Raw genomic sequence first — 115,343 nt, forward strand, 5'->3', positions numbered from 1 at the left:
AAGCATTTTTTGTTCACTCAATACATTAATGCTTCTTACCATTGTAAAACTGTGACTTATATTCATTATTTGGGGGAGTAACTGCTTCATTATATTATGTAAAATAGATACTTTGTAGGGAGTAGTTACAGTGGTTGAGTTTACTGAGAAATTAAACGCACTAGCATCAAAAATTAAACAACAGAGAAATGTAATTGAAACAGAAGAGGCGACAAAAAATGCTTTTGTAATGCCTTTTATTAACAATGTATTAGGCTATGATGTTTTTGACCCAACAGAAGTCATCCCTGAATTTGTTTGCGACATTGGAACAAAAAAGGGCGAAAAAATTGATTATGCCATCCTAAAAAACGGTGAAATCCAGATTCTCATTGAGTGTAAGAAAATTGGAGAAACTTTAAACGTTAATCACGCATCACAGTTATTTCGCTACTTCCACGTGACTAATGCCAGAATCTCCATTTTAACGAATGGTCAAACGTACAAATTTTATACTGACCTTGAAGCCCCTAATAAAATGGATGAAAAGCCGTTCTTAGAAATTGATCTAATGGATATGGATGAAACAGTTATCCCAGAGTTGAAAAAAATCACCAAGTCTGCGTTTGATCTGGAGTCTATTATCAATGCTGCAGGCGAGTTGAAATATGTGAGCCTTATAAAAAAACTGCTTCATGCTCAATTGATCGATCCGGAAGAAGATTTCGTTAAATTTTTCGCTTCACGTATATATGATGGGATGCTAACACAGAAAGTTCGTGAAACATTTTCCGTTTTGACCAAAAAAGCCGCAAGTCAGTATATCAATACGCAGATTAATGAAAGGTTAAAGTCAGCGATTGGAGGAAATCATCCGCCACTTTTGACAGAGCCAAATAATACTGTATCGTCATCTGAAGAAAATACTAAAGATGATTCAGGAATAGTGACAACCTTCGAGGAACTTGAAGGCTTTCATACCGTTAAGGCTATCATCAGAACAGTACTTGATGCACCGAGGATTAACTACAGAGATACTAAAAGTTACTTTGGCATTCTTGTTGATGATAATAATAGAAAACCTATTTGTCGATTGCATTTTAACAGGTCGCAAAAATATATTGGCCTATTTGATGCCGAAAAAAATGAAACCCGACACCCTATTAATTCGGTAGATGATATTTATTCTTTCTCTGACATACTGAAGGCTACAGCATCATCTTATAACTGACGTTTGAATAATTTCGCAGGCTAATCATGCCTGCTTTCATTATTCATTACTCCTGGATTTAGTAGGTAAAGCAATAGAAAAATTTAGCGAATATCCAGAAATAACGACTTGCGGTGTGTAAAATCTTGTCTCATGATATTACCTAATAACTTTATATGACCACAGAGAAAAATAATGAGCAAAGACATCACCTCCGGGCCGCACATGAAACGAGTAAAAGCCTCTGTTATCTATCGATTATTATTAATTGGCCTGAGCATTCCGATGCTTATTTTCAGCGTAATTTGCGGGATCATGGGGATTTTTGGTTACGATATGGTGAGCTGGAACAACCAGACGGTACACGGCTTGCTGGCTCTGCCGGTAGCGTTATTAAGCGGCGTGTTTATCAGCGTTATTTTTACGTTCTTTTTCGGCTCGTTTGTGTGCCTGGGCCTATGGATATATAGCCGTTTTCGCCCGCTCCAGGTGAAGGTGTTGGATTAATCCAGACATTCCTTCACTTATGCAGGCCGGGCAAGCGCTGCGCTGCCCGGCAGGTTTTGCTAAAACAATCCCATCGGTTTATCGGAATAACTGACCAGCAGGCATTTAGTTTGCTGATAATGTTCCAGCATCATTTTGTGGGTTTCACGCCCTATGCCGGACTGTTTATAACCGCCAAACGCCGCATGTGCCGGGTAGGCGTGATAGCAGTTAGTCCATACGCGCCCGGCCTGAATACCCCGTCCCATTTTATAGGCCAGACTACCGTTACGGCTCCAGACGCCCGCTCCCAGCCCGTATTGGGTATCATTGGCAAGCTCCAGCGCGTCTTCCATCGTTTTGAAGGTCGTCACGGCCAGCACCGGGCCGAAAATTTCCTCCTGAAAAACACGCATAGCGTTGTTACCAAAAAGAATGGTTGGCTCCAGATAATAGCCACCTTCAAGATCGCCGGTTAACGCTTTACGTCGCCCACCGGTCAGGATATCGGCACCCTCCTGCTTGCCAATATCGATATAGTTAAGAATGGTTTCCAGCTGCCCTTGCGAGACTTGTGCACCCATTTGGGTACCGTTATCAAGCGGGTTACCGCTGCGAATACTTTCAACACGACGGATTGCTCGCTCCATAAAGCGTTCATAAATCGATTCCTGGACCAGGGCACGGCTTGGGCAGGTACACACCTCACCCTGGTTAAAGGCGAAGAGCGCGAATCCTTCCAGCGCTTTATCAAAGAACGAATCTTCTTCATCCATCACGTCGGCGAAGAAAATGTTCGGGGATTTTCCGCCCAGCTCTAGCGTCACCGGAATAATATTTTGAGTGGCATATTGCATGATCTGCTGGCCGACTTCCGTCGAGCCGGTAAACGCAATTTTGGCAATGCGCTTAGACGTTGCCAGATATTCACCTATCTCACCACCTGCGCCGTTAACCACATTAAGCACGCCCGGCGGCAGAAGATCGCCCACCACTTCCATCAAAAGCAGGACTGAAAGCGGCGTCAGACGCGCCGGTTTCAGCACGATACAGTTGCCCGCCGCCAGCGCCGGGGCCATTTTCCAGCAGGCCATCAGCAGCGGGAAATTCCACGGTATGATTTGCCCGACCACGCCCAGCGGTTCATGAAAATGATAGGCAACCGTCTCGTTATCAACCTCACTGATGCCGCCTTCCTGCGCGCGAATACAGGAAGCAAAATAGCGGAAATGATCGATAGCCAGCGGCACATCAGCAGCGCTGGTTTCGCGGATCGGCTTACCGTTGTCCCAGGTCTCGGCCGTCGCCAGCAGCTCCAGATTCTGCTCCATACGATCGGCAATTTTAAACAGGATCGCCGCCCGATCCTGCACTGACGTTCGCGCCCACTTATCTTTAATCTTATGCGCGGCATCCAGCGCCAAATCGATATCCTGCTTGCCGGAAGAGGCTACTTCGCACAGCAGCTGGCCAGTAACCGGCGTCAGGTTCTGATAATACTCACCCTCTACCGGCGCAACCCAGTCGCCACCGATAAAGTTGTCATAACGGGATTTTAATTTAAGCGGATAGCCGTATTCGCCAGGCTGAATGCGCGAAGAAGGGGGATTATGGGTCATGGGCATCTCTCCTTGTCACAAGTCGTCTTTCAAAGGTAGACGCCATTGGTGAATTATTCGCCACTCGTTCACCGCTTTACGACACGCTTCACGAATTACTTTCCTTTACGTTTCGCCGGCTGGCTTCAGCCATACTTAGAGCGTAACGATTTAACGCCTGGAGAAGATATGCAGCATTATATTGGTTTTGATGTTGGCGGCACTCATATCAAATATGGTGTGATCGACGAAGAGGGTAAGGAATTAATCAATGATGAATATGACACGCCGGACGATGCCGCAACCTTTAAAGAAAAGTGGCAGGAAGCCGTAGACATCTGCCAAAAAGAACATGACATCGTCGCCATCGGGATCAGTTTCCCGGGGCATATTAATCCGCATACCGGACATGCAGCGAAAGCCGGGGCGCTGGATTATCTCGACGATCATAATCTGCTGGAGATGTTTGGTGAGCTGACCGACCTGCCGCTGGTTGTGGAAAACGATGCGAACTGTGCGGCGCTTGGCGAAATGTGGCTTGGCGCAGGTCAGCGCTACGATAATCTGGTATGCATTACCCTCGGCACCGGCATTGGCGGCGGGATTATTATCGATCGCGAGTTATATCGCGGATCGCATTTTCATGCCGGTGAATTTGGCGTGATACCGGTCGGCAATAACGGTGAATGTATGCATGAAGTGGCCTCGGCAAAAGGGCTGATGACCGCCTGCCGTCAGGCGCTGGCCCTGCCCGCTGAAGAGATGCCGCACGGGAAAGAAATTTTTGAGCTAATGGATAGCGACGTTCATCTGCGCGAAGCAGTTAACGACTGGGGCCGTTTTCTGGCGCGCGGCGTTTATAGTGTGATTTCAATGTTCGATCCGCAGGTCGTGCTGATTGGCGGTGGGGTCAGCGAGCAAGAAAAGCTGTACCCGCTGCTGACGCGCCATCTTGAGAAGATGGAGCTATGGGATTCCCTGCAGGTGCCGATTCATCCCTGCGAGCTGGGAAATCAGGCAGGCAGGCTGGGTGCAGTCTGGCTGGCACAGCGTAAACATGCGCCCCGGCAGAAATAGCGGGACGCGGCGCATACGTTACAGGGCAGCGCGGTAGATCGCCATAATCTGCTGATGTGTGGCCTGGATCGGATTGGTCAGGCCACAAGCGTCTTTCAGGGCGTTGGTGGCCAGAACCGGAATATCGTCTTCTTTCACCCCAAGCTCGCGCAAACCTGCCGGTATATGAACCTGTTGTCCCAGACGGCTGATAGCCTCAACGCAGGCCGCCGCGCTATCATCGTCTGTCATACCGGCCACGTTAATGCCCATCGCAGTAGCACAATCGCGCAGACGTCCCGCCGCCACCTGACTGTTAAATATCTGCACATACGGCAGCAATACAGCATTACAAACACCGTGCGGCAGGTTATAGAAGCCGCCCAACTGATGCGCCATTGCATGAACATAGCCCAGAGACGCGTTGTTAAATGCCATGCCTGCGAGAAATTGCGCATAGGCCATGGCTTCACGCGCCTGAAAATTATTGCCATCGGCCACCACGACCGGCAGATTTTCAGCAATCATGGTGATGGCTTTTAACGCGCAGGCATCGGTGATCGGCGTGGCGGCAGTCGAGACGTAGGCTTCAATAGCATGGGTTAATGCATCCATACCGGTGGCTGCCGTTAACGACGCAGGCATTCCTGTCATTAACGTTGAATCATTCACCGACATTTTTGGCGTAACGTGTTTATCCACGATAGCCATTTTAATATGGCGTTCGACGTCGGTAATGATACAAAAACGGGTCATTTCAGAGGCGGTTTCCCCCGTGGTGTTAATCGCGATCATCGGCAACTGCGGTTTTGCTGAACGGTCGAGGCCTTCATAATCGCGGATATCTCCGCCGTTAGCCGCCACCAGCGCAATGCCTTTTGCACAGTCATGCGGTGATCCACCGCCAAGTGAAATCACGCTATCGCAGTTATTTTTTTGTAAAATGGCCAGCCCCGCCGCCACGTTTTCAGTGGTTGGATTCGGCTGTGTACCGTCATAAATAACGCTGAAAATATCATGTTCCTGCAATACCTGCTGAATTTTTCCAGCCATCCCTAATTTTGTCAGCATACTGTCGGTGACAATTAACGTGCGGCGGTAACCGAATTCCGCCATGGCATTTATTGCTTCTTTTAATAAATTAGCACCAATCATATTTACTGGAGGAATAAAAAAGGTTGAAGCAGCCATTATATTGTCCTTAATGAGCCAGAAAAGGGCTACAGCATACGGATTAATAGTCGACAGAAAAACGATCGTTGTTGCTCTTTCTTATTCATTCAAATAAAAAAGCACAATAGGTTCATATTCTATTGTGCTTTATATTAGTCGCTATAACGTTCGGATTAATTCATTTATTATTTGAATGAATCATCTATTCCATGGGCGGAAATAATAATGCGTCGCGTAGCAGATGATCGTTACCGCGGCGACGGGTAAAACCAATTCGGTCAAAATGTTCAAGGATCTGAATAGCGAGTTTTCTGCCAACGCCTAACTGGTCGCGAAAATCCGCCGCACAGGTCGAGCCGCGCAGCTGATCCAGTTCGCGCACCATGCTGGCGAAAGTGACAATGCGATCGTTACGGTAATAACGATCTTTAACGATCGCCGTAATCATCCCCTGCTGCGCGGCCTGGCGCAGTACGCCACGCATAAGCTGTTCGTCGGTGTTCGTTTCCCGGGCCAGATCGCGCACCCACCACGGTTCATCACCGAACAGGTCCGCGACACACTGCCAGATGGCCTGCTGCGCGTCACTAAAGCCCGCTTTATGCTCCGGCAAATGCAGCCAGCCATGATGGCTCCGGATCGCCCCACTGCTCCGCATCTGTTCGATGAGCGTGAGGACCAGTGATTCGTCTTCCATTGGCAGCGCAATACGTCGCAGACGCTCGCGACCGGGACCCGGCTCGTCAGGATGCTGCTGATGATAAATCGTCAGGGTATCCAGCAGCTTACGCTGCCAGCGTGCAGCCAGCGGCGCGTCCAGCAGGCAATCGCCCGCCTGAATATACTCCGGACGGTTAATCAATGTCTCCAGCCCTTCACGCGTTAATTGCCGCGCCCAGCCGACATCGGTAAGTCGAACGGCGGCGCGCTGCAAATGGACGGACAGAGCTTCAGCGTCGTTTTCACATGCTGCCAGCGCCGCCAGCCATTGCAGATACTCCGGCTTGCGCTTGCCGCGCCGGGGCGGGTTCAACGTCACAACTCTTGCGCCTGCCAGCGTTTCGCGGGCCGAAATATCCCGTAGCACCAGCCGGTCGTTGTCCGCCAGCCAGAGCGGCGTGTCGAGGACCAGTTCAGCCAGATTATTGTCCAGCAGCGAAACGCGGCCGGTAATATGGCTGGCCGCATGGTGAATATGCAGCGGCTGCCACTGACTTAACACCGCCTGGCGTTGTAGCTCGACGATCACCCGGTTTGCCGGCGCGGGCGGTTCGGCTGAGAGCAGCCAGTCGCCACGCGTAATGTCTTCTTTTTGTACATCACCCGCAATGTTGAGCGCAATTCGCTGACCGCCGTGCGCCTGCTCTACCGGCTGGTTCTGGGCATGAAGACCGCGTACGCGCATCGGTTTTTGACTGCCGGTCAAGCAGAGGGTGTCGCCAGTCCGTATATCACCACACAGTGCCGTTCCGGTTACCACCAGTCCGGCACCCTTAACGGTAAACGCCCGATCGATCGCCAGCCGGAATCGCTGATGTTCTGGATGTGGCCGCTCGTGTAATTGCAAAAGATGCTCGCGAAGTGCCGCGATGCCGCGTCCCTGCGTTGCCGCAGTAATAAAGAGCGTTGCGGCAGAAAAACCGTATTCAGTAACGGTGTCGATGGCTTCCTGACGAACGGCCTCAATGCGCGCATCATCAACGCGATCGGCTTTGGTCAGCGCCACCGTCAGCGTCGGGTTGCCGGTGAGTTGCAGGATCGCCAGATGTTCACGCGTCTGCGCCATCACGCCATCATCACAGGCTATTACCAGCAGCGCATGATCGATGCCGCCGACGCCCGCCAGCATATTGGCGAGAAATTTTTCGTGTCCGGGCACATCAATAAAACCGGGTACGCGCCCGTCCGGCTGCGGCCAGTAGGCATACCCCAGGTCGATGGTCATGCCGCGCTTTTTCTCTTCCGGCAGGCGGTCAGCATTAATACCGGTGAGCGCCTCAAGCAGCGTCGTTTTGCCGTGGTCAACATGCCCGGCGGTGGCAATAATCATTGCAGTATCATCTCCAGAAAACGGGATTCATCTTCAAGGCAGCGCAGGTCGAGCCACAGACGGCCATCATAAATACGACCAATAATCGGTACCGGCAGCGAGCGCCAGCGGGTGGCCAGCGCATCCAGTCGTCCTCCGCGCCCGTCACAAGGCGTAAAGGTTAGCGCAGCGCTGGGCAAACGCTCTACGGGTAGAGAGCCGCTGCCGATTTGCGACGCGCAGGGCATAACCTGAACGTCGAACTCATCGCCGTAGCGCGCGATCAGGCGCGCCAGCAGACCGGTTCCCTGCTGATGAATGGCATCGGCTTTACGGTTAAGCAGACGCAACGTGGGCAGCTTTTCAGCCAGCGCTTCGGGATGTAAATACAGACGCAGTGTCGCTTCCAGCGCGGCGAGCGTCATTTTGTCGGCACGTAGCGCCCGTTTAAGCGGATGGCTCTGCAACCGGGCGATGAGGTCCTGTTTACCGACAATAATCCCGGCCTGCGGGCCACCGAGCAGTTTGTCGCCGGAGAAACTCACCAGGCTGACGCCAGCGGCAATTAGCGCCTGCGGCATCGGTTCTTTTGGCAGACCGTACTGGCTAAGGTCGACCAGCGATCCGCTGCCCAAATCGGCGACTACCGGGATGTCCCGCGCCTGCCCAATTATCGCCAGTTCGGCTTCATCCACCGCTTTAGTGAAACCTTCGATGCTGTAATTACTGGTATGGACTTTCATCAGCAGGCCGGTATTGTCGCCTATGGCCTGAGCATAATCTTTTGCATGGGTACGGTTCGTCGTGCCCACTTCATGCAGAATACAGCCGGCCTGACGCATCACATCAGGAATGCGAAATGCCCCGCCGATTTCCACCAGCTCGCCACGCGATACCACCACCTCTTTGCCGCTGGCGGTCGCGGCCAGCATCAGCAGCACCGCCGCCGCATTATTGTTCACGATACAGGCATCTTCCGCGCCGGTGATTTGGCACAGCAGATCGGCAATTGCCCGATCCCGGTGACCGCGCCCGGCGCCGTCCAGATCGTACTCCAGCGTCACCGGTGAGCGCATGGCCTGCGCGACGGCGGTCACCGCCTCTTCAGCCTGCAGCGCGCGCCCCAGATTAGTATGCAGCACCGTACCGGTCAGATTAATAACCGGGCGTAATGCGCGTTGATCGCTGTGCTCAAGCTGGCGGGTTGCCGCCTGTAACCAGTCGTCGCACCATGCCGGCAGTGTTTGCTGTTCGCGAATACAGGTGCGCGCCATCTGCTGAAGCTGATGCAGCGTCTCGACCACGCGACGGTGGCCCCACGTCGTCAGTAAGGATGAAAAAGCGGGATCGCGCAGCAGGCGATCGGTAGCAGGAAGCTGGCTATAGAGCGAGTGTGTCATGGGCGTGCCTGGTTGTGGGTGGCCCCTCCCCAGTGCGGAGAGGGCTAACGCTATACAAAGGATTGTACCGTGACTTTGCTCAGGCGGACATAATATGCATCAAGCCTTTGGTGGTTCAGTGCGGGCAAAGCTCTCACGCTGGAACAGCGTTTCCACCAGTTTCACCAGCTGCGGTCGATCCACGCACCAACCGGGCGCAACCCGGCGGAAATTAAGGTAGTCAATCGCACAGGCAGTGGCGATAGTCGCGAGATTCACCTCATTGATTTTTAACGTCCCGTCAGCGAGATACGCTTCCAGCGCATCCAGCCCGCGGCTGATTTTCTCCCGCTGGCGGACAAGCTCCTCGGGCGACTGCTGTGCCACCGGACGCGTTTGCTCGCGTACCGACACCAGCGCGGCATCCATAATCCCGTCCGCCAGCGCTTCTATCTGACGCACATGCAGTGCGGCTTTTGGATCGGCGGGAAGAAGCGCAGGTGTGAGATCCAGTGACTCAAGATAGCTGGCGATAATAGGTGAGTCATACCAGCATTCGCCCTCGTCCGTCACCAGCGCGGGTACTTTACCTAACGGATTATACTGCGCTACACCATTGGTCTGGTTATAGGGCAACTCATTGATAAATTCGAATGTAATGCCTTTTTCCAACATTATCACTGAAATCTTGCGTACAAACGGGCTGGTATAGCTGCCGATGAGTTTCATTGCCTGCTCCTTTTCGCCAACAAAAAAATAAGTATGGCGCACAATACGCCGTTCCTCCCAGCGGATCGGATAAAGCGTCATAGAAGTGACATAGTTATCCGCGAAAATGGCGCGAAACGGGGAAGCAGTAAGAAAGTTACAGAACAAAATTTAATCACAACAGTAATTTGCGGTTGATCACACTCAGAAAAATCCTGACAAAAATATCTTGTGATCTAACTCACAAATAAATAACAAACAGCTCGATAGAAAACGTGATTAACATCACATTAACGTGGCCATGGCGGTCAGTTTTAGCCCAGTGTTCTTTTCTTACAACCCTGTTTTGTGATCTTAATCACTATAAACCGCGCCTTACCCCCTGCATTAAGGTGATCTGAGTCACAAAAAAGGGCGCTATCTGGACAGCTGCGCGTTTAAGTGCCAGATTTCGCATCATCAACAATGCACGGCTACCTCTGCCGCCATACTCAACAAAAAATACGGGCTTTCAGCCTCGCGATAGCACACACAGAAGGGGTGTTTTATGTCATCCGATATCAAGATCAAAGTGCAAAGCTTTGGTCGTTTCCTCAGCAACATGGTGATGCCAAATATCGGCGCGTTTATCGCGTGGGGTATCATCACGGCGTTATTTATTCCAACAGGGTGGTTGCCTAACGAAACGCTGGCGAAACTGGTGGGTCCGATGATCACCTATCTGCTGCCGCTGCTCATCGGTTATACCGGTGGTCGTCTGGTGGGCGGTGACCGTGGCGGTGTCGTAGGTGCGATCACTACCATGGGTGTTATCGTTGGCGCGGATATGCCTATGTTCCTCGGCGCGATGATTGCAGGTCCGCTGGGCGGCTGGGCGATCAAGCGTTTCGACGTGTGGGTAGACGGTAAGATCAAGTCCGGTTTTGAAATGCTGGTGAATAACTTCTCCGCTGGCATTATCGGTATGATTCTGGCGGTTCTGGCCTTCCTCGGCATCGGCCCTGCGGTTGAAGTTCTGTCCAAAGTTCTGGCGGCAGGCGTTAACTTCATGGTCGTACACGACATGCTGCCGCTGGCGTCTATCTTTGTTGAACCGGCGAAAATCCTGTTCCTCAATAACGCCATCAACCACGGTATTTTCTCGCCGCTGGGTATTCAGCAGTCGCATGACCTCGGCAAGTCTATCTTCTTCCTGATTGAAGCCAACCCGGGTCCGGGTATGGGCGTCCTGATGGCGTACATGTTCTTCGGTCGCGGCAGCGCTAAACAGTCTGCGGGCGGCGCGGCGATCATCCACTTCCTTGGTGGTATCCACGAAATCTACTTCCCGTATGTGCTGATGAACCCGCGTCTGCTGCTTGCCGTTATTCTTGGCGGTATGACCGGCGTGTTCACGCTGACCATGCTGGGCGGTGGCCTGGTTTCTCCGGCATCTCCGGGTTCGATTATTGCTGTACTGGCGATGACCCCGAAAGGCGCTTACTTTGCTAACATTGCTGCGATTTTGGCCGCGCTGATCGTTTCCTTTGTGGTCTCCGCTATCCTGCTGAAAACCAGCAAGGTGAAAGAAGAAGACGATATCGAAGCTGCAACCCGTCGTGTACAGGATATGAAAGCACAGTCCAAAGGCGCAACGCCGCTGGCCACTGGCGATGTGACTAACGATCTGAGCCACGTACGTAAAATCATCGTTGCCTGCGACGCCGGTATGGGTTCCAGCGCCATGGGTGCAGGCGTTCTGCGTAAAAAAGTACAGGATGCAGGTCTAAGCAATATTTCGGTGACCAATACCGCGATTAATAACCTGCCGCCGGATGTTGACCTGGTCATCACCCACCGCGATCTGACCGAGCGTGCGATGCGTCAGGTTCCGCAGGCGCAGCATATTTCGCTGACCAACTTCCTCGACAGCGGTCTGTATACCAACCTGACCGAGCGTCTGGTTGCCGCACAGCGTCACTCCGATAACGAAGTGAAAGTGCGCTCCAGTCTGCAGGACAGCTTCGATCAGCCGGATAACAACTTGTTCAAGCTGGGTTCAGAAAACATTTTCCTGGGACGCACTGCTGCCACAAAAGAAGAAGCGATTCTGTTTGCCGGTGAGCAACTGGTAAAAGGTGGCTACGTTGAACCTGAATACGTTCAGGCGATGCTGGACCGTGAAAAATTGACCCCGACCTATCTGGGCGAGTCCATTGCCGTTCCACACGGTACGGTCGAAGCGAAAGACCGCGTTCTGAAAACCGGTGTCGTATTCTGCCAGTATCCGCAAGGTGTACGCTTTGGTGAAGAAGAAGACGACATTGCTCGCCTGGTAATTGGGATCGCCGCTCGCAATAATGAGCACATTCAGGTGATTACCAGTCTGACCAACGCGCTGGATGATGAAACCGTCATCGAACGCCTGGCACAGACACAAAGCGTTGATGAAGTACTGGCGTTGCTGGCCGGAAATAAGTAATGTTCGCCCGCACCTCTGACGGGGTGCGGTCCTGACGCTCTCCCCCCCGGGAGAGGGTTAGGGTGAGGGAAGTGCCTCACCCCAGCCCTCTTGGGTAAAAACATTGATAAAAGGTACGACTATGAAAGCATTACATTTTGGCGCAGGTAACATTGGCCGCGGATTTATCGGTAAACTGCTTGCTGATGCGGGGATTACGCTGACCTTCGCAGATGTCAATCAAGTGGTTCTTGATGCCCTGAATGCCCGTCACAGCTATCAGGTTCACGTGGTGGGCGAAAATGAGCAGGTTGATACCGTTTCCAACGTTAATGCCGTTAGCAGTATTGGTGACGACGTTATTGATTTGATTGCAGGCGTTGATCTGGTCACCACCGCCGTGGGTCCGGTGGTACTTGAGCGCATCGCTCCGGCAATCGCACAAGGTCTGGTGAAGCGTAAGGCGCAGGGCATCACCACGCCGCTGAACATTATTGCCTGTGAAAATATGGTGCGTGGTACCACCCAGCTAAAAGGTCACGTTTTTGCCGCGCTGGCGGAAGAGGACAAAGCCTGGGTTGAACAGCACGTCGGTTTTGTTGATTCTGCCGTTGACCGCATCGTGCCGCCGTCTGCCTCTGCCACTCACGATCCGCTGGAAGTCACCGTTGAAACCTTTAGCGAGTGGATCGTCGATAAAACCCAGTTCAAAGGCGAACTGCCGACTATTCCCGGTATGGAACTGACCGACAATCTGATGGCATTCGTAGAGCGTAAGCTGTTTACCCTTAATACTGGCCACGCGATCACCGCGTATCTCGGTCAGCTTGCTGGCCATCAGACCATTCGTGACGCCATTCTGGATGAAAAAATTCGCACCGTCGTTCAGGGCGCAATGGAAGAGAGCGGTGCCGTACTGATTCAGCGCTACGGCTTTGATGCTGACAAACACGCTGCCTACATCCACAAAATCCTCGGACGTTTTGAGAACCCGTACCTGAAAGATGATGTAGAGCGCGTAGGCCGTCAGCCGCTGCGTAAACTGAGCGCCGGCGATCGCTTAATCAAACCGCTGCTGGGCACGCTGGAGTATGATTTGCCGCACGCAAACCTGGTGAAGGGAATTGCTGCCGCGATGCATTATCGCAGTGAGCAGGATCCGCAGGCGCAGGAACTGGTTGCGCTCATTGATGAAAAAGGCCCACAGGCCGCGTTAGCGCAGCTTTCTGGTCTGGACGCCAACAGCGATGTTGTTAGTCAGGCTGTTGCTGAATACAACGCCACCAAATGATGACCACTCTGGCGCAGGATATCCTGCGCCAACATACTAGATTGTCAGATATGCAGGCAATAATGGAAGAAACCCAGGCCTTTGAAAACCGTGTGCTTGAGCGTCTGAATGCTGGCAAAACCGTAAGAAGCTTTTTGATTGCCGCCGTGGAACTCCTTACCGAGGCAGTCAATATTCTGGTGATGCGGGTATTTCGTAAAGACGACTACGCGGTGAAATACGCGGTTGAACCGCTGCTGGACGGTAATGGTCCGCTGGGCGATCTTTCCGTGCGCCTGAAGCTTATTTATGGTCTTGGCGTGATTAGCCGGCATGAATACGAAGACGCCGAGCTGTTAATGGCCCTGCGTGAGGAGCTTAATCACGACGGTAATGAGTATATCTTTACCGACGATGAGATCCTCGGACCCTTTGGTGAGCTACACTGCGTCACTGCCCTACCCGCCGCACCGCAGTTTGACCACAGCGACACAGAGTTACTGGCAATGCAAAATCAGCGTTATCAGCAGGTTGTTCGCTCCACAATGGTACTTTCACTGACCGAGCTGATCTCCCGTATCAGCTTAAAAAAAGCCTTTCAGAAGTAACCTCGCGAACATTGGTGTATCCTTAGCACAATCATCCCGATGTAGAGTTATTTGTTATGAAAGAAGTCGAAAAAAACGAAATTAAACGCCTGAGCGACCGTCTCGATCTGATCCGCCACCAGCAAGCCGATCTGTCGCTGATTGAAGGCGCGGAAAAGTACGCCGAGCTGGAAAAAGAGAAAGAAACCCTGGAAGCGGAAATCATCCGTTTGCGCGGCGTCCATAGCCAGAAGCTGAGCGCTGAAGCCCAAAAACTGAGCAAGCTGCCGTTCCGCCGCGCCATCACCAAAAAAGAGCAGGCCGACATGGGCAAGCTGAAAAAAAGCGTCCGTGGGCTGGTGGTGGTTCACCCGATGACCGCACTGGGCCGCGAAATGGGGCTGAAAGAGGTCACCGGCTTCGCAAAGGGCGAATTTTAAGCCTCCCTCCATTTTTGCTTCACAATGCAGATGCATTGCGATCACAATGCATCTGCATTATCCTGAGAGCATAAATTAACTCTCTCAGGAGCGAATATGGTTAGCTATTCATCTCAGGATGTAGTTCTTGAAACCGATTCGGGTTTAACCATCCGCAGCCAAACCACCATTCCCGCCCCAATCCGCGATGCGCTGAAACTCAGCCCTGGCAAAGATCGCATTCATTATCAGGTTATTGCAGAAGGAAAAGTGCTGATCTCACGGCTTGAAAACGAAGATATATCCGATCCTGTCATGGATAAATTTCTTAGCTTTCTCGAGCAGGATATGACAGAAAATCCAGCCCATATCGTTCCGTTAACTCCTGTATTAATGCAAAGTGCCCGTGAATTAATTTCAGATATTGATATTGATTTAGATGCACCGCTGGAAGGAGACGATTAAGGAATGAACAAGGAATGTATAACCATTAACGGATGGCGTGTATTTATCAATCCGTGTTTTCAGGATCAAATGCTATCCCTGATTGCCGAAGTTAAAACCGCAGCAATAAAATTTCCTGATGACTGGAAAAAGAAAAAATGCGCACGTCGTCTGGCTGCTACTGTCAAAGTAATTGATACACTTATTACCGTGGATCCGGGAGATGAGCGCTTTCGTCAGGGCCATACTCTCGGAAAAAGCTACAGCCACTGGCGAAGAGCAAAATTTTTGCAGCAATACCGATTATTTTTTCGCTACAGCGACCAGCACAAAATTATTATTCTTGCCTGGATGAATGACGATAAAACACTACGCGCCCGAAATTCACACGCAGACGCTTATACCGTTTTTAATAACATGCTTAATAAGAAGCGTCCGCCGGATAACTGGGAACAGCTTCTTAAAGAAGCATTGAAATCATCTTCCAGTATATCAGCCCTTCATATTTTGTAGCCCGCACATCCCTCTCTTCTGGAGAGGGCTACGTATTGGTCCTACCAATCTCCTCTTCAACCCCTTCGCACTTCACAAATCCTTAATTACCTCTCACACATTCATTGCTTATGCATAACATTTGATTAACCTTTCAGTGTCGTGACCCTCAACCCGCATATTGGCAGGACCACTTTTACACAGAATGTGACGCAGTAATGAGCGCAGACTCACTGCGCTGCGTAAGAGTGGGCCTCAGGAGACCTGCATGAATCTTTGGCAACAGAATTACGATCCGGCTGGTAATATCTGGCTATCCAGCCTGATCGCCTCACTCCCGATTCTTTTTTTCTTTGTTGCGCTGATTAAGCTCAAGCTAAAGGGCTACATCGCCGCAACCTACACCGTCATTATTGCCCTGCTGGTGGCGCTGTTTTTCTACAAAATGCCCGTAGATCGCGCGCTGGCGTCGGTGGTATACGGCTTTTTCTATGGTTTGTGGCCTATCGCCTGGATCATTATTGCCGCCGTATTCGTGTATAAAATCTCGGTCAAAACCGGGCAGTTCGACATTATTCGCTCATCGATTCTGTCGATTACTCCCGATCAACGCCTGCAAATGCTGATTGTTGGCTTTTCGTTTGGCGCATTCCTCGAAGGTGCGGCGGGCTTTGGCGCGCCGGTGGCGATTACCGCCGCGCTGCTGGTCGGCCTCGGCTTTAATCCGCTGTATGCCGCCGGGCTGTGTCTGATTGTGAATACTGCGCCGGTCGCTTTTGGTGCGATGGGCATTCCGATTCTGGTCGCCGGTCAGGTCACCGGACTGGATAGCTTTGAGATTGGGCAGATGGTGGGTCGTCAGCTACCATTTCTGACTATTATCGTACTGTTCTGGATCATGGGGATTATGGACGGCTGGCGCGGGATCAAAGAAACCTGGCCTGCGGTAATGGTCGCAGGTGGCTCGTTTGCTATTGCCCAGTATTTAAGCTCCAACTTTATTGGTCCCGAACTGCCGGACATTATCTCGTCGCTGGTTTCATTGATTTGTCTGACGCTGTTCCTCAAACGCTGGCAGCCGGTACGTATTTTCCGCTTTGACGATACGGGCGCGGAGCAGATTGATCCCTCACGCGATCGCATACGTTACACGCCGGGGCAGATCCTGCGCGCGTGGTCACCGTTCCTGTTCCTGACCGCCACCGTCACGCTCTGGAGCATTCCTCCTTTTAAGGCGCTGTTTGCCCCTGGCGGCGCAATGTACCACTGGGTAGTGAATATCCCGGTACCGTTCCTTGATAAACTGGTTGCCCGAATGCCACCGGTGGTTCACGACGCTACCGCCTATGCGGCGGTATATAAATTTGACTGGTTCTCGGCAACCGGTACGGCAATTCTGTTTGCCGCGCTGCTGTCTGTCCTCTGGTTGAAGATGAAACCGGCAGCCGCACTGCATACCTTTGGCAGCACCTTAAAAGAACTGGCCTTACCGATCTACTCGATTGGCATGGTACTGGCATTCGCGTTTATCTCGAACTACTCTGGCCTGTCTTCAACGCTGGCCCTGGCTCTGGCCCATACCGGCAGCGCATTTACCTTCTTTTCACCGTTCCTCGGCTGGCTCGGCGTTTTCCTGACCGGTTCTGATACCTCATCAAATGCGCTGTTCGCCGCGCTACAGGCCACTGCTGCACAGCAAATCGGCGTATCTGATGTTCTGCTGGTCGCGGCCAACACTACCGGCGGTGTGACCGGTAAGATGATTTCGCCGCAGTCCATCGCCATTGCCTGTGCCGCGGTAGGGCTGGTGGGCAGAGAGTCAGATCTCTTCCGTTTTACCGTCAAACATAGCCTGATTTTCACCTGTATGGTGGGCGTTATCACGACGCTTCAGGCGTACGTTTTAACCTGGATGATACCGTGATTATTATGCCGAAAAGACTGGCTGATAACGTAGCTGAACGCCTGCGGGCCATGATTGATGAACAGCAGCTGGAGGCGGGTACGCGTTTACCCTCCGAACGTCAACTCGCCGTGCAGCTTGGGGTGTCGCGTAATTCTCTGCGCGAGGCAATTGCCTGCCTTAACAGTGAAGGCTTGCTGTTAAGCCGTCGCGGTGGCGGGACCTTTGTTCGCTGGCAGCATGAACGCTGGACCGATCAGAATATCGTCCAGCCACTGAAAATGCTGCTGGCCGACGACCCGGACTATAGCTTTGATATTCTTGAAGCGCGTCATGCCATCGAGGCTAGCACCGCGTGGCACGCGGCGTTACGCGCTACGACTGCGGATAAAGAGAAAATTAAATTCTGCTTTGATGCGACGCTCAGTGACGATCCGGATTTGGCGTCGCAGGCCGATGTGCGTTTTCATCTCGCCATTGCCGAAGCGTCGCATAACATCGTACTGCTACAAACTATGCGCGGTTTTTTTGACCTGTTGCAGTCATCCGTTAAGCAAAGTCGCCAGCGGATGTACCAGGTCCCGCCGGTTTTTGTCCGCCTGACTGAGCAGCATCTGGGCGTAATGGAGGCGATCCTCGCGGGTGATGCCGACGGCGCACGTAAAGCCATGATGGCGCATCTCGGTTTCGTTCACACCACGATTAAACAATTCGATGAAGATCAGGCCCGGCAGGCGCGAATTACCCGCCTGCCCGGCGATCAGAATGATATTTCAGGGGAGAGTAAAGCATGATTATTTCTGCCGCCAGCGACTACCGGGCCGCCGCCCGGCGTATCCTGCCGCCGTTTTTATTTCATTACATCGACGGAGGGGCCTACGCCGAATATACCCTGCGCCGCAATGTAGAAGATTTGTCGCAGATAGCCCTGCGCCAGCGCGTGCTGAAGAACATGTCTGATTTAAGCCTTGAGACAACGCTATTTAACGAAAAACTCGCTATGCCGGTTGCACTGGCCCCGGTGGGTTTGTGCGGCATGTACGCCCGACGTGGAGAGGTGCAGGCCGCCGCCGCCGCCGATGCGAAAGGTATTCCGTTCACGCTTTCCACCGTTTCGGTCTGCCCTATTGAAGAAGTTGCGCCAACGATGACGCGCCCGATGTGGTTTCAGCTTTACGTCCTGCGCGATCGGGGATTTATGCGCAATGCACTTGAGCGGGCGAAGGCAGCAGGCTGTTCGACGCTGGTATTCACCGTAGATATGCCCACCCCGGGCGCACGTTACCGTGATGCGCACTCAGGGATGAGCGGTGCCAACGCTGCTATGCGTCGCTACTGGCAGGCCGTTACTCATCCGCAGTGGGCATGGGACGTAGGTGTTAACGGCCGTCCGCACGATCTGGGCAATATTTCTGCTTATCTGGGCAAACCGACCGGGCTTGAAGATTATATTGGCTGGCTGGCGAACAATTTCGATCCGTCTATTTCGTGGAAAGATCTGGAGTGGATACGCGAATTCTGGGACGGTCCGATGGTGATCAAAGGAATTCTCGATGCCGAAGATGCCCGTGACGCGGTACGCTTTGGCGCGGACGGGATCGTGGTGTCTAACCACGGCGGTCGCCAGCTTGATGGCGTTCTCTCTTCAGCCCGGGCGCTACCCGCCATCGCCGATGCGGTAAAGGGTGACATCGCTATTCTGGCTGATAGCGGTATTCGTAACGGTCTGGACGTAGTACGAATGATCGCCCTGGGCGCAGATACGGTGCTGCTTGGTCGGGCGTATCTTTACGCGCTGGCAACCCATGGACAGGCAGGCGTTACTAATCTGCTGAACCTGATTGAAAAAGAGATGCGCGTTGCGATGACGCTGACCGGGGCGAAGTCGATTGCGGAGATCACCGGGGCGTCACTGGTACGCGAACTGGATAAAGCGCTGCCGAACGCTCTCGCGCCGCTGACGCACAGCAATTCCCCCTCACACCAGCCCTCTTCCTGAGGGAAAGGGCGTTGAGCGTAGTACGGGATTAGCCCGCCGCTACGGACTCCGGAAAATATCTGCTATTCTGCCCCGGCTATTTAAGGGGGCAGTATGCTGAACATCGTTTTATTCGAACCAGAAATCCCGCCGAATACGGGAAACATTATCCGTCTGTGTGCCAACACCGGCTTTCGTCTGCACATTATTGAGCCTATGGGTTTTACCTGGGATGACAAGCGTTTACGTCGTGCTGGTCTGGATTACCATGAGTTCACCGCCGTTGTACGTCATCAGGATCATGCTGCATTTATCGAGGCAGAGAAGCCGCAGCGGCTGTTTGCACTCACGACGAAAGGCACGCCAGCGCACAGTGCAGTGCGTTATCAGGAGGGCGATTATCTGATGTTCGGTCCCGAGACCCGTGGTTTGCCTGCCAGCATTCTTGAGGCACTGCCTGCGGAGCAAAAAATTCGTATTCCAATGATGCCCGACAGCCGTAGCATGAATTTGTCTAATTCAGTGTCGGTCGTGGTATATGAAGCCTGGCGGCAACTTGGGTATCCGGGCGCAGTGTTAAGAACCTGAGGCACCGTATCGCAGGCCCGGTAAGCATAGCGCCACCGGGCATCATGACGCGAAAGCTAAATTCCGTCCCCGAACTCAAAACCATTGTGCGCGCTAAAATGCTGGTCCATATCCATCGCCGGTTTATCTGACTCTGGTTTACCGACGATCCGTGCCGGAACACCGGCAACCGTGGTATGTGGGGGAACAGGTTGTAAGACCACAGAACCCGCGCCAATCTTGGCGCCGCGCCCAACTTCAATATTGCCGAGGATTTTCGCCCCTGCGCCAATCATCACGCCTTCGCGAATTTTAGGATGACGGTCGCCGCTGGTTTTACCGGTCCCGCCCAGGGTCACCGATTGCAAAATTGATACATCGTTTTCAATGACCGCCGTCTCACCAACAACAATTCCGGTCGCATGATCGAGCATGATCCCGTGACCAATGGTTGCCGCCGGATGAATATCGACCTGGAAAGAAACGGAGATCTGATTTTGCAGAAAAATAGCCAGCGCCTGGCGGCCCTGATGCCATAGCCAGTGGCCGATACGGTAAGCCTGAAGCGCGTGAAATCCTTTCAGGTACAGCAGCGGCGTCGAATATTTGTCGACGGCCGGATCGCGGGTGCGCACGGCCTGAATATCGCAGGCGGCGGAGGCAATCATTTCCGGGTCCGCCGCGTAGGCTTCTTCCACGACTTCGCGGATAGCAATAGCAGGCATGATAGGGGATGCCAGCTTATTCGCCAGCATATAGCTTAATGCGCTGCCAAGATTTTCATGCTTCAGTAACGTCGCGTGATAAAAGCTGGCCAGCATTGGCTCACAGTCCGCCAGCGCTCTTGCTTCGGCTTTAATATTGTTCCAGACGATATCCAGTTCTTCACACGGCATTGCTGACTCCAGGCGGATGTAGACTATCGGCCAGTTCTGCGCTGGCCGTATCTGAAATAACAGTGTTCTCTGCGGCTAGTTGCTGCTGCGCTCGTCCTTACGCGAACGACCTAATAAGGTCAATGCTGCCTCGCGTGCGTTTTTACCGCAATACAATACCTGATAAATTTCCTCAGTGATGGGCATTTCGACCCCGAAGCGGTGCGCCAGCGCGCGGACTTCTTTGGTATTGCGGTAGCCTTCAACAACCTGGCCAATCTGGTCCTGCGCACCCTGCACGTCCATGCCCTGACCGAGCATCATGCCGAAACGACGGTTGCGTGACTGATTGTCAGTACAGGTCAGGACAAGGTCGCCCAGGCCTGCCATACCCATGAAGGTTGCGGGATCGGCTCCCAAAGCAGCCCCTAAACGCGACATTTCCGTCAGGCCGCGGGTAATTAACGCGGTACGCGCATTGGCACCAAAGCCAATACCGTCTGACATGCCGGCTCCAATAGCGATGACGTTTTTTACCGCCCCGCCCAGCTGCACGCCAATAAAGTCCGGATTGCTATAAACGCGGAAGCTTTTACCGCAGTGTAGAAGCTGCTGGAGATCGTCGGAGAATTCGCTATCGGTCGCTGCCAGTGAAATAGCCGTCGGCAATCCTGCTGCCAGCTCTTTGGCGAAGGTAGGGCCTGAAATCACCGCCAGCGGGATATTGTCACCCAGTGCTTCACGCGCCACATCCTGCAACAGCCGTCCTGTTTCTGCTTCCAGCCCTTTTGTCGCCCACACCAGACGCGCATCTGCACGCATTAGCGGTTTAATTTGACGGAGAACTTCGCCGAAGACATGGCTTGGCACAACCACCAGAATATTGCGGCTGGCCGACAGCGCGGTGGCTAAATCACTTTCAAGGCGTAACGTGTCCGGAAAAGGAACATCAGGAAGAAACGCGACGTTGCAGCGATCGTGCTCGAGCATCGCGATATGTTTTGGATCGTGGCCCCACAAAATGACCTGGTGCCCGTTTCTTGCCAGGGTAATAGCAAGAGCGGTGCCGTACGAGCCGGCACCGATCACAGTCATTGAAGCGTTACTTTCGCTCATCAGGCATCCTGATGTTCTTCAGCACCTTCACCTTCGCCAGCCTGCTGCTGCAAATAGTTCATGAACAGCGCATCGAAGTTGACCGGTGCGAGGTTAAGCTGCGGGAAGGTACCACGAGATACCAGGCTGGTGATGCATTCGCGGGCATACGGGAACAGGATGTTCGGGCAATATGCACCCAGGCAATGTGCCATCTGCGTACCATCAATACCTTCGATGGAGAAAATACCGCCCTGCTGTACTTCACACAGGAATGCAGTTTCTTCACCAAGAGAGGCCGTCACGGTCACACGCAGTACGACTTCGTAGATACCTTCAGCCAGCTGGCTGGACGCCGTATCCAGATCCAGTTTAACTTCCGGCTGCCAGTCTTTCTGAAACACGTGCGGCGCGTTAGGTGCTTCAAATGAGATATCTTTGGTGTAGATACGCTGAATCTGAAAAGCCATCTCAGTATTATTTTGTTCTGACATGTACAAAACCCTTTAGTGTTGTCCTTAAAATATATTTCATCCTTCCGGGTGCATCCCTGATGCCATCCTGAATGATGTGTGCAGACGTTAACGCAGCAGCGGTTCCAGTCCACCACGTGCGTCAAGCGCATACAAGTCGTCACAGCCACCAATGTGCTGCGCATCAATAAAAATCTGCGGAACGGTCGTGCGGCCACTGCGTTGGATCATTTCGTCGCGTTTATGCGCATCGCCATCAATAGGCAATTCTTCAAACGTCACGCCTTTGCTGTCCAGCAGCGCTTTCGCACGGTGGCAGAACGGGCAAGTTGCTTTGGTATAGATCTCAATATTGGCCATTATCGTCTCTCCGGGTTATTTACCGCGTACCAGGGGCAGGTTCTCACCGCTCCAGCCAGCCACACCTTCTTTCAGTACGAAAACCTTCGCGTAACCGGCTTTCGTCAGCGCGCTGGCTGATTCCGCCGCCTGCATACCTGTGCCATCAACAACAATAATGGGTTTATCTTTGTGTTTATCAAGCTCACCCACGTTATTTGCTTTGATTTCGGCAGCCAGCACGTTGAGAGAACCCGCAATATGCCCTTTACGGAAGTCGTCACGCTGGCGCAGATCGACGACGACAGCGTCTTCTTTATTAATAAGACGGGTTGCTTCACCGCGCGTAATGACTTTCACAGAAGAGGTGAGGCTTTTAAAGGTGGTGAACAGTACAGCCACCAGCAATGCCACCCACGCGATACACAGTATGGGGTGACGACTAACAAATTGCATAATTTCTTGCATGGGGGTAACAACTCCCGACGTAGTGATAGAAAAACCAGGGAGGGAGTATACCTGTGCAGTGTGGCAAATACAGCCAGCCATCGTGATGTTATGCATTTTCTGCGGCGCATCACGGAAAAATTTGTCGTCCGTAAGGCAATCAAACAGCAATGCAGCCGCTTTCTTTGATCTTCTGCGGCTATTTAATCGATTCAGTTGAAGTAATATTACGCAACTTTTTTTGGCTCATGAGCATGAGGTTGCCACAATGTCGATGTCTAAAAAACCAATGGTACTGGTCATTCTGGATGGCTATGGTTATCGCGAAGATAAGCAAGATAACGCTATTTTCGCTGCAAAAACGCCAGTAATGGATGCCCTGTGGGCAAAACAGCCGCATACGCTGATCGATGCTTCCGGGCTGGAAGTCGGTCTGCCGGACGGGCAGATGGGCAACTCCGAAGTGGGCCACGTGAACCTTGGCGCAGGCCGCATTGTTTATCAGGACCTGACTCGTCTGGACGTCGAAATTAAAGAACGTGCGTTCTTTGCAAACCCGGTACTGACTGGCGCAGTAGAAAAAGCGGCAGCCGCAGGTAACGCGGTACACATTATGGGGCTGCTTTCCGCAGGCGGTGTTCACAGTCATGAAGATCACATTCTGGCAATGGTTGAACTGGCCGCGGAGCGTGGTGCAGAGAAAATTTATCTGCACGCTTTCCTCGATGGTCGCGATACCCCGCCGCGCAGCGCAGAAAGTTCGCTGAAGAAATTCGAAGATAAATTTGCGGCGCTGGGTAAAGGCCGCGTGGCATCCATTATTGGTCGCTACTACGCCATGGACCGCGATAACCGCTGGGATCGCGTTGAACAGGCCTACGATCTGATGACTCAGGCCAAAGGCGATTTTCAGGCGGATACGGCCGTTGCCGGTTTACAGGCAGCCTACGCACGCGATGAGAATGACGAGTTTGTTAAAGCGACCATTATTCGCGCTGAAGGCCAGCCCGATGCCGCGATGCAAGACGGCGATGCGCTGATTTTCATGAACTTCCGCGCCGACCGCGCGCGTGAAATCACTCGCGCCTTTGTTAACGCTGATTTCGACGGTTTCACCCGTAAGAAAACCGTTTCCCTCGGTGATTTCGTGATGCTGACGGAATATGCAGCTGATATCAGCACCGCCGTTGCTTATCCGCCGTCTTCGCTGGAAAATACCTACGGCGAATGGATGGCGAAACATGATAAAACTCAGCTGCGCATTTCTGAAACTGAAAAATATGCTCATGTAACGTTTTTCTTTAACGGCGGAGTTGAAGAACCGTTCAACGGCGAAGACCGTATTCTGATCAACTCGCCGAAAGTGGCAACCTACGATCTGCAACCTGAAATGAGCTCTGGTGAACTGACCGAAAAACTGGTGGGCGCTATCGAAAGCGGCAAGTATGACACCATCATCTGTAACTACCCGAACGGCGATATGGTCGGTCATACCGGCGTGATGGAAGCCGCTGTTAAAGCGGTTGAAGCGCTGGATGACTGCGTTGCACAGGTGACCCGTGCCGTCCAGTCTGTTGGCGGTCAACTGCTGATCACCGCCGACCATGGTAACGCAGAACAGATGCGCGATCCGGCCACCGGTCAGGCGCATACCGCGCATACCAGCCTGCCGGTTCCACTGATTTATGTCGGCGACAAAAACGTAAAAGCGGTAGAGGGCGGCAAGCTTTCTGACCTCGCGCCAACCATGCTGTCGCTTATGGGGATGGAAATCCCGCAACAGATGACTGGTAAGCCGCTGTTCATCGTGGAATAATCCCTCCCCATGAGGGGAACGGTGATTTTTTCATATAATCGGATGGTGACGGCAGTCAGATCCGCTTTTTACGCCAGCGCGCTTAGCGCTGGCGTATTGCTGTGCGCCTTTCCCGCCCACGCTGACGATCGCGATCAGCTAAAAAATATTCAGGCCGATATCGCTGCCAAACAGCGGGCGGTACAAAAACAGCAGCAGCAGCGTGCAGCCTTGCTCAACTTGCTTAAACAGCAGGAAGAAGCAATTGCCGCCGCCGCCCGTCAGCTGCGTGAAACCGAAACCAGTCTTACCCAGTTAAATAAGCAAATCGCTGACATGAACGCCTCTATTGCCCGCCTTGAACAGCAGCGTGCGGCTCAGGAGCGTAATCTTGCCGCGCAGCTGGATGCCGCGTTCCGTCAGGGAGAGCACTCCGGGCTGCAATTCGTGTTGAGCGGTGAGGAAGGGCAACGTGGACAGCGTTTGCAGGCTTATTTTGGTTATCTTAACCAGGCGCGCCAGGAAACTATCGCCCAGCTTAAGCAGACGCGGGCTGAAGTCGATGCGCAGAAAGCCGAACTGGAAGATAAGCAAAGTCAGCAGCAGACCCTGCTTTATGAGCAGCGTGCTCAGCAGGCGAAGCTTGAGCAGGCGCGAAACGAGCGTAAAAAGACGCTTTCTGGCCTCGAGTCTTCTATCCAGCAGGGGCAGCAGCAGTTAAGCGAAATGCGCGCTAACGAATCACGCCTGCGTAACAGTATTGCCCGTGCAGCCGCAGCAGCCAAAGCACGTGCCGAACAGGAAGCGCGTGAAGCGGAAGCCGTCCGCAGCCGTCAGAAAGAAGCCACCAACAAAGGCACCACGTATAAACCGACGGAAAACGAACGCTCCCTGATGTCACGTACTGGCGGTCTGGGTTCACCCCGCGGCCAGGCTTACTGGCCGGTACGTGGTCCCACCCTGCACCGCTATGGCGAACAGCTTCAGGGCGAACTACGCTGGAAAGGGATGGTTATCGGCGCGTCTGAAGGTTCAGAGGTTAAAGCCATCGCGGATGGTCGCGTGATCCTCGCTGACTGGCTACAGGGCTATGGCCTGGTGGTGGTCGTGGAGCACGGAAAAGGCGATATGAGTCTTTACGGCTATAATCAAAGCGCGCTGGTTAGCACCGGCACCCAGGTGCGTGCCGGTCAGGCAATCGCGCTGGTGGGCAATAGTGGGGGTCAGGGCAGACCTTCACTCTATTTCGAAATTCGCCGCCAGGGTCAGGCGGTCAATCCACTGCCGTGGTTGGGAAGATAAGTTTTGCTTCAATTTCGTCGACTTGTTGTTGGTACTGCCGGTGTGTTAGCCATAATTGCACCGGTTTATGCGGGTAAACTGGCTATTGTCATTGATGATTTCGGTTACCGTCCGCACAATGAAAACCAGGTCCTGGACCTTCCTTCTGCCATTAGCGTCGCCGTGTTACCTAATGCGCCGCACGCCCGGGAAATGGCGACCAAAGCGCATAATAGCGGTCATGAAGTGTTAATCCATCTACCCATGGCCCCGCTGAGTAAGCAGCCGCTGGAAAAAGATACTCTGCGCCCGGATATGAGCAGCGCTGAAATTGAGCGGATCGTGCGTGAAGCGGTAGATGACGTTCCTTACGCCGTTGGGCTGAATAATCATATGGGCAGCGCGATGACCTCCAGTCTGTTCGGAATGCAGAAGGTCATGCAGGCGCTGAGCCGCTACAACCTCTACTTTCTTGACAGCATGACGATTGGTAACAGTCAGGCAATGCGTGCCGCCAGCGGCACCGGCGTAAAAGTGATTAAGCGCCGGGTTTTTCTTGATGATACGCAGAAAGAGGCAGATATTCGTGTTCAGTTCACGCGCGCGGTTGAACTGGCACGGCGCAATGGCTCAGCCATTGCTATCGGGCATCCCCATCCGACTACCGTTCGCGTACTGCAACAAATGGTGTATAACCTGCCGCCGGATATCACTCTGGTCCGGCCAAGCGATCTGCTGAATGAGCCGCAAATTGACACTTCAACACCCAACAACACCGCGCCAAAAAACAGCGTACCCGGGACGCCGCGTAATCCGTTTCGCGGCGTGAAGCTCTGTAAACCAAAGCAGAAAACGGAGCCGGTTTACGCCACACGTTTCTTTAGCGTGATCGGGGAGAGCATCAGCCAGAGCACCCTGGTACAGTATTTTCAGCACCAGTGGCAGGGCTGGAGTCGCCCCCAATAACCTCGCGGTTAGCGCAGGTTAACCGCCTGCCGGGCAAGACGCCGGATGCATAGCGTCCGGTCACGCCACTTCCACAGCCGTAGTGACCACAGCAGTGCCTGATAGGCCAGTTTCGGGCTACGCACGTTTGTTACCAGCCGTTTGTACATGCCGGAAGTAAAAATCTCAGCAATCATACGCTGGCGGATCATCGGATCGCGCTCTTTACGTACGGAGTGGCATACGCGTAATGCTTCATAAACGATTTGCTGATGAAATTCAGGGTAGATAGTGATTTTGTTGGCATAATCGCGATTAAGCTTTTCCAGTAGGCGCGTGATCTTCATATAGTGCCGCTGGTAAGCCAGATTTTTCTGCCCCTGTCGTTTAAGGCGGCTGACCGACGCATCGTGCAGGAAATATTTATACAGCGATTCTTCGGTATAACGTACGCGGCGCGCGTTAAACAAACACTCGGTAGTCCATAAAATATCCTGATGATGCAGGCCCGGGATAAATGACAATCCACATTGTTCCAGCATCTGGCGGCGATAAACGCCCATCCAGACCACGTGCGTCCAGCGCCGGGAGGCCAGCGCCATCCGCAGCCAGTCCGGACCGCTGAGAATGTCTGTTGAACGTAATCTGTCTGTCGGGATCGACTGCCAGCAGTCGCCGGTCGCGCTGTCACACCAGTCGGCATTGCACTGTGCTACATCAAGATTATCGCGCAGCGCCATAGTCATTAACGTTTCGTACATCGTGGGATAGGTCAAATCGTCAGCATCGACAAAGGCAACATACTCACCCGTCGCGACGTCGATCCCGCGATTACGAGCGACTGATGCGCCCGCATTTGCCTGCGTGATCAGCTGAACATGCCCGTATTTGTCTGCATAATGCTGCGCGATATCGACAGAACAGTCTGTTGAGCCATCATTAACAATAATAATTTCCAGAGCGCTCCAGCTCTGAGCCACCAGCGACTCCATACAGGCGGCAAAAGCCTCACCTGCGTTATAAAGAGGGATAATGACGCTAAGTTTGCCTGAGCTAATCATCATAGTAATTACCTGCTTAATAATGGATATGCAGCTATGTTTTACGCGCTATTCCTTAAGAAAGACTTAAGAACCAACGCGGTTCGCTTATCTGATTGATTTACAAATCTAAAATAAAAGCAGATTAAGAATAATCACTGAATGTTAAGCTTTGACGACAGCAGGCGGTTTCGGGTTAAGGTATAATGCGGCAGATAATCATTACGCACGTAATCATCCGACCGGAATTGATATGCCTATCGTTACCAGTAAAGAAAACGGCTTCACGATTTATGAGAAGGACACTGGCGTTCGCTTTGGTGAGGTATTAAAAAAATATCTGGCCGGTGAGTTAACGTCGCTCTCGTTGGGCAGTGGCAATGAAGACAGAACAGTCGCCGTGGTGGAATACGAGGGTAAAAAATACATTCTTAAAAACGATCGTGAGAAAGACAAACGCCTTGAGAAACGGCTGCAGAATTATCTCTTTGGCCCTTTTTTCTCAACGCTTATTTATGCGACCGATCGTGCTATTTCCCGGGGGTATACCGGGACGGCTGACCTCTACTACGTGGCGGAAAAAATGGTGGGTCGCGAATGTGAAAACGTATACACCATTCACGAATATATCGACGGAACGCCGCTGAGGGTGATTGACGACTCGAATCGCGAAGAGATTAAGAATTGTATTCTGGGGCTTCATCGGGCGGGCCTGGCGTCTAACGACATTCATGCCGGAAATTTTATTCGTACCCCGGCAGGTGAACTAAAGATTATCGATCTCTCCTGCCGCGGCAGTATGCGGGTATGCCAGGCAAACGATATTTTAACGCTGCGCAAAAAGTATCATCTTGACGTCAAAGGCCACGGGTCGGTATATCGGATTATCCAGCTGAAGGAAGATTTTCGTAAACTGTCACGCAAGTTACGGGGTAAGACTCAATCCCACGCATAACAGGCGGCCTTATATCATAATAAGCCGGGTAGCCTGCGCTGACCCGGCTGACATACCTGAAGCGTGGCCCCGGAAGCGCAGCGCTACCGGGGATGACAGGTGATTTAGTCCCAGCTGAGGATCACTTTACCGGAGCGCCCGGAGCGCATCTCATCAAAGCCCTGCTGGAATTCATCGATCGGGAAACGGTGAGTAATAATAGGCGACAGATCCAGCCCGGATTGAATTAGCGCGGCCATCTTGTACCACGTTTCAAACATCTCACGCCCGTAAATCCCCTTAATGAACAAGCCCTTGAAAATGACTTTGTTCCAGTCGATAGACATATCCGACGGTGGGATACCCAGCATCGCGATACGCCCGCCGTGGTTCATGCAATCAAGCATGGTCCGGAACGCGGGCGGCGCACCGGACATTTCCAGACCGACGTCAAAACCTTCGGTCATGCCCAGCTCGCTCATCACATCCGTCAGGTTCTCTTTCGCAACGTTCACTGCGCGGGTTACGCCCATTTTACGCGCCAGATCCAGACGGTATTCATTCACATCAGTTATAACAACATGCCGGGCACCAACATGCTTTGCCACCGCAGCAGCCATAATGCCAATGGGGCCCGCGCCGGATACCAGAACGTCTTCACCGACCAGATCAAACGACAGCGCCGTATGAACCGCGTTACCAAACGGGTCGAAGATGGCGGCCAGATCGTCAGAAATATTGTCGGGGATTTTGAACGCGTTGAAAGCCGGCAGTACCAGATATTCAGCGAAACAACCCGGACGATTCACGCCGACCCCGATGGTATTGCGGCATAAATGTGTACGACCGCCACGACAGTTACGGCAGTAGCCGCAGGTTATATGACCTTCACCGGAAACGCGGTCGCCAATCTTAAAGCCCTTCACTTCCTGACCAATGCCGACTACTTCACCGACATATTCATGTCCCACCACCATCGGGACAGGGATGGTTTTTTGCGACCACTCATCCCAGTTGTAAATATGGACATCTGTACCGCAGATTGCGGTCTTGCGGATTTTAATTAACAGATCGTTATGCCCGACCTCCGGTTTCGGCACGTCGGTCATCCAGATACCTTCTTCCGCTTTCAGTTTCGATAACGCTTTCATCTTCGATCCTCAGGCAATGACGCCCAGTTGTTTACCGATGCGGGTAAAGGCTGCTACCGCACGTTCTATTTGTTCCGGCGTATGCGCCGCTGACATTTGAGTACGAATACGAGCCTGCCCTTTAGGGACCACCGGATAGAAGAAGCCGGTCACGTAGATCCCCTCTTTTTGCAGTTCGCGGGCAAAGTTCTGCGCGACCGTCGCATCCCCTAACATCACTGGAATAATCGCGTGATCGGCTCCGGCGAGCGTAAATCCGGCTGCCGACATCTGCTCCCGGAACAGGCGAGCGTTGGCCCACAGGCGATCGCGCAGTTCCGCGCCGGATGCCAGCATCTCCAGCACTTTTATGGATGCTGAAACGATTGCCGGTGCCAGCGAGTTAGAAAATAAGTAAGGGCGCGACCGCTGGCGCAGCCACTCGACCACTTCTTTACGCGCGGCGGTATAGCCGCCGGATGCGCCGCCAAGCGCCTTGCCCAGGGTACCGGTAATGATGTCTACCCGGCCCATCACGTCACAATATTCATGTGTCCCGCGACCGTTAGCCCCGACAAACCCAACCGCGTGGGAATCATCGACCATCACCAGCGCATCGTATTTGTCTGCTAAATCACACACGCTTTTCAGGTCGGCAATTACGCCATCCATAGAAAACACCCCGTCGGTGGCGATCAGGATATGCCTTGTACCGGCTTCACGCGCCTCTTTCAGGCGGGCTTCCAGTTCCTGCATGTCGTTATTGGCATAGCGGAAACGCTTCGCTTTACACAACCGCACACCGTCAATAATAGAAGCGTGGTTTAATGCGTCGGAAATAATGGCATCTTCGGCGCCCAGCAGCGTTTCAAACAGACCGCCGTTTGCGTCATAGCAAGAGGAGTAAAGAATGGAATCTTCCATGCCGAGGAACTCAGCCAGTTTCTTCTCCAGCGTTTTATGGCTATCCTGCGTGCCGCAAATAAAGCGTACGGAGGCCATGCCGAAACCATGTGTATCCATTCCCGCTTTAGCGGCCGCGATCAGTTCAGGATGATTCGCCAGGCCAAGGTAGTTATTGGCGCAGAAGTTAATAACGTGGCTACCGTCATCGACGGTGATATCTGCCTGCTGTGCGGAGGTGATGATCCTTTCTTCTTTAAATAACCCTTCCGCCCGCGCCGTTTCCAGATCGCCACTTAACTGCTTATAGAAATCCCCACGCATAACCACTCTCCAGATTTGATAAAGTTCAGTACATATTACTCAAAGCTATACGTTGATACGAGATGACACATCATCAGATACCATTTTTGCAGCATAAATCACGTCCGGCCAGACGACCATCGGTGAAAGCTGAACCCGGGACGTTGTGATGGTATGATAAAAGCATTCGTATCTGAGACGGTCTCAGTACCTCCTATTTCAAAGGGTAACGTATGATCATTGTGACTGGCGGCGCGGGTTTTATCGGAAGTAACATCGTTAAGACCCTGAATGATAAAGGTATTACCGACATCCTGGTGGTTGACAACCTGAAAGATGGCACCAAATTTGCCAACCTGGTCGACCTCAACATTGCGGATTATATGGATAAAGAAGATTTCCTTATCCAGATCATGGCGGGGGAAGAGTTCGGCGATATCGACGCTATTTTTCACGAAGGCGCATGTTCATCCACCACGGAGTGGGATGGCAAGTATATGATGGATAACAACTATCAATACTCCAAAGAAGTTCTGCATTACTGCCTGGAACATGAAATCCCTTTCCTGTACGCCTCTTCAGCAGCAACCTATGGCGGACGTACCACTGACTTTATTGAATCTCGTGAATATGAAAAGCCGCTCAACGTGTATGGCTACTCTAAATTCCTGTTCGACGAATACGTACGTCAGATCCTGCCGGAAGCGAACTCACAAATCGTTGGCTTCCGCTATTTCAACGTTTACGGGCCGCGTGAAGGACATAAAGGCAGCATGGCGAGCGTTGCTTTCCATCTGAATACCCAGCTGAACAACGGCGAAAGCCCGAAACTGTTCGAAGGTAGCGATGGCTTTAAGCGCGACTTCGTCTACGTTGGCGACGTTGCTGCCGTCAACCTGTGGTTCCTGGAAAATGGCGTATCCGGCATTTTTAACCTCGGCACCGGACGGGCAGAATCTTTCCAGGCGGTGGCAGATGCGACGCTGGCCTTCCATAAAGAAGGCAGCCTTGAGTACATTCCGTTCCCGGAAAAACTGAAAGGTCGCTATCAGGCGTTTACCCAGGCAGACCTCACCAACCTGCGCGCGGCAGGTTACGATAAACCGTTCAAAACCGTGGCCGAAGGCGTAACAGAATACATGGCCTGGCTGAACCGCAGCGACAGCTAAGTCAAACGCCGGGATCTGGCAGAAATACGTAACCGGAGCTGGCGCAGGCAGCCAACGCAAAGACAGCTTGAAGGATGAAGGGAATGAAAATTCTGGTGATCGGCCCGTCATGGGTGGGCGACATGATGATGTCGCAAAGTCTCTATCGCACGCTCAAGGCACGCTATCCCCAGGCGACGATTGACGTGATGGCACCGGCGTGGTGCCGTCCGCTGTTATCGCGTATGCCGGAAGTCAGCGAGGCAATCCCGATGCCGCTCGGTCATGGTGCGCTGGAGATTGGCGCGCGGCGCAAGCTGGGCCGCAGTTTACGCGGGCGCCATTACGATCGCGCCGTGGTGCTGCCGAACTCGTTTAAATCTGCGCTGATCCCGTTCTTTGCCGGTATTCCGTCGCGCACGGGCTGGCGCGGTGAAATGCGTTACGGCCTGCTTAACGATGCGCGAGTACTGGATAAAAACGCCTGGCCGCTGATGGTCGAGCGTTACGTCGCGCTGGCTTACGATAAAGGCACGATGACCTGCGCACAAGACCTTCCACAGCCGCTGCTGTGGCCTGCGCTGGCAGTAAGCGATGAAGAGAAAGTAACCACCTGCGAAACATTTAGTCTCTCGACAGAACGCCCACTCATCGGCTTTTGCCCCGGCGCAGAATTTGGCCCGGCCAAACGCTGGCCGCACTATCATTATGCAGAGCTGGCGAAACAGCTTATCGATGAAGGATACCAGGTCGTATTATTTGGTTCAGCAAAAGATCATGACGCGGGCAATGAAATTCTTGCTGCGCTGAGTATTGAGCAACAGGCGTGGTGTCGTAACCTGGCGGGAGAAACCCAGCTTGAGCAAGCCGTGATCCTGATTGCGGCGTGCAGCGCTGTTGTTAGCAACGACTCCGGGTTAATGCACGTAGCCGCCGCGCTGGGGCGTCCTTTGGTCGCACTTTATGGTCCCAGCAGCCCTGATTTCACTCCTCCGCTATCACATAAAGCACGCGTTATTCGGCTTATTGAAGGCTACCACAAAGTCCGCAAAGGCGATGCTGCCGAGGGCTATCATCAAAGTCTGATCGATATTACGCCACAACGCGTACTGGAAGAACTCAATGCCCTTTTGCTGGATGAGGAAGCCTGACGGATGCGGGTATTAATTGTTAAGACATCATCAATGGGCGATGTGCTGCATACACTTCCTGCGCTGACCGATGCTCAGCGTGCTTTGCCAGGCATTCAATTTGACTGGGTAGTTGAAGAAGGTTTTGCACAAATTCCCTCCTGGCATGAAACCGTCGAGCGTGTGCTGCCCGTGGCAATCCGTCGCTGGCGCAAAGCATGGTTTTCCGCCGAGGTAAAAGCTGAACGCAACGCGTTTTATAACCGTTTACGTGAAGTAGAGTATGATGCCATCATTGACGCTCAGGGGCTGGTGAAAAGTGCAGCGCTGGTAACGCGACTGGCACGCGGCATAAAGCATGGCATGAACTGGAAAAGCGCTCGCGAGCCGCTGGCAAGCCTGTTTTATCAGCGTCGGCATAACATCGCAAAACAGCAACATGCCGTCGAACGCACGCGCGAATTGTTTGCCAAAAGTCTGGGCTATGGTCAACCTGAAACTCAGGGTGATTACGCTATTGCGCAGCACTTTTCGACTAATCTGAAAGCCCGGGGCGAGCGTTATGCGGTATTTTTGCATGCCACCACGCGCGACGATAAGCACTGGCCGGAAGAACACTGGCGTCAGCTAACAGGCTTATTGCGCGATGCCGGCATACGTATCAAACTACCGTGGGGTGCGCCTCATGAAGAGGCTCGGGCGAAAAGACTGGCAGAAGGATTTGATTACGTAGACGTGCTACCGCGTATGAGTCTGGAAGCCATCGCCATGGTACTTGCAGGGGCAGAATTTGTGGTTTCTGTCGATACGGGGCTAAGTCATCTGACGGCAGCGCTGGATCGTCCTAATATTACGCTTTATGGTCCAACCGACCCGGGATTGATTGGCGGCTACGGTAAAAATCAGCTGGCACTCACGTCTCCAGGCGTTACAACTCGCGAGATATCACCTGATATGGTTTTTGAGCATTTAACTAACCTGAGTGAATAAGATGATATTACAGGGAAAGACCTTCTCTCCGGCCGCTAAAAAAGCGTGCGAATGGACACTGTGTACGGGTTTACTGGCAACACTGTTCTCACTCCTGTTGGTCAATGTCGATCTCGCCGCAAAATTGTTCAGCATAACCGCGTTGGTTTCTCTGGTGTATGTTATCGCCGAGCGCAAACAACTTTCTTCGAAAAAAACGCTGCTGACGCTCGCCGGCATCATCTTGTTAATGGGAATTTACAACCTGCTATGGCTGGAAATTTTTAAACCAGAAAAAACGGTTTTCTCAGGTGCCTATCGCGCTTACCTGTATACCGCACGGATGTTGATTGCTGGCACCTTTATTATCCTGGCCTTTAGCGTCATCACGCAAAATGTACGGCAGTTTATCGTCGCTGGATTATCAGTGCTGCTGGTCGCAACGGCCATTTACGCAGGCGTGGAACAGTCACACCTCGAAGTACCGCGTATTGTTCTGGCCTTTAAAGTGGCAACGACCGCAGCCTATTGCGTGTCTCTGATCGGCATCGTTTGCAGCGCCTGGCTTATCCAGCTTAAACCCAAATTTTATCCCTTCTTATTGGCATTAATCTCAGTATGCGTGTTAGTCACCCTGGCGCTGAACGAAACCCGGGCCGCGATGCTAACGTATCCGCTCATCATTCTGATGCTGCTGCTGGCAAATTACTCACATTCGAGAAAAGCACTGCTTAAGCGCGCCGCTGTGTTTTTTGTTTTGCTGATCGTTTGTAGCGTAGCCATGAAAGATATTATTCATCAGCGCACGCAAAATTTAATGAGTGACATTACTAACTATCAAAATAAAAACAGTAATACCTCAGTGGGTGCGCGCCTTGCAATGTACCAGGTGGGCTTGCAAACGATGAAAGTTAATCTCTTTGGGCAATCAATGGAAGCGCGTCAGGATGCTATTTCTGCAATGATAAAAGCGCACCCGGAGTTTTCAGGCGCGGCACCCTACACAAACATCCATTTGCATAATGAAGTCATCGAAACGCTGTCATTAAAAGGCGTAACAGGCACGTTACTGCTGATTACGCTCTATATTACACTTATTTATTATTCAATCAGGCATAAAAACATATCGCTTTTTAGCGTAACACTTGCAATGATGTTGTTCGGCCTTTCTGATGTTTTATTCTACTCACGAGAAACGCCGATGGTTGCAGCATCGTGTATCGCACTTTGCATATTATTACAACATAATAAAGTTAATGATGAACGAAAAGCCTGTTCTTAGCATAATCATGGCGACACATAATAATGGCGACCTGGCGTCAGATGCCATCATGTCCGTTATAAGTAAGATGCCAGATAATTGTGAGTTACTTGTCATCAATGACGGTTCTACGGATAAATCTGACCAGATTATCCGTGAACTAACACAGAAATATCATCACATACGTTATTACTATCAACCTAAAAGCGGCGTCTCTATCGCCCGTAATCGGGGTATTGAACTCAGCCGCGGTGATTATCTTGCCTTTATTGATGGCGACGATCTGTACAGTGAAAATTTCTTTGACGTCATTATGCCTCTTCTGCATAAGCAGCAATATGACATTATTGCCTATGACAACACTCGTGATTACGATGTTTTTGCTGCGGCGCAAAAAGATCGTTCACACGACAAAATAGATGCTCGCTACGCAGAAATTATTCGAAAAACCTTTAAAGTGTCGCACTGGCAGGTATGGAGCCGCGTATTTAAAAGAGATATTATTGGCGCTGACCGCTTTCCGGAAGCGCTTTCTTATTATGAAGATGTTTCTTTTACGCCTTTTCAATATTTGAAAAGTAAACAGCTTTGTAAAATAAACAGCATACTCTACTATTATCGCAAGAACAGATTAAGTGTCACCGAAACCCATCAGGAAAACGACATTATCGATATGTCATATGCCCTGAATAAATTCATCGAAAATGTAAAAAATCATCCTGAAACGGCATCTCTAACCACTATGGCAATGATGAATTGCTATATTGAATTAAGAAAGAAAACCAGGAAGATGCGTGGCTACTATAGTTACAATGAAAAAGAAATGCAGTTAATCGGTAATTTGAGAGACGCTTGTCTGTATAAGAACATAGATAGAAAACATAAAAAATTCTATTTGCGAGTCAAACTTTATCAGTTTGATCTTATCTTTTCACGTTTAAAATACAGACTACTGCCCCGCTGGATGAGAAAGCAATAAATCCAGCTAATAGTTAAATTAATATTTTTCTGCTTAACTGAAGATTCCATGGAAGGAACGCTTTACACCACGACTTAACATGTATAGTCAACCCATCAGGAACATGTTATCATTGGCTATAATATTTCGTTGCAGGTGTAGTTATGTTTGGTCAGCAGCCTATAATCAGCCAACAAACTTTTTCCGGTACCGTCTGCGAACCGTCATCCACAAAGCAGCTTAATATCGCTTATGGAGTCGACAAAAATTTCCTGTTTGGTGCCTGTATTTCGATAACGTCAATCCTCGAAAATAATAAAAACGTTCCTTTAGCTTTTCATATTTTCTCCGACTATTCTGACGAAGACCTTTGTAACAAGCTTACTGCGCTTGCGGCCCATTATCAAAGCACTATATCACTCTATATTATTAATAACGATTGCTTTGCTACCTTCCCTTATACCGTTCGTTATGCTTATGCCGCCTATTATCGCTTTCTCACCTGCGAATATTTGCAAACCGTAACTGATAGCCTCATCTATCTGGATGCCGATATTATCTGCAAAGGTAGCGTAGAGCCTCTGTTAAATCTGGACATGGAAGGTAATATTGTTGCGGCGGTCATTGACGTAGAGATGATGCAAAATAGAGCCGTACAGGTTTTTGGCTTTGAGCCAAATAGCTATTTCAATAGCGGTATGATGTATATCGATTTAAAAGCATGGCAGCGAAATAATATTCTGGAAAAAATCATTACGATATTTTCAGATGAAACGCTCGCTGACAAACTAACGTTTCCCGATCAGGATGCGCTAAATCTTTTGCTCAAAGGTCAGGTAAAGTTTATTGAGCGTGGATATAACACTTTTTACAATTTTGATGATGAGCCGAAAGTAAAAAGAGCCGGTCGCTATAAAGAAATTATCCAGGACAGTACCGTGTTCATCCACTATGTGGGGGTCACTAAACCGTGGTTTAGCTGGGCAAAAGAGTATCCGGCAGTGAAGTACTTTACTGATATTTATAACCTTTCTCCATGGCGCAATCAGCCGCTTTTTGAGGCCAGAACACTTAAGCAGTTCAAAAAAAAATCTGTCCATCAAAAGTATCTGGGTCACCGCGTTGAAGGTTTTAAAACCTGGCTAACTTATACCTGGCTGAAAATGAAAAAGTAAGCCATGAAAAGAGGCACTGGTATTAATACCAGTGCTTTTTTTATTTTGCTAATTTCTTTCTGATATAGCCGGTATAATAACGTAATCCATCCAGCAACTGCCCTTTCTTAAAGGCGTTACTGGCGTAAACCCGATAATCTGTTGCGCGCATACGAGTGCTGTAGCTGCGTAGCGGAGACTCACGCCAGGCGGTAAAGTTGCGATAGAAAAGATAAAGATGCTGCCCGGTGCCCCGATGCTCCTGATACCACGGTTTACGTCCGCCAGTAAAGTGCATAATAGTTGGCACTCGTTCAGGGTGATAAATAAAGTTCTGCTGCTGTTCTTCGTTTAACAGCGTATAGAGCAGATTCCATTTCTTATCGATGAAAATGACATTGTCTTGCAGAACAAGATTTAATGCATCCTGATCGAGATACTTTAACTGCCCTTTTCGCTCCCGCAATATATCCTGCGTCTTACGCTCAACGTCATGGGCCAGCCAGGCCGGGCGATTAATATACATGAACCCGGCATTAAAATAGCGCTTGTCGGTCATACCGATGCGCTGGCTATTTTTACGGTTAATCTCTTGCGAGTTATCCGTAACGACCGCGCAAACGACATCATCAATATTGATTGTCAGTAATTCAGCTAATGAAGAAAAACAGAGCGTATCGACGTCCAGGTAAACAAATCGCCTGACCTCTTCGGGAAGCAGACGCGGAACCAGAAGCCGTATATAGGTTGATTTGTTGATGTGCGCTAACGATGATTGACCATCATATTTTTCAAGATCGGCATCATCAATTTTGTAGACTGAAATATTGCCTGCCTGCGCTCTCACTTTATTAAGCTGCACGTCGCTTACGTCATAAGAAAAAACGTGAAAATGGACGTCGTTATCTAAGTTATTATGATAAACCGACGCCAGAGACGTTGCGAGATATTCGATATAATTACCGTCAGAGCAAAAAACGACGTGGATTGTGGATTCCATATGCATTACAGACCCTTACGCAGCGTTCTTTCTTTGATCTTTTGCGCCCTGACCTGTGCGCTGGCGATCAGACTATGCTCATCACGCAGAATGTCACGCAGCGGACGGCCAAAATATACTTTCATAAAATAGAAAACGTCAGCCGTGGTCAGCCCAATATCCAGCGACGAGAAATAGAGTCCAATCAGATCTTTGTTTCTCCAGCGCAGGGGAACGGCCGGGCGAATTTGAGCACGATGGAGATCAATAACGGATAATTTGGGTGCATCGCTGGACGGATCGTAAGGGAGATGCAATAAGAAATGGCAGAGATAACAGTCGCGATGATTGACGCCTGCGGCATGCATCTTCTTCACCATCGTGGCCAGATGTGAGATAAGTTTGCGTTTGGCCTTATGACCAGGCGGCTGGCTTTTCCATTGTGCGCAATAATCTTCCAGGCTAATCGTATCTGTCAGTTCTTCGGTAATAATAAATGAGGTGATCGTGACCGGGTTGGTCCCTTTCATGCCAAAAGCCACGCCGTGCATGGTATCTACTCCGACCTCGGACAGGCGATGAATCGCCTTCCACTCGCGGTCTGCGCCCAGTACGGGCAGGCGAAACGACAGCAGATTTTTGACAACTTCTTTCGTCGTCGTACCGTAATGGATCTTTATAAAATAGCCGCTGTTATCAATTTCAAAGCGCAGCGTTTTACGCGTTTCAAGCGCCCGATAAACGTGGCCCGTGAGCTGCTCTATTTCGTGAAAAGGATCTTTACCCTGCCACAGCGTTTTGAATGGTTCTTTTAATTCAACCATTTTTCCCCACCATTATTATTCTGCATTGTTGTTGAAAACGGTCTTTGCCGCAGGATACTGCGCTAACATCCGGTCTGCTGCTGCAATAACATCTTCAGCCGGAATACAGGTCATATAGCGATAACTGCGATCGAGATCTTTACGCTGCGGCATGGGTTGATAATCACCAGCCCAAAGTAGCTCCAGTTTCTCCGTCCACGGGTGCCAGAAGCGATGTTTAGTGGCGCCGAAGAGACACACAACCGGGGTATCAACCGCTGCCGCAATATGTCCGGGAGCAGAGTCAACACCGATAAACAATGCCGCATGGTCGATCAGGGCGGCCAGCTGTGGAAAAGAGGTCTTACCGGCGAACTGCGTCACCGGTTTGCGGGTACATTGCCGCACGATATCATCAATGATATCGGCATCTTCTTTGCCCGGACCTGCCGTCAGAATCACGTCATAGCCTTTGTCCATAAGATGATTAATGACGGCGGCAAACTTGTCGTTATCCCAGCATTTGAATATCTGCCGGGCGGTGGGCTGAATAGCAATGTACTCTTTTGTGATGCCCAGTTCATTCATTCTGGCTTTCAGGCGATCCCAGTGCTGGATGCTATACCGCATAGCGGTTTTGGTCTCTTCAGGCGCAATATCAAGCAGCGTCAAAATAGATAAATTTTGCGGCACAATGTGCTCACCCGCATCGTCCAGCGTTTTATCGAACGCGTTCATCCAGTAAGACGATTTTCTTCGGCCGAACGTAAAACCAATTTTCAGGCGGGCAGGAATACAGCGAATAACCAGGCCCAGCAGCTTCTGGCTTGAGAGATTCACAATCAGATCGTAATTATTTTTCCGCAGCGCACGGATGATATGGAAAATATTGGTGACTTTAGTCAGCGCAGAGGACTTTTTGTCTGCAATACCATAAATTTGGTGCAGATGCGGATTTTCAGAAATGATCTGAACCGTAGAATTATAAACCATCATATCAATCTGAGCGTCAGGGTACTGCGCTTTCAAGGTACTGATAACGGGCGTCGTAAGCAGTACATCTCCCTGAAACTTTAATTTGATAATCAGAATTTTTTTAAATTTACTCATTATTTTCCAGATAGTTACGCAGATTCGTGGATCTTATTACATTGCTATCGGCAGTGCACTCAGGCTGCAAATGGCTATGCCATAATCATATCGGCAACTTTCTCAGGTAAGCTATAAATGTCCTGAGTATCGGCATAATTCCGGGCATTTTTTGCCCACTGCTGGCGCAACGCCGGATTTAACGCTGCGCCAGTTAAGGCCGCGTTCAGACGATCCTGGCGGAAAGGTTCAGTTATGATCTCGCCGCATTGGGCTTTATCAATGTAGTGCGCATAGCCACAGACTTCCGTTGTGAGGATCGGCAGGCCTGCGGCAATGGCTTCCAGCAGAACAATACCTGCGGCTTCCTGATATGCCGGATGAATAAGCATGTCTGCCGCCATCATCAGATTAGATACGTCATTTCTGCCCGCATAGAACCAGACCCGATCTTTTACATTTAGCTGGCTGGCCAGTGCTTCATATTTGCCCGGTTTATCCTGACCCACCACCATCAGCCTTGCATTTTTTCTGCTATTTTCCGGTAGCGATGCAAACGCCCTGATGCTGCGATCGACCCCTTTACGGGAAAAGTCAGATCCAACCTGCAGGACCAGCAATTCGCTGGGATCAATATTATTTTCCCGGCGAAACACGTCGCGGCAATCAGCGGCGTGGGCGCTGTATTTACGGTCAGGATAAATTCCCGGCGGCATGATGTGGAACCGTGCATCTTCGGTAGCGTAATGCTTTTTAAAATCATTAATCTGCCGGTCGGTCAGCATGAGTAGCTCGGTTTTGGCACCTTTGCGAAAAACCGCTTCTTCAAAAGCAGCAAAATGGCGATAGCGAGGCGTTAACTTGTAAAAGAAGCCTTTTTCTTTAGCCACTTTTTCTGCGTAGCAGACGTCAGCCGCATAGTAGATATCCAGCCCCGGCATCTTGTTGAATCCCACAACTTTATCAACCGGGTTTTGCTGAAGATGGTTATGTACCCACTGATAATAGTCTTTATTCTTACCATGATTTGTTGATGACGTTGCCGGAACCATCACGATATCAAGATTGTCGGGACGATCGCCCTGCCAGGAGATAACATAGACCCGCACTTTCACACCGCGTTGTGCAACGGTTGTTGCGATGCGCAGAAAATCACGCTGCAAACCACCAAAAGGAAAATAGTTATACAAGCAAAATGCGACGATCATATTGAGGTCCTTCCCGGAACAATTAGCGCTACAGTGTATCATTTCTTGCCCGGCAAGCCGATATGAATGTTTTTCGAGCTAAAAAGTCAATAAGACATTACAAAACAATCATATAAATAAATAAAAAGCTGAGATAATCCGCCTCTGTAGAGGATCGAAAGTTCGCTTCTACTCTTAAAATATGATGATAAATTTTAAAAAATACTGCGTTTAGAGCACCTTTTCAGCGCTGTTTGCTCCCTCTTAAGCCAAATTCCGCAAAAGTAATGGCAAAGGCTCCGTTAAAAACTTAGAATCCCCAGCACATTCATTTGTCAATTACATCCTATGCTGCAATTGCTTTACACCACATTGTTTTACCTTATTCAGCCGCTCATTTGGGTCCGGCTTTGGGTGCGTGGTCGTAAGGCTCCGGCATATCGTAAACGTTGGGGCGAGCGCTACGGTTTTTACCGTACGCCGTTAAAGCCTGGCGGCATCATGCTGCACTCGGTTTCTGTCGGTGAAACGCTGGCGGCAGTCCCGCTGGTACGGGCGCTGCGTCATCGCTATCCGGAGCTGCCTATTACTGTCACCACCATGACGCCAACAGGCTCTGAACGCGCGCAGTCTGCATTTGGTAAAGACGTTCAGCATGTCTATCTGCCTTATGATTTACCCGATGCCATTAACCGTTTTCTTAACAAGGTTGACCCGAAGCTGGTATTGATCATGGAAACGGAGCTGTGGCCCAATCTGATTAATGCGCTGTATAAACGTAAAACCCCGCTGGTTATCGCTAACGCTCGCCTTTCTGCACGATCGGCAGCCGGTTATGGCAAACTGGGGAAGTTTATTAAAACGCTGCTACGTCGCATTACCCTGATTGCCGCGCAGAACGAAGAAGACGGTGAACGTTTTATTCAGCTGGGCGCGAAACGTAATCAGCTGACAGTTACCGGTAGCCTGAAGTTTGATATCTCGGTCACGCCTCAACTGGCGGCGAAAGCCATTACGCTGCGCCGTCAATGGGCTCCACATCGCCCGGTATGGATTGCTACCAGTACTCATGATGGCGAAGAAAGTGCGGTACTTGACGCGCACCAGGCGCTCCTCAGGCAATTTCCTGACCTGTTACTGATTCTGGTTCCTCGCCACCCTGAACGCTTTCCGGACGCGGTAAACCTTGTACGCCAGGCGGGTCTGAGCTATACCACGCGTTCATCGGGCGAAGTTCCCTCTACGTCTACGCAAGTCGTGGTCGGCGATACGATGGGCGAGCTGATGCTGCTTTACGGGATTGCCGATCTGGCATTTGTCGGTGGCTCGCTGGTCGAGCGCGGCGGTCATAATCCTCTGGAGCCGGCCGCCCACGCGATTCCGGTTCTGATGGGCCCGCATACGTTTAATTTCAAAGATATCTGCGCACGTCTGGAGCAGGCTGATGGCCTGATCACCGTTCATGACGCCGCGTCCCTGACCAAAGAAGTCGCTTCGCTGCTGACCGATGAAGACTATCGTCATTACTATGGACATCATGCCGTAGAAGTTCTTCATCAAAACCAGGGGGCGTTACAGCGGCTCTTACACCTGCTACAACCGTATCTGCCACCCAAAACGCATTGAGGGCTGTTATGCAACGACGGGCGATTTATCCAGGAACATTCGATCCCATTACTAATGGCCATATTGATATCGTCACGCGCGCGACCAACATGTTTGATCAGGTAATATTAGCGATTGCCGCCAGTCCGGGTAAGAAACCGATGTTTACGCTGGAAGAACGCGTGGCGCTGGCGCAAGAGGCAACATCTCACCTGTCCGGCGTTGAAGTCGTTGGATTCAGCGATTTAATGGCAAACTTTGCCCACGCTCAGCAGGCAACCATCCTGATCCGCGGTCTGCGGGCGATAGCGGATTTCGAATATGAGATGCAGCTGGCGAATATGAATCGCCATCTGATGCCAGATCTGGAAAGTGTTTTCCTGATGCCGTCAAAAGAGTGGTCATTTATCTCATCATCGCTGGTAAAAGAGGTCGCGCGCCACGCGGGCGACGTGACGCATTTTCTCCCGGCTAACGTTCACCAGGCGCTCATGGATAAGCTCCGCTAGTTTTCTACTTCTGGCACTGTCGGCAGTAAAATGTTGCCCGCTGAGCATGTTTTGCTGCCACAATCGGTGCGCCACACACATGGCACGGCTCGCCCTTACGCCCATAAACCTGTAGCTGTTGGGCAAAATAACCCGGCTTGCCATCGCTCTGTAAAAAATCTTTCAGCGTGGTTCCACCCTGCTCTATTGAGCGTAGCAATACCGCTTTGATAACCCGCACCAGCAATTCACATTCGTCATGCGAGAGTGAAGAAGCCAGTCTATCGGGATGAAGCCCGGCGGCAAACAGCGATTCGCTGGCGTAAATATTGCCCACGCCCACCACCAGTTTATTGTCCATCAGCCAGGGTTTAATGGCCGTTTTCTTTTTCGCACACCTCTGCTGCAAATAATCTGCATTAAACGCGTCGCTGAGCGGCTCAGGCCCCAGATGTGCCAGAACGTTATGCCCCTCCAGCTCTTTGGTCCACAACCACGCGCCGAAACGACGGGGATCGGTGTAGCGCAGCACTTTACCGTTGCTCATCACCATATCAACATGGTCATGCTTTTCTGCCGCACGCTCCTCTGTCAGGATACGCAGGCTGCCGGACATGCCCAGATGAATAATGATCCAGCCGTCCGGTAGCTCTACAAGCAGATATTTAGCGCGTCGCTGTACGCTGAGTACCGGTTTATCGCTCAGGGTATGGATTTCCTCTGAGACCGGCCAGCGCAGGCGTCCGTTACGTACAATAACGTGAAGGATAGTTTCACCGACCAGATGCGGCTCAATACCGCGGCGGCTGGTTTCAACTTCAGGTAATTCAGGCATTGTCTTGTTCTCCAGGGCCAGAAAACAGAAAACCCCGCCGAAGCGGGGTTTTCATACAATTCACTAAAATTATTTGATTTTAGCTTCTTTGTATAAAACGTGCTGACGGACAACTGGATCGAATTTTTTCAGTTCCAGTTTTTCCGGTTTAGTACGCTTGTTCTTCGTAGTGGTATAGAAGTGACCAGTACCAGCAGAAGAAACCAGCTTGATTTTCTCACGAATACCTTTAGCCATGATTTATTTCCTCTAAGTACTTAGTACTTTTCGCCACGGGCACGCAGTTCAGAAAGAACTGTATCAATGCCTTTTTTATCGATTACACGCATACCTTTAGCAGATACACGCAGGGTGACAAAACGCTTCTCGCTCTCAACCCAAAAACGGTGAGAGTGCAGGTTCGGCAGGAAACGGCGTTTAGTCGCGTTCAGTGCGTGGGAACGGTTGTTACCGGTCACCGGACGCTTGCCAGTAACTTGGCAGACTCGGGACATGTCTATTCTCCAAAAATCAAATTAGCTCGAGCTTCGTATGGGGTATTGACGCCTCGTCAGGCTGTAAAGCCTGGTCACGGCGGTTCTAAGTGAACTCGCGATTACCAGGCCCAAATGCCAAACCCGAGATTCTCAAAGGTGGCGTAGTATACGCTGACTCGACGGTGTGCTCAAGTCCCGAACAGACAAAGATCCCGATGGATCGCGCGATCCGGGCTAAATTAAGCCTCTTTCCGCAAAAGAAACGTACTCGCCACGTCCAATCACCAGGTGATCAAGTACGCGAATATCCATTAGCTGGCAGCAGCTTACCACACGTTCGGTGATTATTTTATCAGCTTTACTCGGCTCAGCATTACCCGAAGGATGATTATGTGCAAGGATCACGGCAGCGGCATTAACGTTGATGGCTTCTCGTACAATTTCGCGCGGATGCACTTCCACATGGCTCAGGGTACCGGAAAAAAGCCGACAATGTTTGAGAATTCGATTCTGGCTATCGAGATAAATCGCCATGAAGACTTCCCGGCCTTCACCGCTAAGTTGGCTCTGCAAAAATTCTCGCGTCAGTTCAGGACTATACAGCCCCTGCTTTTCACGCAGACGCTCGTTATAGCAACGTCGCGCCAGCTCAGCGATCGCCCTGAGCTGGGCATACTTAGCAAGTCCAATTCCGTCTATTTTGTCGAATTTATCCCAGTCTGCCGACATCAGCTGCGAAAGTGTGTCAAAGTGCTGTAATAATTCAGCGGCCAGAGTCATCACATTTTTACCGCGTGCGCCAGTGCGCAAAAACAGCGCCAGCAGTTCGACTTCGCTCAGCGCTTCGATACCCAAACGGCGCATTTTTTCACGCGGTAACTTTTCCCTGCACTCCTTAGACATCTTAATATGGCTTCTCCCTGGGCATATTTCGCTATGCTGCCATAGCCTTATTCTGCCTTCGACCTGCCTTTTCAGCTCTTGCGTAGCGCCTCGCAAAGTGAACGCGCCCGGACCACACGATGCCAGCAGGTTTGTGATAAAATGCCCAGCTTCTGGTGCACTCCAACAGGAAAGAATCATGATGAGCCTGGCCGGTAAAAAAATTGTTCTTGGCGTGAGTGGCGGCATCGCTGCCTATAAAACGCCTGAGCTGGTACGTCGCCTGCGCGATCGCGGGGCGGATGTGCGCGTGGCAATGACCGACGCCGCTAAAGCATTTATTACCCCGTTGAGCCTGCAGGCGGTCTCCGGTTATCCCGTTTCCGATAGCCTGCTCGATCCGGCAGCCGAAGCAGCGATGGGCCACATTGAACTGGGCAAATGGGCCGATCTGGTTATTCTTGCCCCTGCCACCGCCGACCTGCTGGCACGCGTCGCCGCAGGCATGGCCAACGATTTAGTCTCGACGATTTGCCTGGCAACGCCGTCACCCGTTGCGGTAGTACCCGCCATGAATCAGCAGATGTATCGGGCCGCCGCAACCCAGCATAATCTTGAGGTGCTTGCAGGCCGTGGACTACGCATCTGGGGACCGGATAGCGGCAGCCAGGCATGCGGTGATATCGGTCCAGGAAGGATGCTCGATCCCCTGGCTATCGTCGATTTAGCCGCTGCGCATTTTTCTGCGGTCAACGATTTGCAACATCTGAATATTATGATTACCGCAGGTCCGACGCGCGAGCCGCTGGACCCGGTGCGCTATATCTCTAATCACAGCTCCGGCAAGATGGGGTTTGCTATTGCCGCCGCCGCCGCAAAACGCGGTGCGAAAGTAACGCTGGTCAGCGGGCCGGTAACGTTATCGACGCCGCCGTTTGTACGGCGCGTTGATGTGACAACCGCTCTTGAAATGGAAGCCGCAGTACAGGCAAATGTCCAGCAGCAGCATATTTTTATCGGCTGTGCTGCGGTCGCGGATTACCGTGCCGCCGCTATTGCAGATGAAAAAATCAAGAAGCAAGGTGATGAATTAACAATAAAAATGGTCAAGAATCCGGATATTGTTGCAGGCGTTGCCGCACTCACCGATGGTCGACCTTACGTTGTTGGGTTTGCTGCGGAAACAAATAATGTGGAAGAATACGCCCGGCAAAAACGCACCCGCAAAAATCTTGATCTGATCTGCGCAAACGATGTTTCGCTTTCCGATCAAGGCTTTAATAGCGACAGCAATGCATTACATCTTTTCTGGCAGGAAGGCGATAAAGTGTTGCCGCTTGAGCAAAAAGCTCTTCTTGGCCAATTATTACTCGACGAGATCGTTACCCGCTATGATGAAAAAAATCGACGTTAAGATTCTGGACCCGCGTATTGGCGAACAGTTTCCTCTGCCCACTTATGCAACCTCCGGCTCGGCTGGCCTTGATCTGCGCGCCTGCCTTGATGAAGCTCTTGAACTGGCTCCGGGCGCAACCACGCTATTGCCGACTGGCCTTGCAATCCATATTGCCGATCCGTCTCTGGCAGCCGTAATGTTGCCGCGCTCGGGCCTCGGGCACAAACATGGTATCGTGCTGGGCAATCTGGTCGGTCTGATTGATTCCGACTATCAGGGACAGCTGATGGTTTCCATGTGGAACCGCAGCCAGGAGCCCTTCACCATCGAACCCGGTGAGCGCATCGCCCAGATGGTTTTCGTTCCCGTCGTCCAGGCAGAATTTAATCTGGTGGAATCATTTGACGCTACCGATCGTGGCGAAGGCGGCTTCGGCCATTCCGGGCGTAAATAAAACATAACGCACCCTACCGCGCACAAAGGCTATAACATTACCGCAAACATCCTGTTTGCGGTCGCTGTGTGGGTGCTCGCCTGACTATTGCTTATTCTCAGGGGTATTTTGCAACATGGCAGAAAAACAAACTGCGAAAAGGAACCGTCGCGAAGAAATACTTCAATCTCTGGCACTGATGCTTGAATCCAGCGATGGAAGCCAACGCATTACTACGGCTAAGTTGGCCGCCTCGGTAGGCGTATCAGAAGCAGCGCTGTATCGCCATTTTCCCAGCAAGACGCGCATGTTCGATAGCCTGATTGAATTTATCGAAGATAGCCTGATTACCCGCATCAATCTGATCCTGAAAGATGAAAAAGATACGACTGCTCGCCTGCGTCTTATCGTGCAGTTGATTCTGGGATTTGGTGAGCGTAATCCGGGGCTGACGCGCATCCTGACGGGCCACGCGCTTATGTTTGAACAAGACAGATTGCAAGGCCGGATCAGCCAGCTGTTCGAGCGCATTGAAGCGCAACTGCGTCAGGTGCTGCGTGAAAAACGCATGCGTGAAGGAGAGGGCTACGTGACGGATGAAAATGTGCTGGCGAGTCAGATACTGGCTTTTTGCGAAGGCATGTTGTCACGTTTCGTCCGCAGTGAATTTAAATATCGTCCAACCGATGATTTTGACGCCCGCTGGCTACTTATTGCCGCACAGCTTCAGTAACCCTTCTTATGCAGCCTGCCCGTGGCCGGCTGCATTTCCAGCGCGGCGATCTGTTAAAAAGACCAGGCTTATTCGTCAGATTGCCAGATGCTTTATATCCTTTCCCTCTCCTACTATCCCCTGAGCAGCCTTTTTTCAATGGAATAAGGAAATGTTCAATGGCAACATCACGGCGGGACCTGTTAAAACTGAGCGGCATGGCAGCCGCGCTAGTCATAAGTCAAAAAAGTTTTGCAAGCTGGACCCCTTCAGGGCGTTATCCCGATCCGCGCGTCATTGCGCTTGATGACAGTTTTCGTCGTTATATGGTCGCCAGCGCCAAAGTAGAGCAAATTGCCACCGGCTTTCGCTGGGCGGAAGGCCCGGTCTGGTTTGGTGACATGCACATGCTGCTGTGGAGCGATATTCCGAATAACGCCATCATGCGCTGGGACGAAGCCAGCGGTGAAACCAGCGTATTCCGCCGTCCCGCCAATAATGCAAACGGCCATGCCCGCGACAGGCAAGGACGCCTGATCAGCTGTGAACATGACACCCGTCGTATTACCCGCACCGAATACGACGGCACAATAACCGTGCTGGCTGATAGCTTTGACGGTAAACCGCTTAATTCGCCTAATGATATTGTCGTCAAATCAGATGGCTCCATCTGGTTTACCGATCCCCCCTTTGGCATTACCGGTTTTTATGAAGGGCATAAAGCTGAACCCCAACTCCCGCAAAACGTTTATCGCCTGGATGCTGAGAGCCGTAAACTGGAGGTCGTCCTTGGCGATGTTAAAGGGCCTAACGGACTCTGTTTTTCACCTGACGAAAAAATCCTCTATCTCGTGGAAAGTCGTGCTGCGCCGAATCGGCTCATTCTGGCCTATGACGTGGTGAATAACGCGCTACAAAATAAGCGAGTACATATCGATTGCGGCAACGGTACTGCAGACGGTATTGCCTGCGATGTTGAGGGTAATCTGTGGTGTGGATGGGGTACCGGGACGGAAGAACTTGATGGCGTACGCGTCTTCAGCCCGCAGGGCAAACACATCGGCACGATTCAACTGCCGGAACGCTGCGCTAACCTGTGTTTTGGCGGCGAACAGCGTAACCGCCTGTTTATGGCGTCCAGTACCTCGATTTACTCCCTGTACGTAAATACACAGGGGGCAAAGCTGGTGTGATAAAAGGTCCGGCAGCACTGTGCCGGACATTTGACTATACGCCGTATGCGTCCTGATAAGCGCGTACCGACGCCAGATGCGCCGCCATCTCTGGCTTCTCTTCCAGATACGCGATTAATTCTTTCAGCGTGATAATAGAAATAACCTGACAGCCATAATCGCGCTCAACTTCCTGAATTGCCGAAATTTCCCCGCGCCCGCGCTCCTGCCTGTCCAGCGAAATCAGCACACCGGCAAGTGTTGCGCCATTGGCCTGGATAATCTCCATCGACTCACGGATAGCGGTACCGGCCGTGATAACATCATCCACCAGCATAACGCGACCCTGAAGTGCACTGCCGACCAGACTGCCACCCTCACCATGGTCTTTCGCCTCTTTACGGTTAAAGCAGTACGGCAGATCGCGATTGTGATGCTCCGCCAGCGCGACGGCCGTCGTTGTCGCAATCGGAATACCTTTATAGGCAGGTCCGAACAGCAGATCAAAGTCGATAGCGGAATCGACCAGCGCTTCGGCATAAAAACGGCCAAGCAGTGCCAGATCGCGCCCGGTATTGAATAGCCCGGCGTTGAAGAAATAGGGACTTTTGCGTCCGGATTTCAGCGTAAATTCGCCAAACTTAAGTACCTGCTTGCTAAGCGCAAATTCAATAAACTGGCGCTGATACGGTTTCATGTCGACACTCCTCCAGATTTCGTTTTTCAGGCAAAAAAAAGGCGACTTCTCAGTCGCCTTAATATCAATTCTCTAACGCCGCTTTCTGCGTCGCGATGATAGATTCTATCCCCCCTCTGGCCAGCGCCAGCAGGGTAAGAAGCTCCTCATGGCTGAACGGCTCACCCTCTGCCGTTCCCTGCACTTCAATAATGCGACCATCTTCGGTCATCACTACGTTCATGTCCGTCTCAGCAGCTGAGTCTTCAACATATTCCAGATCGCAAAGCGCTTCACCGCCGACGATACCAACAGAAACCGCTGCCACCATGCCTTTCATCGGATTAGTTTTTAGTTTGCCGGCAGCAACCAGCTTGTTGAGCGCATCGGCCAGTGCCACGCAAGCGCCGGTGATCGACGCAGTTCGCGTGCCGCCATCCGCCTGAATAACGTCGCAGTCCAGCGTGATAGTAAATTCACCCAGCGTTTTTAAATCGACCGCAGCGCGCAGCGCACGCGCGATCAGACGCTGGATCTCCATGGTACGGCCACCCTGCTTACCTTTCGCTGCTTCGCGAGCATTACGGGTATGGGTAGAACGCGGCAGCATACCGTACTCGGCAGTGATCCAGCCCTGGCCCTGACCTTTCAGGAAGCGCGGCACACCTTCATCAATAGACGCGGTACACAAAACTTTGGTATCACCAAATTCGACCAGCACGGAGCCTTCTGCGTGTTTTGTGTAATTACGGGTCAGAGTGACGGGACGTACCTGATTGACGCTACGACCTTCTGGACGCATATGATTTCTCCGGCTTGAAACGAATGTGGCTGCGCATTATACGGACTTCCGGCGGTTATTCCTATCCTGCCGGAGCAGCGAAAGCTATAATCACCCCATCTCTCCTTTAAAAACAGGAACGTTTATGATCCGCAGTATGACCGCTTATGCCCGCCGTGAAATTAAAGGCGAATGGGGTAGCGCCACCTGGGAGATGCGCTCTGTTAACCAGCGTTATCTGGAAACCTATTTTCGCCTGCCTGAGCAATTCCGTGGCCTTGAGCCGGTTGTACGCGAGCGCATCCGCGCCCGTTTAACCCGCGGCAAAGTCGAGTGCAGCCTGCGCTTTGAGCCAGACGCCAGCTCACAAGGGGAGTTAGTCCTCAATGAAAAACTGGCTAAACAGCTGGTCAGTGCGGCGAACTGGGTCAAAATGCAGAGTGATGAGGGCGAAATCAACCCGGTTGATATCCTGCGCTGGCCGGGTGTTATGGCGGCTCAGGAACAGGATCTGGACGCGATTGCCACCGAAATCCTTAGCGCGCTGGACGGCGCACTGGACGACTTTATTATTGCCCGTGAAACTGAAGGTCAGGCGTTGAAAGGCCTGATTGAACAGCGTCTTGATGGCGTCAGCGGTGAAGTGGCCAAAGTACGCGCTCACATGCCTGAAATTTTGAAATGGCAGCGCGAACGTCTGGTCGCCAAACTGGAAGATGCGCAGGTCCAGCTTGAAAACAACCGCCTTGAGCAAGAGCTGGTGCTGATGGCACAGCGCATCGACGTGGCAGAAGAACTTGATCGTCTTGAAGCGCATGTGAAAGAGACCTGGAACATCCTGAAGAAGAAAGAAGCCGTTGGTCGTCGCCTTGACTTTATGATGCAGGAATTTAACCGCGAATCAAATACGCTGGCCTCTAAGTCCATCAATGCAGAGGTGACGAACTCAGCGATTGAACTGAAAGTGCTGATTGAGCAGATGCGGGAACAGATTCAGAATATCGAGTAACGATTTACGTAAAATCACCCGCGAAAAAAAACTGAAAGCCCGCATTGCGCCGGGCTTTTCTGTTATCAGAAGCTGCTATCAAAAAGGCGTAACGCTGTACTTGCAAATGCTGATATTTATTCGTGTACATTATCCTGCGATGGCAGTTAAGAATAAAAATTCATTATAAATAAAGGCTTTTTATAGCATCGGCCGAAGGAACTCGCAAAAACACCCCCTAAAATCAGTCACATACATGTAGTAATTGAGCCTTATTATGATATGCAACCATGGAAGTATCCGTTAGTAAAATCGATAAGAAAACTGGGTGGACCCGATCTGATAAGCCATATAGATTCTAAAATTGTTGGTCAGGTCCCATTTTCCGGTAACAAGATATTCTCTCTGACCTCTAATACCACACCAAAAAACACCTCCCCGGAGCAGTTAACAGCAATAGATGAATTAAATAAGAAGTTATTTTCTCATACAGCAACAGCACACATTAGCGATCTTATTCGGTCCCCTATAGAAAAAAGCAGTACCGGGGAGATATAAGCGCTCTGACTTCTGCCCTGAACCCTTTTTTCACGGTCAGGGCAGCAGGCAGAGAGACCGCGCCGCCTCGTGCAGGCCCTTTCAGTTATCATAATTGTTATCCCTGATCTTACGCGCAAATGCGTCAATACCACGACTATCCTGAATACCTGCCGGAGACTGCTGGTAGTAAAATTCTACTTCCGAATATAATCAAAACCACTGAATCCTTCTATTCCTCGCCCTCCCAGCCATTGTCCCAGCCGCACAACATCCGGATGATGAAACCACGCTATTAGCTTCCCGGCCCGCTCTGCGCCAATACCTGTTAGCACCTGCCAGCGGGCTTCATCTCTGTCAACCAGCGCTTTCCAGCTCTCTATGTCCAGACTATTAAGTGCCGCTTTTGGCAATGGCGTGCTGAAGGCCTTTATCCATAATTTAAAAGGGCGGTGACGAACAAGATCCAACTGTTGCCACAGTTGCTGCCCGCGGGTCCCACTGAAACCGGGTATGGACTGCAGCGTTTTCTGGCTGAGAGCAAGCCAGGAAAAGATATGCTCAAAATGCCGGGCGCGATGCAGAGCACGCCAGCCCTCCTCACCTATACCTTTAATATTGAGCGCCTGTACAGATCCAAGCCAGACCAGGCGGGAAATAAATTGCTCCTCGCAGTCGGGCGTGGCGTAAAAGCAGGTCAGCGTATTGAAATATGAAGATGGCGGAACGGGTTTTGACCGCTGTAAACTGCGCCAGACAACGCTATCGATACGTGGAATGCCCTGCCCGGCGAGGCTAACCAGCACCCGATCGCCCGGGGCGATATCCAGCGTTTGCCAGCGGCTGACCGGACCGATATTCACTCTCTGGACCTGCTTATCATCAAGTTGTAGCGGCGCAAGCTGCGCAATAGCCGTCATCTTACCGCTACGGCCAACGGTAAAATCAATGGCCTTTACCTCTGCGACTTTTGCCATCGGCTGATATTTCCATGCGACGACCCAATCAGCCTGATCGGGTAACCACCGTACTGCTGCCGGCTCTGCTGCTGCACGTACCACGACGCCATCGGTCACAAAAGGAAGCGCGGAGGTGAACCACCGTGCGCGCTGAGCATCTACCTGTTCAACTCGATTCACCGGAAGCGAATACTGCGCGATCCACGGAAAACCGGCGTCGGTCAGCTGCGTCATACGCTGTTGCAGAGTAGCGGGGCCATCTGGCCATGCCCAGACAAACACTGACAGCTCATGCAACAGCGCAGTATTGCCTTTGCGCATCATCGCTCCGGCGACTTTCGATCGGGCATTCATACTCCCCATCTGCTTCTGAATGTGTTTATCACGTAGCAGAAATAACTCTCCCTGAAGGACGGCATTTGCCAGCGCGCCGGATACGATCTGCGGCACAGAAGGGATCTGCCGCACTTTTTCTGTCCAGTCCTCTCCTTTTAACCCATCTCCACGGCTGATAGCCTGCGTCAGCTTACCGTGACGGTAAACCAGGGTAACGGCCACGCCATCAACTTTAGGTTGCATCCAGAGATCCCGTTTTCCGGACATCCACTGTGCAATGGCGTTTTTATTCGCTAGCTTCCTGACGCCCGTATGCGCAACGGGATGATTGACTGAACCGCCGATGGCCGGCAATGAGAGATCGTTACGCGATGACACATTAAAGCAGTGCTGCCATTGAGCCATCTGTGCCGACAGCTGGTCATAAACATCATCATTGACCTCACTGGCACCCTGCCTCCAGTAGGCCTCATTCCACTGCCTGAGCTGCATATTAAGCTGGCCTATTTCCTGTTCAGCCCTGGCCGGAGACCAGACGGGACAAAGCGCCCATCCCTGTGTTACCCAAAGTACCAATCCCCAAAAAATACTCGTCCATCGCCACATATCTTGCCTCCCTTGCTGTATTGCTCAGGGTATACGCCAGCCTTTAATCGCTGGCGAGAGACCAAAGAGGATCTTGCGAGCACGCTTCAGGGATTTTCATCCTGTTACAGCAACCTCGGGCGAAAACGGGAAAACAGTACGCAAAATGCAAGAATATGGCGCAAAAAGTGTGACGAAGACTGCGTCACAGAGCATCGACGTGTATAATAGGCTCGTATGTAAGCTCACTTTCGACTAACACATACATAAGATTCTCATGGCTCAAGGCACGCTTTATATTGTTTCTGCTCCCAGCGGCGCGGGTAAATCCAGCCTGATTCAGGCTCTGCTTAAAACTCAGCCGTTGTACGATACTCAGGTTTCGGTTTCACATACCACCCGCGCACCGCGTCCGGGTGAAGAACACGGTGAACACTACTTCTTTGTAGATCACGATGAGTTCAAAACCATGATCGGCAATAATGCCTTTCTTGAGCATGCTGAAGTTTTCGGTAACTATTACGGCACATCACGTGAAGCTATCGAGCAGGTACTGGCAACCGGTGTAGATGTTTTTCTGGATATCGACTGGCAGGGTGCGCAGCAAATCCGCGAGAAAATGCCGCAGGCCCGCAGTATTTTTGTCTTACCGCCGTCTAAGCTTGAGCTGGATCGCCGTTTGCGCGGTCGTGGTCAGGATAGCGAAGAGGTTATTGCAAAACGCATGGCTCAGGCAGTTGCAGAAATGAGTCATTACGCCGAATATGATTATCTTATTGTGAATGATGATTTTGATACCGCTATTAGCGATATGAAAACGATTATTCGTGCTGAACGTCTGCGCATGAGCCGCCAGAAACAGCGACATGACGCTTTAATCACCAAACTGTTGGCAGACTGAACCCACTTTCAGTATCATGCCCAGTCATTTCTTCACCTGTGGAGCATTTTAAGTATGGCACGCGTAACTGTTCAGGACGCTGTAGAGAAAATTGGTAACCGTTTTGACCTGGTACTGGTCGCCGCGCGTCGCGCTCGTCAGATGCAGGTAGGCGGAAAAGATCCGTTAGTTGCGGAAGAAAACGATAAAACTACCGTTATCGCGCTGCGCGAAATCGAAGAAGGTCTGATCAACAACCAGATCCTCGACGTCCGTGAGCGCCAGGAACAGCAAGAGCAGGAAGCCGCTGAATTACAAGCTGTTACCGCTATTGCTGAAGGTCGTCGTTAATTACAAAGCGGGTCACTCTTGTATCTGTTTGAAAGCCTGAATCAGCTGATTCAACATTACCTGCCAGAAGACCAGATTAAACGTCTTCGGCAGGCATATCTCGTTGCACGTGACGCTCACGAGGGCCAGACACGTTCAAGCGGTGAACCCTATATCACGCACCCGGTCGCGGTAGCCTGCATTCTGGCCGAGATGAAACTCGACTATGAAACGCTGATGGCCGCGCTGCTGCATGATGTGATCGAAGATACCCCCGCCACCTACCAGGATATGGAACAGCTGTTTGGCAAAAGCGTTGCCGAGCTGGTAGAGGGGGTTTCTAAGCTTGATAAGCTCAAATTCCGCGATAAGAAAGAGGCTCAGGCCGAAAACTTTCGCAAGATGATCATGGCGATGGTGCAGGACATCCGCGTCATTCTCATCAAACTTGCTGACCGCACCCATAATATGCGCACGCTGGGCTCATTACGCCCGGATAAGCGTCGCCGCATTGCCCGTGAAACCCTCGAAATCTACAGTCCGCTGGCGCACCGTTTAGGTATCCATCACATCAAAACCGAACTCGAAGAGTTGGGCTTTGAAGCGTTGCACCCGAACCGCTATCGCGTGATTAAAGAGGTGGTGAAAGCCGCGCGTGGGAACCGTAAGGAGATGATTCAGAAAATCCTCTCTGAAATCGAAGGGCGTTTGCAGGAGGCGGGCATTCCGTGTCGTGTCAGCGGGCGCGAGAAACATCTTTACTCGATTTACTGCAAAATGGTGCTTAAAGAGCAGCGTTTTCACTCCATCATGGACATCTACGCTTTCCGCGTCATTGTCCACGACGCCGACACCTGCTATCGCGTACTGGGCCAGATGCACAGTCTGTACAAGCCGCGTCCGGGCCGCATGAAAGACTATATAGCCATTCCGAAAGCAAACGGCTATCAGTCTTTGCACACCTCCATGATCGGCCCGCACGGTGTGCCAGTAGAAGTGCAGGTGCGTACCGAAGACATGGACCAGATGGCAGAAATGGGTGTTGCGGCGCACTGGGCATACAAAGAGCACGGTGAAACCAGCACCACGGCGCAAATCCGCGCTCAGCGCTGGATGCAAAGCCTGCTTGAGCTGCAGCAGAGCGCCGGAAGTTCCTTCGAATTTATCGAGAGCGTTAAATCCGATCTCTTCCCCGATGAAATTTACGTTTTCACGCCGGAAGGGCGCATTGTCGAGCTACCTGCCGGTGCGACACCCGTCGACTTCGCTTATGCCGTGCATACGGATATAGGCCATGCCTGCGTGGGTGCACGCGTCGATCGTCAGCCTTATCCACTCTCGCAGCCGCTGACCAGCGGTCAGACCGTTGAGATTATTACTGCGCCTGGCGCGCGTCCTAATGCGGCGTGGCTGAACTTTGTCGTTAGCTCAAAAGCACGCGCCAAGATTCGCCAGCTGCTGAAGAATCTTAAGCGCGACGACTCCGTTAGTCTCGGCCGACGCCTGCTCAATCATGCACTGGGCGGCAGCCGCAAACTGGCAGAAATTCCGCAGGAAAGTATTCAACGCGAACTTGATCGCATGAAGCTTGCTTCGCTGGACGATTTGCTGGCAGAAATAGGTTTGGGCAATGCGATGAGCGTGGTGGTGGCGAAGAATCTCCAGCAGGGTAATGCTACTGTTGTGCAGCAGAGTAGCGGGCATTTGCCTATCAAGGGCGCCGACGGCGTACTAATTACCTTCGCTAAGTGTTGTCGCCCGATCCCAGGCGATCCGATCATCGCTCACGTCAGTCCAGGTAAAGGTCTGGTTATTCACCATGAATCCTGTCGTAACATTCGCGGCTATCAAAAAGAGCCGGAGAAATTTATGGCGGTCGAGTGGGATAAAGAGATCGCTCAGGAATTTATTACCGAGATCAAAGTCGATATGTTCAACCATCAGGGCGCGCTGGCAAACCTGACGGCGGCTATCAACACTGCATCGTCGAATATTCAGAGCCTGAACACGGAAGAGAAAGACGGCCGCGTTTACAGCGCCTTTATTCGCCTCACCGCGCGCGACCGCGTACAGCTGGCGAATATTATGCGCAAAATTCGCGTGATGCCGGATGTCATCAAAGTCACCCGTAACCGAAATTAGTTTATGAACCCACAGCGTTATGCGCGTATTCGTGAAATGCTCGCCAGACGTCAGCCCGATCTGACGGTGTGTATGGAGCAGGTTTATAAACCCCATAACGTCTCGGCAATTATTCGTACCGCGGATGCCATCGGCGTGCATAAAGTCCATGCCGTCTGGCCGGGTGATCGACTGCGTACCATGGCCTCTGCGGCGGCGGGAAGCAATAGCTGGGTAGCGGTCAAAACGCACCGCACCATCACAGATGCGGTAACGCATCTTAAAGCCTCCGGTATGCAGATTCTGGCGACCCACCTTTCGCCTGAAGCCGTCGACTTTCGTGACATCGACTATACCCTGCCGACCTGCATCATGCTGGGACAGGAAAAAACCGGCATTACCGAGGAAGCATTAGCCCTGGCCGATAGCGATATTATTGTTCCGATGGTCGGTATGGTGCAGTCGCTGAACGTTTCCGTCGCCTCGGCATTAATCCTCTATGAAGCACAGCGCCAGCGACAGAATGCCGGCATGTATCAGCGCCAGAACAGCACGCTGCCGGAAGACGAGCAGCAACGTCTGTTGTTTGAGGGCGGTTATCCGGTGCTGGCACGCGTTGCGAAGCGTAAAGGTCTGCCCTATCCGCAGGTGAACGATCAGGGTGAAATTGATGCTGATGCCGCCTGGTGGGCCACCATGCAGGCGGCAGGGTAAATCATGCAGGGCCGGTTGCTGGACGCCATTCCGCTGAATGCTCTTACGGGCGTCGGTGCGGCGCAAAGCAGCAAACTGTCAAAAATCGGTCTGAATACCGTGCAGGACTTACTCCTGCATCTGCCATTACGCTATGAGGATCGTACGCAACTCTATGCTATTGGCGATCTGCTTCCCGGTATTTACGTTACCGTAGAGGGTGAAGTTCTGAACAGCACGATCACATTCGGCGGTCGCCGGATGATGACCTGTCAGATAAGCGACGGCTCCGGCATCCTCACCCTGCGCTTTTTCAATTTTAACGCGGCGATGAAAAATAGCCTCGCCACCGGTCGGCGCGTTCTGGCTTACGGTGAAGCAAAACGCGGTAAGTACGGTGCGGAGATGATCCACCCCGAATATCGGGTGCAGGGTGATTTAAGCACTCCTGAATTGCAGGAGACGCTGACGCCGGTCTATCCGACGACGGAGGGGGTCAAGCAGGCAACCCTGCGCAAACTCACCGATCAGGCGCTGGATCTACTGGATACCTGCGCCATTCCCGAACTGCTGCCCCCGCAGCTGGCACAAGGCATGATGACCCTGCCAGAGGCTCTGCGCACGCTTCATCGTCCACCGCCATCGCTACAGCTGGCCGATCTCGATACCGGGCAACATCCGGCTCAGCGACGTCTTATTCTGGAAGAGCTGCTGGCGCATAATCTCAGTATGCTTGCGCTGCGCGCAGGAGCCCAGCGCTACCATGCCCAGACTCTCAGCCAGCAGGATGCGTTAAAACAGCGTTTTCTCGCGTCTCTGCCGTTTAAACCGACCGGCGCTCAAACGCGCGTCGTGGCTGAAATTGAGAATGATATGGCGCTGGATTACCCAATGATGCGTCTGGTGCAGGGTGATGTTGGCTCCGGTAAAACGCTGGTTGCCGCCCTTGCCGCCCTGCGCGCAATCGCGCACGGTAAGCAGGTGGCGTTAATGGCCCCTACTGAACTGCTTGCCGAACAGCACGCCATTAATTTCCGCAGCTGGTTTGAACCGCTTGGCGTCCAGGTTGGCTGGCTGGCGGGTAAACAAAAAGGCAAGGCGCGCATTGCACAGCAGGATGCCATTGCCAGCGGTCAGGTCCAGATGGTGGTGGGCACTCACGCTATCTTTCAGGAACAGGTGCAGTTTAACGGTCTGGCGCTGGTGATCATTGATGAACAGCATCGATTTGGCGTTCACCAGCGGCTGGCACTATGGGAAAAAGGCCAGCAGCAGGGTTTTCATCCTCATCAGCTCATCATGACTGCGACGCCTATTCCGCGCACGCTGGCAATGACCGCCTATGCCGATCTTGATACTTCCGTTATTGATGAACTGCCGCCTGGCCGTACCCCGGTGACCACCGTGGCCATCCCGGATACTCGCCGTAGCGATATTATTAACCGGGTGCGTAACGCCTGCACCACTGAAGGCCGTCAGGCATACTGGGTATGTACGCTCATTGAAGAGTCCGACTTGCTGGAAGCGCAGGCCGCTGAAGCGACGTGGGAAGAGCTGAAGCTGGCTCTGCCTGAGCTGAATATAGGGCTGGTACATGGCCGGATGAAACCGGCTGAAAAGCAGGCGGTCATGCAGTCTTTTAAGCAGAGCGAGCTGCATCTGCTGATAGCCACTACGGTGATTGAGGTTGGCGTGGATGTACCTAACGCCAGCCTGATGATTATCGAAAACCCGGAGCGGCTGGGTCTGGCCCAGCTTCACCAGCTGCGGGGACGCGTTGGACGTGGCGCGGTCGCCTCCCACTGCGTCCTGCTCTATAAATCGCCGCTGTCCAGAACCGCGCAAAAACGCTTACAGGTCCTGCGCGACAGCACCGATGGCTTCGTGATCGCCCAAAAAGATCTCGAAATCCGCGGACCGGGCGAATTACTGGGAACTCGTCAAACCGGTAATGCGGAATTCAAAGTCGCAGATTTACTGCGCGATCAGGCGATGATCCCCGAAGTTCAGCGCCTGGCACGCCATATTCACGAACGTTATCCTGAGCAGGCCATTGCCCTTATTGAGCGCTGGATGCCGGAAACAGAACGCTATTCAAACGCCTGACACACTACCACGCCTTGTTTTTAAAGCAGATAACGCGTTCCCGATGGACTGTGTAAAAGAGTACTCCGCCTCCCGGTAGGGTTGCTGATGTTCGCTGTGCTAAACTGCGCACAATTTTTCTTCTTATATGAGTTGGCAATGAAACGGGAACTGGCAATCGAATTCTCGCGCGTCACTGAAGCAGCGGCGCTGGCAGGGTATAAATGGTTAGGGCGAGGCGATAAAAATATCGCCGATGGCGCGGCGGTTAACGCAATGCGGATTATGCTCAATCAGGTCAATATTGACGGCACTATCGTGATTGGTGAAGGCGAAATCGACGAAGCACCTATGCTCTACATCGGTGAGCGTGTTGGCACAGGTCAGGGCGACGCGGTCGATATTGCCGTTGATCCTATTGAAGGGACCCGCATGACCGCGATGGGCCAGGCGAATGCGCTGGCCGTGCTGGCCGTGGGCGATAAAGGCAGCTTCCTGAATGCACCAGATATGTATATGGAGAAGCTAATTGTCGGACCTGGAGCCAAAGGCGTAATCGATCTTAATCTGCCCCTGGCTGATAACCTGTGCAATGTTGCCGCCGCACTTGGCAAACCGTTAAGCGAGTTGACCGTAACTATTCTTGCCAAGCCACGTCATGATGGCGTTATCGCCGAAATGCAGCAGCTGGGCGTACGCGTGTTTGCGATCCCGGATGGCGACGTTGCCGCGTCTATTTTAACCTGCATGCCGGACAGCGAAGTTGACGTTTTGTATGGCATTGGCGGCGCGCCGGAGGGTGTAGTATCGGCGGCGGTGATCCGCGCCCTGGATGGCGATATGAACGGTCGCCTGCTGGCGCGTCATACGGTCAAAGGCGATAGCGAAGAGAATCGTCGTATTGGTGAGCAAGAGCTGGCCCGCTGTCAGGACATGGGGATCGTCGCCGGAAAGGTGCTGCGTCTCGATGACATGGCGCGCAACGACAACGTCGTCTTTTCTGCAACCGGTATTACCAAAGGCGATCTGCTGGATGGCATCAGCCGTAAGGGTAATATTGCGACCACTGAAACCCTGTTGATCCGTGGCAAGTCGCGTACCATTCGCCGCATTCAGTCAATTCATTATCTGGATCGCAAAGACGTCGATATTCAGCGTCACATCCTGTGAATATCCCCCGCCGTTAACAGCGGGAGTGCTGTACCACGCCGGCACCGTGGAGATGACAAATCCACATTGTACTCTCTCCGGTCTGCCGTTTAACCGGTCCGCCTGAAACGTCTGCCCCTGCAGGCGTTTTTTGTTGAAGCAGGATAAAACGGCGTACTGAAGGAGAAATGTTACGCCGTGGATTATCTGGAATAATTTGTCCTGGAGAGCTTTTCAGCCCTTCAGGGCTGGAAATGTTAACGCTGAGCAACGAAAATAAGATAACGAAATCAAGAGGAGACTATCATGGCGGACTGGGTAACAGGCAAAGTAACCAAAGTTGAATACTGGACCGATGCGCTGTTCAGCCTCACCGTACATGCTCCCGTTCAGCCGTTTACCGCCGGGCAGTTTACAAAGCTTGGGCTTGAAATCGATGGCGAGCGCGTTCAGCGCGCCTACTCCTATGTCAATGCACCGCATAATCCCGATCTGGAGTTTTATCTGGTAACTGTGCCGGAAGGGAAACTCAGCCCAAAACTGGCAGCATTAAAACCTGGCGATGATGTTCAGCTTGTCAGCGAAGCGGCGGGTTTTTTCGTGCTGGAAGAGGTGCCTGACTGCCAGACACTGTGGATGCTGGCGACGGGAACGGCGCTCGGCCCTTATCTTTCTATTTTACAGGAGGGTAAGGATCTGGAACGCTTTGAGAATCTGGTGCTGGTCCACGCGGTGCGTTACGCGGCGGATCTGAGCTATCTGCCGCTGATGCTGGAACTGCAGCGGCGTTATGAAGGTAAGTTACGTATTCAAACCGTGGTCAGTCGCGAAACGGTTGCCGGTTCGCTGACCGGCCGGGTTCCGGCGCTGATTGAAAGCGGTGCGCTGGAAGCTGCTACCGGACTACCGTTAACGCCTGATACCAGTCATGTCATGCTGTGCGGCAATCCGCAGATGGTACGTGACACGCAGCAATTACTGAAAGATACCCGGCAGATGACCAAACACCTGCGTCGTCGTCCGGGCCATATGACGGCTGAACACTACTGGTAATCAGCGAAATTTCACGTCCAGCGTCTCTTTGCCGAATTTATTCTCGCCCTGGGTGCCCATAAATGCACCCAGTTCAATCAGCATCATGACCATGATTAGCGTCGGAATAAAGCGTCCCACGACCCACTGCCAGACGCCCGGCAAAACCGCCCAGTTTCCCGCCAGCAGCATCCACGCCAGTACAAAAAGTAGCGCCCACAGACCCGATTTATCGCGATCGTGAAGCCGTTTTATCACTACCGTTGCGGTAGGCCACTGCAGGCAAACTAACGCAAAGGCGGCAATTTGCATATCGATCAGGTTGCTGCCTGCAAGGGTAAAGAGGCAAAACATCGCCACAAACCAAATTGCGATCCAAATCCAAAAGTCACGGCGTCCAATACGCCCTTTGATTGAAAACAACCACTGCTGTAGGGTCATGCTCTCGTCCTTATTATGTTATTGCGCGTAGTTTACCCTGGAGTCGTCAGTTTTTGACAAGTCCCCCGGTTATCGCTTTAATCGTGAGCAGATTTATGAAAAGGCGATCGTTGATGAAAAGATGGGGAATACTGTTTTTACTGTGGCTGGCAGGCTTTACCGCAGGCGCACCGGCGCTGGCGGAAGACACGTCTGGCATGACAGCCCCTTATTTGCTGGCGGGTTCCCCCACGTTTGATCAATCCATCAGCCAGTTCCGGGAAACCTTTAATACCGACAATCCCGGCCTGCCGCTGAACGAGTTTCGCGCCATTGGAGGGGGGAAAGATCGTGCAAACCTGACGCGCGCCGCCAGCAGAATTAATGAGACGCTGTACGCCTCAACGGCACTGGAGCGCGGCACGCTAAAAATTAAATCAATGCAGATCACCTGGCTGCCAGTGCAGGGACCCCAGCAAAAATCGGCGAAAGCAAAAGCGTATGAGTATATGAGCGCAATCTTACGTGTTTTTATCCCGACGCTGACAAAAGCGCAAAGTCTGCAAAAAGTGCAAAAGCTGATCGCGGCCGGTAAAGGCCAGCGCTACTTTGCCGAAACTGATGGCGCAGTGCGCTATGTTGTCGCAGATAACGGTGAAAAAGGACTGACCTTCGCTGTTGAACCGATTAAGCTGGCGTTATCTGATAGCAGTGAAGGCGACAATAAATGACGAAAAGCAAAGCCTTTGAAGTGATCAATCTCTATACTGACTCACAGACCATGCTGCCCTGAGGGGCAGCAATATTCCCTAACTCGCTTACAGCGTGGAGAATTAAAATGCGACATCCTTTAGTGATGGGTAACTGGAAACTGAACGGCAACCGCCACATGGTAAACGAACTGGTAGCTAACCTGCGTAAAGAGCTGGCTGGCGTAACGGGTTGTGGTGTGGCGATTGCGCCGCCGGAAATGTACATCGACCTGGCGAAACAAGCTGCTGCAGGTAGTCACATTGTTCTGGGTGCACAAAACGTCGACCTGAATCTGTCCGGCGCATTTACCGGTGAAACCTCTGCTGAAATGCTGAAAGATATCGGCGCAAAATACATCATCATCGGCCACTCTGAGCGTCGTACTTATCACAAAGAATCTGACGAGCTGATCGCGAAGAAATTTGCCGTGCTGAAAGAGCAGGGTCTGACCCCGGTTCTGTGCATCGGTGAAACCGAAGCGGAAAATGAAGCGGGTAAAACCGAAGAAGTTTGCGCACGCCAAATCGACGCAGTTCTGAAAACCCAGGGCGCAGCGGCATTTGAAGGTGTGGTTATCGCTTACGAACCTGTATGGGCAATCGGCACCGGTAAATCTGCAACCCCAGCTCAGGCTCAGGCAGTTCACAAATTCATTCGTGACCATATTGCTAAAGCTGACGCTAACATTGCTGAGCAGGTTATCATTCAGTACGGCGGTTCTGTTAACGCCTCTAACGCTGCCGAGCTGTTCACCCAGCCGGACATCGACGGCGCGCTGGTTGGCGGCGCATCTCTGAAAGCAGATGCTTTCGCCGTGATCGTTAAAGCAGCAGAAGCCGCTAAACAGGCGTAATGACGTCTGTTGTCCGTGCCGGGCGGCGTATGCGCCTGCCCGGCATATGGCTACAATTTCCCCAGCAGGTTAAACCAGGCGTAATCCAGCGGCACCAGCAGCAGGTACGTCATCACCGCCAGCGCCAGACACAACAGCATCCCGGCGCGTGCCGGAACCTTTCCAAGCGCCATGGCGACCACGATAGGCGATGCCTGATACGGCAACAGCGGCGTCGAGTAGCCCGCCACCTGAATCATAATCACGCTACGTAGCGGAAAACCTGTCGCATCGGAAAAACTCTGCGCCAGAGTGGTATACAACGCCGGTACGCCGTTTGCCGTCATTATAAAATTCAGCGCCGTCGTTATCCCGGTTAACGCCAGGAAACTGGTAAAGGGCCGCGCAGGATCCAGCGGCATCACGTGCATTAATGCCTCGCCTACCGCACCGCCAATACCCGTTTCGGTCACCGTCAGCGCCAGACCCAGAATACCGCCTACGTAGAGACAGGTGCGCATATTCACGCCTGAAGCGAACTCTTCCCCGCTGATAAAACCGACGCGCGGCAGGAGAGTAATGCAGGCCGCTGCCAATCCGGTCCACGCGGGGCCAATGCCGTGCCAGCTTTCCGTGACCCACATGACTAAGACAACCGCCAGCAGCCAGGCCAGCCGTTTTTCCTGGCGGCTCATGGGTGCTGAGGCGGGTAATGCGCGGGGTGGCTGGGGTGCGCCGGGAAATAACCAGCAGATCAGGCCAATCAGAATAAGACCTTTAAGTATTCCCAGTACCGGGGTATGTAGCAGCAAATAGGGAACGTAGTTGAGATGGATCCCGTAAGCGCCCTCCGCTGCCCCGCTCATCACCAGATTGGGGACGTTTGCGGGAAGGATGGTCGCTGAAAGCTGAAAGGTACCAAACCCAACGGCCAGTGCCAGCCCGTACCAGGCACGCGTGCCGTCCTCAATGCCGGCACGCGCCGCCATGGCAGCGACAATCGGCATCAGCAGCGCGATACGTCCCATGTTCGACGGCATGACAAACGCCAGCGCGTAACTTAGCAATACCACGCTTCCTACCATCAGCGGCCACGAGTCAGTTAGCCTGGACGATAACGCCCGTGCCGCGCGGTCTGCCAGACCGGTTTTGCGGATCGCCACGCCCAGCACAAAGCCGCTAAATACCAGCCAGAATGCAGATGAGGCAAAACCGCCAAAAATCACCTCCGGCGGCGCAATTTTGGCAATCATCGCCACGGCAAAAAACAGCAGCGCGGTAATAAATTCAGGGAGCAGCGATGTTGCCCAGAGCAAAATCGTCACGCCGATGACGAGGGAAGGAAGAAATAACGGATGGGAAAGCCAGAGCGACATGCCTGTCTCCTGAGGATTTTTTCAACAAGGATACGGACACAGGCATCCGGCGTAAACGCCAGATATGGTGGGGTTATCTGTCATGCTGACAAGATGCAGCAGGATCAGTGATAGTGAATTTCACCAAAGTATTCTGATAAAACGTAGTACCGGCAGTACTCAAATGGCATATCTGCTCCGGCCATAAAGGTGTGTCTGGCAACGGACAATAACGGCTTATTGGCGGCTATTTCTAACTTCTCACACAGATCCACAGACGGTAAAACCGCCTCCACTTTCTCGGTCGCCGAGTCGCTGGTCACCTGCAACAGAGAATAGAGCGACGTGCGCTCAAGCGCTTCTGCGGTCAGGGTCAACTCGGGGAAAAAGCTCAGGTCGAGGTAAATTTTTTCGTGGTTAAACGGACGATTATTGAGATAGCGCACGCGGGAAATATAAAAATAGTGATGATGGGCAGGAAGGCTTAATCCATCGACCTGAGCGTCGCGCGCGCGGCACGGTCCAATCTCAAGGATCCGGTTTTCAATGGCGATGCTGGCATCCTGCAAATCACGAGTAATGCCGCGAAAAGTATGACCGTAGCTAACCCCTTGCGGTAATGCACAGACGATTGATCCGCTACCGCGCTGCGAGGTAATAATCCCCGCGCTGATCAGTTCGTTCCACGCCTGCTTAACCACGATAAGCGAGACGTTATAGGTTCTGGCAATCGCTTTTTGCGTCGGCAACTGGCTGCCTAAAGGCAAAACGCCATTCTGGATCTGCTGGCAGAGGATAAAAAACAACTGCTTATAAAGCGGAGTAAAACTCGTTTTATCGACCTGCAAGCTGCGTCCCTCACCTTCTCAGCCGACAGGGGACGAGAGATCCGTCCCCGGCAGGATGACTGTGCTACCCTGCGATGCGTCTGGCCAGTTCTGCCAAATCGAAATGATTCATTCGATCTACGGTTGTTAAATAATCGGCGGGAAGGGCATCTACACCGTGGAATGCGCCGGACAGCGCGCCCACCATTGTGGCAACGGTATCGGTGTCATTGCCGATATTAACGGCGGAGATGATAGCATCAATCGCCGAATTCGGACAACACGCGAACAGACCGAACGCCGCCGGTACGGCCTCGCTGACATGCAGGCCGGAACCAATAATGTCGGCGATGTCTACAATGGCCGTTTCCCAGTGCGTATGACGCTTACCGATGTTAACCGCCAGCTCAATTCGTCGGGCAACCGAGGGACCGGCTACCATCATGGCACCCTGCTCTTGTGCGAGGATATATCCTCTCTGCGCACCATAAACACCTGCGGCAATGATACTGTCAGCACTGGTTTGCGCGCGCAGCGCCTCACTGGTGGCGGCTGCCATCGCTGCCGCTCCGGACATCGCCAGCACATTATTATGCGTAAACCGGCAAATTTGCAGCGCGCACTGAATAGCAGCGTCGATATCACCCGGATGCAGCACTGCCGCAGGCCAAATCTTCATGGCCGCCCCGTTTGTTGCCTCGGCATTGCCTTTATTAATAATTTGTACCGACTGTTTTTCGCCCTCCAGTTCACCCTGCAATGAGGCGCGATTATCATTAAAGATGGCTTTCATGGCCGCGCGCGTGGTGGGACCGGTAAAGTTGGCGTAATACGGATAATCCAGCCAGTGCTGAAAAGCGTCGCGCATGGCGTCGTCGCTGACAATCCGCTGATGATTTAACAGCGCCTCCATGATGTATTTTGCCTGGATAAAATCATCCGTACACATTCCTGCGTCATTACAGCGTCCAAAGGTATCGGCCGGGGGCTTCTGAAATGTCGTCACCCAGCCGCCAAAGTAATCTTTGATTTGTTGCTGAGTACGGACCTCTGTCGCAGCACCCATCGCATCGGCGGCAGCGGCCCCGACCAGACATCCCAGTAATTTATTGTGTTCAACGTGCATGATGACTCCTTATTTCACGATCGTGACAGGACAAAAAAGTGTGAAGCTGGTCGGGAAACGGCAGCGCGGTCATTGCGCCTTTTGCCGTCACGGCCATCGCGCCGCAGGCATTCGCGGTAGAGATGGCGTCGGCCAGTAAAGCTGCGTTCCAGCTATTTGCCTGAGAAAGGGTAAACAGCAGACCGCCGACAAAGGCGTCGCCCGCGCCGGTGGTGTCGACCACCTCAACGAACGGTGCCGGAAAGTGGCGCTCGCCGTCCGGGCTGATTAACAGCGCGCCTTCCTGTCCAAGCGAGATAATGGTGGTTTCGCATCCCAGACTACGTAGCCAGCCGCGTGCATCCTGCCAGCGGCGAGCGCCGCTAAGTTGACATAGCTCGTCTGCCGAGACTTTACAGACAGAGGCCAGCGCTGCGGATTGGGCGATGAGCGCCGGGATCTCAGCGCTGTCCCCCCACATTGATGTGCGCAAATTAACGTCAAACAGGACGTGACCGCCGGCCTCACGCATCTTTCTCGCACCGTCAAGACACGCATCGCGCGCGGGCAGATCGGTCAGACCAATAGAGCTGAAGTACAGCCACTCATGCGCCTGAAACATTGGCAGATCCTGCGGCGTAACCGCTGTGTCTGCCCCCGGATGGACCAGATAGGTAAAACTGCGCTCACCGTCTGCGGCCAGATTCACGATCAGCACCGCGCTGGTCAGGGCGGCATCTAGTTTCAGAGCCGTAACATCAACCCTGTTATCCTGAAACACCTGGTGCAAAAATCGACCCGCGTCGTCATCGCCGAGGCAACCAATAAACCCGCAGCGTCCTCCCAGGCGCGCCACGCAGACGGCGACATTGGCCGCTGCGCCGCCGGGACATTTCAGATAGGTGTTATGCGTTTCCGGGACCAGATCAACAGATGCATCGCCGATAGCCCAGACTTTATTCATGGTATTCACAGGTGACTCCTCAGGCCTGACGCTGCGCCAGTTCACGCTGAATATCGCGATAATAGTCGTTATTAATCAGATATTTTCTCATCAGCAGCCCGACGACCAGATGAAATACTGCCGGGATCAGCGTCATCATTAGTGCAATACCGATTAACGATCGGGCACTCTGTTCGACATCGGCCTGATAACCGAAGTAGCTAAGTAAGAAGCCCAATATCCCGCCCGCGATGCCCATACCAAATTTCTGGAAAAAGAGAATGCCGCCGAAGGCAAGGCCGGACACGCGCAGGCCGGTTTTCTTCTCACCGTAATCCACGGCTTCAGCGATGGACGACCAGAACACCGGCATTTGCATATCGCAGAAAAAGTTGATCAGAAAATAAAACACGAAGGCCAGAATCAGGTTTTCTTGTCCGACGAAAAAGTACATCAATGCACTGAGCACAAATGTTATTAGCTGGGTGTAGCGGAACATTTTGATTTTGTCCCAGAACTTCGTCACCCAGGTCGTGGCGATCATCGCCAGAATAGAGGCCGCTACGCCGGTTGCGAGGAACGGCGAAATCAGACTGTCTCCCCCATTTAGATAATACTTAGCGTAATAAGCCGCCACGGAGCCGCGAATAACATAGCCACACATCAGCAGCAGGATGACGATGCCCAGAATGATCCACTGATCGTTACGCAGTAAATATTTGAACTGTTTACCCACCGACAATGAGGTGATTTCTGGCTCGCTACGTTCACGGGTGGTCAGGAAACAGAAGATGAACAGTAGCGCGCCCATTGCGCCCATCAGTCCCATTGAAAGCTGGTAACCCAGCGCCTTATTGCCCTGCCCCAGCCAAACCGCCAGCATCGGCACCACAATGGTCACCAGGAACGCCGCAATTTTGGTCATAACAAAGCGATAGCCGTTGGCGCTTAAGCGTTCAACAGGATCGCTGGTGATCACGCCAATCATGGAAATGTAAGGTATGGTGATGGCGGTATAGACCAGGGTCATCAAAATATAGGTGCCATAGGCCCAGGCGAGCTTCGCCATATACGCCATATCCGGGGTGATAAACATCAGATAAACAGCGAAACCAAAGGGGATGGCGAACCACACCAGCCACGGACGATAACGTCCCCAGCGCGTATTAAGCTTATCCGTCAGTATCCCCATCGCCGGATCGATAATGGCATCGATCATGCGCACAATAACAAACAGTACGCCGACATCCGCCGCGTTAAGGCCGTAAATGTCAGTGTAGAAATAAGCCAGCAGCAGCTGCATGGCGATAATCACGATATTGATCGCCATATCGCCTGCGCCAAAGCCTATTTTTTCCACGATAGAAAGTTTCATGTCGATATTCCTTTATGTTTAAAGGCGAGAACATGTGAGAAGCACACATTTAACATCATGAAATAAAAACGTTTTTACAGATAAGCCGCCTTAGCACAAGGTTTCGATGGCTACAGGGCGAGTATAGCCACGGGCTAAAAGATATAAAGGTATACTATTATAACTTTTGATCGTGCTCACATAATTTTGTTTAAAAAACGATCTGCGAAAGGATATGAAAGGTCATGTACTCGAAGATACAACACGGCAGAGGACGTCAGCAGAGGGGAAATGAATAACGCCAGCATGCATATGCCATGCTGGCGTTTTAGGCTGTCAGGGCATCAGGCCAAGAAAGACCGTTTTTTTACGCGGTCCGCGCATGAGCGGCTCAAGTTGCTCGACGCAGGTTTTATAGTGCGGCGTCGTTTTGTGCAGAGCGACAGCCTGCTCGTCAACATAAGCTTCATAAATATAAAAACGAGTTGGTGTGTCAGGATCCTGCAGGACATCAAAGCGCAAGTTACCCGCCTCCTGCACAGAACCCACATGATTCTGGCGAAAGACTTCGACAAACTGCTCGATTTTGTCATCGTGAACGTTAATTTCCACCAGTGTGACATGCATCATTCACCTCCTGTAAGCGCAATTAGGGCGCGACCTTTATCCTTTTTCACTAAGAAAAAGCTCATAGGCCCGAGCCGCCGTTTCATTATTATGCACGACGGCATGAACGGCTTTGATCATGGCGACAGGATCGGCAGACTGGAAAATGTTTCGTCCCATATCCACACCGCTCGCCCCCTGGTCGATAGCCTGCCAGCACATTTCCAGCGCCTCCCGCTCGGGCAGTTTTTTCCCACCAGCAATCACGATGGGGACCGGACAGCCCGCGGCAATTCGCTCAAAGCCTTTATCGACGTAATACGTTTTGATGATTTGCGCGCCTATTTCCGCTGCAATGCGCGTGGCCAGTGAAAAATAACGCTGATCGCGAGCCATATCTTTGCCCACCCCGGTCACTGCCATCGTGGGCATTCCGACGCGTAATCCGGCATCAATTAACTGAATAATATTTTTAATCGACTGATGCTCATATTCGGTGCCGATATACACCTGCGCGGCGACAGCGCAACTATTCAGGCGCACGGCGTCATCCATTGCTACCGCCACGGCTTCATTACTCAATTCGGTCAGAATCGAATTCGCCCCCGATGCCCGTAACACTACTGGTTTATTTGTTGCTGGTGGCACGACGCTGCGTAATATCCCCCGGGTGCACATCAGAACATCCGCATGGGAAAAGAGCGGAGCAATGTTGATATCGATGCGCTCCAGCCCGGTGGTCGGCCCCTGAAAATAACCGTGGTCGAACGCCAGCATCACCGTTCTGCCGGTGTGCGGATTAAAAATACGCGACAGCCGGGATTGCATTCCCCAGTCCAGCGCACCGCAGCCTTTTAAGGTAAACGGCGTGTTGGTTTGCGGTTGATCCGTATGAAAATCTTTACCGTCTTTGATGTCATCTAAGTCAGCCATTATTTACTCCAGAGCGAGATCAAAAATCGTATTTGTCGATATTGTCTTTGTTAAACACCACCCGTTCAGGCAGCAGAACGATGCCGTTACCTTTTGCTTCATAGCGGTAGCCCTGCACGCTATTCGGTGAAACCTCCACCTGGCCAACGCCCGGAATATCCAGCTTGTCACCGACGTTAAGCGGCGTGTTTTTCAGGAGCGCACTGGCGACATACACCGAAATTTTTCCCTGCTGTACGACATCCCACAGACCAAACGCTTTGACCGTGCCGCGCTTAACATAGGGGCGCATCACATTCGGCGTGCTGAAGCCGACAATGGCAATATCGTCGCGCTTGAGGTTTTCCGCTGCCTGCGCCGCCGCCGGTAGCGCGTTAGCATCCGGGGCAATAATGACGTCCAGATCGCTCCAGGCTTTGATGATCCCTTCTGCGGTTTGCAGGGACTTTGTCGCATCGTTATAGCCAAACTGGGTGGTGACGATTTCCCAGCCCGGATGTTCTTTAGCAATTTTTGCTTTGGCTTCCTGTACCCACTGGTTCTGATCGGTGACGGTCGGACTGGAGTAGAAGAACGCGACTTTTGCTTTCTCTTTGGTCACCTGCTGCGCGGCCATCTCGACCAGCATTCCGCCAAGCTGTTTTGGTGTGCCCTGATTGATGTAGTAAGAGCGGCATTCCGGTTTGGTGTCAGAGTCCCAGGTCAGCACTTTCACCCCGCGCTGCATGGCGCGTTTTAACGCCGGACACAGCCCGTCGGGGGAGACCGCCGAGATAATGATCGCGTTATACCCCTGGTTGACGAAGTTATTCACCAGCTGTACCTGGCCGGATACGCTTGGCTCCGTCGGACCATCGTAGGTCACATCAACACCCAGCGCTTTTCCGGCGTCTTTCGCGCCATTGCCGCCGCTGGTAAAAAAGCCGACGCCCACTAGTTTCGGGATAAAGGCGATGCGCTCTGCCGCCTGCACCGTAATGGCCGTTGAGGCGAGGCCAAGTGCGATGAGTAAGCTAAGCGACTTGATAGTGTGTCTTGCCATGTTTCTCTCCGTAATTTCAACGCGATATCAGGCCTGCCGCGCGGTGCGGCGACGTGAAATCCACTCAACGATTTGATGACGGTGCAGGCTGACGGACCGCCCGACGACGACGACGATTAATAATGCGCCGGACAGCGCGCTGGAAATTTGATTCGGCACGCCGGCCATTTGCAGGCCCTGCTGCAAAAAACCGACCAGCAGTACCGCCACGGCCGTGCCGATCATCGATCCGGACCCGCCGTAAATATTGGCGCCTCCCAGTACGACGGCGGTAATCGCCGGCATCAGGAACGACGTGCCAAGATCGGAACGGGCAGAACCAAAGTAAGAGACCAGCAAGACGGCTGCGACAGCCGAAGCAACGCCGGTCATGGCATAGAGGGTACAGAGCGTGCGGTTCACCGGCAGCGCACTGTATTGCGCCACGCGAGCGCTCTGCCCGATAAGAAAAATATTGCGCCCCAGGTGGGTGCGATGCATCAGTAGCCAGAAAAAGAGGCCACACAGCAGGAAGACGATCAGCGGTACGGGTACGCCAAACGGGGCAAGGTTGGCAAAGTCAGTAAATGCAGCAGGGAAACCGCCAATCCCCTCGTATCCGGTCGCACCGGCCATTCCGGATAACAACAGCGCGCTGCCGCCAAACAGATACATCGTGCCGAGGGTGATCACCAGCGGATTAATACCGGTATAAATAATCAGTCCGGCGTTGATCAGCCCACATAACGCCCCAAGTAGCAGAGTCAGACCTATGGCCAGCGGCAGCGGTACGCCTGCCTGAAATAAAACGCCCAGCGCGATGGCGCACAGCCCGATGGTTGCGCCAAATGAGATATCCATTCCGCCGCTGACAATCACCATGGTCAGCGGCAGCGCGACAATACCGATACAGATAAAATCGCTGGTACTGAACATCAGCACATTCACCTCCAGCATTCGCGGATTAATCAGACCGAAGGCCAGGATCTCCAGCACCAGTAACACCGCCAGCGCTATCTCCCAGCTATAGCGTCGCCATATATTCATTGTGCGATCTCCCGCTTTTTGGTGTGATGCGCCGGTTTACGGGCCGGTTTGCGCGGCGATGCAGCGGAAGGCATAAAGCGCGCGTACTTTTGACGGCGAAGATTATTGTGCAATGCCCGACGCAGGCGACCATCGAACACCAGCACGCCCAGCAGGACCAGACCAGCAATAAAATCATTCCACCACGCAGGGATGCGTAGCAGCACCAGCACGCTGTCAATTTGAGTGAGGAAATAGGCCCCGAGAACGGCACCGATCACCGAGCCGGAGCCGCCGAGTAAGCTAATACCGCCCAGTACGCAGGCCGCAATGGCTTTCATTTCCAGCCCGGTACCGGTCTGGTTAGGAATAAAACCAATTTGTGACGCAAATACGATACCGGCCATCGCCGCCATACAGCCGTTTAGCGAAAATGCCACGATGCGTACCATTTCCGTTCGCACGCCCAGCTGGCGTGCGCCCTGCAAGTTATCGCCGGTGGCGTAGAAGTTCCGACCAAACGCCGTTCTCGCCAGCATCCAGGCCATCAACAGCACCGACAGGAGCGTAAACCAGCCGATGGCTGACACGCCGAGGAATACCGGTGTGGAGAGCTGTTTCAGGCTGGCGGGTAATCCTTCAATCCATTTACCGCCGGTCCACAGCAACATGATGCCGCGGTACAATCCCAGCGTCCCGAGGGTGGCGACAATCGCCGGGATCTTCAGCCATGCCACCAGTACGCCATTAAAGAATCCCGCCGCCAGGCCAAGCAACAGCGCGGCGAGACAGGCGACGGGCAGACTGTAGCCGTTGTTGAGCATCAGTCCGAGCAGCACGGCACACATGCCAGCCGTTGATCCCACCGATACGTCAATATTGCGCGTCAGCATCACCAGGGTAGCCCCCACCGCCAGCAGCATCAGGATCTGCGCGCTGCTGAAAATCATGGTCAGCGTTTGCATACTCAGGTAGTGGCTGTCCAGCGCACCGGGGAACACAAACAGGCAGGCCACTGCCAGCAACGCCGTTGCTTCCCGGTTATTCTGAATAAATTTCAACATGCAGCCTCCTTCGCATGATGCTCGCCAAAAGCAACATGCATAATGGTGTCGACGGTAATGTCATCGCCGCACAGCGCAGGGCCACCCAGCTCGCCCTGATGCATGACGTAAACGCGATCCGCCATCTGCTCAATCTCTTCGAGGTCGGAGGAAATAAACAGCACCGCCACATTCTGTTCAGCAATACTGCGCAACAGCTGATAAATATCGCTGCGGGCAGCCACATCGACACCGCGGGTTGGCTCATCGACAATCAGCAGTTGCGGCGACGCCTCCAGGCATTTGGCAATCAACACCTTTTGCTGATTACCGCCGGATAACGTGCGCGCCGCCTGTCCGGCATCATTCAGTTTGATATTGAGCGCCCGGTGGTAGCGCTCCAGAATGGCGTCATCACGCCGGGTATTGGCCCATAGCCCCCGCTGATTGTGGGTGAGTGCACACACATTCCACGCCAGGGATGCATCCAGGTGCAGGCCGGAAGACTGGCGATCCTCCGGTAAATACACCAGTCCGCGCTGCAAACGCTGACGCGTGGATAATCCGCTAATGTCTGTTCCGTTCAGCATGACGCTCCCGCCGCGGACCGGTCGGATGCCATACAGCGTTTCCGCCAGCTCCGTACGCCCCGCGCCGACCAGCCCGGCCAGGCCGAGAATTTCTCCGGCACGCACCTCCAGACTGATATGCATAAATCCTTCGCCAGTCAGATCATTCAGCGACAAGACTGATGCTCCCCGCACGTTCTGTGGACGGCTGCCCGGCAGTTCCAGCCACAGCTTCTGGCTGGCAGACAGATTGACACCGCCCGATACCGGGGTGATCGCCTGAATAATGTCGTGAGTCGACAAATCCCGGGTTTTCCCGGCCAGCGCGATTTTCCCGTCGCGCATAATGCTGATGCGATCGGCAAGCTGGCGAATTTCCGGCAGCTTATGCGAGATAAAGACGATACCGACGCCCTTTTTCAGCAGCTCCCGCAGTCGCGAAAACAGCCGTTCAGTCTCGGCAGGCGTTAACGAGGCTGTAGGCTCATCGAGGATCAAAATCTGCGAATCGCGCATCAGCCCCCGCATAATCTCAACCATTTGCCGATCCGCGACATCCAGGGTTCCCGCCATGCTGGCAGGATCGAGCTGGCAGCCCAGCGCGTTCAGCAACTGCTGCATTTTTTCCGTCGACGCCTGCCGTCCCCGCAGACCAAACAGAATATTTTCCTGCACGGAGAGGCTGGGAAACAGCAGCGGCTCCTGAGGAACCAGGTAAATCCCCAGCTGATGTGCTTTTAGCGGCGACAGGTGATGACAGCGTGTTCCGCCAATCTCCAGGCTACCGCCATCGGGCGGCACGATTCCGGCAATAATCTTCATCAGCGTCGATTTTCCGGCACCGTTACCGCCAAGTAGCGCATGTACCTCTCCGGCGTGCAGGGTAAAGTCGATGCCTTTCAGGACATCAACGCCAGAATAGTGCTTGCGAATATCCCGTGCGCAAAGCAGTGGAGGGGCCGAAAAATGACTGGATTGCATGTTGCCTCCGCTCAATCAACATTGAGACCTGGACTGAACAAATGTTTTTGTGAAAACTAATTGTTCAAAACAGTAGTAGCAATTTGGTTACAAAAACATCACAAAGATCACATTTTGCGAATAAATGAATTTTCTGTCGCGAAAAGTGCAGTCATGATTAATTTTTGTGGCGCGAGTCACAGCGGAGTGTTATGAATGACTGAACAATTGTATTTATGAATTAAAAATGTTCAGAGCGAAGCAATATTATGACAACCAATGATGGCACTCTGGTAGCAGATTACGGCATGTGTGAAGAGGAGCAGGTCGCCCGCATTGCATGGTTTTATTACCACGACGGCCTGACACAAAGTGAAATTAGCGAACGACTGGGGCTGACACGGCTTAAAGTCTCGCGGCTACTGGAGAAAGGACATCAGTCGGGCATTATCCGCGTGCAGATTAACTCACGGTTTGAAGGCTGTCTGCAGTACGAAGCCGCGCTGCGCAGCCGTTTTTCACTGCGTCATATTCGGGTATTACCCGACCTGCCCGACGCCAATATTGGGATGCGGCTGGGAATTGGTGCCTCACACATGCTGATGGAATCCCTGCAACCTCAGCAACTGCTGGCGGTGGGCTTTGGCGAGGCGACCATGACGACGCTCAAGCGGCTGAGCGGATTTATTTCTGCCCAGCGTATCCGGCTGGTGACGCTCTCCGGCGGTGTCGGGCCTTACATGACCGGTATTGGTCAGCTGGACGCCGCCTGTAGCGTCAGCATTATGCCCGCGCCGTTGCGCGCCTCATCGGCAGATATTGCCTGCACATTGCGTAATGAAAATAGCGTCCGGGACGTCATGCTAACGGCCCAGGCAGCAGATGTGGCCGTTGTAGGCATCGGTTCGGTTAGCCAGAAAGAGGACGCCACGATTTTGCGCTCGGGCTATATCACTACCGGCGAGCAGTTGATGATCGGTCGTAAAGGCGCGGTGGGCGATATTCTCGGTTACTTTTTTGATGCCGACGGTGAGGTGATCCCGGAGATCAAAATTCACCAGGAGTTGATCGGTCTGAGCCTGACATCGCTCGCCACGATCCCCACGATTATCGGTGTTGCCGGCGGCGAAGAGAAAGCAGAAGCCATTATCGCCGCCATGAAAGGCCGCTACATCAATGCGCTGGTCACCGATCAGGCGACCGCCGCCAGAATGCTGCAATTAATTGAACAATAACGAAATCAAAGAACACTTACCCCTACGACATGGAGCACGAATTGACAGGAGTTCAGGTGAACGATAAATAGCCGAGGGCGACAATATGGCTCGACTCTGTACCCACTCTGAATCAGGACACTATCTGATGGCCCTTGACGCCGGAACCGGCAGCGTCAGAGCCGTCATTTTCGATTTACACGGCAACCAGGTCGCTGTTGGTCAGGCGGAATGGCAGCATCTGGCGGTACCTGATGTGCCGGGTTCGATGGAATTTGATCTGGCAAAGAACTGGCAGCTGGCCTGCCAGTGTATTCGCCAGGCGCTGCACCTGGCGGCCATCCCGGCGACGGCCGTTATTGCCGTTTCAGCCTGTTCGATGCGCGAAGGGATTGTGATTTACGATGGCGACGGTGAACCGATATGGGCCTGCGCGAATGTCGATGCGCGGGCTGCACGTGAGGTCAGCGAGCTAAAAGAACTGTACGACAACACGTTTGAGGAAAATGTTTATCGCTGCTCCGGGCAAACGCTGGCCCTGAGCGCTATTCCACGTCTGCTCTGGCTGGCGCACCATCGTCCGGATATTTATCGTCGGGCATCTACCGTTACGATGATAAGCGACTGGATGGCTTATATGCTGTGCGGCGAGCTGGCGGTTGATCCGTCTAACGCCGGGACCACTGGCCTGCTGGATTTAACAACCCGCGACTGGAAACGCAGCCTGCTGCAAATGGCCGGCCTGCGGGCCGATATCTTGTCGCCGGTGAAAGAAACCGGAACGCCGCTGGGAAAAGTAACCTCAACTGCCGCAGAGTTTTGCGGCCTGGCTGCCGGAACACCGGTTGTGGTTGGCGGCGGTGACGTGCAACTCGGCTGCCTGGGCCTCGGCGTGGTGCAGCCTGCGCAAACCGCGGTACTGGGCGGCACCTTCTGGCAGCAGGTAGTGAATCTTCCGGCACCGGCCACCGATCCCAACATGAATGTGCGGATTAACCCACACGTCATTCCGGGCATGGTGCAAACGGAGTCGATCAGTTTTTTCACCGGCCTGACCATGCGCTGGTTTCGGGATGCGTTCTGTGCCGAAGAGAAACTGATCGCCGACCGCCTCGGGGTGGATACCTATTCTCTGCTTGAAGAGATGGCCAGCCGGGTCCCTCCCGGCGCGCACGGCGTCATGCCTATTTTTTCCGATGTCATGCGGTTTAAACGCTGGTATCACGCCGCGCCGTCGTTTATCAATCTCTCCATCGATCCTGAAAAGTGCAATAAAGCCACGCTGTTTCGTGCGCTGGAAGAAAATGCGGCGATTGTCTCAGCCTGCAATTTACAGCAGATCGCCGATTTTTCTGGCGTGCAGGCCGATACGCTGGTGTTTGCCGGCGGCGGCGCAAAAGGCAAATTATGGAGTCAGATCCTGGCGGACGTCACCGGTCTGACCGTGCGGGTGCCGGTAGTGAAAGAGGCAACGGCGCTCGGCTGCGCGATAGCCGCCGGCGTCGGAGCCGATATCTGGCCTTCGCTGGCGCTTACCGGCGAAAGCCTGGTACGCTGGGATCGTGAGCATAAGCCCGACCCGAAAAATCATGATACTTATCAGCGAGCGCGGGAAAAATGGCTGGCTGTGTATCAGGATCAGCGCGGTCTGGTGGATAATGGCTTAACCACATCGCTGTGGAAAGCACCGGGGCTCTGATCCGCGTTTACTTCAGGATCGCACACTGGTGATCCTGAAGTTCTTCCGCCGAGGCCAGATTTAACATCCATACATTACGCTTTGTTGCCAGTAGCACCAGCGAACCGTCGCGCTGCTGCGCCAGGGCCAGCGAATAGCGCCCCATATGCGCCCGCGCGTCCGGCACCTCTTCCGCCAGCATGATAAATGGACTGCGCTGCATCAGTTCACGCTCTGTCACCCGCCGGGCCAGATAGTCGTGGCCGCGTAATCCGCCCTCCAGCGGAAGCCAGCGGGCGCTAATTTTTGTCAGATTGTCATCAAGATGAGCGCGAACATCGCGGCGCAGGCAGGAAATATGAATATGGAGATGGTTTTGCGTTCGCCCGAGACGAGAATTGATGGTTAATGAAACGGCCGGGTCCGGCAGCGGCGCACCGTTTTTTTCACTCAGCACGCCACGCTTTAGCCACGCCAACCAGAAATAATCGGGCGTTTGCGCGGTGAGCAACAGCGGGCTTTCAATACCGTTTATCCGTTGCGTGGGCATCAGCAAATACTGAAGCGGCCCATTCTTATCTTTGAGCAGCACATAACCTGCCCGGAGATCGACCTCTTTACAGGGAGCAGGAGCGTGGTGCAGGCGCTGTCCGGGAATACACTGGTCGAGTGTAATATGGCGGAGCGCATCGGAATGGCGCGTATGATGCCAGTAAAAACCACTAGCGGCGAGAAGCGCTCCTGCCAGCAGCACGACGATAAAGCGCGTAACGTTTTTCATTATTGGATACCGGATCGGGCTTTTTGCTAAAGGGTATCGCAAATTGATGACCAAATAAAAACGGCCCCGGAGGGCCGTTAAAATCGGTGGCGATAGTGCCGGGCAGCGCCCTATTTTAGGGTAACGTTTAACGTTTGCTGATCTGATCGAACGTGCCGCCGTTAGAGAAGTGTTCTTTCTGCGCTTTCGCCCAGCCACCAAACTCGTCATCAATCGTGAACAGCTTCAATTTCGGAAATTCACTGTCATATTTTTTTGCCACTTCAGCATCGCGAGGACGGTAGAAGTTTTTCGCGGCAATTTCCTGACCTTCCGGCGAGTACAGGTACTTCAGATAGGCTTCTGCCACCGCCTGAGTGCCTTTCTTGTCGACGACTTTATCAACCACGGATACAGTCGGCTCTGCCAGAATAGACTCGCTCGGGGTCACAATTTCAAATTTGTCTTTGCCCAGCGCCTTAGTGGCCAGCAGCGCTTCGTTTTCCCATGCAATCAGCACATCGCCAATCCCACGCTCAACAAAGGTATTGGTTGAGCCACGCGCGCCGGAATCCAGCACCTCGACATTTTTGAACAGTGATTTTACGAAATCCTGGGCTTTAGCCTGATCGCCATTGTTTTGATGCAGCGCGTAGCCCCAGGCCGCCAGATAGTTCCAGCGCGCGCCGCCGGAGCTTTTAGGATTCGGCGTGATCACCGAAACGCCAGGTTTGACCAGATCGTTCCAGTCATGAATTTGTTTCGGGTTGCCTTTACGCACCAGGAAAACGATGGTCGAGGTATACGGCGCGGAGTTATCCGGCAGGCGTTTGATCCAGTTCTTATCGATGCGTCCACGTGCGGCAATAGCATCCACATCGTAGGCCAGCGCCAGAGTGACTACATCGGCCTCAATACCATTGATGACGGAAGTCGCCTGTTTGCCTGAGCCACCGTGCGACTGCCGAATGACGACATTATCGCCGGTCTCTTTTTTCCAGTGGGCGCTGAAAGCTTTGTTGTACTCTTCGTACAGCTCGCGCGTTGGATCATAAGACACATTTAATAACTGGACATCTTTAGCCAGAATGCTGGTTGACGCCAGCAACAGAGTTAATCCTACGCTCCACTTATTCATCGCCCACTCTCAGTATGTTGTGTTTTGATGACGTCAGCGTGCCAGAAAGCGAACCAATGATTAAAGAATAAAAAAAGATTGGCTATAACGAAGGGGAATATAAGAGGATAAACCCTCTCTCCGCAGAGAGAGGGCCTTAAATCAAACTTCTTCCATGCGCCCCAATAGAGACTGCAGACGATCCTGCCAGCCCTGCTGCTGCTCGCGCAGATGATGATTCTCACGCTCCAGATCTTCACGGCTCTGCTGCGCGGAGTGAACATCCTGAGACAGGCTATTGTTCTTCTCTTTCAGCTCTTCGATTTCCATCTGTAATAAAGTGATGGTATCAATCGCCTGCTGTACTTTTGCTTCCAGTTTCTCAAACACTTCTAATGACATCGTCCTACCTCTCCTGAATTGCAAGGCGCTGATGGATATAAATCCTCGTCCCGAACACCGGCGACGCCTTAATGAATTAGCCCGTAACCTTAGCTCCGATTGTATGAAGCGCCGCCCCTACTGTCCAGCAACAACCCATGCTGTTTGCGGATTGTCGGCATTTTCAGGCAAAACCTGATGCGTTCGTCGCAAATACCCCTTAATTGTTAACCCATGGGTTAATGAAATGATTCAGCTCTCATTATTTTTCTGGCGTAAAAATACACTACATAGCGCGAAAACGCTCATTTTGTTGACGCAGCACACACATTTTGATTTCGATATTTCTCGTTTATGCTCGTTAACGATAAATTAACATTAAACATACAATGCTGTATGGTCTTATTTGACCATTATGCACATATTGCTTCTTACCTTGCTTTAGGATCGGATTATGAGCCAAACAACTTCCCTGAAAGGTCAGTGTATCGCAGAATTTTTGGGCACCGGATTACTGATTTTCTTTGGCGTGGGCTGCGTTGCCGCGCTAAAAGTGGCGGGTGCCAGCTTCGGACAGTGGGAAATCAGCGTCATCTGGGGGTTAGGGGTCGCCATGGCGATTTACTTAACTGCGGGTGTCTCCGGCGCGCATCTCAATCCGGCGGTCACCATCGCCCTCTGGCTTTTCGCCTGTTTTGACGGCCGCAAGGTGGCGCCGTTTATCTTCGCCCAGTTCGCCGGAGCTTTCTGCTCGGCAGCGCTGGTCTATGGCCTCTATTACAATTTGTTCGCTGACTACGAACTGACGCACCATATGGTACGCGGCAGCGTGGAGAGCCTCGATCTGGCCGGCATTTTCTCAACGTATCCCAATCCACATCTTAATTTTGTGCAGGCCTTCGCAGTTGAAATGGTGATTACCGCTATTCTGATGGCCGTGATTATGGCGCTGGGTGATGATGGTAACGGCATTCCGCGTGGACCGCTGACACCGTTGCTTATTGGTCTGCTGATTGCCGTTATCGGTGCATCCATGGGGCCGCTGACCGGCTTTGCCATGAATCCGGCGCGTGATTTAGGCCCGAAAACGTTCGCCTGGTTTGCCGGGTGGGGCAACGTTGCCTTTACCGGTGCGAAAGATATTCCTTACTTCCTGGTACCGCTATTCGGACCAATTGTTGGCGCTGCCCTGGGCGCGTTTGGCTATCGCAAGCTGATCGGCTTCCATCTGCCGTGCGACATTCCGGTCGCCAAAGATGAGAAAGACGCTGCTGCCGCTACACAAAAAGTTTCGCTGTAATACGACTATGGGACTTATCACTATGACTGACAAAAAATATATCGTTGCGCTTGATCAGGGTACGACCAGTTCTCGTGCCGTCGTGATGGATCACGATGCTAATATCATCAGCGTGTCGCAGCGCGAATTTGAACAAATTTATCCGAAGCCAGGCTGGGTTGAACACGACCCAATGGAAATCTGGGCGACTCAAAGCTCTACGCTGGTTGAAGTGCTGGCCAAAGCCGACATTAATTCCGATCAGATTGCCGCTATTGGTATTACCAACCAGCGTGAAACCGCTATCGTCTGGGATCGGGAAACCGGTAAACCGATTTATAACGCTATCGTCTGGCAATGTCGTCGTACCGCTGAAATCTGCGAAAAGCTGAAGCGCGACGGCATGGAAGATTACATTCGTAAAACCACCGGTCTGGTCATTGACCCGTACTTTTCTGGCACCAAAGTAAAATGGATCCTCGATCACGTCGAGGGTTCACGCGAACGCGCGCGCCGGGGTGAGTTGTTGTTTGGTACGGTCGATACCTGGCTTATCTGGAAAATGACCCAGGGGCGCGTTCACGTTACCGACTACACCAACGCCTCGCGTACCATGATGTTCAATATCCACGAGCTGGAATGGGACGACAAAATGCTGGAAGTGCTGGATATTCCGCGCGCCATGCTGCCGCAGGTGCACAAATCCTCCGAAGTGTACGGCCAGACCAATATCGGCGGTAAAGGCGGCACCCGTATTCCGATTGCCGGGATTGCCGGCGATCAGCAGGCAGCGCTGTTCGGCCAGCTTTGCGTCAAAGAAGGAATGGCGAAAAATACCTACGGTACCGGCTGCTTTATGCTGATGAATACCGGCGAAAAAGCGGTGGCGTCGGATCATGGTCTGCTGACCACCATCGCCTGCGGTCCACGCGGCGAAGTAAATTATGCGCTGGAAGGCGCGGTATTTATGGCAGGCGCCTCTATCCAGTGGTTGCGTGATGAAATGAAGCTCATCAGCGACGCCTTTGACTCTGAATATTTCGCCACTAAAGTGAAAGACACCAACGGTGTGTATGTCGTGCCTGCCTTTACCGGCCTCGGTGCGCCTTACTGGGACCCGTATGCGCGCGGTGCGATCTTCGGCCTGACGCGCGGCGTCAATTCGAATCATATTATTCGCGCCACGCTGGAATCTATCGCCTATCAGACACGTGACGTCCTGGAAGCCATGCAGGCAGATTCGGGCATTCGCCTGCACGCCCTGCGCGTAGACGGCGGCGCAGTGGCCAACAATTTCCTGATGCAGTTCCAGTCTGACATTCTCGGCACCCGCGTAGAACGCCCGGAGGTCCGTGAAGTGACGGCCCTGGGCGCAGCGTATCTGGCCGGTCTGGCGGTGGGCTTCTGGCAAAATCTGGATGAGCTACAGGAAAAAGCGGTCATTGAACGCGAGTTCCGTCCCGGTATTGAAACCACCGAACGCAACTACCGTTACAGCGGCTGGAAAAAAGCGGTGAAACGCGCCATGGCGTGGGAAGAACACGACGAGTAATCCCCCTGACGGGTAGCCCTGGCGCTACCCGTCACTCTTTTCAGCAACGTAAAATTTTTACCCGGAGCATGGCAAACGATTGCTTTTACCCGGAAGTCGGATAAAATGCCCGCTTTTCCACCGCGGGAATACCTTTGATGTCTGCTAACACCCTGGAATCTGAAGATGCGCAACCGATTGCGCCCGTACAGAATAGCGAACTGATTTACCGCCTTGAAGATCGCCCTCCCCTGGCTCAGACCCTGTTTGCGGCCAGCCAGCATCTGCTGGCGATGTTCGTCGCAGTGATCACCCCTGCCCTGCTGATTTGTCAGGCACTCGGACTTCCGGCGGCGGATACCCAGCACATCATTAGCATGTCACTGTTCGCCTCCGGCGTGGCCTCTATCATTCAGATTAAAGCCTGGGGGCCGGTTGGCTCTGGCCTGCTGTCCATTCAGGGCACCAGCTTCAATTTTGTCGCCCCGCTTATCATGGGCGGTACGGCGCTTAAAACCGGTGGCGCAGATGTTCCGACCATGATGGCCGCGCTGTTCGGTACCCTGATGCTGGCAAGCTGCACAGAGATGCTGATCTCCCGGGTGCTGCACCTCGCGCGCCGTATCATTACCCCGCTGGTCTCCGGCGTGGTAGTCATGATTATCGGCCTGTCGCTTATCCAGGTAGGGCTGACCTCTATTGGCGGCGGATTCGCTGCGATGAACGATCACACGTTCGGAGCCCCGAAAAACCTGCTGCTGGCCGGTGTCGTGCTGGCAGTTATTATTCTGCTGAACCGTCAGCGCAACCCGTATCTGCGTGTGGCGTCACTGGTGATCGCCATGGCCGCCGGGTATGCGATGGCCTGGTTTATGGACATGCTGCCGCAGAGTAATGCGCCGACAGACAGCCCATTAATTATGGTGCCCACGCCACTCTATTATGGTCTGGGAATTGACTGGAGCCTGCTGCTGCCGCTGATGCTGGTATTTATGATCACCTCGCTGGAAACGATTGGCGATATCACAGCCACCTCTGACGTCTCTGAACAACCCGTCTCCGGCCCGCTATATATGAAGCGTCTGAAAGGCGGCGTGCTGGCCAACGGGCTGAATTCCTGCGTTTCTGCGGTATTTAACACCTTTCCGAACTCCTGTTTCGGGCAAAATAACGGCGTGATCCAGCTAACCGGCGTGGCAAGTCGCTATGTTGGCTTTGTGGTCGCACTGATGCTGATCGTGCTCGGTCTGTTCCCGGCGGTAAGCGGTTTTGTGCAACACATTCCGGAACCGGTACTCGGAGGCGCAACGCTGGTGATGTTTGGCACTATCGCCGCCTCCGGGGTTCGCATTGTGTCGCGCGAACCGTTAAACCGTCGCGCCATCATGATCATCGCCCTGTCTCTGGCTGTGGGCCTTGGCGTATCTCAGCAGCCGCTGATCCTGCAATTTGCCCCTGACTGGTTGAAAAACCTGCTCTCTTCCGGCATCGCCGCCGGAGGGATCACTGCTATCGTCCTGAACCTGCTTTTCCCGCCAGAGAAAAGCTGATTTTATCGCGGCAGCAAGAGGGACTTATCTTGCTGCCGCTGTAACGCACTTTCACTATTCCCTCCTTGAGGATTTCCTGTAATTCGGGCATAACTCCCTTATATTTATTTCTCGGGAAGGATGACCATGAAATTTCTCGGAAAACTGATCGCCTGGATCCTGATTGCCTTACTGGTGGTCATTATCGCGTTCTATTTCCTTGTTCAGACACGCTGGGGCGCTAAACAGGTCAGTGCCTGGATCAGCGCGAATAGCGACTATCAGCTGACGTTTGATGCAATCGACCACCGCTTTTCCTCACCCTCACATATTTTATTAAAGAATGTGACGTTCGGTCGCGACGGTAAACCCGCTACGCTGGACGCCAAAACGGTTGATATCGGGCTAAGCAGTCGCCAGTTCACCGATCCGCTACACGCGGACGCAATTATTTTGCAGGACGGCACGCTGAATCTCTCGCCTGCGACTGCGCCGCTGGCCATTCGCGCTGACCGTCTTCAGTTAATTAATATGGCCTTTAATAGCCCGGAAACCGGTTGGGATCTGAGCGCCCAGCGCGTTACCGGCGGTGTCAGCCCGTGGCTACCTCAGGCGGGTAACGTGCTGGGCAGCAAAGCCGATATTATGATGAGCGCCGGATCGCTGACGCTGAACGGCGTGCCGGCCAGCAACGTTCTGGTACAAGGCAGTATCGATCACAGTAATGTTAATTTGACGACGATTGGCGCAGACGTGGCGCGCGGTGCGCTGACCGGAACCGCACGACGTGATGCTCACGGCGGCTGGATTGTCGATAGCCTGCAAATCAACGATATTCGTCTGCAAAGCGATAAAACGTTGCAGGATTTCTTCGCGCCGCTGACCACCCTGCCTTCTCTGCAAATTAACCGTCTTGACGTAACCGACGCGCAGCTTCAGGGACCGGATTGGGCGCTTATCGATCTCGATCTCAGTCTGCGCGATTTGACGTTCAGTAAAGATGACTGGCAAAGCCGGGAGGGTAAGCTCTCCATGAACGCCAGTGAATTTATTTATGGCTCACTGCATTTGAACGATCCGATCCTCAATGCCGCATTCTCTGCGCAGGGCGTGGCGTTAAGTCAGTTTACCTCGCGCTGGGAAGGCGGCATGATCCGCACCTCCGGTAACTGGCTGCGCGACAGTAAAGCGCTGGTACTGGACGATTTTGCCTTAGCCGGTCTGGAATACACGCTGCCAGCCAACTGGAAGCAACTGTGGATGGCCGCGCTGCCTCCGTGGTTACAGAGCGTGACGGTAAATCGTCTTACCGCCAACCGTAATTTGATTATTGATATCGATCCGGCTTTTCCATGGCAGCTTACGTCGCTGGATGGTTACGGCAGCTATTTGCAGGTAGCGAAGAACCGCCAGTGGGGCCTGTGGGCCGGTGCCGCCGGGCTGAATGCCGCCGCCGGAACGTTTAATCGGGTCGACGTTCGCCGCCCCTCCATGAAACTTAACGCCAGCGCCTCGTCGATTACGGTGAGTGAACTCAGCGCCTTCACTGAAAAAGGGCTGCTGGAAGCTACCGCGACAGTGTCTCAGCTCCCAACACGTCAGCTTAACGTGAACGTTAACGGGCGTGGAATACCGCTGACTATCCTGCAACCGTGGGGATGGCCAGCACTGCCGATTTCCGGCGATGGCAATATACAGCTAAACGTCAGCGGCTCATTGCGCGCTGATGCGCCATTAAAACCATCGTTAAACGGACAACTGCGGGCAGTGAATGTTGCGAAGCAGCAGGTTACGCAGACCATGAACGATGGCGAAGTTAGCGGCGGAATTGAGACGCCGGTGCCGGTGGCCCCACCCTCTCCCTAAGGGAGAGGGTGAAAGCACGCCTGAGGCACGACGTTACTGCAATATACTCCCGTGTACAGATATTATCCCACCCACCGTACAGTCCCCTCTCCCTGAAGGAGAGGGTTAGGGTGAGGGAGTATTCCACAAACTACAGGTAAATCTTCAGCTCATTTCCAGCGGGGACAATATCCACACCCCACTCGCTTCGCGCCTGAACGCCGCCTTCCACACGGGCAATTTGTGCCACGTTACGCAAGCATAGTGTCCAGCCATTAGCCTGGCCCTCACCATTCACCGCGATCGCGCCATCCTTGCGCGTTGCGGTTAAGGTGAAGATCGTGGAACCGTCCTCTGCAGGCACTTCACATACCGCGGTATGTCCGTCATCGAGGTTAAAGAGCTGGAAAGCTGTACCGTTGTTCCAGGCATAGTCAGGCTTCTGGTCATTATTCCCCAGCGCCAGTAACGTGTTATCACGTACGTAGACCGGCAGACTTAAGACATCGTGATTCTGCTTGTGCCAGCGGCTGCCGGTAATTTCATCATTGTGCCACAGATGCGTCCAGCGACCTTCCGGCAGGTAGAACTGTACGTCGCCAGCGTCGCTAAACACGGGGGCGACCATGATGGCATCTCCGAGCATATACTGGCGGTCCAGATAGTCGCACGCAGGATCGTCCGGAAATTCCAGCATCATTGCACGCATCATCGGCGTGCCTTGCACATTGGCCGTGGCGGCCTGGCGGTACAAATACGGCATCATCCGGCATTTTAGCTGGGTAAAGTGACGTACTACGTCGCATGATTCATCGTCATAGGCCCAGGGTACACGATAAGATTTGCTGCCGTGCAGGCGGCTGTGGCTGGAGAGCAGCCCGAACGCGCACCAGCGTTTGTAGACGTGTGCCGGGGCCGTATTTTCAAAGCCGCCAATATCGTGGCTCCAGAAGCCAAACCCGGACAGCCCGATTGACAGGCCGCCGCGCAGGCTTTCTGCCATAGATTCGTAGTTTGCATAGCAGTCACCGCCCCAGTGAACCGGAAACTGCTGCGCACCTACCGATGCTGAACGCGCAAACAGCACGGCTTCTTTTTCGCCAACCGTTTCTTTCAGTACGTTCCATACCAGTTCGTTATAGATAAACGCATAGTGGTTATGCATTTTCTGCGGATCGGAGCCGTCATGCCAGACCACGTCAGTCGGAATGCGCTCGCCAAAGTCGGTTTTAAAACAATCAACGCCTATTGACGTCAGGCCTTTAAGTTTGTCTGCATACCACTGGCAGGCTTCTGGATTGGTAAAGTCATAAATTGCCAGCCCCGGCTGCCATTTATCCCATTGCCACAGCGAACCGTCCGGGCGTTTCAGCAAATAGCCTTTCTCTTTAAGCTCGTTAAAATGCGGTGATTTTTGGCCGATATACGGGTTAATCCATACGCAAACTTTCAGCCCTTTCTCTTTCAGGCGACGGATCATGCCTTCCGGGTCCGGGAAAGTGACCGGGTCCCATTCAAAATCGCACCACTGGAAGGCTTTCATCCAGAAGCAGTCGAAATGGAAGACATGCAGCGGCAGATTGCGTTCTGCCATCCCGTCAATAAAGCTGTTTACCGTTGCTTCATCATAGTTAGTGGTAAACGATGTGGTCAGCCACAGCCCAAATGACCATGCCGGTGGCAATGCCGGACGACCGGTAAACTGCGTATAGCGGTTCAGAACCTCTTTTGGCGTCGGGCCGTCAATGACGAAGTATTCCAGATACTCACCCTCAACGCTGAATTGCACTTTTGAGACTTTCTCGGAACCCACTTCAAATGAGACGCGCTGCGGATGATTAACCAGCACCCCATACCCACGATTGGTCAGGTAGAACGGAATATTTTTATAAGATTGTTCAGTGCTGGTACCGCCATCGCAGTTCCAGGTGTCTACCGTTTGACCATTTTTCACCAGCGCAGTAAAACGCTCGCCAAGACCATAAACGGTTTCTCCTACGCCCAGATCCAGACGCTCAAACATATAACGACGCGCGTCGTTATTGTCTTCTATGTAGCCGTTATTCTTCGCCTGGCTACCGGTAATGCGTACGCCATTACGGAGAAAATCCAGCGCCCAGTTTTCGCCTTTGGTGACGCGCACGCTCAGACTACCGCTTTTCAGCTCAGCAAATTCTGGCGTATTCTGCATATCCACCCGAACATCGTTGAGCACGTTGAGTGGGTAATGAGGGCCACTATCCAGCGCGCCCTGAAAGTGTTCAATGCGCACCCCAATGACACTCTCTTGCGGCGAGAAAAAGCGCAGGGTAAAAAGCGGGGTATCAAGTTGCCAGGCCCGTTCACGCACATCGCGCGGAGCGGCATGGATCACCATCTCATTACCCTGCTGTTCCACGTCAAAAACCTGGATCGGGTGGATAAGATTCAGACCCGGTTGAGTAAGCCAGTTTCCATCATTGATTTTCATTTGTGCTCCTTTGTTACCTGATACGTCGTGAGCCTGAAGCCACTACAACGTTTTTCCTGCATCTGATGACGGTTTTTTAAAGCATCGTGCCCATTACGGATATTGCGTTTTCTGGTTATCAGATTACGTTTCTTGTTTTCTGTGATCGCAGTAGACAAACAGAGGCAACGAGAGCAGTAACTCACGGATTTGTTGAGGATTTATGTAATATCAGAGAATTAATTGTGTAACAGAAGTGAAAAAAGTCACACAGGGGGTGTGGAAAGCTCAGGAAGTAGCTATAATGCGCCCGCCTCCATGTAGCAATCGAGGCGCGGAAGATCGTCGTCTCCGGTGAGGCGGCTGGACTTCAACTCCAGTTGGGACCGCCAGCGGCCCCGGGCAGGTTCGACTCCTGTGATCTTCCGCCAAAATTCCTTCCTGAGCAGTCCGTTTTTATTCGCAGTATCATCCACAATCTTCAGATTTTCGCTGTGAAAATGCCGCGGCAAAAAAAGCCGTTATCATCGGGTATAAAGAAGCGTGTTATAGAAAGTATCGTCAAGTGACCCGATAATGAACTGAGCCAAATAGAAATCCTGATTCATCAGCTTGATGATATCTCTCTGCTACCCGCATAATAATCCTCACCAGGAATTTCTGGCATACTAAGCGGATTACAGCGTTGTGAGTCAGATGCAAGCGGAGGCGGCATGACAGATAAATACTTAACCCAACTACCGGCAGGTGAATTCATTATGTTTGCCAGCGGTGACGGGAGAGTGCGTGTTGAATGTCGCTTTGAAAGTAATACACTGTGGCTTTCTCAGGCAACGATCTGCGAGCTGTATGGCAAAGCTAAAGCCACCATCAGCGGGCATATAAAGAACATCTTTGAAGATGGCGAACTTGAGGAAAATTCAGTTGTTCGGTTTTACCGAACAACTGCCAGCGATGGGAAAAACTATCAGGTTCAATATTTTAGTTTGCCTTTGATACTCGCTGTCGGCTATCGCGTTCGCTCCCCTCGCGGTACACAGTTCCGCCAGTGGGCAACCCAGACGCTTCAGGAATACCTGATCAAAGGTTTTGTGATGGACGATGAGCGGCTAAAAAATCCGCCCGTAGGTTCATCGACTGTACCCGACTATTTCGATGAAATGCTGGAGCGTATCCGCGATATTCGCGCCAGCGAGCGCCGGGTGTATTTGCGGGTGCGGGAGATCTTTGCGTTAGCCGCTGACTATCAACCGTCGCTAAAAGAAACCACGCAGTTTTTTCAAACCATCCAGAACAAACTGCATTTTGCTTGTACCGGGCATACCGCTGCTGAACTCATCCACAAACGTGCCGACGCCAGCCAGCCGCACATGGGCTTGACCAGTTATAAAGGTGAAGAGGTGCGTAAGGGGGACGTAACGGTGGCAAAAAATTATCTCACTCAGGATGAGGTCAGCGAACTCAATCGCGTGGTTAACATGTGGCTGGATTTTGCCGAGGATCAAGCCCGTCGCCGTCAGCAGGTCTTTTTACGCGACTGGCAGGATAAGCTGGATCAGTTCCTGCAATTTAACGACCGCGAGGTTCTGCAAGGCGCAGGTAAAGTCAGCAAGAAAATGGCCGATGAAAAAGCGCAGGCAGAATATAGTCAGTTTGCTGAACAACAACGGCGCTTAAAAGAAGCCGAAGGTGAGAAGGATATTGCTGGCTTGCTACAGTGGAAAACAGAGCCTAAAAAATAGCTCAGGATGCCTCCGAACTCCATAAGCAAAATCGTTTGGGCGCTTATGGGGGTGACTCATTTATTCAGTAAAAAATATAAATATTAAATCAATAAGTTAAATATCAATTTCAACTCCTGTGATCTCCGCCAAAATGCCGTCATCATCGGGTATAAAGAAGAATGTGATAGAACGCGATCCTGAAGAAAGTTCAGTTGTTCGGTTTATGCTAAAAATCAGGCCTTTGGCTCAATTCCCTTTTTTCTTAGTCCGTCTCTTGCCAGTTCCTTTAACCAGCTGGCAAGGCTCACGCCTTCCTGCGCAGCCACAGCATCAAGCTGTTCTTTTAATGCCGGATCAATACGCATTTTAAACTGGGGTGATTGACCACCGCCTTTTGGTTTTTTTTCACGCGCTATGATTGACATGAGGCCACCTATTTATTATTCTAAACTGATAGGAGGCCACCTAAAGCCTCCAGTATTAGCAACGCGCCTGCGTGCCTGAACGTAACCGGAGCGTTTAACCGCACCAACTATCAAGGAGTTGATTATGGCCAATCGGCATTCTACCTCAGACCTTCCCGCAACCAAACCCGAGCGCAGTTTTATTGTGGGCTATCGTCCAAAAAGTCTTGATACCAGTACGCCCAGTATCACCCTGTCTGGCAAATGGCTGCGTGACGCGGGTTTTGACACGGGCAATCATTATACGCTTAAGGTCATTCCTGGCTGCATTGTGCTGGTAGGTTTGACGGATAAAGAAGAAAAGCTCACCAAAGAACTGGCCGACACGAAATGCACACTGGCTGAAATGAAAGGAATGCTGGAACGTGTGTGACACGATGACAGACTACGCAATCCCGTACTAAAACCTGAAGAGTGAAACGGTTCTCATGGATGAAATGGCGTTAAAGCAGACCGAACGTGTTCATAAGGCACTACGAAACCTTGTCAGAGAGGTGCTTCCAGCTTACGAACCGGACGACGGCCCACTGACACAAGCACAACATGCCACAATCAGCAAAATAGCCAACCTCACAATCATTGAGGATGACATGGACCTACTGTTATTTACATAAACAGGTGTGGCAACGCTATGCCCCGCTTCACCGCTGTCAGGCATCCCACAACGGTGAAGCACATCATGTTATGCAAAACCTGACGCCCAACTACAGCTTCTCAATAAATCCATTCAGCACACGATTAAATCGTTCGGCGTCCTCGATAAACGGCGTATGGCCTGCATTGTCAAAAATCAGCGACTGAATACGCGGATTTATTGCTTTAGCGCGTGCCAGCGAGGCCTGAGGATTAACCAGCGCATCATGCTTGCCGTAAATGAACAGTAAGGGTACGCGGGCGGGCTTAAGGGATTTTTCAAGGGAAACGCGTATTGACGGCACGGCGCGCTGCATTGGCCAGGCGGCCAGCGCGGCGTTTGCCAGCAGGCGCTCAAAGGTAACGCGGTCCGGCTGCTGATAGAAACAGAGCCGCAGAAAGGCGCGTTCACCGTCAAGATGCGTTTTTAAATCGCCGGCGGTCATGTCCCGGTAAACGTCCGGATGCGCGGTGATCTGCTCCGGGGTCAGTTCCACGACGCCATCCACGTATACGGCACCGCTGATACGGGCATCGCCATACTCTTCCAGATAGCGGGTGATCACTACCCCGCCCAGCGACCAGCCCACCAGCAAAGGATGATCGGCATGTGTGCCTTCGATAATGGCCGCCAGATCATCGCCCCAGCGTTTGCCTTCACGATAGGCCGCCTCCTGCCCGGGTTTATCTGACAGCCCGTGACCGCGCAGATCGAAAGTAATCAGCCGGTAGTGTTGCAACTGCGCATCCTCTACCTGCTTTTCCCAGTTGAGATGGCTGCCCAGCAAGCCGTGAATGAAGATAACAGGTCTGCCATTTGGGTTGCCGCTTTCCTGAACGGCAAGCGTGACGCCATCAGGCGAAGTAACAGTGTAGTTTTTGACGCCAGCCAACAGGGTAGCGGAAAAAAGCAGTAAGCACAGTGGAAAAAGCGTGCGCCGGAAGATAAATAGCAACATAAAAAGCTCCTCAGTTGAGTGATCGGACGCTATGCTGAACCCTGACATTAATGTCAGAGTCAAGCAGCATTCACAGAGGCAGGTTATGCAGTTAACGATTGGTGAGCTGGCAATAAAAACGGGCGTCAGTATCCGCTCAATCAGGCATTACGACAGTCACGGACTTCTGACCTCTACCCGCGCCTGTAACGGATACCGCTATTTTCCGCAGGCGGCTGTCGCTCAGGTAAGGCAGATCCAGAGGCTAATCGGTACCGGATTCAGCATCGCTGAGATCCGCAGTTTCCCGGACTGTATGCGGTTTATCGAAGGTGCCGCGTTTTGTCCCGAAACGCAGGCTATCCAGCACAAGCGGCTGGCGGAAATTGAACGGCAGATCGGTGAACTGGAGCGTCGGCGAATGCGGCTAATGAAGACGCTAAGGCAGGGCGAAAATGAGTGATTCGGGACGGAAGCCTTGATGCAGCGGGAGCAGGCGCTCCCGCCGTTTTACGCATCAGAAATTATAGGTCAGCCCGACGGTGTAGCGACGGCCATCCAGCACCGTGTCATACGTTTCATAATCAATCTGCTTATCCAGCACGTTATATACGCCGGCCGAAACCAGCAGGTTTTTGTTAGCGTTGTAGCGCAGACCGAGATCGACTTGCGTATAGGATGGCGTGCCCTGCGACATTGACGTACGGCTCAGGTATTCCGAGGTTTTACCGCGCAGGTTCAGACGACTCCAGAAGCCCAGATCCTGGCTGGCCTGCCAGTCGAGTGTAGTGTTAAACATATGCTTCGGCATTTTGTTCAGCGGCTTACCAGAGAACTGCCCGCTTTTCTGCTCGGAATCGGTCCAGGTATAGTTTGCCGTCAGGTTAAGATCGGACACGATTTCCCAGCCGAAGCTCGACTCCACGCCGCGCATCGTCGCTTTATCGACGTTAACGCGGTCGCTGACGAAATCATAACGGTGATTGCCAATAGTACAGGCCGGATCGGCGCTGCTGTTACAGCGGCGAACTTCGGTGATTTTGTTTTTAAAATCGGTATTAAAGAGGGTAATGCCTGCATTCAGGTTGTCATCGTTATCCCATAATAAGGCGATCTCTTCACTCAGGCTTTTTTCCGGTTTCAGATCCGGGTTACCGACGATGATACCGTCAAGGCGTCCGCCGCCGGTGACCTGCCCCCAGCTTGCGGAAGACTGGCGCAGATCCGGCGCGCGATAGCCTGCTGAAATCCCGCCTTTCAGGGTCCACTGGTCCGCCAGATGCCAGACGCCGTAGCCCCGTGGGGTCCAGTTGGTACCGTAGTTTTCGTCTTTATCCATCCGCAGGCCGCCGGTCAGGGTAAAGCTCTCCGTCATTGCCCACTCGTCTTCAGTAAACAGCGCCCAGCTCCAGCGGGTCAGCTTGTTCAGTCCGTCTGCGGCTTCAAGCTGATTACCATTATCGTTGAGTTTTTCATAGCGATACTGACCGCCCAGCGTCAACGTGTGGTCGCCGAGGAACACCTGATTCTGGTTATTAAAAATGGTGTTATAGGACTTCATTTCCCGGCCAGGATTGGTCGATTTTTCCTGCTGGAGATAGCTGGTGGTGTTGATATCGTCGTAATAACCGTTATGGGTTAATGCGTAAGTCGTATGCTCGTAACGGCTTTTGCTCGGGCTATTGGGGGTACAGGTATTACCCCGGCAGCTTTCAGACGCCATAGACATTCCCGGCGTGCTGTTGCGATCCTGTAATTCACGCGCCACGTCGAGGTCAACGTCATTTTTCTCATCCGGCGTGAAATTCAGCGTCACGCCCCCGTTACGTAGTTTCTGCTCGTTATAGCCATTTACAATCCGGTCTTCAGCCCGGCGAGAGAGTAGCCCGGTGACTTTTGCGCCCAGCAGTCCGTCAATAAGCGGTCCGGAGGCATAGGCGTTAGTCTGGAAGAGATCGCCCGATTTATTATCTTCCTGGAAGGTTGCATCACCGTGCAGAGAACCGGTCCACCCCAGATTATTCGACACTTTTTTAGTAATAACGTTAATAACCCCGCCCATAGCGTCGGAGCCATATAACGAAGACATGGGGCCGCGAATAATTTCAATACGCTCGATAGATTCCAGCGGTGGCAGCCAGCCTTGTTCAATACCAGCATTATCGCTATTCGGACGCGTTCCCCGGGTGCTAATACGCTTACCGTCGACAAGGAATAAAGTGTACTGGGAAGACATCCCGCGAATACTAATATCGCTGCTGCTACCCCCGCCTGTTACCACCACACCAGGCACGTCTTTTAAGGCATCGGTCACGTCACGATAGGCTTTATCTTCTATTTGCGCTTTAGAAATAACAGAAATAGACGCTGGTGCATTCTGGATTTTTTGTTCAAAGCCGGTAGCGGTGACCACAAGCGTATCCTGCTCAGCCGCAGTTACGCTGGCCGGGAGCGTCGCAAGAGAGATCGCCGCAGCAAGTAATTTAACGCGAGATATTGTCATTTTCATTCCTTAGAATAAAAAGCACGGCTAAACGCGTGCTTAAAAAGTACACATTTTTATAAAACGTTTTATGAGGAGCGAAACGCCGCGATTGTAGGAAACGAAGATGAGAATGTAAACATTAATGATAATTGTTAGCATTTGTAACGTGATGCAGATCACACTTATCTCACCCACTTAATTAGGCATTACTTTTATAGGGTTTATTATTTAGCAGCAGTGCATTGCCTTTTTTTTATTTAAGCAACGGTAATCTTTTGATCCGTGTTTTATCAGAGGTATTAGGCCATACATTTTATTTCTTTTAAAAACAGGTTCAGTTTTGCCTCAAATCCAGTGCTTTCCCAAATTTAAAGTAAACTCATAATAATTCACTCGTTATCGACTTCTGTGAGGCCCGTCTTGCGCATCGCAACGATTACCAACTTTGCTTATATCGCCACGGTGGTACTGACCATCGCCTCCGGGGTGGCGCTGTTTATGGCTTCTGATGCAGACAGAGTGGAGCGGGCGGCGGTAAAGCAAAGCCGGGATTTTGATGCGGCAACGGAGCAATTACAGAAAGAAGCCTTTGCCCAAACTTCACATGCGCGACTGGCCGTTATTCATAATGAGCCGGAAAATATTCAGGCATGGCGAGCAGGTGTCGATCAGGATCTGAAACTGGAACGTCATTTAGCGGCGATGAATGATGTGGGCGCCTCCGCAGAAGAGTTAATACTGTTACGTGACGGTATCGCATTATTAAAAACGCTGGAAGATGAACAGCAGGACGCGATTACCGCACTTGAGCAAGGGCGGAAACAGGATGCGATACAGCTGCTGTTTAGTGCCGATTATGAACGTCAACTGTCGCAGGTTGAGTATCGATTTGCACATTTTGAGAGTCTGATTAACCAGCGCGCTGAAGCAACGATTACCGAGGCAACTCATCTTTCCCAACGTCTGCGTACGTTATCTGAAATCATGGTCGGGCTGACCGCGCTGCTGTTTTTATTCGTGCTGGGATTTATTATTAAGCACCGTATTCTGCGCCCGGTGGTGACGCTGAGCGATATCGTCAATCGTCTGGCAACCCAGGATTATGCTGTTGAAGCACCAATTTATGCTCAGGTTGACGAGATCGGTGATATGGCTCAGGCGATACGTATCTTCCGGGAAAATGGAATGGTCAGGCAGCAGCTGGAGCAGGAACGTGATGCTGACTGGGTAACGCGTAATCTCCTGGCGCGAATGACGCAACGGCTTCAGGGCTGCGAGTCACATCGTAGCATCATCAATGTGATCAGCCTGTTTGCGCCGAAAATCGTGCCGGAAATGGGGGGCAGGCTCTATATCCTCGATCCGCAAAATAATACGATGAAATGCATGGCAAGCTGGCTACAGCCTGCGGGCGACGCGACGCCGTTCGCGCCAGAGTGCTGCTGGGCGCTCAAGCGCGGGCAACTGCACAGTCCTTCCAGAGACAATGTGGATATGCCCTGCGAACATTACCCGTTGCAGGTCGCCACGAAAGCGATTTGCGTCCCGCTGATCGCGCAAAATAAGCCGATTGGCCTGCTGACATTTGATAATCACATCTCTGAAAAAGAGCCACCGTATATCTATCTTGAACTGATGGCAGAGACGCTTTCGCTGGCGCTGGCGAACCAGAAACTGCGCGATACGCTCACTGAAAAAGCCATGTTCGACCCGCTTACCGGTCTGCGCAATCGGCATAACCAGGAGGAGATCCTGCGCGAACTGATTGAGCGGGCGGAAACTAAAAAAAGCTGCGTCAGCTGTCTGATGATCGACATTGATTATTTCAAAAAACTTAATGATACCTGGGGCCACGGTGCTGGCGACAAAGTGCTCAGGGAGACAGGGCGGGTGATCAGTGAACTGCTGGATGAAAGCGGCGTCGCTTTCCGCTACGGTGGCGAGGAGTTTTTAATTCTGTTACCGGACCTTGATGAGACGCAGGCAAAACACATTGCCGAGCAGATCCTGTATAAAGTTTCACAGCATAAGATGGTGTATGAGCTGCACGATGTAGGTCCGATTTCTGTCTCTATCGGTCTGGCAACGTGGCCAACCCATGCCCGGGAAAGCAATCTGGTACGGGCAGCTGACTTAGCTCTTTATCTGGCAAAAGAGCGCGGCAGAAATCAGATTGTCGTTGCCAAAAAAGCCTCTTAAGGCGTAAAGATCGGCCAGTTGATATCGCTCACGCCGTTTAACCGCGGGCGGGCAAACAGAAACCCCTGAAAGCGCTGGATGCCTGCGGATTCCAGCCAGCACCACTCTTCCAGTTGCTCAATACCTTCGGCAACAATAATAATTTCCATATCCGAGCAGCATTTTACAATTGAGTTCACAATCGCCTGTTTCGGGCCGCTCAGATGAATATTGCTGACAATTTCCCGGTCGATTTTGATTTTGTCAGGCTGAAATTTGGTTAGTAATGACAGCCCGGCGTAGCCCGATCCGAAATCATCAATCGCCAGACCAATACCGGCCGCACGCAGTTTCTTTAACGCGATATTAAATTCCCGAAAACCTGAGATAACCTCATTTTCGGTCACTTCAACGATAATCTGCTCGGGACTGAGGCCATATTCGGCGATTTTCTCCAGCAAAAACTCGACTGCCCCAGGAATATAAACCAGCGACATCGGCAGTAAATTGATAGCGATTTTATGATGACCGATACCGATTTTTTGTGCCAGGGCAAAAACATACGCTTTGGTTTGCAGATCCACTTCATAAATTTTATCGTCAGGAATGGCCGAGAAAAAGTGTTCCGGACTGCCGCCGCTATTGGTGCGTACCAGCGCTTCCAGTGAGCTTATTGTCCGGCCCAGCGGCTCGACGATAGGCTGTAGCGCGAACTGGCACATTTGTCCCGGCCACGGTACCGGTGAAGGCGGATGAAACGAGGGTGTTTTTGGCTCCAGCGCCCAGTGAGTGGCGTTAAACCGCGTGCTGGTTTGTGCCTGACGAGTGGTATGGGCAAAGGTGGCAATAAATTTGAATACCCGATCGTCGGTGGCCAGATAGCTTTCCAGTTTTCCGTAGCGTAATACCGACGCTAAAATAGCTTCTGGCGTTTCACGTTGCAGATCGAAAAGCACCATTCCTACATTGGCAAAGCGTCTTCTCGGCGCATAATCGCGCATTAACTCCACAACATTCAGATGCCTGCTATCGAGGCTAATCCTGGTAAACAGGGTGTTAAGGATCTCTTCGGGGCCTTCCAGCACCTGAAGGAAATGTATCCCGTCAAAGAGCAACATGCCTGTCACGTCACGAGCCGCGTTATTCCTTTTCGCCTTTTCAACCAGCGCAGCAAGCGGAAACGCCTCACAGGAGAGATTTAACTGACTTCGGTAAATAAGCGTTGTAAGCACCGTGAAGCATCCCTGAATAAAAGGTTTATAACTCTTTTAACACACGTCCGAAAATGTCACACCCAGAATAGACGCTTAATGCAGATTTATATGCAATAACGCGCATGATTACTATTTTTTACAGACGCATTGCCTCAACAAACAGTGAAAACGCCGTAGTATGCTGTCTGCGACTGGGGTAATAGAGGTAATACCCCGGGAACGGTTCGCACCACTCATCCAGAACCTGAACCAGGTCGCCTGTCGCAATGGCTTCCTGCACCGTATCCTCAGGAATATAGACCAGCCCCATTCCGGCGCGCGCCGCCTCAATGCGATGACGCAGCGCATCAATAGTCAGTTGTCCTTCTACTCTCACTTTTAGCACCTTATCGTCGCGGGAAAACTCCCACGGCAATAATCCGCCTGCTGTTGGTAGCCGCATATTGACGCAGCGGTGGTGCTGGAGATCGCCAGGTACGGCTGGCGTGCCGTGCTGCCTGAGATAATCAGGCGATCCTACCACCACCATTCGCATTGGCGGGCTAACCGGAATGGCAACCATGTCTTTCGCCACCGCTTCGCCCAACCGGATACCGGCATCGAAACGCTGAGTGACAATATCCATCAGCGCATTGTCTACCGTCACCTCCACGTTAATATCCGGCCAGCGCACCATAAAGTTCCGCAGCTTTGACCACAGAACGTAGTCCACGGCGTGCTCTCCTGCGGTGATGCGGATGTTGCCCGCCGGAATATCACGCATATCTTTCAGGCTGCTGAGTTCGTTCTCGATATCCTGAAAGTGTGGACCAATACGCTCAATCAGCCGCTCTCCGGCTTCCGTCGGCGAGACGCTGCGCGTCGTGCGGGTCAACAGACGGATCCCCATTCGCTCTTCAAGGGCGCGCATCGAATGGCTCAGTGCCGACTGCGACAGCCCAAGCTTCGCCGCCGCGCGGGTAAAACTCTTTTCCTGGGCCACCATCAGGAAGGCGATCAGGTCATTTACGTTTTCTTTTAGCATGCGCGTTCAGGAGGCAGTAATGCGGTGCGGTCAGTATAACGCGCGCAGTGATGAATTAAACTCACAGATCCGTTATCGGGTGATTGTAGGCCCGGCAAGCTCGCGCCGCCGGGCATGTGAAGTAGAACGTCAGGTAAGAATACAGAAGGTGTTAACCTTCTGGCCGGGATTCATTCCGGGAAGAGGAGAGACGCAGGATCAGCATTCCTGCCAGCGCCGCCACGATCGACCCGGTCAGTACGCCAATTTTTACCTCGTCGACCAGCAGCGGCGAGCGGGCAAACGCCAGGTTGCCAATAAACAAACTCATGGTAAACCCGATCCCACACAATACCGACACGCCATATATCTGCGACCAGGAACTGCCGTGTGGCCGGGGAGCGAGACCGGTTTTGATGGCCAGCAGCGCCATACCAAAAACGCCAATCTGCTTACCGATAAACAGTCCCAGTGCGACGCCGACGGGCACCGGTGAGAGCACATCGTTCATCGTTAACCCGCTCAGCGAGACACCCGCGTTGGCAAAACCAAACAGCGGCAGGATCAGGAAGGTCACCCACGGTGAAAGCGCATGCTCAAGTTTATCCAGCGGCGCTTCCTGCTGTTCGTCCTTGCCGTTAAGCGGAATAAACAGCGCCAGCAGGATACCGGCGATGGTGGCATGAACGCCGGACTGTAGCATAAAGAACCACAGTACCGCACCCGCCAGCAGATACGGCGTCAGGCGTTTAACGCCCGTGCGATTCATGATCAGCAGCAGCACCACGACTGCTGCCGCTGCTGCCAGCATCATGGCCGAAAGCCCGCCGGTGTAAAACAGCGCGATGATGATCACCGCGCCCATATCATCCAGGATTGCCAGCGCGGACAGGAAAATCTTCAGTGAGATAGGTACCCGGCTGCCCAGCAAGGCCAGTACGCCCAGTGCGAATGCAATATCGGTTGCCGAGGGGATCGCCCATCCGGCGAGGGTTTCACTGTTGCTGATGTTAAAGCCGAGGTAAATGAGCGCCGGAACCGCCATGCCGCCGAGCGCAGCAAGCCCCGGCAATGCGCGTTGTCCCCACGTGGCAAGCTGCCCGATAAGCAATTCACGTTTGATCTCAAGGCCGACCATGAGGAAGAAAATGGCCATCAGCGCATCGTTGATCCACAGTTCTGTGCTCAATCCGGCGAAAGTGTAGTGAAGCAGTCCGCGGTATGTGTCTGCCAACGGTGAGTTAGCGACAACGATAGCTGCCGCCGATGCGATGATGAGGATAATCCCGCCGGCCGAAGCCGACTTAAAAAGCGCAACCAGCGCTCTGGCCTGGCGTCGGGCGGTGCGGGTAATTACATCTGGCACAGAGCCTCCTTGTCGTGGATAGTGCAGTGAGTTCATTACGGGGATGAAATCTACCACACTCGGCCCATCAGGTGCCGAATAAGGGGGTAAAAACCCGTAAATTACCCGCAGAATACCCTGACCAGATACCCTGTTATTACCAGCCCGGCACCGCGCCACCGTTAAAGATTTTCTCGGCGGCTTTTGCGACCTCCGGCGACTGATACGCCCGCACGAAATTACGTACGTTTTCCGCGTCTTTATTGTCTTCACGGGCGACAATAATATTCACGTAGGGTGAGTTTTTATCCTCGATAAATACGCTATCGTGAACCGGTGAAAGCCCCGTTTGCTGAAGATAGGTAGTGCTGATAATGGCGACATCGACTTTAGGATCGTCAAGCACGCGCGGTAGCTGTGCGCCTTCCAGCTCCATAATGTTCAGGCTCTGCGGATTTGCCGTAATATCCAGCGCCGTGGGCAACAGGCCAGTATTCGGTTTAAGGGTAATGAGCTTCTCATTCTGCAACAATAATAACGCCCGCCCCAGATTGGTCGGATCGTTAGGAATAGCAATGGTCGCGCCTTTTTTTAGTTCAGCGACGTTTTTAATCTTTTTCGAATATCCGGCCATCGGGAATACAAAGGTATTTCCGACCGCCACCAGCTTATAGTTATGCGCTTTATTATCTTCGGCAAGGAAGGGGCGATGCTGGAAGACGTTGGCATCCAGTTCACCATTCGCCGTAGGATCGTTAGGCAGCAGCGAGCCGCTAAAGCCCACCAGCTCCACATCGAGGCCATATTTTTCTTTCGCCACTTTTTTAGCGACGTCGGCCACATCCTGCTCTGCCCCGTTAATGACACCCACTTTAATATGCTTGCTGTCGTTTTTATTACCGTCGCAGCCCGCCAGCATTAGTCCTGCCAGCAATAAAGCGGCCACGGCGGGCAATGGAGGTATCGCTATTTTCATTACTTTTATCCTTTTTAAAAATCGCCACGTTCTGGCTACCGACTATAACCAGGTAAACGCAACGGCTTAAAAAACGAAAAGGTATTAAATAGTTGAAAAGGCGATAACGAGGCCTAAATCGCCCCGTCTTCGCAACGCAGACTCTGAACCATAACAGGCCGCAGCCTCGCACAACTGCTAGATTTTTTTCGCCAGATAGTGCCTTTGCATTCCGTTATGCGGAAAATCCTCCAGGGTCATTTGCAGCTGAAATCCTTTTTTCTGATAAAACGGCAGTGCCTGGAAACTGGCGGTGTCTACCAGCATATGCAGGCAGCCCATTTTTTGCGCCTGCCGTTCTGCTGCCATTATCAATGCGGTGCCAAGCCCGGAACCGCGAGCCGATTCACCGACCCATAAAAATTTAATACACAGCCAGTCCCCTTTTTGCTCGGCAATTAATCCACCGGTCATCTTTCCACTTTCATCACGAGCATAAACGCCCAGGTCGCTCCAGCCTTCGGGGTTAATAAACTGACGATTAAATGCCCGCAGTCCGGTGAGCAGTTCTTCCTGATCGTCAGCGGTAACGGTCTGTGTCACGGTTAATTGCATAAATCCCTCATCAATTCAGGTACGTTTTTGTCGCAAAGGCTTATGTTATGATGCGCGGCGTTAAAACATAAACAGGTTAGGGGAAAAAATGGGGTCGACGAAAAAAGGGATCGTATATGTTCTGCTCGCCGCCGTGCTGTGGGGCAGTTCTGGCGTCTGCGCGCAGTTTATTATGCAGGAAAGTCAGATATCTGCGCAATTCCTGACCATGATCCGCCTGCTGTTTTCCGGCATTATCCTGCTCACTCTGTCGCTTCTCCACGGCGATAAGATTTTTGCCATTATGAAAACGCCGAAGGACGCCATTAGCCTGCTGCTGTTTACGCTGGTCGGCGCGCTAACCGTGCAGCTGACTTTCCTGGTCACCATCGAGAAATCCAATGCCGCGACGGCGACAGTTCTGCAATTTTTATCCCCGTCGATTATTGTGGCATGGTTTGCCGCCGTGCGGAAAAAGCGTCCGGGCGCGCTGGTGTTTCTGGCGATTTTCACCTCGCTGGCGGGGACGTTTCTGCTGGTGACGCACGGTAACCCGACATCGCTGTCGATCTCTCCGGCGGCGTTGATCTGGGGCATTGTCTCGGCTTTTTCTGCCGCGTTTTACACAACCTACCCTTCAACCCTGATCGCGCGTTTCGGCACGTTACCGGTCGTCGGCTGGAGTATGCTGCTGGGCGGCGCCATGCTGCTGCCGTTCTATGCCAATAATGAAACCCATTTTATGGTCAACGGCGGCGTGCTGCTGGCGTTTTTCTATCTGGTGGTTATTGGTACGGCGCTGACATTCAGTATGTATCTGAAGGGTGCGCAGATGATTGGCGGCCCCAGAGCCAGTATTCTGAGCTGTGCGGAACCGCTCAGTAGCGCACTGTTGTCGCTGCTGTTACTGGGTATTACCTTTACGTTGCCGGACTGGCTCGGCACCCTGTTGATCCTCTCCTCGGTCGTGCTGATTTCGCTAGACTCCCGCCGTCGGATTTCGGCGAAAAATACGGTCTAACGTCGGCGAACGTCGGGGATAATTAGATCGCCACGCAAAACGCAGGAGTTCAGTACGTTTTGCGTTTTCTCATTTAGCCAGCCCACGATCCGTGCGGCCATCGCATCCATTGAATACTCAATAGCCGGGATAGTCGGAATACCGGGAAGCTGTAATGAGCCGGCCAGACTGAAGACCATAATATCGTCCGGTACGGACTTATTGAACGCCTGAAGCTGGGGGATCACCCGCTGTGCCTCCTGTTCATCCGCTACCAGTAGCGCATTGAAATTGAGGGTGGTGGCATTGTTCAGTAGTTCCTGAAGGGCTACTGACGACGAGGTGCTGTCCATAAATACCAGATTGCGATTAAACGGCAGAAAGTTTTTTTCCAGCGCGTGCTTATAGCCCAGCAGGACCTGTTCAGTAAACCCGCTACCGTGCGGCTGGATCAGGGCAATCTGTCTACGTCCCTGGCTAATCAGATAATTGCAGGCGGTTTCCGTGGCAAACGCATGGTCAAACTGAATACTGTTAACATCGCCCGAGACCGTGCAATCGACCAGAATGACGTTATCCTGCTGGATATTCAGCGGGAAACGGGCGCCAATAATTAAGATGTCGTCGCACAACCCGCAGCTCAGTTCTTCAAGCGCGCTCATCACCTCGCTTTTGGTATTAGCGAAACGCAACAGTAGGTGTTTTTGATGCTGGCTGAGCTGTTTTTCCAGGGCATAAAGGTAACCCGTAGTCTGATTAATATTATCCTGGGCGCAAATAACACCGATGCAGCCGGTTGACTGGCTGAACAACGATTGCGCAATAACGTTTGGACGATAGTTGAGTTCATCAACCGCTTTCAGCACGGCCTGGCGACTGGCTTCTTTTACGCCGCGCGTGCCGCTCAACACCCGTGAAACTGTGGCTTTCGACACCCCAGCTAAACGCGATACATCGTTGATTGTAGACATCTTTATCCTCTTTTCGCCCTTCAGTCAGTCCGTTACGCTCTGGATTTAATATTGGCTTAAATATTCATCACTTGCAGTATATCCGTTTCCTTTTTTCATGGAAACCGATTTTCCATTCGTCGCCATAATTGCAAAATATCGTCTTAATACGTGACCCAAAGCGCATAAATTAATCCAGATATAACGGGATATTGATAGCGGTCACACTTCTGTTTGATATAAATGGAAACCGGTTTCCATATGTTATCCAATCATTGCAGCAATAAGTTTTAACATTTAAGGAGCGTTGCCGATGTACAAGATTATGCTGTGTTGCTCTGCCGGAATGTCCACCAGCCTGCTGGTCAGAAAAATGGAAGAAGTCGCTGCCCGGCGTGCGCTGCCGGTGAAAATTGATGCTTACGGCGTTTCTGAATTTGATATGCAGTTTCCGCAGTATCAGGTCGTATTGCTCGGTCCACAGGTTAAATACATGTTAAAAAGTCTTTCTGAAAAGGCCGCCACCCACGGTATTCCCGTCCAACCCATTGATATGATGGATTACGGTATGCAGCGCGGTGACAACGTTCTTGATTACGCTCTGTCGCTCATTGATGCGGCAAATTAAAAAGGTGTCACTATGAGTTCGCTTTATCAGTCAATGGTTGCCGTTATTGAGCAGTCGATTACCCCGCTGGCTGGGCGTCTGGGGCAACAGAAGTATGTCATCGCGATCCGTGACGGTTTTACCGCCGCGCTGCCGTTTATGATCATCGGCTCATTTATGCTGGTTTTTATTTTTCCGCCATTTTCTGCCGAAACGACCAATAGTTTTGCTCGCGGCTGGCTGGATTTCTCCCAGACGTATCGGGAGCAACTTATGCTGCCGTTTAACCTCAGCATGGGCGTCATGACTTTTTTTATCTCGGTGGGCATTGGTGCCAGCCTGGGACGTCAGTTTAATCTTGATCCGGTGATGTCCGGACTGCTGGCCTTTATGGCTTTTTTACTGGTTGCGGCACCTTACGCCGACGGTAAAATCTCTACGCAATACCTTTCTGGTCAGGGGATCTTTACGGCGCTTATTACCGCCATTTACTCGACGCGCGTATATGCCTGGCTTAAGCAGCACAACGTCACTATTCGCCTGCCAAAAGAAGTGCCGACCGGTGTAGCGCGATCGTTTGAAATTCTGATCCCGGTGCTGGTGGTTATTGCCACTCTACATCCGCTGAATCTGCTGATTGAAGCCAAAACCGGCATGATTATTCCGCAGGCCATCATGCATGTGCTGGAGCCGCTGGTTTCCGCCTCTGATTCTCTGCCTGCTATTCTGCTGTCGGTTCTGCTGTGCCAGATTTTCTGGTTTGCCGGCATCCACGGTTCACTCATTGTTACCGGCATTATGAACCCGTTCTGGATGGCGAACCTGTCAGCTAACCAGGCAGCGCTGGCGGCAGGCGCGGCTCTGCCACACGTTTATCTGCAAGGCTTCTGGGATCACTACCTGCTTATTGGCGGCGTAGGCTCTACCCTGCCACTGGCTTTCCTGCTGCTGCGTAGCCGTGCCACGCATCTGCGTACAATCGGTAAAATGGGTATCGTGCCGAGCTTCTTTAACATCAACGAGCCTATTTTGTTCGGCGCACCAATCATCATGAACCCGATGCTGTTTATTCCGTTTGTCTGCGTCCCGCTGATCAACGCCGTACTGGCCTATGGCGCAACACGTATGGGCTGGCTGGAACAGGTCGTTTCGCTCACGCCGTGGACCACGCCTGCGCCCATTGGGGCTTCGTGGGCAGCAAACTGGGCGCTCAGTCCGGTCATTATGTGCTTCATTTGTATGGCCATGTCCGCGCTAATGTATTTACCTTTTCTGCGCGCCTATGAACGTTCGTTGATGAAAACTGAAGAACAAAAAGCGCAAAGCACCGTACATGCTGCTGAAACTGTCAGCAGTAATTAAGAGTGAGGGCAATGCTTTCACGCTGAATGCTCTATTTCCGTGGCGAAAGCTGTCCGTTTTTATTATTTCGCAGCGCATCTTTTAAAATGCGTGTAATAAAGAGAGAAAAATTATGATCGTATTAGAAGACGCCGTAATGGAAATTATCGTCAACGCAGGTCAGTCGCGCAGCCTGTGCTTCGAAGCGCTACAGGCGGCGCGCGATGGCAATTTTAACGAGGCCAATAGTCTGCTACGCGAAGCGGACGGCTACGCGCGCGATGCGCATAAAATGCAGACCAGACTCATTGAACAGGATGCCGGAGAAGCCCGGCAGCCTATGACATTAATAATGGTGCACGCGCAGGATCATTTAATGAACTCTTTATTAGCACGTGAACTGGCAGGCGAAATTATTCATCTTTATCAACGTTAGCCTCTGATAGTTAACTTCTGGAGTGGAGTCTTTATTACGATAGTATTTAATTAACCTGTATCCGACAATAAATTAAAATCCACTTGTTTTGGTGATAGCGGCTTATTCAGTCAAACCAGAACGGGATGGTTATTATCTAAATAATAGTTAATTACATTGAGATAACCATGAAAACCTTACAAAAACTTCCATTAACTCTGGCGGTTATCGCCGCCCTGTGCCCTGTTTCCGTCCTTGCGCAGGAATTTACGCAAGAACAACTCGACGCTATTGTGGCAAAAGCGGTCGATAAAGCGCTTGCTGAACGTCAGGCAAAAATGGATGCTGCCGTGGTGAAGAAAGCGGATGTGGTGAACGAACCACAAAGCGCAGCGCAAAGCCCGGATATGGCCATTCCATTCGGCGTGAAATTCAGCGGCTACGCGCGCTATGGCGCACATTTTAAAGCCGGCGATCAGAAATATGTCGGGGTAGACGGCTCCTATAATGGCGCGTCAGCGATTGGTCGTCTGGGTAACGAAGGCAACGGTGGCGAGTTTCAGCTTTCAAAAGCGTTTAAAAGTGATGCCGGAGCAATCTGGGACGTCAATGTGATGTTCGATCACTGGGGCGATGAAGTTAACCTCAAAAAAGCCTATGCGGGCGTGACGAATGTGCTGGCATCCAATCCGGATGCCTATCTGTGGGCCGGTCGTGATTTTCATCAGCGACCACAGCAGGGTATCAATGACTACTTCTGGATGAACCATGATGGACAGGGTGCCGGGGTGAAAAACTTCGATATCGGCGGCGTGAAGTTTGATGTCGCGGCGGTTGCCGCCGTCGAATCCTGTAGCCCGGAGGTGATGGAAGATGAAGCCAACCCATCGCGTATTACCTGTACCGGCGGTTCGGGCACCGGCGATAAAGGGAACTATGCTCTGACCTCTAAAATTCATGGCATGAACGTTGGTCCGCTGGATCTGGAGCTGTATGCCAACTACGGATTTGACTCGAAAGAAGTCGATAGCGATGAGCGAATGAAAGCCTGGCAGGGTGGCGTCGTGCTCAGTCACACTAATGACAGCGGCGTAAACAAAGTTATCGCACGCTACTCGGATAACTCGGATAACAGCGTTTACAGCAAAACGGACGATCTGACCGCGATTTACGCCAGCTTTGAGGGAAGCCATAAATTCACTCAGCAGGCGCAGATAGAATATCTGTTAGCGTTCCATGACTATGACAATAGCAAAGACAGCAGCGATAATCGCAAAAACTACGGGGCCATTGTCCGTCCGATGTACTTCTGGAACGACGTGCACTCCACCTGGCTGGAAGCCGGCTATCAACGTGTTGATTATGACGAAGGCGGGGATAATAAGGGCTGGAAAGTCACGCTTTCGCAAAACATCTCCATCGCAATGGGACCAGAATTCCGTCCGATGCTGCGTTTCTACGTGACCGGGGGTGAAGTCGATAACAAACGTACCGCGCGGATAAACGGCATCGACGACGGTACGCTTGACGACTTTAACGTTGGCGCAATGTGGGAAGCATGGTTCTGATAAACGGCGGGAGGCCTTTATCGGCCTCCCGCGTCATTAATTCGCATTACCCTTTACGCGAACTTTCGCTGCCACCAGAAGCGCCGTCAGCAGCATCAGGCTACCGGAGAGCACCAGCGGCGACAGCAAACCAAGGTTATCGAGTGCGTAACCACCGATGGCCGCGCCGCAGGTATTGGCAAGCTGGATCACCGCCACCTGGATCGATCCGGCTTTTTCTGCCTGATCGGAAAGCGTGCGGGTGATCCACGTCGACCAGCCGACCGGGATCAGCGCGAAGGCCAGACCCCAGACAATCGCGACCGTTGATGCGACGACTTTATCGGTTCCCCATAGCATTAATACCAGCGCACTGAGCGCAATCACCAGCGGGGCGCAGGCAAGTGCCACTTTCACCGAGCGTCTTAAAATTGCAGCAGAAAATGAGGTGCCGACAAAGCTGGCAATGCCAAAACTCAGCAGCACCAGCGTCAGGCCATCAACATCAAACCCGGCCAGGCTAGTGAAAATAGGCCGAATATAGGTAAAAAACGCAAACTGTCCGGCAAAAGACATAAAGATGGCGATCATCCCTGCCAGCACGCCAGGACGTTTCAGCAGGCCGAACATATTTTCATGATGTTCAGTCTCGCCGGGCAGCGACGGCAGCGTTTTCCATACCCAGAAAATGCAGACAGCCCCCATGATGGCCGCCCCGTTAAACACATTACGCCAGCCAATGATCCCGCCGAGGAAACTGCCCAGCGGTGCGGCAATCACCAGCGCGATAGACACGGCACCAAAAATAATCGACAGCGCTTTCGGTACGGTACGCGCCGGAACCAGTCGCATGGTAAGCGAGGCCGACATTGCCCAGAACCCTCCGAGCGCCAGGCCCAGACAGGCTCGCCCGAGCAGCAGCAGGGTAAAATTATTGGCAAACGAGACCAACAGGCATGACAGGGTCAGCAGCACGGCAAACAGAATCACCACATAGCGGCGATCGATCGAGCGAATCGTCTGGGTAATGAACAGGCTGGAAAACATCGCCACAAAGGCAGTCACCGTAACGGACTGTCCCGCCAGCCCTTCAGAAACGCCGAGGTCTTCGGCCATCGGGGTCAGCAAACTGACGGGTAAAAATTCAACGGTAATCAGACAGGCGACGCAAAATGCCACGGCAAAGACCGCAGCCCAATTTGGACGACGGGCGTCACCGTAGGGGGTTTTAGATGTATGTTCACTCATTAATGCTACCTGGCGTATTTTTAGCGTACAGCCGCACAGTTTAACATTTTAAATGTGATCTACTTAACGTTTCGGCAACTATTGACCCATCAATGCAGCCAGTAAACGCCCTCTTCTGGCATAAATAATGCGTTGTAACGTACCTGAAATGCGGTTAATTCATAGAGTTCAGGCTCCATCTCGCGCAAAAACCCCTGCGCCAGACGGATCTGCGCGTCGGTGATGGGCGCAGCCAGGCGGGCTTTTTGCAGTACGCGATGCCAGCGCAGCAAATTTTGCTCTCCACCATCGACTATCGATACCTGCCAGATAAGCAGTACCTGCGCGGCATTCAACAGGTGCGATTCATCCGGGCGCTCAAGATACTGTAAAAATGCCTGCCCCGACGTTTTACCCATCTGATCGATCATCGATTCTACCGGCTCCGGCGTCAGACCCAGCCGCTCGCTCAGTCGACGGATCGCCCGTCGGGACCCCGAGGTTAACACCCGAAATCCCACAATAAAAACCACTACCAGCGTCGCCAGCATTATCCAAATCATGCGTATCTCGCTTTATATCCTCAAATGTAACGCCGTCGTGCAATTGCTTTTCATAATACAGCAGGTGAATAAAATTGTTTGCCCCATTAATGGGGCAAATTGCGACGGGATGAGGATAACGGCGGCTGATGTCGCAGAATAGCCCGGTCAGCGGAGTGCTGCCGGGCGTCCAGGCTCAGGCAATACCGGTTGTGACGGTGAACGTCCGGGTCTGCTGCGGATCAAGCTGGAGTAACGTGTCGTTTTTTTGGGCGGCAAGGAAGCCTTCCGGACGACAGGTGGCGGGAAGCGCAAAGGCGGCAACCTGCTGATCCCCATTATATAAAATCCAGCGGGTGACATAATTCAGCTCCGCGCTGGCAAAGCGAGTCACGAACGTCGTGCCATCCGGCGTCGTCATGCTGAATTCCGGCGTATCCGTCCAGGTATCCAGTTTATCGGCAAAAAAGACAATTTCTGGATCGTACTCGTGCGGCTGATTAAGTGTTTCCAGCGAGGCTTCGCCCTGCAAAATACGCTGATTAAACGCCAGCCACTGCCCGGTGGGTTTGACATGTGCAGGGACAGACTCCCGCAGCTTCAGCGCCTCGTCCGGGATATTCTGGCTAAACGTCGCCTGCGGAACATACGCATAATTCATATGGCACATGTACTGTAACGGCATGGCCACCGACGCCAGGTTGGTCACCGACATACGGATATCGAACAGCGCGCTATTTTTATGCACCACGACTGACGGCTGCGCCTGATAATGATGACCGAATCCCATCACATATTCATAGCGTCCCCCAATACGCAGGCTTTCCCCTTCAAGCTCCAGCCACGCCTCATCCATCTGCGCGCAGGCCATTTCACCGTGCAGCGGGTGTGTGTCTTCTGGCGACGGACAGCCATTGGCCAGCAGGCCGGAATGAAATGCGAAGCAGCCGTAGGTTTCAACCACCTCGCGGGCCGGTTTGGGCTGGCTGAACATGTTACGCATGGTCAGATCGTGGCCATCAAACTCGGCATCCCAAATCATCTGCCCCAGCCAGGGCAAAATGACCAGATGACCGCGGGTGTTGGCCACCCGCAGGCCTTCAACACCGCTGGCATAGCGGAACGCGGTGACGGTAAAGTCGGCGTTTTCCAGCAGGACACGCGGTTGTTCAGCGAACAGTTCGCGCCAAAGCGTCAGATGTGTCGTCATTCGTTTCTCCTCAGGAAGCCGTTGCTTCAGTCAGGCTGCGGCGCACTTTGCTCTCGCGCCAGAAGTAGACGCCAACATAAACAAAGCACAGCATTGAGACCAGGAAGGACAGTTGCAGCGAGTGGAATAAATCTGCTACGTAGCCCTGAAGCGCGGGAACCACGGCCGCACCGACAATCGCCATCACAATAACGGCTCCGGCCATTTCCGTATGCTCGTTATCCACGGTATCCAGCGTACCGGCATAAATGGTTGCCCAGCACGGCCCAAACAGTACGCTGACCAGCACCGCAACCCATACCGCACTAAAGCCCGGTACCAGCGCGACATACGCCAGGAACAGCGCGCCGACGACCGAATAGAGCACCAGCACCTTTTCTGGATTAAACCGGGTCATCAAAATGTTGGCGATAAACTTACCGATAAAGAAACAAATGAAGCTGTAAACCATGAAGGTTGAGGCATCACGCTCGTTAATATCGCCAAGTTCCAGCGCCAGACGGATAGTAAAGGACCATACGGCGACCTGCATACCGACATACAGGAACTGCGCCAGAATGCCGCGGCGGAAGCGGGCATTACTCGCCAGGTAACGCAGCGTTTCTGCGGCTGAAGGACGTTTATGATTAACGGTTTGCGCCACTTTACAGGTCGGGAAACGGGTGAGCAGGAACAGCACCATCACCACAACCAGCACCATAATCATGTACTTATAAGGCTCCAGCGTGTTTTCCAGCATCAGCACTTTAAAATCGTGGATCTGTTCGGCATTCATGCCCGCCATCTGTTTTTCAAGGCTCTCGCCTTCGGAGAAAACCAGATATTTTCCCAGCAGAATGCCCGCGACAGCACCCACCGGATAAAAGGTCTGACTAATGTTCAGGCGCAGCGTGGCGTGTGATTTCGGGCCGATCATGGAGCTGTACGTATTCGCTGCCGTCTCCAGAAAGCTCAGCCCGATAGCAATTGCAAAGATGGCCGCCAGGAACATGGTGTAGGTAGCCATATGCGAGGCGGGGAAAAATAACGTGCAGCCGACGATATACAGCGTCAGCCCCGTCATTATCGCAACCTTATAACTGGTTTTCTTAATCACCAGCGAGGCCGGGATCGCAATTAAAAAATAACCGCCGTAGAACGCGCTTTGCACCAGCGCGGAGGCAAAGTTACTTAATGAAAATACGCTTTTAAACTGCGTGATTAATATATCGTTTAGCGCAGCCGCGCACCCCCATAGTGGGAACAGGCAGGATAACAAAATAAACTGGAACAGAGGTGTTTTATTCAGATACCCGTCGGGCATCTGAACGATATTTTTATCGTTCATAGTGCTACCTTTTACTGTGTAGGGTTATTATTCGTTTAAGGCCAGGAACTCATTGAATTGCTCAATGCTGGGATATGAGGATTGCGTCCCTTTGCCGGTGACGCTAAAGGCAGCAAAAAGTGAGGCTTTTTTCATGGCGGCTTCAACATCGCCGCTCTGGACATAATAATGGGCAAAACAACCGATAAAGGCATCGCCTGCTCCGCTGGTATCAATCGCATTCACTTTATAAGACGGTACGTGCACATCGCGATCGCGGGTCATCCACAACGACCCTTTTTCACCCATCGTCACGATAATATTATTCAGCCCTTTCTCTACCAGGCTACGGGCCGCGACGCGAATATTATCGAGGGAATCCACCGGCATTCCGGTCAAAATTTCCAGTTCAGTTTCATTAGGGACAAAGAAATCACATTTGCAGGCATACGCCATGTCCAGTTCGCGTAATGCCGGAGCCGGATTTAATAACACTTTTATGCCGTGCTTTTTGCCAAATTCAATAGCGTGATAAACCGTTTCCAGCTGGACCTCCAGCTGCAATACGATGAGCTGGCACTTCTTCAAATCCTCTGCCGCCCGATCGATATCTTCCGGAGAGAGGAATTTGTTCGCGCCTTTAATGATCAGAATGCTGTTGCTGGAGTTTGGATTAACGAAGATCGGCGCAACGCCACTGCTGGTGCAGGGCACTTTTTCTACATAGGTAGTGTTAATTCCCCAGGATTCGAGGTTACGAATCGTGTTATCGGCGAAGATATCATCGCCCACTTTTGTCAGCATCAGCACTTTTGAATTGAGTTTGGCTGCTGCCACGGCCTGATTAGCCCCTTTGCCACCGCAGCCAATTTTAAATGCTGGCGCTTCCAGCGTTTCGCCCTCTTTTGGCATCTGGTGAGTGTAGGTGATCAAATCCACCATATTTGAGCCGATAACCGCGATATCCATTTTACTACCTCTCAGAAACAATCACATAACAATGATATTATCGTAACATTATCATGTTA

108 protein-coding genes and 1 tRNA gene are annotated in these 115,343 nt (G+C 52.3%); 55 read left to right on the forward strand and 54 right to left on the reverse strand.

Going from position 1 to position 115,343, the window contains the following annotated elements; genetic code table 11:
* Nucleotides 1-130: 130 nt before the first annotated feature.
* The gene (locus AC791_RS04515) at nucleotides 131-1,210 is read left to right on the forward strand and encodes a type I restriction endonuclease (RefSeq protein WP_049839287.1); all 1,080 of its coding nucleotides are present in this window, start codon (nucleotides 131-133) and stop codon (nucleotides 1,208-1,210) included.
* Nucleotides 1,211-1,384: 174 nt separating this feature from the next.
* A complete protein-coding gene (locus AC791_RS04520) occupies nucleotides 1,385-1,696 on the forward strand; it encodes a hypothetical protein (protein ID WP_049839288.1) in 312 nt (103 codons plus the stop codon).
* A 59-nt stretch (nucleotides 1,697-1,755) separates the two neighbouring features.
* Here the strand turns inward: AC791_RS04520 and AC791_RS04525 are convergent, their stop codons facing one another.
* Entirely contained in the window at nucleotides 1,756-3,294 is a 1,539-nt protein-coding gene (locus AC791_RS04525; RefSeq protein ID WP_049839289.1) for an aldehyde dehydrogenase family protein, read from the reverse strand.
* A 168-nt stretch (nucleotides 3,295-3,462) separates the two neighbouring features.
* On the opposite strand from AC791_RS04525, the gene AC791_RS04530 reads away from it, so the two are divergent.
* Nucleotides 3,463-4,350: an ROK family protein gene (locus AC791_RS04530; RefSeq protein WP_049839290.1), complete on the forward strand. Its 888-nt coding sequence runs from the start codon at nucleotides 3,463-3,465 to the stop codon at nucleotides 4,348-4,350.
* An 18-nt stretch (nucleotides 4,351-4,368) separates the two neighbouring features.
* On the opposite strand, the gene yiaY is transcribed toward AC791_RS04530, so the two are convergent.
* From yiaY to AC791_RS04550, 4 genes are all read right to left on the reverse strand, one after another.
* Nucleotides 4,369-5,520 (reverse strand): L-threonine dehydrogenase, encoded by a 1,152-nt coding sequence (yiaY, locus tag AC791_RS04535; RefSeq protein ID WP_049839291.1) that lies wholly within the window; start codon nucleotides 5,518-5,520, stop codon nucleotides 4,369-4,371.
* A 184-nt stretch (nucleotides 5,521-5,704) separates the two neighbouring features.
* On the reverse strand, nucleotides 5,705-7,552 hold the full coding sequence (selB, locus tag AC791_RS04540) for a selenocysteine-specific translation elongation factor (protein WP_049839292.1): 1,848 nt from the start codon (nucleotides 7,550-7,552) through the stop codon (nucleotides 5,705-5,707).
* Nucleotides 7,549-8,931, reverse strand: coding sequence for an L-seryl-tRNA(Sec) selenium transferase (gene selA, locus AC791_RS04545; RefSeq protein ID WP_049839293.1), 1,383 nt, complete (start codon nucleotides 8,929-8,931; stop codon nucleotides 7,549-7,551). Before selA ends, selB begins: the two co-directional genes overlap by 4 nt.
* Before the next feature lie 99 nt (nucleotides 8,932-9,030).
* Nucleotides 9,031-9,639: a glutathione S-transferase gene (locus AC791_RS04550; RefSeq protein ID WP_049839488.1), complete on the reverse strand. Its 609-nt coding sequence runs from the start codon at nucleotides 9,637-9,639 to the stop codon at nucleotides 9,031-9,033.
* A 526-nt stretch (nucleotides 9,640-10,165) separates the two neighbouring features.
* Between AC791_RS04550 and AC791_RS04555 the strand changes: the two genes are divergently transcribed.
* The 10 genes from AC791_RS04555 (at nucleotide 10,166) to trmL (ending at nucleotide 19,739) form a co-directional block, all read left to right on the forward strand.
* Nucleotides 10,166-12,079, forward strand: coding sequence for a PTS mannitol transporter subunit IICBA (locus tag AC791_RS04555; protein ID WP_049839294.1), 1,914 nt, complete (start codon nucleotides 10,166-10,168; stop codon nucleotides 12,077-12,079).
* A 121-nt stretch (nucleotides 12,080-12,200) separates the two neighbouring features.
* Entirely contained in the window at nucleotides 12,201-13,349 is a 1,149-nt protein-coding gene (gene mtlD / locus AC791_RS04560) for a mannitol-1-phosphate 5-dehydrogenase (protein ID WP_049839295.1), read from the forward strand.
* Nucleotides 13,349-13,936 carry a mannitol operon repressor MtlR gene (gene mtlR, locus AC791_RS04565; protein WP_148677765.1) on the forward strand — a complete coding sequence of 196 codons (588 nt, stop codon included), beginning with the start codon at nucleotides 13,349-13,351 and terminating at the stop codon, nucleotides 13,934-13,936. The genes mtlD and mtlR overlap by 1 nt, the downstream gene beginning before the upstream one ends.
* Nucleotides 13,937-13,992: 56 nt before the next feature.
* Entirely contained in the window at nucleotides 13,993-14,355 is a 363-nt protein-coding gene (locus AC791_RS04570; RefSeq protein ID WP_049839297.1) for a YibL family ribosome-associated protein, read from the forward strand.
* A 96-nt stretch (nucleotides 14,356-14,451) separates the two neighbouring features.
* Nucleotides 14,452-14,799 carry a type II toxin-antitoxin system PrlF family antitoxin gene (locus tag AC791_RS04575; protein ID WP_049839298.1) on the forward strand — a complete coding sequence of 116 codons (348 nt, stop codon included), beginning with the start codon at nucleotides 14,452-14,454 and terminating at the stop codon, nucleotides 14,797-14,799.
* 3 nt (nucleotides 14,800-14,802) lie between these two features.
* Nucleotides 14,803-15,291, forward strand: a complete 489-nt coding sequence (locus tag AC791_RS04580; RefSeq protein WP_049839299.1) for a type II toxin-antitoxin system YhaV family toxin — start codon at nucleotides 14,803-14,805, stop codon at nucleotides 15,289-15,291.
* A gap of 247 nt (nucleotides 15,292-15,538) precedes the next feature.
* Complete coding sequence (lldP, locus tag AC791_RS04585; RefSeq protein WP_049839300.1) at nucleotides 15,539-17,194, forward strand: L-lactate permease; 1,656 nt, start codon at nucleotides 15,539-15,541, stop codon at nucleotides 17,192-17,194.
* Nucleotides 17,191-17,967, forward strand: a complete 777-nt coding sequence (gene lldR, locus AC791_RS04590) for a transcriptional regulator LldR (protein WP_049839301.1) — start codon at nucleotides 17,191-17,193, stop codon at nucleotides 17,965-17,967. Before lldP ends, lldR begins: the two co-directional genes overlap by 4 nt.
* The gene (gene lldD / locus AC791_RS04595) at nucleotides 17,964-19,172 is read left to right on the forward strand and encodes an FMN-dependent L-lactate dehydrogenase LldD (protein ID WP_049839302.1); all 1,209 of its coding nucleotides are present in this window, start codon (nucleotides 17,964-17,966) and stop codon (nucleotides 19,170-19,172) included. The genes lldR and lldD overlap by 4 nt, the downstream gene beginning before the upstream one ends.
* Before the next feature lie 93 nt (nucleotides 19,173-19,265).
* Nucleotides 19,266-19,739, forward strand: coding sequence for a tRNA (uridine(34)/cytosine(34)/5-carboxymethylaminomethyluridine(34)-2'-O)-methyltransferase TrmL (trmL, locus tag AC791_RS04600; RefSeq protein WP_049839303.1), 474 nt, complete (start codon nucleotides 19,266-19,268; stop codon nucleotides 19,737-19,739).
* A 56-nt stretch (nucleotides 19,740-19,795) separates the two neighbouring features.
* Here trmL and cysE read toward each other — a convergent pair whose 3' ends face one another.
* From cysE to AC791_RS04625, 5 genes are all read right to left on the reverse strand, one after another.
* Nucleotides 19,796-20,614 (reverse strand): serine O-acetyltransferase, encoded by an 819-nt coding sequence (gene cysE, locus AC791_RS04605; protein WP_049839304.1) that lies wholly within the window; start codon nucleotides 20,612-20,614, stop codon nucleotides 19,796-19,798.
* A 75-nt stretch (nucleotides 20,615-20,689) separates the two neighbouring features.
* The gene (gene gpsA / locus AC791_RS04610; RefSeq protein ID WP_049839305.1) at nucleotides 20,690-21,709 is read right to left on the reverse strand and encodes an NAD(P)H-dependent glycerol-3-phosphate dehydrogenase; all 1,020 of its coding nucleotides are present in this window, start codon (nucleotides 21,707-21,709) and stop codon (nucleotides 20,690-20,692) included.
* Nucleotides 21,709-22,182, reverse strand: a complete 474-nt coding sequence (gene secB / locus AC791_RS04615) for a protein-export chaperone SecB (RefSeq protein WP_049839306.1) — start codon at nucleotides 22,180-22,182, stop codon at nucleotides 21,709-21,711. The genes gpsA and secB overlap by 1 nt, the downstream gene beginning before the upstream one ends.
* Nucleotides 22,183-22,269: 87 nt before the next feature.
* On the reverse strand, nucleotides 22,270-22,521 hold the full coding sequence (grxC, locus tag AC791_RS04620) for a glutaredoxin 3 (protein ID WP_049839307.1): 252 nt from the start codon (nucleotides 22,519-22,521) through the stop codon (nucleotides 22,270-22,272).
* A 15-nt stretch (nucleotides 22,522-22,536) separates the two neighbouring features.
* On the reverse strand, nucleotides 22,537-22,968 hold the full coding sequence (locus AC791_RS04625; RefSeq protein ID WP_049839308.1) for a rhodanese-like domain-containing protein: 432 nt from the start codon (nucleotides 22,966-22,968) through the stop codon (nucleotides 22,537-22,539).
* A gap of 247 nt (nucleotides 22,969-23,215) precedes the next feature.
* On the opposite strand from AC791_RS04625, the gene gpmM reads away from it, so the two are divergent.
* Genes gpmM through AC791_RS04640 form a run of 3 tightly spaced genes read left to right on the forward strand, consistent with a single transcriptional unit; the run spans nucleotide 23,216 to nucleotide 26,989 of the window.
* Entirely contained in the window at nucleotides 23,216-24,763 is a 1,548-nt protein-coding gene (gene gpmM, locus AC791_RS04630; RefSeq protein ID WP_049839309.1) for a 2,3-bisphosphoglycerate-independent phosphoglycerate mutase, read from the forward strand.
* Between the two features lie 9 nt (nucleotides 24,764-24,772).
* Nucleotides 24,773-26,044 (forward strand): murein hydrolase activator EnvC, encoded by a 1,272-nt coding sequence (gene envC, locus AC791_RS04635; protein ID WP_049839310.1) that lies wholly within the window; start codon nucleotides 24,773-24,775, stop codon nucleotides 26,042-26,044.
* 3 nt (nucleotides 26,045-26,047) lie between these two features.
* Nucleotides 26,048-26,989, forward strand: a complete 942-nt coding sequence (locus AC791_RS04640; RefSeq protein ID WP_049839311.1) for a divergent polysaccharide deacetylase family protein — start codon at nucleotides 26,048-26,050, stop codon at nucleotides 26,987-26,989.
* Nucleotides 26,990-26,997: 8 nt separating this feature from the next.
* Here the strand turns inward: AC791_RS04640 and AC791_RS04645 are convergent, their stop codons facing one another.
* A complete protein-coding gene (locus AC791_RS04645) occupies nucleotides 26,998-28,032 on the reverse strand; it encodes a glycosyltransferase (protein ID WP_049839312.1) in 1,035 nt (344 codons plus the stop codon).
* A 229-nt stretch (nucleotides 28,033-28,261) separates the two neighbouring features.
* Between AC791_RS04645 and AC791_RS04650 the strand changes: the two genes are divergently transcribed.
* The gene (locus AC791_RS04650; protein WP_049839313.1) at nucleotides 28,262-28,963 is read left to right on the forward strand and encodes a lipopolysaccharide core heptose(II) kinase RfaY; all 702 of its coding nucleotides are present in this window, start codon (nucleotides 28,262-28,264) and stop codon (nucleotides 28,961-28,963) included.
* A 104-nt stretch (nucleotides 28,964-29,067) separates the two neighbouring features.
* Here the strand turns inward: AC791_RS04650 and tdh are convergent, their stop codons facing one another.
* Nucleotides 29,068-30,093: an L-threonine 3-dehydrogenase gene (gene tdh / locus AC791_RS04655; RefSeq protein WP_049839314.1), complete on the reverse strand. Its 1,026-nt coding sequence runs from the start codon at nucleotides 30,091-30,093 to the stop codon at nucleotides 29,068-29,070.
* Between the two features lie 9 nt (nucleotides 30,094-30,102).
* Nucleotides 30,103-31,299, reverse strand: coding sequence for a glycine C-acetyltransferase (gene kbl / locus AC791_RS04660; RefSeq protein WP_049839315.1), 1,197 nt, complete (start codon nucleotides 31,297-31,299; stop codon nucleotides 30,103-30,105).
* A 212-nt stretch (nucleotides 31,300-31,511) separates the two neighbouring features.
* Here kbl and rfaD point away from each other — a divergent pair, with 212 nt between their 5' ends.
* The 6 genes from rfaD to AC791_RS04690 all read left to right on the forward strand — a co-directional run bounded on the left by rfaD (nucleotide 31,512) and on the right by AC791_RS04690 (nucleotide 37,919).
* Nucleotides 31,512-32,447, forward strand: coding sequence for an ADP-glyceromanno-heptose 6-epimerase (gene rfaD, locus AC791_RS04665; RefSeq protein WP_049839316.1), 936 nt, complete (start codon nucleotides 31,512-31,514; stop codon nucleotides 32,445-32,447).
* An 83-nt stretch (nucleotides 32,448-32,530) separates the two neighbouring features.
* The gene (gene rfaF, locus AC791_RS04670; protein ID WP_049839317.1) at nucleotides 32,531-33,577 is read left to right on the forward strand and encodes an ADP-heptose--LPS heptosyltransferase RfaF; all 1,047 of its coding nucleotides are present in this window, start codon (nucleotides 32,531-32,533) and stop codon (nucleotides 33,575-33,577) included.
* Between the two features lie 3 nt (nucleotides 33,578-33,580).
* Complete coding sequence (gene rfaC, locus AC791_RS04675; protein WP_049839318.1) at nucleotides 33,581-34,546, forward strand: lipopolysaccharide heptosyltransferase RfaC; 966 nt, start codon at nucleotides 33,581-33,583, stop codon at nucleotides 34,544-34,546.
* Nucleotide 34,547: 1 nt separating this feature from the next.
* Complete coding sequence (locus tag AC791_RS04680) at nucleotides 34,548-35,807, forward strand: O-antigen ligase family protein (RefSeq protein WP_049839319.1); 1,260 nt, start codon at nucleotides 34,548-34,550, stop codon at nucleotides 35,805-35,807.
* Nucleotides 35,782-36,765 carry a glycosyltransferase family 2 protein gene (locus AC791_RS04685; RefSeq protein WP_158443031.1) on the forward strand — a complete coding sequence of 328 codons (984 nt, stop codon included), beginning with the start codon at nucleotides 35,782-35,784 and terminating at the stop codon, nucleotides 36,763-36,765. Before AC791_RS04680 ends, AC791_RS04685 begins: the two co-directional genes overlap by 26 nt.
* 143 nt (nucleotides 36,766-36,908) lie before the next feature.
* Entirely contained in the window at nucleotides 36,909-37,919 is a 1,011-nt protein-coding gene (locus AC791_RS04690; RefSeq protein ID WP_049839321.1) for a glycosyltransferase family 8 protein, read from the forward strand.
* 40 nt (nucleotides 37,920-37,959) lie between these two features.
* Here AC791_RS04690 and AC791_RS04695 read toward each other — a convergent pair whose 3' ends face one another.
* The 4 genes from AC791_RS04695 to AC791_RS04710 all read right to left on the reverse strand — a co-directional run bounded on the left by AC791_RS04695 (nucleotide 37,960) and on the right by AC791_RS04710 (nucleotide 41,977).
* Nucleotides 37,960-38,904, reverse strand: a complete 945-nt coding sequence (locus AC791_RS04695; RefSeq protein WP_049839322.1) for a glycosyltransferase family 8 protein — start codon at nucleotides 38,902-38,904, stop codon at nucleotides 37,960-37,962.
* Nucleotides 38,904-39,701 carry a lipopolysaccharide core heptose(I) kinase RfaP gene (gene rfaP, locus AC791_RS04700; RefSeq protein WP_049839323.1) on the reverse strand — a complete coding sequence of 266 codons (798 nt, stop codon included), beginning with the start codon at nucleotides 39,699-39,701 and terminating at the stop codon, nucleotides 38,904-38,906. The genes AC791_RS04695 and rfaP overlap by 1 nt, the downstream gene beginning before the upstream one ends.
* A gap of 15 nt (nucleotides 39,702-39,716) precedes the next feature.
* Entirely contained in the window at nucleotides 39,717-40,790 is a 1,074-nt protein-coding gene (gene rfaQ, locus AC791_RS04705) for a lipopolysaccharide core heptosyltransferase RfaQ (RefSeq protein ID WP_049839324.1), read from the reverse strand.
* A gap of 74 nt (nucleotides 40,791-40,864) precedes the next feature.
* Nucleotides 40,865-41,977 (reverse strand): glycosyltransferase family 4 protein, encoded by a 1,113-nt coding sequence (locus AC791_RS04710; RefSeq protein WP_049839325.1) that lies wholly within the window; start codon nucleotides 41,975-41,977, stop codon nucleotides 40,865-40,867.
* A gap of 327 nt (nucleotides 41,978-42,304) precedes the next feature.
* Between AC791_RS04710 and waaA the strand changes: the two genes are divergently transcribed.
* Together waaA and coaD are read left to right on the forward strand one after the other, a co-directional pair.
* A complete protein-coding gene (gene waaA / locus AC791_RS04715; RefSeq protein ID WP_049839326.1) occupies nucleotides 42,305-43,582 on the forward strand; it encodes a lipid IV(A) 3-deoxy-D-manno-octulosonic acid transferase in 1,278 nt (425 codons plus the stop codon).
* A gap of 8 nt (nucleotides 43,583-43,590) precedes the next feature.
* A complete protein-coding gene (gene coaD / locus AC791_RS04720; protein WP_049839327.1) occupies nucleotides 43,591-44,070 on the forward strand; it encodes a pantetheine-phosphate adenylyltransferase in 480 nt (159 codons plus the stop codon).
* 4 nt (nucleotides 44,071-44,074) lie between these two features.
* Here the strand turns inward: coaD and mutM are convergent, their stop codons facing one another.
* The 4 genes from mutM to radC form a co-directional block, all read right to left on the reverse strand.
* The gene (gene mutM / locus AC791_RS04725) at nucleotides 44,075-44,884 is read right to left on the reverse strand and encodes a bifunctional DNA-formamidopyrimidine glycosylase/DNA-(apurinic or apyrimidinic site) lyase (protein WP_049839328.1); all 810 of its coding nucleotides are present in this window, start codon (nucleotides 44,882-44,884) and stop codon (nucleotides 44,075-44,077) included.
* Nucleotides 44,885-44,953: 69 nt separating this feature from the next.
* A complete protein-coding gene (gene rpmG, locus AC791_RS04730) occupies nucleotides 44,954-45,121 on the reverse strand; it encodes a 50S ribosomal protein L33 (protein WP_003024094.1) in 168 nt (55 codons plus the stop codon).
* Nucleotides 45,122-45,141: 20 nt separating this feature from the next.
* The gene (rpmB, locus tag AC791_RS04735) at nucleotides 45,142-45,378 is read right to left on the reverse strand and encodes a 50S ribosomal protein L28 (RefSeq protein WP_002436699.1); all 237 of its coding nucleotides are present in this window, start codon (nucleotides 45,376-45,378) and stop codon (nucleotides 45,142-45,144) included.
* A gap of 216 nt (nucleotides 45,379-45,594) precedes the next feature.
* Nucleotides 45,595-46,263 (reverse strand): RadC family protein, encoded by a 669-nt coding sequence (gene radC / locus AC791_RS04740; protein ID WP_049839329.1) that lies wholly within the window; start codon nucleotides 46,261-46,263, stop codon nucleotides 45,595-45,597.
* A 181-nt stretch (nucleotides 46,264-46,444) separates the two neighbouring features.
* Between radC and coaBC the strand changes: the two genes are divergently transcribed.
* From coaBC to AC791_RS04760, 4 genes are all read left to right on the forward strand, one after another.
* Nucleotides 46,445-47,656 carry a bifunctional phosphopantothenoylcysteine decarboxylase/phosphopantothenate--cysteine ligase CoaBC gene (gene coaBC / locus AC791_RS04745; protein WP_148677767.1) on the forward strand — a complete coding sequence of 404 codons (1,212 nt, stop codon included), beginning with the start codon at nucleotides 46,445-46,447 and terminating at the stop codon, nucleotides 47,654-47,656.
* On the forward strand, nucleotides 47,634-48,092 hold the full coding sequence (dut, locus tag AC791_RS04750; RefSeq protein ID WP_049839331.1) for a dUTP diphosphatase: 459 nt from the start codon (nucleotides 47,634-47,636) through the stop codon (nucleotides 48,090-48,092). The genes coaBC and dut overlap by 23 nt, the downstream gene beginning before the upstream one ends.
* Before the next feature lie 115 nt (nucleotides 48,093-48,207).
* Nucleotides 48,208-48,804, forward strand: coding sequence for a nucleoid occlusion factor SlmA (gene slmA / locus AC791_RS04755; RefSeq protein ID WP_049839332.1), 597 nt, complete (start codon nucleotides 48,208-48,210; stop codon nucleotides 48,802-48,804).
* A 158-nt stretch (nucleotides 48,805-48,962) separates the two neighbouring features.
* Nucleotides 48,963-49,976 carry an SMP-30/gluconolactonase/LRE family protein gene (locus tag AC791_RS04760; RefSeq protein ID WP_077264603.1) on the forward strand — a complete coding sequence of 338 codons (1,014 nt, stop codon included), beginning with the start codon at nucleotides 48,963-48,965 and terminating at the stop codon, nucleotides 49,974-49,976.
* Nucleotides 49,977-50,010: 34 nt separating this feature from the next.
* Here the strand turns inward: AC791_RS04760 and pyrE are convergent, their stop codons facing one another.
* Both pyrE and rph read right to left on the reverse strand, forming a co-directional pair.
* Nucleotides 50,011-50,652, reverse strand: a complete 642-nt coding sequence (gene pyrE / locus AC791_RS04765) for an orotate phosphoribosyltransferase (protein ID WP_049839333.1) — start codon at nucleotides 50,650-50,652, stop codon at nucleotides 50,011-50,013.
* A gap of 64 nt (nucleotides 50,653-50,716) precedes the next feature.
* Complete coding sequence (rph, locus tag AC791_RS04770) at nucleotides 50,717-51,433, reverse strand: ribonuclease PH (protein ID WP_049839334.1); 717 nt, start codon at nucleotides 51,431-51,433, stop codon at nucleotides 50,717-50,719.
* Nucleotides 51,434-51,557: 124 nt separating this feature from the next.
* Here rph and AC791_RS04775 point away from each other — a divergent pair, with 124 nt between their 5' ends.
* Entirely contained in the window at nucleotides 51,558-52,421 is an 864-nt protein-coding gene (locus tag AC791_RS04775; protein ID WP_049839335.1) for a YicC/YloC family endoribonuclease, read from the forward strand.
* Between the two features lie 713 nt (nucleotides 52,422-53,134).
* Here the strand turns inward: AC791_RS04775 and ligB are convergent.
* Nucleotides 53,135-54,838: an NAD-dependent DNA ligase LigB gene (gene ligB / locus AC791_RS04780; RefSeq protein WP_049839336.1), complete on the reverse strand. Its 1,704-nt coding sequence runs from the start codon at nucleotides 54,836-54,838 to the stop codon at nucleotides 53,135-53,137.
* 256 nt (nucleotides 54,839-55,094) lie between these two features.
* On the opposite strand from ligB, the gene gmk reads away from it, so the two are divergent.
* The 7 genes from gmk to fpr all read left to right on the forward strand — a co-directional run bounded on the left by gmk (nucleotide 55,095) and on the right by fpr (nucleotide 63,128).
* A complete protein-coding gene (gmk, locus tag AC791_RS04785) occupies nucleotides 55,095-55,718 on the forward strand; it encodes a guanylate kinase (protein ID WP_049839337.1) in 624 nt (207 codons plus the stop codon).
* A 54-nt stretch (nucleotides 55,719-55,772) separates the two neighbouring features.
* Nucleotides 55,773-56,048, forward strand: a complete 276-nt coding sequence (gene rpoZ / locus AC791_RS04790; RefSeq protein WP_031523238.1) for a DNA-directed RNA polymerase subunit omega — start codon at nucleotides 55,773-55,775, stop codon at nucleotides 56,046-56,048.
* Nucleotides 56,049-56,066: 18 nt separating this feature from the next.
* A complete protein-coding gene (spoT, locus tag AC791_RS04795) occupies nucleotides 56,067-58,169 on the forward strand; it encodes a bifunctional GTP diphosphokinase/guanosine-3',5'-bis pyrophosphate 3'-pyrophosphohydrolase (RefSeq protein WP_049839338.1) in 2,103 nt (700 codons plus the stop codon).
* 3 nt (nucleotides 58,170-58,172) lie between these two features.
* Nucleotides 58,173-58,862, forward strand: a complete 690-nt coding sequence (gene trmH, locus AC791_RS04800; protein WP_049839339.1) for a tRNA (guanosine(18)-2'-O)-methyltransferase TrmH — start codon at nucleotides 58,173-58,175, stop codon at nucleotides 58,860-58,862.
* Between the two features lie 3 nt (nucleotides 58,863-58,865).
* On the forward strand, nucleotides 58,866-60,947 hold the full coding sequence (gene recG, locus AC791_RS04805) for an ATP-dependent DNA helicase RecG (RefSeq protein ID WP_049839340.1): 2,082 nt from the start codon (nucleotides 58,866-58,868) through the stop codon (nucleotides 60,945-60,947).
* A gap of 138 nt (nucleotides 60,948-61,085) precedes the next feature.
* Nucleotides 61,086-62,096, forward strand: coding sequence for a class II fructose-bisphosphatase (glpX, locus tag AC791_RS04810; protein WP_049839490.1), 1,011 nt, complete (start codon nucleotides 61,086-61,088; stop codon nucleotides 62,094-62,096).
* Nucleotides 62,097-62,381: 285 nt separating this feature from the next.
* Nucleotides 62,382-63,128: a ferredoxin--NADP(+) reductase gene (gene fpr, locus AC791_RS04815; RefSeq protein ID WP_049839341.1), complete on the forward strand. Its 747-nt coding sequence runs from the start codon at nucleotides 62,382-62,384 to the stop codon at nucleotides 63,126-63,128.
* Here the strand turns inward: fpr and AC791_RS04820 are convergent, their stop codons facing one another.
* Nucleotides 63,129-63,548: a DUF805 domain-containing protein gene (locus AC791_RS04820; RefSeq protein WP_049839342.1), complete on the reverse strand. Its 420-nt coding sequence runs from the start codon at nucleotides 63,546-63,548 to the stop codon at nucleotides 63,129-63,131. It lies immediately after the preceding gene.
* A 113-nt stretch (nucleotides 63,549-63,661) separates the two neighbouring features.
* Here AC791_RS04820 and AC791_RS04825 point away from each other — a divergent pair, with 113 nt between their 5' ends.
* Together AC791_RS04825 and tpiA are read left to right on the forward strand one after the other, a co-directional pair.
* Nucleotides 63,662-64,258, forward strand: a complete 597-nt coding sequence (locus tag AC791_RS04825) for a DUF1454 family protein (protein WP_049839343.1) — start codon at nucleotides 63,662-63,664, stop codon at nucleotides 64,256-64,258.
* Nucleotides 64,259-64,365: 107 nt separating this feature from the next.
* Nucleotides 64,366-65,133, forward strand: coding sequence for a triose-phosphate isomerase (tpiA, locus tag AC791_RS04830; RefSeq protein ID WP_049839344.1), 768 nt, complete (start codon nucleotides 64,366-64,368; stop codon nucleotides 65,131-65,133).
* Between the two features lie 50 nt (nucleotides 65,134-65,183).
* Here the strand turns inward: tpiA and AC791_RS04835 are convergent, their stop codons facing one another.
* The 11 genes from AC791_RS04835 to lsrA form a co-directional block, all read right to left on the reverse strand.
* Entirely contained in the window at nucleotides 65,184-66,488 is a 1,305-nt protein-coding gene (locus tag AC791_RS04835) for an SLC13 family permease (RefSeq protein WP_049839345.1), read from the reverse strand.
* A 104-nt stretch (nucleotides 66,489-66,592) separates the two neighbouring features.
* Complete coding sequence (locus tag AC791_RS04840; protein WP_049839346.1) at nucleotides 66,593-67,315, reverse strand: GntR family transcriptional regulator; 723 nt, start codon at nucleotides 67,313-67,315, stop codon at nucleotides 66,593-66,595.
* Nucleotides 67,316-67,379: 64 nt separating this feature from the next.
* On the reverse strand, nucleotides 67,380-68,420 hold the full coding sequence (locus AC791_RS04845) for an ADP-ribosylglycohydrolase family protein (protein ID WP_049839347.1): 1,041 nt from the start codon (nucleotides 68,418-68,420) through the stop codon (nucleotides 67,380-67,382).
* On the reverse strand, nucleotides 68,410-69,372 hold the full coding sequence (locus tag AC791_RS04850; RefSeq protein ID WP_148677759.1) for an aminoimidazole riboside kinase: 963 nt from the start codon (nucleotides 69,370-69,372) through the stop codon (nucleotides 68,410-68,412). The genes AC791_RS04845 and AC791_RS04850 overlap by 11 nt, the downstream gene beginning before the upstream one ends.
* Nucleotides 69,373-69,382: 10 nt before the next feature.
* Nucleotides 69,383-70,717, reverse strand: coding sequence for an MFS transporter (locus tag AC791_RS04855; protein WP_049839348.1), 1,335 nt, complete (start codon nucleotides 70,715-70,717; stop codon nucleotides 69,383-69,385).
* Between the two features lie 315 nt (nucleotides 70,718-71,032).
* Nucleotides 71,033-71,323, reverse strand: coding sequence for a (4S)-4-hydroxy-5-phosphonooxypentane-2,3-dione isomerase (lsrG, locus tag AC791_RS04860; RefSeq protein ID WP_049839349.1), 291 nt, complete (start codon nucleotides 71,321-71,323; stop codon nucleotides 71,033-71,035).
* A 36-nt stretch (nucleotides 71,324-71,359) separates the two neighbouring features.
* Complete coding sequence (gene lsrF / locus AC791_RS04865) at nucleotides 71,360-72,235, reverse strand: 3-hydroxy-5-phosphonooxypentane-2,4-dione thiolase (RefSeq protein WP_049839350.1); 876 nt, start codon at nucleotides 72,233-72,235, stop codon at nucleotides 71,360-71,362.
* A 19-nt stretch (nucleotides 72,236-72,254) separates the two neighbouring features.
* The gene (gene lsrB / locus AC791_RS04870; protein ID WP_049839351.1) at nucleotides 72,255-73,277 is read right to left on the reverse strand and encodes an autoinducer 2 ABC transporter substrate-binding protein LsrB; all 1,023 of its coding nucleotides are present in this window, start codon (nucleotides 73,275-73,277) and stop codon (nucleotides 72,255-72,257) included.
* 27 nt (nucleotides 73,278-73,304) lie between these two features.
* On the reverse strand, nucleotides 73,305-74,303 hold the full coding sequence (gene lsrD, locus AC791_RS04875; protein ID WP_049839352.1) for an autoinducer 2 ABC transporter permease LsrD: 999 nt from the start codon (nucleotides 74,301-74,303) through the stop codon (nucleotides 73,305-73,307).
* A complete protein-coding gene (lsrC, locus tag AC791_RS04880) occupies nucleotides 74,300-75,346 on the reverse strand; it encodes an autoinducer 2 ABC transporter permease LsrC (protein ID WP_049839353.1) in 1,047 nt (348 codons plus the stop codon). Before lsrC ends, lsrD begins: the two co-directional genes overlap by 4 nt.
* The gene (gene lsrA, locus AC791_RS04885) at nucleotides 75,340-76,875 is read right to left on the reverse strand and encodes an autoinducer 2 ABC transporter ATP-binding protein LsrA (protein WP_049839354.1); all 1,536 of its coding nucleotides are present in this window, start codon (nucleotides 76,873-76,875) and stop codon (nucleotides 75,340-75,342) included. Before lsrA ends, lsrC begins: the two co-directional genes overlap by 7 nt.
* 248 nt (nucleotides 76,876-77,123) lie before the next feature.
* Between lsrA and lsrR the strand changes: the two genes are divergently transcribed.
* Nucleotides 77,124-78,089: a transcriptional regulator LsrR gene (lsrR, locus tag AC791_RS04890; RefSeq protein ID WP_049839355.1), complete on the forward strand. Its 966-nt coding sequence runs from the start codon at nucleotides 77,124-77,126 to the stop codon at nucleotides 78,087-78,089.
* A gap of 85 nt (nucleotides 78,090-78,174) precedes the next feature.
* On the forward strand, nucleotides 78,175-79,767 hold the full coding sequence (gene lsrK, locus AC791_RS04895) for an autoinducer-2 kinase (RefSeq protein WP_049839356.1): 1,593 nt from the start codon (nucleotides 78,175-78,177) through the stop codon (nucleotides 79,765-79,767).
* 7 nt (nucleotides 79,768-79,774) lie between these two features.
* Here lsrK and AC791_RS04900 read toward each other — a convergent pair whose 3' ends face one another.
* The 3 genes from AC791_RS04900 to zapB all read right to left on the reverse strand — a co-directional run bounded on the left by AC791_RS04900 (nucleotide 79,775) and on the right by zapB (nucleotide 82,025).
* Complete coding sequence (locus AC791_RS04900) at nucleotides 79,775-80,527, reverse strand: CDP-diacylglycerol diphosphatase (RefSeq protein ID WP_049839357.1); 753 nt, start codon at nucleotides 80,525-80,527, stop codon at nucleotides 79,775-79,777.
* Nucleotides 80,528-80,654: 127 nt separating this feature from the next.
* Nucleotides 80,655-81,644, reverse strand: coding sequence for a sulfate ABC transporter substrate-binding protein (locus AC791_RS04905; protein WP_049839358.1), 990 nt, complete (start codon nucleotides 81,642-81,644; stop codon nucleotides 80,655-80,657).
* Nucleotides 81,645-81,785: 141 nt separating this feature from the next.
* On the reverse strand, nucleotides 81,786-82,025 hold the full coding sequence (zapB, locus tag AC791_RS04910) for a septal ring assembly protein ZapB (protein ID WP_049839359.1): 240 nt from the start codon (nucleotides 82,023-82,025) through the stop codon (nucleotides 81,786-81,788).
* A gap of 433 nt (nucleotides 82,026-82,458) precedes the next feature.
* On the opposite strand from zapB, the gene AC791_RS04915 reads away from it, so the two are divergent.
* The 4 genes from AC791_RS04915 to AC791_RS04930 all read left to right on the forward strand — a co-directional run bounded on the left by AC791_RS04915 (nucleotide 82,459) and on the right by AC791_RS04930 (nucleotide 88,209).
* Entirely contained in the window at nucleotides 82,459-83,304 is an 846-nt protein-coding gene (locus AC791_RS04915; RefSeq protein WP_049839360.1) for an MIP/aquaporin family protein, read from the forward strand.
* A 22-nt stretch (nucleotides 83,305-83,326) separates the two neighbouring features.
* Nucleotides 83,327-84,835: a glycerol kinase GlpK gene (glpK, locus tag AC791_RS04920; protein ID WP_049839361.1), complete on the forward strand. Its 1,509-nt coding sequence runs from the start codon at nucleotides 83,327-83,329 to the stop codon at nucleotides 84,833-84,835.
* A 137-nt stretch (nucleotides 84,836-84,972) separates the two neighbouring features.
* Nucleotides 84,973-86,364 carry a xanthine/proton symporter XanP gene (gene xanP, locus AC791_RS04925; RefSeq protein WP_049839362.1) on the forward strand — a complete coding sequence of 464 codons (1,392 nt, stop codon included), beginning with the start codon at nucleotides 84,973-84,975 and terminating at the stop codon, nucleotides 86,362-86,364.
* Between the two features lie 126 nt (nucleotides 86,365-86,490).
* Nucleotides 86,491-88,209 (forward strand): AsmA family protein, encoded by a 1,719-nt coding sequence (locus AC791_RS04930; protein WP_049839363.1) that lies wholly within the window; start codon nucleotides 86,491-86,493, stop codon nucleotides 88,207-88,209.
* A 130-nt stretch (nucleotides 88,210-88,339) separates the two neighbouring features.
* Here AC791_RS04930 and yicI read toward each other — a convergent pair whose 3' ends face one another.
* On the reverse strand, nucleotides 88,340-90,658 hold the full coding sequence (gene yicI / locus AC791_RS04935) for an alpha-xylosidase (protein WP_049839364.1): 2,319 nt from the start codon (nucleotides 90,656-90,658) through the stop codon (nucleotides 88,340-88,342).
* Between the two features lie 315 nt (nucleotides 90,659-90,973).
* On the opposite strand from yicI, the gene AC791_RS20325 reads away from it, so the two are divergent.
* A tRNA-Sec gene (locus tag AC791_RS20325) sits at nucleotides 90,974-91,068 on the forward strand.
* 282 nt (nucleotides 91,069-91,350) lie between these two features.
* On the forward strand, nucleotides 91,351-92,379 hold the full coding sequence (locus AC791_RS04940) for a virulence RhuM family protein (RefSeq protein ID WP_049839365.1): 1,029 nt from the start codon (nucleotides 91,351-91,353) through the stop codon (nucleotides 92,377-92,379).
* A gap of 215 nt (nucleotides 92,380-92,594) precedes the next feature.
* Here the strand turns inward: AC791_RS04940 and AC791_RS04945 are convergent, their stop codons facing one another.
* A complete protein-coding gene (locus tag AC791_RS04945; protein ID WP_049839366.1) occupies nucleotides 92,595-92,786 on the reverse strand; it encodes a toxin-antitoxin system HicB family antitoxin in 192 nt (63 codons plus the stop codon).
* 124 nt (nucleotides 92,787-92,910) lie between these two features.
* Here AC791_RS04945 and AC791_RS04950 point away from each other — a divergent pair, with 124 nt between their 5' ends.
* Nucleotides 92,911-93,198 carry a SymE family type I addiction module toxin gene (locus tag AC791_RS04950; protein WP_049839367.1) on the forward strand — a complete coding sequence of 96 codons (288 nt, stop codon included), beginning with the start codon at nucleotides 92,911-92,913 and terminating at the stop codon, nucleotides 93,196-93,198.
* Between the two features lie 331 nt (nucleotides 93,199-93,529).
* Here the strand turns inward: AC791_RS04950 and AC791_RS04960 are convergent, their stop codons facing one another.
* Complete coding sequence (locus tag AC791_RS04960; RefSeq protein ID WP_049839369.1) at nucleotides 93,530-94,417, reverse strand: alpha/beta fold hydrolase; 888 nt, start codon at nucleotides 94,415-94,417, stop codon at nucleotides 93,530-93,532.
* An 85-nt stretch (nucleotides 94,418-94,502) separates the two neighbouring features.
* Between AC791_RS04960 and AC791_RS04965 the strand changes: the two genes are divergently transcribed.
* Nucleotides 94,503-94,859 carry a MerR family transcriptional regulator gene (locus AC791_RS04965; protein ID WP_049839370.1) on the forward strand — a complete coding sequence of 119 codons (357 nt, stop codon included), beginning with the start codon at nucleotides 94,503-94,505 and terminating at the stop codon, nucleotides 94,857-94,859.
* 54 nt (nucleotides 94,860-94,913) lie between these two features.
* On the opposite strand, the gene AC791_RS04970 is transcribed toward AC791_RS04965, so the two are convergent.
* Nucleotides 94,914-96,899, reverse strand: coding sequence for a ligand-gated channel protein (locus tag AC791_RS04970; protein WP_049839371.1), 1,986 nt, complete (start codon nucleotides 96,897-96,899; stop codon nucleotides 94,914-94,916).
* A gap of 402 nt (nucleotides 96,900-97,301) precedes the next feature.
* Here AC791_RS04970 and AC791_RS04975 point away from each other — a divergent pair, with 402 nt between their 5' ends.
* Nucleotides 97,302-99,080, forward strand: coding sequence for a diguanylate cyclase (locus AC791_RS04975; protein WP_049839372.1), 1,779 nt, complete (start codon nucleotides 97,302-97,304; stop codon nucleotides 99,078-99,080).
* Here the strand turns inward: AC791_RS04975 and AC791_RS04980 are convergent.
* The 5 genes from AC791_RS04980 to AC791_RS05000 form a co-directional block, all read right to left on the reverse strand.
* A complete protein-coding gene (locus AC791_RS04980; RefSeq protein WP_049839373.1) occupies nucleotides 99,077-100,291 on the reverse strand; it encodes a diguanylate phosphodiesterase in 1,215 nt (404 codons plus the stop codon). The genes AC791_RS04975 and AC791_RS04980 overlap by 4 nt on opposite strands.
* Nucleotides 100,292-100,409: 118 nt before the next feature.
* A complete protein-coding gene (locus AC791_RS04985; RefSeq protein WP_049839374.1) occupies nucleotides 100,410-101,297 on the reverse strand; it encodes a LysR family transcriptional regulator in 888 nt (295 codons plus the stop codon).
* 151 nt (nucleotides 101,298-101,448) lie between these two features.
* Nucleotides 101,449-102,630 carry a Na+/H+ antiporter NhaA gene (gene nhaA / locus AC791_RS04990; RefSeq protein WP_228136885.1) on the reverse strand — a complete coding sequence of 394 codons (1,182 nt, stop codon included), beginning with the start codon at nucleotides 102,628-102,630 and terminating at the stop codon, nucleotides 101,449-101,451.
* A 148-nt stretch (nucleotides 102,631-102,778) separates the two neighbouring features.
* Nucleotides 102,779-103,597, reverse strand: coding sequence for a lipoprotein NlpA (gene nlpA, locus AC791_RS04995; protein ID WP_049839376.1), 819 nt, complete (start codon nucleotides 103,595-103,597; stop codon nucleotides 102,779-102,781).
* Between the two features lie 177 nt (nucleotides 103,598-103,774).
* A complete protein-coding gene (locus AC791_RS05000) occupies nucleotides 103,775-104,191 on the reverse strand; it encodes a GNAT family N-acetyltransferase (RefSeq protein WP_049839377.1) in 417 nt (138 codons plus the stop codon).
* A gap of 88 nt (nucleotides 104,192-104,279) precedes the next feature.
* Here AC791_RS05000 and AC791_RS05005 point away from each other — a divergent pair, with 88 nt between their 5' ends.
* On the forward strand, nucleotides 104,280-105,191 hold the full coding sequence (locus AC791_RS05005; protein ID WP_049839378.1) for an EamA family transporter: 912 nt from the start codon (nucleotides 104,280-104,282) through the stop codon (nucleotides 105,189-105,191).
* Here the strand turns inward: AC791_RS05005 and AC791_RS05010 are convergent.
* The gene (locus AC791_RS05010; protein WP_049839379.1) at nucleotides 105,188-106,141 is read right to left on the reverse strand and encodes a LacI family DNA-binding transcriptional regulator; all 954 of its coding nucleotides are present in this window, start codon (nucleotides 106,139-106,141) and stop codon (nucleotides 105,188-105,190) included. The genes AC791_RS05005 and AC791_RS05010 overlap by 4 nt on opposite strands.
* Nucleotides 106,142-106,433: 292 nt before the next feature.
* Between AC791_RS05010 and AC791_RS05015 the strand changes: the two genes are divergently transcribed.
* The 4 genes from AC791_RS05015 to AC791_RS05030 all read left to right on the forward strand — a co-directional run bounded on the left by AC791_RS05015 (nucleotide 106,434) and on the right by AC791_RS05030 (nucleotide 110,051).
* Nucleotides 106,434-106,748: a PTS sugar transporter subunit IIB gene (locus AC791_RS05015; protein WP_049839380.1), complete on the forward strand. Its 315-nt coding sequence runs from the start codon at nucleotides 106,434-106,436 to the stop codon at nucleotides 106,746-106,748.
* 12 nt (nucleotides 106,749-106,760) lie between these two features.
* Nucleotides 106,761-108,089: a PTS sugar transporter subunit IIC gene (locus tag AC791_RS05020; RefSeq protein ID WP_049839381.1), complete on the forward strand. Its 1,329-nt coding sequence runs from the start codon at nucleotides 106,761-106,763 to the stop codon at nucleotides 108,087-108,089.
* A gap of 112 nt (nucleotides 108,090-108,201) precedes the next feature.
* Complete coding sequence (locus AC791_RS05025; protein ID WP_199485496.1) at nucleotides 108,202-108,504, forward strand: PTS lactose/cellobiose transporter subunit IIA; 303 nt, start codon at nucleotides 108,202-108,204, stop codon at nucleotides 108,502-108,504.
* A gap of 167 nt (nucleotides 108,505-108,671) precedes the next feature.
* A complete protein-coding gene (locus tag AC791_RS05030; protein ID WP_049839383.1) occupies nucleotides 108,672-110,051 on the forward strand; it encodes a carbohydrate porin in 1,380 nt (459 codons plus the stop codon).
* A 36-nt stretch (nucleotides 110,052-110,087) separates the two neighbouring features.
* Here the strand turns inward: AC791_RS05030 and nepI are convergent, their stop codons facing one another.
* The 5 genes from nepI to rbsK form a co-directional block, all read right to left on the reverse strand.
* Nucleotides 110,088-111,278, reverse strand: a complete 1,191-nt coding sequence (gene nepI / locus AC791_RS05035) for a purine ribonucleoside efflux pump NepI (protein WP_049839384.1) — start codon at nucleotides 111,276-111,278, stop codon at nucleotides 110,088-110,090.
* Nucleotides 111,279-111,367: 89 nt separating this feature from the next.
* Nucleotides 111,368-111,820, reverse strand: coding sequence for a DUF1198 domain-containing protein (locus AC791_RS05040; protein WP_049839385.1), 453 nt, complete (start codon nucleotides 111,818-111,820; stop codon nucleotides 111,368-111,370).
* Between the two features lie 175 nt (nucleotides 111,821-111,995).
* Complete coding sequence (locus tag AC791_RS05045) at nucleotides 111,996-113,009, reverse strand: aldose 1-epimerase family protein (protein ID WP_049839386.1); 1,014 nt, start codon at nucleotides 113,007-113,009, stop codon at nucleotides 111,996-111,998.
* 10 nt (nucleotides 113,010-113,019) lie between these two features.
* Nucleotides 113,020-114,336: an L-fucose:H+ symporter permease gene (fucP, locus tag AC791_RS05050; RefSeq protein WP_049839387.1), complete on the reverse strand. Its 1,317-nt coding sequence runs from the start codon at nucleotides 114,334-114,336 to the stop codon at nucleotides 113,020-113,022.
* A 27-nt stretch (nucleotides 114,337-114,363) separates the two neighbouring features.
* Nucleotides 114,364-115,284: a ribokinase gene (gene rbsK / locus AC791_RS05055; RefSeq protein ID WP_049839388.1), complete on the reverse strand. Its 921-nt coding sequence runs from the start codon at nucleotides 115,282-115,284 to the stop codon at nucleotides 114,364-114,366.
* Between the last annotated feature and the right edge of the window lie 59 nt (nucleotides 115,285-115,343).

This window comes from Klebsiella sp. RIT-PI-d (assembly GCF_001187865.1).
Lineage (GTDB): Bacteria > Pseudomonadota > Gammaproteobacteria > Enterobacterales > Enterobacteriaceae > Superficieibacter.

Bases quoted from the DNA above. Each gene is read 5' to 3' on its own strand.
- lsrB (WP_049839351.1), bottom strand. From the start codon at position 73,277: ATGGCAAGACACACTATCAAGTCGCTTAGCTTACTCATCGCACTTGGC.
- rfaP (WP_049839323.1), bottom strand. From the start codon at position 39,701: ATGGTTGAATTAAAAGAACCATTCAAAACGCTGTGGCAGGGTAAAGAT.
- AC791_RS04580 (WP_049839299.1), top strand. From the start codon at position 14,803: ATGAACAAGGAATGTATAACCATTAACGGATGGCGTGTATTTATCAAT.
- mtlR (WP_148677765.1), top strand. From the start codon at position 13,349: ATGACCACTCTGGCGCAGGATATCCTGCGCCAACATACTAGATTGTCA.
- AC791_RS04950 (WP_049839367.1), top strand. From the start codon at position 92,911: ATGGCCAATCGGCATTCTACCTCAGACCTTCCCGCAACCAAACCCGAG.
- rpoZ (WP_031523238.1), top strand. From the start codon at position 55,773: ATGGCACGCGTAACTGTTCAGGACGCTGTAGAGAAAATTGGTAACCGT.
- envC (WP_049839310.1), top strand. From the start codon at position 24,773: ATGAGGGGAACGGTGATTTTTTCATATAATCGGATGGTGACGGCAGTC.
- trmL (WP_049839303.1), top strand. From the start codon at position 19,266: ATGCTGAACATCGTTTTATTCGAACCAGAAATCCCGCCGAATACGGGA.
- AC791_RS04820 (WP_049839342.1), bottom strand. From the start codon at position 63,548: ATGACCCTACAGCAGTGGTTGTTTTCAATCAAAGGGCGTATTGGACGC.
- AC791_RS04825 (WP_049839343.1), top strand. From the start codon at position 63,662: ATGAAAAGATGGGGAATACTGTTTTTACTGTGGCTGGCAGGCTTTACC.
- AC791_RS04855 (WP_049839348.1), bottom strand. From the start codon at position 70,717: ATGAAACTTTCTATCGTGGAAAAAATAGGCTTTGGCGCAGGCGATATG.
- nlpA (WP_049839376.1), bottom strand. From the start codon at position 103,597: ATGAAAATAGCGATACCTCCATTGCCCGCCGTGGCCGCTTTATTGCTG.
- trmH (WP_049839339.1), top strand. From the start codon at position 58,173: ATGAACCCACAGCGTTATGCGCGTATTCGTGAAATGCTCGCCAGACGT.
- AC791_RS04940 (WP_049839365.1), top strand. From the start codon at position 91,351: ATGACAGATAAATACTTAACCCAACTACCGGCAGGTGAATTCATTATG.
- AC791_RS04985 (WP_049839374.1), bottom strand. From the start codon at position 101,297: ATGCTAAAAGAAAACGTAAATGACCTGATCGCCTTCCTGATGGTGGCC.
- AC791_RS04625 (WP_049839308.1), bottom strand. From the start codon at position 22,968: ATGCAAGAAATTATGCAATTTGTTAGTCGTCACCCCATACTGTGTATC.
- nepI (WP_049839384.1), bottom strand. From the start codon at position 111,278: ATGAGTGAACATACATCTAAAACCCCCTACGGTGACGCCCGTCGTCCA.
- AC791_RS04965 (WP_049839370.1), top strand. From the start codon at position 94,503: ATGCAGTTAACGATTGGTGAGCTGGCAATAAAAACGGGCGTCAGTATC.
- rpmG (WP_003024094.1), bottom strand. From the start codon at position 45,121: ATGGCTAAAGGTATTCGTGAGAAAATCAAGCTGGTTTCTTCTGCTGGT.
- mutM (WP_049839328.1), bottom strand. From the start codon at position 44,884: ATGCCTGAATTACCTGAAGTTGAAACCAGCCGCCGCGGTATTGAGCCG.
- selB (WP_049839292.1), bottom strand. From the start codon at position 7,552: ATGATTATTGCCACCGCCGGGCATGTTGACCACGGCAAAACGACGCTG.
- AC791_RS05000 (WP_049839377.1), bottom strand. From the start codon at position 104,191: ATGCAATTAACCGTGACACAGACCGTTACCGCTGACGATCAGGAAGAA.
- AC791_RS04945 (WP_049839366.1), bottom strand. From the start codon at position 92,786: ATGTCAATCATAGCGCGTGAAAAAAAACCAAAAGGCGGTGGTCAATCA.
- AC791_RS04710 (WP_049839325.1), bottom strand. From the start codon at position 41,977: ATGATCGTCGCATTTTGCTTGTATAACTATTTTCCTTTTGGTGGTTTG.
- tpiA (WP_049839344.1), top strand. From the start codon at position 64,366: ATGCGACATCCTTTAGTGATGGGTAACTGGAAACTGAACGGCAACCGC.
- rfaC (WP_049839318.1), top strand. From the start codon at position 33,581: ATGCGGGTATTAATTGTTAAGACATCATCAATGGGCGATGTGCTGCAT.
- AC791_RS04915 (WP_049839360.1), top strand. From the start codon at position 82,459: ATGAGCCAAACAACTTCCCTGAAAGGTCAGTGTATCGCAGAATTTTTG.
- coaBC (WP_148677767.1), top strand. From the start codon at position 46,445: ATGAGCCTGGCCGGTAAAAAAATTGTTCTTGGCGTGAGTGGCGGCATC.
- AC791_RS04905 (WP_049839358.1), bottom strand. From the start codon at position 81,644: ATGAATAAGTGGAGCGTAGGATTAACTCTGTTGCTGGCGTCAACCAGC.
- ligB (WP_049839336.1), bottom strand. From the start codon at position 54,838: ATGTGGCGATGGACGAGTATTTTTTGGGGATTGGTACTTTGGGTAACA.
- yicI (WP_049839364.1), bottom strand. From the start codon at position 90,658: ATGAAAATCAATGATGGAAACTGGCTTACTCAACCGGGTCTGAATCTT.
- dut (WP_049839331.1), top strand. From the start codon at position 47,634: ATGATGAAAAAAATCGACGTTAAGATTCTGGACCCGCGTATTGGCGAA.
- lsrG (WP_049839349.1), bottom strand. From the start codon at position 71,323: ATGCATGTCACACTGGTGGAAATTAACGTTCACGATGACAAAATCGAG.
- fpr (WP_049839341.1), top strand. From the start codon at position 62,382: ATGGCGGACTGGGTAACAGGCAAAGTAACCAAAGTTGAATACTGGACC.
- AC791_RS04550 (WP_049839488.1), bottom strand. From the start codon at position 9,639: ATGAAACTCATCGGCAGCTATACCAGCCCGTTTGTACGCAAGATTTCA.
- AC791_RS04695 (WP_049839322.1), bottom strand. From the start codon at position 38,904: ATGCATATGGAATCCACAATCCACGTCGTTTTTTGCTCTGACGGTAAT.
- AC791_RS05030 (WP_049839383.1), top strand. From the start codon at position 108,672: ATGAAAACCTTACAAAAACTTCCATTAACTCTGGCGGTTATCGCCGCC.
- rfaF (WP_049839317.1), top strand. From the start codon at position 32,531: ATGAAAATTCTGGTGATCGGCCCGTCATGGGTGGGCGACATGATGATG.
- AC791_RS04930 (WP_049839363.1), top strand. From the start codon at position 86,491: ATGAAATTTCTCGGAAAACTGATCGCCTGGATCCTGATTGCCTTACTG.
- radC (WP_049839329.1), bottom strand. From the start codon at position 46,263: ATGTCTAAGGAGTGCAGGGAAAAGTTACCGCGTGAAAAAATGCGCCGT.
- AC791_RS04760 (WP_077264603.1), top strand. From the start codon at position 48,963: ATGGCAACATCACGGCGGGACCTGTTAAAACTGAGCGGCATGGCAGCC.
- lsrC (WP_049839353.1), bottom strand. From the start codon at position 75,346: ATGTTGAAATTTATTCAGAATAACCGGGAAGCAACGGCGTTGCTGGCA.
- AC791_RS05025 (WP_199485496.1), top strand. From the start codon at position 108,202: ATGATCGTATTAGAAGACGCCGTAATGGAAATTATCGTCAACGCAGGT.
- AC791_RS04960 (WP_049839369.1), bottom strand. From the start codon at position 94,417: ATGTTGCTATTTATCTTCCGGCGCACGCTTTTTCCACTGTGCTTACTG.
- lldP (WP_049839300.1), top strand. From the start codon at position 15,539: ATGAATCTTTGGCAACAGAATTACGATCCGGCTGGTAATATCTGGCTA.
- lsrF (WP_049839350.1), bottom strand. From the start codon at position 72,235: ATGGCTGACTTAGATGACATCAAAGACGGTAAAGATTTTCATACGGAT.
- lsrA (WP_049839354.1), bottom strand. From the start codon at position 76,875: ATGCAATCCAGTCATTTTTCGGCCCCTCCACTGCTTTGCGCACGGGAT.
- secB (WP_049839306.1), bottom strand. From the start codon at position 22,182: ATGTCAGAACAAAATAATACTGAGATGGCTTTTCAGATTCAGCGTATC.
- AC791_RS04650 (WP_049839313.1), top strand. From the start codon at position 28,262: ATGCCTATCGTTACCAGTAAAGAAAACGGCTTCACGATTTATGAGAAG.
- selA (WP_049839293.1), bottom strand. From the start codon at position 8,931: ATGACACACTCGCTCTATAGCCAGCTTCCTGCTACCGATCGCCTGCTG.
- waaA (WP_049839326.1), top strand. From the start codon at position 42,305: ATGCTGCAATTGCTTTACACCACATTGTTTTACCTTATTCAGCCGCTC.
- AC791_RS04775 (WP_049839335.1), top strand. From the start codon at position 51,558: ATGATCCGCAGTATGACCGCTTATGCCCGCCGTGAAATTAAAGGCGAA.
- fucP (WP_049839387.1), bottom strand. From the start codon at position 114,336: ATGAACGATAAAAATATCGTTCAGATGCCCGACGGGTATCTGAATAAA.
- lsrK (WP_049839356.1), top strand. From the start codon at position 78,175: ATGGCTCGACTCTGTACCCACTCTGAATCAGGACACTATCTGATGGCC.
- AC791_RS04575 (WP_049839298.1), top strand. From the start codon at position 14,452: ATGGTTAGCTATTCATCTCAGGATGTAGTTCTTGAAACCGATTCGGGT.
- rfaD (WP_049839316.1), top strand. From the start codon at position 31,512: ATGATCATTGTGACTGGCGGCGCGGGTTTTATCGGAAGTAACATCGTT.
- slmA (WP_049839332.1), top strand. From the start codon at position 48,208: ATGGCAGAAAAACAAACTGCGAAAAGGAACCGTCGCGAAGAAATACTT.
- AC791_RS04645 (WP_049839312.1), bottom strand. From the start codon at position 28,032: ATGATGATTAGCTCAGGCAAACTTAGCGTCATTATCCCTCTTTATAAC.
- recG (WP_049839340.1), top strand. From the start codon at position 58,866: ATGCAGGGCCGGTTGCTGGACGCCATTCCGCTGAATGCTCTTACGGGC.
- lsrR (WP_049839355.1), top strand. From the start codon at position 77,124: ATGACAACCAATGATGGCACTCTGGTAGCAGATTACGGCATGTGTGAA.
- AC791_RS04525 (WP_049839289.1), bottom strand. From the start codon at position 3,294: ATGACCCATAATCCCCCTTCTTCGCGCATTCAGCCTGGCGAATACGGC.
- gpmM (WP_049839309.1), top strand. From the start codon at position 23,216: ATGTCGATGTCTAAAAAACCAATGGTACTGGTCATTCTGGATGGCTAT.
- kbl (WP_049839315.1), bottom strand. From the start codon at position 31,299: ATGCGTGGGGATTTCTATAAGCAGTTAAGTGGCGATCTGGAAACGGCG.
- yiaY (WP_049839291.1), bottom strand. From the start codon at position 5,520: ATGGCTGCTTCAACCTTTTTTATTCCTCCAGTAAATATGATTGGTGCT.
- gpsA (WP_049839305.1), bottom strand. From the start codon at position 21,709: ATGAGCGAAAGTAACGCTTCAATGACTGTGATCGGTGCCGGCTCGTAC.
- AC791_RS05020 (WP_049839381.1), top strand. From the start codon at position 106,761: ATGAGTTCGCTTTATCAGTCAATGGTTGCCGTTATTGAGCAGTCGATT.
- rph (WP_049839334.1), bottom strand. From the start codon at position 51,433: ATGCGTCCAGAAGGTCGTAGCGTCAATCAGGTACGTCCCGTCACTCTG.
- pyrE (WP_049839333.1), bottom strand. From the start codon at position 50,652: ATGAAACCGTATCAGCGCCAGTTTATTGAATTTGCGCTTAGCAAGCAG.
- grxC (WP_049839307.1), bottom strand. From the start codon at position 22,521: ATGGCCAATATTGAGATCTATACCAAAGCAACTTGCCCGTTCTGCCAC.
- lldD (WP_049839302.1), top strand. From the start codon at position 17,964: ATGATTATTTCTGCCGCCAGCGACTACCGGGCCGCCGCCCGGCGTATC.
- rbsK (WP_049839388.1), bottom strand. From the start codon at position 115,284: ATGGATATCGCGGTTATCGGCTCAAATATGGTGGATTTGATCACCTAC.
- rfaQ (WP_049839324.1), bottom strand. From the start codon at position 40,790: ATGAGTAAATTTAAAAAAATTCTGATTATCAAATTAAAGTTTCAGGGA.
- gmk (WP_049839337.1), top strand. From the start codon at position 55,095: ATGGCTCAAGGCACGCTTTATATTGTTTCTGCTCCCAGCGGCGCGGGT.
- AC791_RS04845 (WP_049839347.1), bottom strand. From the start codon at position 68,420: ATGCACGTTGAACACAATAAATTACTGGGATGTCTGGTCGGGGCCGCT.
- AC791_RS04685 (WP_158443031.1), top strand. From the start codon at position 35,782: ATGATGAACGAAAAGCCTGTTCTTAGCATAATCATGGCGACACATAAT.
- AC791_RS05010 (WP_049839379.1), bottom strand. From the start codon at position 106,141: ATGTCTACAATCAACGATGTATCGCGTTTAGCTGGGGTGTCGAAAGCC.
- AC791_RS04900 (WP_049839357.1), bottom strand. From the start codon at position 80,527: ATGAAAAACGTTACGCGCTTTATCGTCGTGCTGCTGGCAGGAGCGCTT.
- glpX (WP_049839490.1), top strand. From the start codon at position 61,086: ATGAAACGGGAACTGGCAATCGAATTCTCGCGCGTCACTGAAGCAGCG.
- AC791_RS04835 (WP_049839345.1), bottom strand. From the start codon at position 66,488: ATGTCGCTCTGGCTTTCCCATCCGTTATTTCTTCCTTCCCTCGTCATC.
- AC791_RS04570 (WP_049839297.1), top strand. From the start codon at position 13,993: ATGAAAGAAGTCGAAAAAAACGAAATTAAACGCCTGAGCGACCGTCTC.
- zapB (WP_049839359.1), bottom strand. From the start codon at position 82,025: ATGTCATTAGAAGTGTTTGAGAAACTGGAAGCAAAAGTACAGCAGGCG.
- mtlD (WP_049839295.1), top strand. From the start codon at position 12,201: ATGAAAGCATTACATTTTGGCGCAGGTAACATTGGCCGCGGATTTATC.
- cysE (WP_049839304.1), bottom strand. From the start codon at position 20,614: ATGCCGTGTGAAGAACTGGATATCGTCTGGAACAATATTAAAGCCGAA.
- AC791_RS05040 (WP_049839385.1), bottom strand. From the start codon at position 111,820: ATGATTTGGATAATGCTGGCGACGCTGGTAGTGGTTTTTATTGTGGGA.
- AC791_RS04680 (WP_049839319.1), top strand. From the start codon at position 34,548: ATGATATTACAGGGAAAGACCTTCTCTCCGGCCGCTAAAAAAGCGTGC.
- AC791_RS04555 (WP_049839294.1), top strand. From the start codon at position 10,166: ATGTCATCCGATATCAAGATCAAAGTGCAAAGCTTTGGTCGTTTCCTC.
- lsrD (WP_049839352.1), bottom strand. From the start codon at position 74,303: ATGAATATATGGCGACGCTATAGCTGGGAGATAGCGCTGGCGGTGTTA.
- AC791_RS04530 (WP_049839290.1), top strand. From the start codon at position 3,463: ATGCAGCATTATATTGGTTTTGATGTTGGCGGCACTCATATCAAATAT.
- AC791_RS04690 (WP_049839321.1), top strand. From the start codon at position 36,909: ATGTTTGGTCAGCAGCCTATAATCAGCCAACAAACTTTTTCCGGTACC.
- rpmB (WP_002436699.1), bottom strand. From the start codon at position 45,378: ATGTCCCGAGTCTGCCAAGTTACTGGCAAGCGTCCGGTGACCGGTAAC.
- glpK (WP_049839361.1), top strand. From the start codon at position 83,327: ATGACTGACAAAAAATATATCGTTGCGCTTGATCAGGGTACGACCAGT.
- AC791_RS05005 (WP_049839378.1), top strand. From the start codon at position 104,280: ATGGGGTCGACGAAAAAAGGGATCGTATATGTTCTGCTCGCCGCCGTG.
- tdh (WP_049839314.1), bottom strand. From the start codon at position 30,093: ATGAAAGCGTTATCGAAACTGAAAGCGGAAGAAGGTATCTGGATGACC.
- AC791_RS05015 (WP_049839380.1), top strand. From the start codon at position 106,434: ATGTACAAGATTATGCTGTGTTGCTCTGCCGGAATGTCCACCAGCCTG.
- AC791_RS05045 (WP_049839386.1), bottom strand. From the start codon at position 113,009: ATGACGACACATCTGACGCTTTGGCGCGAACTGTTCGCTGAACAACCG.
- xanP (WP_049839362.1), top strand. From the start codon at position 84,973: ATGTCTGCTAACACCCTGGAATCTGAAGATGCGCAACCGATTGCGCCC.
- coaD (WP_049839327.1), top strand. From the start codon at position 43,591: ATGCAACGACGGGCGATTTATCCAGGAACATTCGATCCCATTACTAAT.
- AC791_RS04520 (WP_049839288.1), top strand. From the start codon at position 1,385: ATGAGCAAAGACATCACCTCCGGGCCGCACATGAAACGAGTAAAAGCC.
- AC791_RS04970 (WP_049839371.1), bottom strand. From the start codon at position 96,899: ATGACAATATCTCGCGTTAAATTACTTGCTGCGGCGATCTCTCTTGCG.